Origin of the sequence: Amycolatopsis sacchari (genome assembly GCF_900114035.1) — a bacterium.
GTDB lineage: Bacteria > Actinomycetota > Actinomycetes > Mycobacteriales > Pseudonocardiaceae > Amycolatopsis_E > Amycolatopsis_E sacchari.
Genome location: NZ_FORP01000003.1, coordinates 225,858 through 341,200, shown reverse-complemented (window position 1 = coordinate 341,200; position 115,343 = coordinate 225,858). Strand labels below are relative to the sequence as shown.

Below are 115,343 nucleotides of genomic sequence, written 5' to 3'. Positions count from 1 at the left end.
CGGCAGCGGGAGCGGGGACATGACGTGGAAACCGGGCTCCGGGCGGCGCACGAACTTCGCCACGCTCCGCAGCTTGCGCAGGATCCGGCGGGTCACCTGGGTGCTGCGGCCGGGAGTGGGCATCCGCATGCCGATGCTGTTGACGATCAGCACGCGCCGCTGCCCCGCGACCGAGCGCATCAGCTGGAAGTCGGAGTGCGCCTGGTTGTGGTACCACCAGTCCTGCGCGGAGAAGCAGACGTAGCCGGGGGTGCGGTCGGCGACCGGCCACCGGCGAAGCCACAGCAGCTCACGCACCGCCCGCCGGTGCTTCGCGCCGCCGTCGCGACCACGCAGCAACGCTCGCGGGACTTCGTTGGCCAGTACGGCGAGGCGCATGCCGAGAGCGGCGAGGTGCCCGTCCCGCTCGCGGCGCAGGCGGACGCGGTTGGCCGCGGACAGCGCCCACAGTTCCGGCGAGGTGGACTGTTCGCCGCCGAGGTGGATGGCCACGGCGTCGGGTTCGAAGCGGACCAGGTAACCGGAATCGCCTGCGCGGAGAAGGTATTCCGTCTCCTCCGAGTACAGGAAGAACCGCTCCTCCATCGGCCCGAGGGCCTTGCGGCACTCGGCGGAGACGAGCCAGCACGCGCCTGTCGCCCAGTCCACAGTGGACCGGCGTGAGTAGGCCTTGGCGCCGATGACGAGTTCCCCCAGGGCCGGGATGCGGCCCGCGCGGGTACCGCCGAGCACGGCTTCGCCGAGGGCACGCAGAGTCGTCGGACGGCGGCGCAGGGACGGATGTGGTTCGCCGTCGGGGCCGAGCAGCAGCGGGACGGCGACGCCGGTGCCCGGTACCGCCAACGCCTCGCGCAGGGCCTTCACCGCGCCAGGTTCGAGGCGGACGTCGGGGTTGAGCACGAGGACGTCGCTGTCCCCGGCGACGGCGAATCCGGCGTTCACGCCCGCCGCGAAACCGTCGTTCGTCTTGCGGGCGATGATTTCCGCGTGCGGAGCGGTCTTGCGCACCACGTCGAGCGTGTCGTCCGTGGAAGCGTTGTCCACGACGATGATCCGCGCCGAGGGGATTCCCTCCAGCGCCTCGGTGACGGAGTCGAGGCAGTCGGCGACGATCCCGGCGCTGTGGTAGGTCACGATGACGACGGCGAGCGGCATGGGTGTCACGGCTCCACGGGGAGTGCGGTCGGGCGCGGTTCCACCTTCGCGGCGGCGCGGCGCAGCAGGGCGCCGGTCAGCAGCCGCACCGCGAACGGGGTGTCGTCCTGCAGGTAGCGCCGGGCCAGCCGGCGGGGTTCGAGCGCCAGGCGGTGCAGCCATTCCGCACCCATCCGCTGCACCAGTTCCGGCGCGCGGCGGAACTGCCCGGCCGCCATCGGGATGCCGGCGCCGCAGCCGAGGTACCACGCCGAGGGCAGGTCCGCGCGCACGCCGGCGATCAGCTCCTCCTGCTTGGGAAAACCGAGCCCGACGAGGACCAGGTCCGGCTTCGCTTCGACGAGCTTCGCGGTGACTTCGGCGCGGGCGGCGGCCGAACGTTCGAAGCCGAACGGAGGCGAGTCGGTGCCCGCGATCCGCAGCCCGGGGTAGCGCGACGACAGCACCTCCGCCGCTGCTTCGGGGACGCCGGGTTCACCGCCGAGGAGGTAAACCGAGCGGCCCGACCGCGCGGCGGCCTCGGTGAGGGAGAAGACCAGGGACGCGCCGGTGACGCGGTCGAATGCGCGGCCCGACGACAGTTTCGCCGTCCACACCACCGGCATCCCGTCCGCGACGACGAAATCCGCCTGCGCCACCAGTCCGGCGAGCCGCGGGTCCCTCGTCGTGGCACGCACGATGTCGACGTTGGCCGTGACGATCCAGCCACCGGCGCGGCGCTGCCAGCCGCCGATCACCTCGTCGACGATTTCGGTTTCGCTGAGCGGGGAAATCCTCACCGCCCCCACGGGGACCGTGGAGGTTTCGGCGTCCATCACGGGCACCTCTCGGTTTCTCGTTGCGAATGCGCCCGAAGAGTCGCCGGTGCGGCGAGAACGTTACAGCCGCAACGGAACGGGAGAGGAAGCGTTGGGAATCAACACGACCGGCGGTGCCGAACCGTCGGCGGGCACGGACAGGATGGAAGTTTTCTCACCGTTCTGCGGGGTTCGCGCGTAGGCGAGCGTGTTGTCGTCCAGCCACACCGACTGGTCGTCGATCCCGGTGGTGCCCGGCAGGATCCGCTCGGTGTTCGTGCGCAGGTCCAGCACGGCGACCTGCCACGGGCCGAGCCTGCTCACGCGCTTCTTGTACGCGATCCGGCTGCCGTCCGGGGAAAGCGACGGGCATTCCGCGTCCTGGTGGATGTCGTGCAGGGTTTTGGTGACCAGGTCGCCTTTCACCAACCAGGTGCGGTTCTGGGCGGCCATCGTCGCGTAGAAGGTGCGGTCGTCGGCCGCGACCGTCACGCCCCAGAAATTGCGGTCCGCCGGGGTGAAGACGTTCCCGTTGACCGTCGCGGTGAAGTCCTCCAGCGTCTCGACCAGTTCGCCGGACCGCAGGTCCAGCACGCCCGTGCGGGTCGAGAACCCGCCGGGCACGCTGTAGGAGTCACCGGTGACGAACGTCGTCCAGGCGACGATGTGCCCGGACGCGGAAACCCTGGCGCGGTTGGGGATCCCGGCCAGCCCCACCGTGCGGACGACCTTGCCGCCCGCGTCCAGCACGGCCGCCTCGTAGCTGGGGCCGACCCCGGCCAGCCGCAGGCACACCGTGGTGCCCGCGGCCGAGTAGACCCGCTGGCACTCCAGGGAAGTCGCCGTGCGGGGGCCGCCGGGGTCGCTCGCCCGCACCTGCTCCACCCGGTTGCGCCCGTCGTCCTGTTCGATGAACAGGAGGTTCCCCGCGGTCGGTGCCGCCGTGCCCGCCGCTGTGCCGCTCCGCCCGTCGACCGCCGCGTACACGACGTATCCGGCGCCTGCCAGTACCACCACGACGATGGCGGCGATCCCGGCCGCGATCCGGTGCCGCGCCAGCCATTCCTTCACGCTTCCCGCCTCTTCCCCCGCACCAGCAGGCCCGCGCCGACCAGCGCGGGCACGAACACCGAGAGCGTGATGAGCACCGAGGTCCCGGTGGCCAGGTTCGCCAGCAGAACACCGAACAACGACGACGAGATCAGCCGCGCGACCGCCTGCCCGGTCTGCACCACCGCGAGCCCGCTCGCCCGCAACGGCGCGGGCACGAGCGGCCCGGCGTAGGCCATCAGCACGCCGTCCGTGGCCGCGTAGAACAGCCCGTGCAACGCGAGCCCGGCGACCACGATCGGATAACCGCCGCCGGAGGTCAGCAACAGCGCGTACAGCCCGAGCAGGAGCACGTGCCCGGCGAAGAACACCGGCCAGCGGCCGATCCGGTCGGCCAGCCTGCCGAGCGGGATCGCGCCGAGGAGGAACACCAGCGCCGTGCCCAGCGGCAGCAACGGCAGCACCGACAGTGGAACCGCGGTGGTCTTCTGCAGGACCACGAACACGAAGGCGTCGCTGATCGTGGCCAGGCCCAGCAGCCCCGCTGCGAGCGTCGCGCGCCGCAACCGCCGGTCCCGCACCAGGCCGAGGCACGCGCGGAGCGAGACGGGATCCTGCGCGGGCAACGGTTTTCCGGTACCGGCGCCGTCCCGTACGAAAGCGGCCAACACGATGAGCCCCAGTGCGGCGAAACAGAAACTCACCACGAACACCGGGGAGGAACCGGTACCGAGCTGGCTCAGGATCCAGAACGTGATCAACGGGCCCAGCAACGCGCCGAACGTGTCCATCGCGCGGTGCACCCCGAACGCGCGGCCCAGCCGGTCGGCCGGGGTCGCGAGCGAGATCAACGCGTCCCGCGGCGCGGTGCGCAGCCCCTTGCCCGCCCGGTCCGCCGCGAGGACACCGCCGATACCGAGCCCCGAACCGCCCGCCAGCGGGAAGAGCAGTTTCGTCAGCGCCGAGGTGCCGTACCCGGCCAGCGCCACGAGTTTCGGCCGCCGGAGCCGGTCGGCGACGTAACCGCCGACGAGCCGCAACACCGCGGTGGCGCCGTTGTACAGGCCGTCGAGCAGTCCGAATTGGACGTAGCCGAGCTGCAGCGTGTAGAGCAGGTAAACGGGCAGGAAGGCGGTGACCATCTCCGCGGACACGTCGGTCAGCAGGCTCACCGCGCCCAGCGCGAACACCGTCGCGGGCAGGCGGCCGCCACGCTCCGTGCGCTCTCCGATGCCGGGTGGCGTGGAGCGGGAGGTCAAGTACACAGCTGCGTAGTCGGGAACGCGCGCGCGTCCGTTAACAGCACCGATGCTCCGGCGCCGTAACAATCCGGGGCCGTTCCCGACTGCCCTGCTGAGAACAGTTGCGGGGAGGGCGAATGGACTTCTGGGCCACGATCAGGGTGCTGGTACGGCGCTGGTACGTCGCCGTCCCGGTGTTCCTCGTCGCGCTGGGCCTGGCCGGTGGGGTGTACGCCTCCGTCGACACGCAGTACGAATCCACCGGCACGATCGTGCTGACCTCCCCGGCCGCGGGGGCCAGGGCGGGTGCCGGCCCGTCCCCGGAGAAGATCAACCCGCTGCTGGCGTTCGACGGCAGCCTCACCACCAGCGCCGAGATCCTCATCCAGTCGCTGCAGGACCCGGCGACGGTGAAGCAGTTCGAGCACGTGGACGGCGTCAAGACCACCTACGAGGTGGGCAACGGGCAGCTGTCCGGCCCGTTCGTCGTGGTGGTGGCCGACGCCGCGGCCCCGCAGGCCGCGGAGAAGACGGTCGCGGCGGTGCTCGACCTCGCGCGCAAGCAGCTGGCCGACCGGCAACAGGCGCTGCAGGCCCCGCAGTCCACCTACATCAGCGCGGACCAGGTGATCAACCCGACGCCCGCCGAGGCGAAGATCGGCGGCAAGGTCCGCTACGCCGCCGTCGCGCTCGCGCTCGGGCTCGTCGCGGGCCTCACCGCCGCCTACGGCTTCGAAAGCTTCCAGCAGCACCGGAAGCGCAAGCCGCGCAAGGAAAAGCCCAGGGAAAGGCCGCAGGAACAGGAGCAGGAGCCGTCCTGGCCCGAGGAGGGTGACGAAGACCTCAGCGAGGAGCTGACGAAGCTGATCGCCCCCGTTTCCGGCACCGCCGAGCCGCGCCGGCGGCGTGACCGGCACTGAACCCGTGACCACGACGACCGGGCCGCGCCGCCGGGCCGACGGGGCGACGCTCGCGTGCTGGTACGTGGCGGTGGCGCTGATCGTGCCCGCCCGGCTCGTGATCTCCGGGATCTCGATGTCCATCACCCCGGCCACGGTGTTCGGGCTCGGGCTGGGGCTGCTGTGGTTCTGCGGCCAGCTGACGACGACGCTCGGCACCGCGAAGGGGCGCAACGCGGCCCGCACGGTCCTGTTCGTCTTCATCGTCACCCAGCTGGCCACCTACGGCTACGCCACCCGCAACTACCTGCCGCCGGACGAACTCGACTCGGCCGACCGGACGCTCGTCACGATCCTCGCCGTTGTCGTCGCCGGGCTGGCGATCTGCGACGGGGTGCGCACGCTCGCCAGGATCGAGCTGGTGCTCAAGTGCATCGTCGTGACCACCACGGTGGTCGCGGTGATCGGCATCCTGCAGTTCCTCGCCGACTTCGACCTCACGCGCTACCTCGTGCTGCCCGGGCTGCACCCCGTGACGGCGGACGGGTTCATCCTGGAGCGCGCCGCGTTCCGCCGTCCCGCCGCGACCACCGGGCACCCCATCGAGTTCGGTGTGGTGTGCGCGGTCGCGATGCCGCTCGCCGCGCACTACGCGTTCACGGCGCGCGACCGCGGGGAGCGGGCGGCGCGGCGGTGGTGGCTGTGCCTCGCGATCGTCGCGGTCGGCGCGATGGTGTCGCTGTCCCGCTCGGCGATGCTGGGCCTCGCACTCGCCGCGCTGGTGCTGCTGATCGGCTGGCCCGGCCGCCGCCGCATCCAGGCCGTGCTGGTGGGCGCCGCGTTCATGGTGCTCATGCGGTTCCTCATCCCTGGGCTGCTCGGCACCCTGTACGGCTTGTTCGCCGACATCGGCAACGACACCAGCATCTCGGGCCGCACCCAGGACTACGCGACCACGAGCGTCGTGATCGCCCAGCACCCGTGGCTCGGCCGGGGGCTGGGCACGTACCTGCCCAGCAAGTACGGCCCGCTGGACAACCAGTACCTCGGCACGCTCGTGCAGAACGGGTTCATCGGCCTGTTCGCGCTGATCGCGTTGTTCGTCGTCGGCGCGTACGCCGCCTTGCGCGCCCGCAGCCTGAGCCGCAACGTCCACGTCCGCGACCTCGCGCTGACGCTCGTCGCGTCGTTGTCCGTGCTCGCGCTCGGCGCGGCGACGTTCGACCTGCTGGCGTTCTCCATGGCGACCACGCTCGCGTTCGTGCTCGTCGGCCTGAGCGGGGCGCTGTTGCGCGCCGTGCGGGCCGAGCACGCGGCGAACGGGATCGACCCGCCGACGATCCGCGCCGCGCTGAGCGGCCTGCTGCGAACCCGGAGCGTGAAGTCATGACGAGCCTCACCGCGCGGCCACCCGTGCTCGTCCGCTCGTACGCCTGGCTGGACGCGCACGCCCGGCAGGTCGCGCTCGCCGCCGTCGCGCTGTCGCTGCTGCTCGCCGGCGGCTACGCGCTCGTGCTCGGCGACACCCTGCGCTACCTCGACGAACGGGTGTACGTGCAGCTGGCCGGTTCGCTCGCCTCCGGTGCCGGGTACAGCGCCGACGGCGTGCAGGCCACCGCCTACCGCCCGCCCGGGTACCCGTTCCTGCTGACCCCGGTGCACGGGCTGACCGGCGGCGACGTGCTGGCCATGCGGTTCGTCGGCGTGCTCGCGCTGGCGGGCTGCGTGTGGTTCGGCTACCGGGTGGGGCGCCGCGTGTTCGCCGCGCCCGCCGGTGCGCTGGCCGCGGTCGTGCTCGCGTGTTACCCGCTGCTGACCTACACCGCGACCGCGCTCTACCCGCAGGTGCCGGGGTTGTTCCTGCTCCTGGTGACGATCGACTGCGGGATGAGCGCGGTGGAGACGCGGGGCGGGCGACGGGTGGCCGACGTCGTGATCGCGGGGCTGGCCGGTGGGCTGCTCGTGCTCACGGTGCCGAACTTCGCGCTCTCGGTCGTGCTGGTGCCGGTGTGGATGGCGTGGAAGCGGCGCGGGGCGTGGGGTGCGGCCGCGGCGGTGCTGGCGCTCGCGGTCGCCGTGCCCGGGGCGTGGTGCGTGCGGAACGCCTTGGCGCTACACGCTTTTGTACCGGTGTCCACCAACGACGGGATCAACCTCCTGCTGGGCAACAGCGAGCACACCACCGCGGGCAGTGGGACCGAAGTGGACATTTCGCGCTACGAGCAGCACGCGAAGGACCACCACCTCGACGAGGTCGGCATCAACCGCTACTTCAGCGACAGCGCGGTCGACTGGATCACGGAGCACCCGGGGGACGCCGCGGTGCTGTACGGCGAAAAGCTGGCGAACACGTTCTCGTTCTCCAGCGACATGGCCACCTCGGGGCAGGGCGGCCGGACCGCGGACCTGGTGCTGGCGCTGACCTACTACCCGGTGCTGCTGCTGGCCGTGTTGCGCGTCGGTCTGGCCCGGCGGTGGCCGCTGTCGCGGACGGAGACCCTGCTGGCCGTCCTGGTCGTGCTGAACTTCCTGCTGCAGGCCGTTTTCTTCACGCGCCTGCGGTTCCGGGTCCCGCTCGACGGGCTGACCGTGCTGCTCGCCGCGTCCGTGGTGGTCCGTTTCGCGAGGGGGAGCCGTGGCGCATAGGGCGGTCCAGGAGACCCGCGGTCCCGTCCGGAAGGCGCTGAGCTTCAGCGCGCTCAACACCGTGCTGGCCAAGCTGGGCTCGTTCCTCACCGGGGTCGTGCTCGCGCGGCTGCTGGTGCCGGAGGACTTCGGGGTGTTCGCGGTCGCGCTCGTCGTGCTGACCGCGGTGCTGTCGATGAACGAACTCGGGGTGAGCCTGGCGCTCGTGCGGTGGCCGGGCGACCCGCGGCGGATCGCCCCGACAGTGACCACGATCTCGATCGGTTCGAGCGTGCTGCTGTACGCCGTGTGCTGGTTCGGCGCGCCGGCGTTCGCGGAGGCGCTCGGTGCCCCGGCCGCGACCGGGCTGGTGCGGCTGCTGTGCGTCACGGTGCTGATCGACGGCGTGACGGCGGCACCGGCCCAGCTGGTCAACCGCGAGTTCCGGCAGGGCGTGCGGCTGCTGTCGGACGTGGCGAACCTCGTGGTGACGACCGGGGTGACGGTGTCGCTCGCGGCGACCGGGCACGGCGCGTGGAGCCTCGGCTGGGGGCAGCTCGCCGGGAACGTGCTGTCCGCGCTGGTGTTGTGCCGGCTCGCGTCGATGTGGCCGCGGCCGGGGTTCGACCGGCGGCAGGCCGCCGAGCTGCTGCGGTTCGGGCTGCCGCTGGCCGGGGCGAGCGCGCTGGTGTTCGCGATGCTGAACGTGGACTACGTCGTGACGGGGCGGGTGCTGGGTGCGGTGGCGCTCGGGTTGTACCTGCAGGCGTTCAACCTCGCGAGCTGGCCGGTGAACGTGTTCTCCGCGATCGTGCGGCGGGTGTCGCTGGCGGCGTTCGCCAGGGTGCAGGACGATCCGGTGCGCCGGCAGGAGACGCTGGCCAGGATGACGACGCTGCTCGCGGTGCCGACCCTGTTCGTGTGCCTCGTGCTGGGGCTGCTCGCGTTGCCGCTGATCACCACGGTGTACGGCGGCGCCTGGGCGGCGGCGGCCGCGGCGCTGCAGTTCCTGGCGGTGCTCGGGGCGGTCCGCGTGTTCTGCGAGCTGTGTTACGACTTCCTCGTCGCGCTGGGCCTGTCCCGGCTGACGCTGTGGTTGCAGGGGTTGTGGCTGGTGGCGCTCGTGGTGGCGTTGCCCGTCGGCGCCGTCACCGGGGACATCCGGGGGGTGGCCGTGGCACACGCCGCGGTGGCGGTGTTCGTGGTGTTGCCGGCGTACCTGTTCGCGCTGGTGCGCACCGGGGTTTCGTTGCGGGCGCTGGGTTCGGCGCTCGCGAAGCCCGCGGCGGGCGCGGTCGTGGCGGCGATGGTCGTGGTGGGGCTGCGCCTGGCGTTGCCGCCGTCCCCGCTGTTGCTGGTGCTCGCGGGGGTGTTGGGGGCGCTGGCGTATCTGCCCTTCGTGTGGCCACTGCGGGCGGAGTTCCGCAGGCTGGGGTGAAGGCGGCCTAGCGGGCATCGGCTTGACACGTGGTCAGCGGGCGCCTTCGCGCGAGGGAAGGTGCGTTCGTCCCGCTAGGGAATTTGCCGTTTGGCGCCCGTGCCCGTGCATCACCGGGCTCTGGCCGGTTGTTCCCGGTACCTCGTGGAACATGCAGCGTCACGAGCGAGGCGGTCATGGAGCTCGCTCTGAATCCGATCACCGAGGGGTCAGAACGAGTCCAGCATTCTCGGGGTTGTGTTCGTGACCAGTGCGTCGAGTACGGAGGCGTCGCCTGTGCAGAGGCCGGTGCGGCGCAGGGTTGTGGTGGGGACGGCTCCGGAGTACCACGGGCCGAGGGCTCTGGCGTGCAGGCGTACGTCGGGGCGGGACACAGTGGACAGTACCGCTGCGGGCGGAGTTCCTTCGGCTGGGGTGAGGGGTCAGAACGAGTCGAGCATCCTGGGGGTTGTGCTGGTGATCAGTGCGTCGAGTACGGAGGCGTCGCCGGTGCAGAGGCCGGTGCGGCGCAGGGTTGTGGTGGGGACGGCGCCGGAGTACCACGGGCCGAGGGCTCTGGCGTGCAGGCGTACGTCGGGGCGGTCGTCGGACTGGACACAGTGGACAGTGCCGTCGCGGACGACCAGCCGGTATGTGCCTGCGTGCCAAGGGGCGTGCTCGTCGACGATCTCGACGCACGTGTGGGTGCCTTCGGCCAGGAAGCGGGCGGCGGGCCAGCCTCGGGCGGCCACGGCGGCGGGGAAGTCGACCACCCGCAGGTACCAGGGCTCGACCGTGCGCACTCCGGCATCGGGCAGCAGCATGCTCACGACGTCGGGCTCGGGCAGTCGGAGCCGCACCTTGTCCACGAGCCCGGCCCACGACCCGAGCGCCCGCAGCAGGGTCGCGGCCGCCTCCTGGTCGAGCGCGACGAAGTCATGCACGTCGAGCTCGCCGTCACGGCGGTCGAGAGCCACGTACCCACGCAGCTTGCCTTCGCTGTCGACCACAGCGCTGCCCAGATCCGGATCTCCGCTGGGGGTGTGTCCGGCCAGCATGCCGTCGAGATCGCAAGCCAGCTCGAGGTAACACGCACGCAATTCGTCCAAAGTGGACGAGGTGAGCGGCCGCAGCGTGTACTTACCGCCGGGGACGCCTCGAAACGCCGTCATCCCCAGCTCGACGCGCTCGACCACACCGGACCGTTCCCAGCCCCGGCCGCGGTACAACGCGGGCACGCTCGTGAACAAGGCGGACAACGGCTGCCCGTCGGCACGCATCGCCTCCAACGCCGCCGCGACGAGACCGCCCGCGACGCCCTGGCCCCTGGCGTGGGGATCGACGGCGACGCTGGCCAGCCCGCCCATCGGGACCACCCGGCCGCCGAAGAACTGCCCCATCCGCCGGATCCGCAGGAACCCGCACGGCTCACCGCCGGACTCCGCCACGAAACCGCGGAAGGTGGCCGGGTCGCCCGGCCAGGAGGGACCCGGCGTGGCGGGACCGCCGAACGCGCGGCGCCGGATGCGCCAGACGGCGTCGAAGTCGCCGGGTGCCAGGTCCCGGATGATCACGGCAACCGCCGCAGCCCGCGCTCCGCTGTGGCGAAGGCCGTCCCGCACTCACCGCACTTGAGCGGCTCGTCCAGCCGGTGCCCGCACACGCACACCCAGCCCTTGACCTCGGCGGGGTTCCCGGCGACGAACGCGTGCGCCGGCACATCCCTGGTCACGACGGCTCCGGCGGCCGCGAAGGCGTACTCGCCGATCTCCGTGCCACAGACCACCACGACACCCGCGCCGAGGGATGCACCGCGACGGACGGTTGTCGGCATCAGCTCCTCCGGCCCCTTGCGGAGGTGCGCCCGCGGCCGCAGATCGTTGGTGAACAACACGTTCGGCCCGAGGAAGACCTCGTCCTCACACGTGACACCGGCGAACACCAGCGTCCCGTTCTTCACCGTCACCCGGTCGCCCAGCACCGCGCCGTCCTCGACGAACGCGCAGTCGCAGATGTTGCAGTCCCGGCCGATCCGCGCGCCCGGCAGGACGTGGGCGAAGGCCCACACCCGCGTGCCCGGCCCGACGTGCTCGCTCTCGCACAACCCCTGCGGGTGCACGCGCACCCCGTTGCCCACCACGGTCATCGCAGTGCCTCTGCGAGCGTCCCGACCACGCGTTCCTGCTGCTCCGGGGTGATCTCGGCGTACAACGGCAGTGACAGCAGCTCGCCCCCGACCTTCTCGGCCACAGGGAAGTCGCCCTCCGCGTAGCCGAGCCACGCGAAGGCCTCCGTGCGGTGCACGGGCGTCGGGTAGTGCACGCCGGCGCCGATGCCGTGGTCCCGCAGGTGCGCCAGCACGCGGTCCCGGTCCGGCACCCGCACGACGTAGAGGTGCCACACCGGCTCGTTGCCCGGCAGCACCACGGGTGTCGTGACCTGCGGCAGCCCGGCGAGCAGGTCGTCGTACCGCGCCGCCGCCGCGCGACGGGCCTCGTTCCAGCCCTCCAGCCGCTTGAGCTTCGCCGACAACACCACGGCTTGCAGCGTGTCGAGGCGGCTGTTGAAGCCGACGATCTCGTGCTCGTACTTCCGCGGTGAGCCGTGAGCGCTGAGCAGCCGGACCTGTTCGGCCAGCTCGGCGTCGCCGGTCAGCACGGCTCCGCCGTCGCCGTACGCGCCGAGGTTCTTGCCCGGGTAGAAGCTCGTGCCCGCGAGGTCGCCGAGCGTCCCGGCGCCCGCGCCGTGCCGCCGCGCGCCCTGTGCCTGCGCCGCGTCCTCGACGACCACCGCACCGATGGCCCGCGCCAGCGGCAGGATCCGCTCGACGGGCGCGGGCTGGCCGTAGAGGTGCACCGGGAGGATCGCCGCGGTCCGGTCGGTCAGCACCCCGGAGATCGCGTCGACGTCGAGCAGCCCGGTGTCCTCGTCACAGTCCACGAGCACCGGCCGTGCGCCCGCCCTGACCACGGCCTCCGCCGTGGCGATGAACGTGTTGGCCGGCAGGACGCATTCATCGCCCGCACCCACCCCGGCGGCCCGCAACGCGAGTTCGAGCGCATCGGTGCCGTTGCCGACCCCGATGCAGTGCTTCGCGCCCACGTACGCGGCGAACTCGGCTTCGAAGGCGCTCACCGCGGGCCCGCCGACGAAGGCGGTCGTGGCCAGCACCTCCGCCCAGCCCGCCGCGACCTCGTCGGCCACCTGTCTGTGCTGGACGGCGAGGTCCACCAAGGGAATCGGGGTCATCTGCGCTCCTGGGGGATCAGGACCGGGGTGGCGTTGGCGTCGTCGGTGCTGACCGCGCCCCGGATCCGCTGGTACCTGCGGGCGAACTTGTAGGCGAGCAGGCCCGCGGCGCTGCGGGCGGCGTCCCGGGCGAGCCGGGCACGGGGAACGGGCTCGGCGACGGCCCGTTCGTACTCCTGCACGAGCACCTGCGCGGCGTGGCGCAGGCTGAACCGGGTCTCGACGAGCTGCCGGGCGAACGCACCCAGCTCGGCGCGGCGGACCGGCGCGTCGATGAGCGGCTTGAGTGCGTCCCGCAACGCGGCGGGCCCGCTGCCCCGGGAGCCGGGCCCCTGCCCGTACCAGCCGCCGCGGAGGAAGACCGGCGCGGTCTCCGGCGTCAGCAGCTCGCTGAAGCCGCGTTCGCCGGAGACGATGAGGGGTTTGCCGAACGCCATCCCGCGCAACGCCGAGCCACCCATGCCGATCAGCACGTCGGCGGCGGCGTAGGCGGGCCGCGGATCGGCGATCTCGCCGGTGAGCACGACGACGCGTTCCCCCGCGCGCTCGTTCGCGCGGGCGGCGCGCCGCTCCACGTCGGCCCTGCTGCGCCCGTCGCCGACGATGACCAGCTGGACCTTGTGCCCGGCCATGGCGAGTTCACCGACCGCGTCGCACGCGGCGAGCAGGCCCTCCAGCTTCAGCTCCGGCACGAGCCGGCACACCATCGCGACCAGCGGCACGTCCGGGGCGAGGCCGTGCTCCGCGCGGAACGCGCTGCCGTCCACGCCGGGGTGGTCGGTCTCGGTGTCCACGGGCGGTTCCAGCAGCCCGACGTGTTCGTGGCCCGCTTCGAGCGCCGCGGCGCGGATCGCCTCCGTGCCGACCAGGAGGGGCACGGTGCGGGGGAAGAACGGCACGACGGACATCGACAGCACGGTGCCCACGACCGCGCTGCGGCCACGGGTCGCGGCGAGCGCTTCGAGGACGGGCGGCCACTCGTAGCCGTGCACGACGTCGACGCCCCGCTGACCGACCAAAGTGGACAGCGTGCGGGCTACGGCCGCCGAGGGCCGCCGCCGGTCCGCGGGAATGCCGACGTGCGGCAGGTCGTGGCGCGCGACGAACTCCAGCAGCGGGCCCGGTTCGCTCACCACGGTCACGTCGTGCCCGAGGTCGCGGACGGCCGCGGCCAGCTGCAGTGCGTTGAGCTGGGAACCGCCGATCTCCATCGCGTGCGGGTAGACGAGGACCCTCATACGGCCACCTCCTCCTCGACGGGCAGGACGAACGCGAGGTCGTCCGGGGCCGCGGCCGGTGCGGTGAGCACCTCGCCGACCTTGAGCCCGGCGGTCTGCAGCGCGACGATCGGGTCCACGCCGACCGCGGACGGCAGCAGGCCCATGTGCCCCGGCGGCGGCGCGACCTCCGGCCAGACGGGCAGGCCCACGGCCGCGCAGTCCTCACGCCGCACGTCGCCCCAGAACTGCACGATGGTCGTCTCCGGGTGCTCACGGGCGAGTTCCCGCAGCGCGGCGACGTCGAGCACGGGACCGGATCGGGGCGTGAGCGCCACGAGTACCGCGTCGAGCCTGCCGGACGGTGTGTCGAGCAGTTCCGCCCCGAGCGCGGTGAGGTCACGCTCGATCTCGGCGCGGAACACGTTGTCACACAACAGGAGGATGCGCGTCCCGCGGACGGGGAACCCGGCGTCGAGCAACTGCCGGATGACCATCACCCCGGAGTAGTCGAACACGCCGACCGCGGGGTGGTGCTCGTTCGGCCCGGCCACCGCGACCCCCGCGGCACGGCACGCCAGGAGGTCCACCTCGCCGGGACGCAGTTCCCACGGCTCGTACATCAGGCTGACCGCCGCGCCCGGCCGCAGCGCCGCGACGACGGAGGCGTCGATCGGCCGCAGGTGCCCGCTGTTGGTCACGAGGTCCGCGCCGCGGAACAGCTCGGCATCCTTGTGGCGGAAGAACTTCAGCCGGTCGGCGGCACCGGCCCGGAGGGCGAGTGCGAGCACCGCCGACTCGGCCTCCGCCGCGGTGCCGTACCGGCTGTCCCGGCTCAGCGCCCGCACTTCGGCCGCGCCCGCCATCGCGGCGAGCACGGGCGTCACGGCGTACGCACCGGTCGCGGCCTCGGTGACGACCACGCGGCCACGCAGGTCGAGCCGCATCCGGGCGATCGCGTCCTCGCACAGGGCGAGCAGGCGTGCGCTCACGGGACCGGGGTGGCGGCGACCGCGCGGGCCAGCAGCCCCACGATGCGCTCCTGGTCGGCGGCGGTGAGTTCGTGGTGCAGCGGCAGGATCAGCGAGCGGGTGGACAGCTTCTCGGTGACCGGCAGCGGCGGGTGCGGATGCCCGGCGTAGGCCGGTTCGAGGTGCGCGGCCATGATCCCGCGCCGGGCGGAGATCCCTTCCGCGGCGAGCAGGGTCAGCAGGTCGTTGCGCGCCACGGGGACGTCGTTGTCCAGCAGCACCCAGAACGCCTGGTAGTTCGTGGTGCCGTGCACGGGGTCGCGCACCGCACGCAGGCCGGGCACACCGTCGAGCAGTTCGTGGTAGCGCGCGGCGAGTTCCCGCCGCTGGGCCACGATCCCGTCGAGCCGGGTCAGCTGGACCAGCCCCACGGCCGCCTGGATGTCGGTCATCCGGTAGTTGAAGCCCGTTTCGAGGTACTGCTCGACGACCGCGGTGCCCGCCGCGTGCCGGTCGGCGGCCGACACGCTCATCCCGTGCTCGCGCAACCGGCGCAGGCGGGCCGCGAGGTCCCCGTCGTCGGTCGTGATCATGCCGCCTTCGCCGGTGGTCAGCAGCTTGCGGGGGTGGAACGACCACGCCGCCAGCAGCGCGCCCGCACCCACCGGACGGCCGCCGAGCGTCGATCCGGCCGCGCACGCCGCGTCTTCGAGGACCGGGATCTCGCCGCACGCTTCGCGCAGCGACGCGATGTCCGCGGGCATCCCGCCCTGGTGCACCGCCAGCACCGCCTTGGTGCGCGAGGACAGCACCGGTGCCACCGTCTCTGCGGTGAGGTTCCCGGTCACCTCGTCCACGTCCGCGAAGACCGGCGTCGCGCCGCAGTAGCGCACCGCGTTCGCGGTGGCGATGAAGCTGAACGACGGCACCACGACCTCGTCGCCGGGGCCGGTGCCGAGTGCGTGCAGCGCCAGGTGGAGTGCGGTGGTGCACGAGGACACCGCCACCCCGTGCCCGGCGCCGACGCGCTCGGCGAAGGCCCGCTCGAACGCGGCGACGCGGGGGCCCTGCGCCACCCAGCCGGAGCGCACCGCCTCGGCGGCCGCTTCGGCCTCTTCGTCGCCCAGCACGGGGCGCATGACAGGGATCACCGTTCTCCCTCCGCAGGCATCATCGTCTGCTGAGTCGCGGCGGAGGGCCGTTGTGTTGCAGCGGAACGGAATCCCGGATCCCGAGAATTCCGGCGAGCTCGTCGGCCCGGGCGGCCCACGAGTGCCTCCGCGCCACCTCTCGTCGCGCCCCGCCCTTTTCGCCTGCGGCTTGCCGTGCCAACGCCGCGAACTCCTCAGGACCAGTCGCGAGGCGGACCTCGGTGGTCTCCTCCCGCAGCCGCCTGCTCGCCGGCAGGTCGGTGCTCACCACGGGCAGTCCCGCCGCCAGGTACTCCAACGTCTTGAGGGGGAACGACGCGCGGTTGAACGGGGTGTCGGCGTACGGCGTAAGGCCCACGTCGAAACGGGCCAGCCACGGCCGCAGCTCCTCGAACGGCAGCGCGCCCACGTGGTGCACGTTTTGCTTGCGCAGCAAGGCGTCCACGCGGTCCGGCTGCCAGGCGGGATCCCGGGGACCGACGAGCACCAGGCCCATTCCGGTCGCCGCCACCGCTTCCAGCAGCGCGAGGTCGATGCGGTCCGACAGCTGACCGCTCAGGCCCGCCACGGGCGTGGGAAATCCCGCGGGCAGTTCGGCGGGTGCCCCCAGTTCCGCGTAGGCGTCCGGATCGCAGCCGTTGGGGAACTCGTGCGCCTCCACACCCGACTTCCGCCACCGGTCTGCCAGTTCCGGGCCCACCGCCAGCACGACATCCGCGTGCCGCAACGCCTTCCGCTCGTCGCGGGCCACACGCCGGGCGTCGAGGCGCATCAGCTCCGCCCCGGCGACCCAGTCGTCTGTGCCGTACAACACCTGCCGGACGCCCGCGCCCCAATGCCCGAGCACGTCAGCGACCGAGCACGAGATGACCGCGTGCGGCCGTCTTCCCAGCCGCCGCAACGCCCACCGCATCTGCGCGCGGGCCAGCGGCCACGTGACCTCACGGACGCCGGGACGGGACAGCCCCGGTGGTGCCAACGGGGTCAGGCGGGTGATGCCTTCGGCCGCGTCGGTCAACGTCGGCCGCCAATGCCGTCCCGTCGCCGCCACCCCGCGGTACCGGGGCGCGGTGACGGGGGAAACCGGCGGGTCGACCCACAGCACGTCGGCGTGCCGGACCAGTGCCTGCGCGAGCTGGCGTTCCGAGCCCCGCACGCCGTCCCAGCTGACCCCGGAGGCGACGACGAGCAGCCGCCGCCCCCGGGCACCCCGTCCCGCCGTCACGGGTTCGGCTGGAACACGACGTCGACCCAGTAGTTCCCGCCCCGGTAGGTCGCGGTCGGGAAGCCCGGCCCGGCGTTGAACACGCCGTTGGGGGCGTCCGAACCCGTCGGGGCCGCGGTCAGCGGCACGCTCGTCGCTCCGGTCTGCTCGAAGTAGTACGGGTTGGCCGAGTAGTGCCCGTTGGGTGCCGTGTAGGACGCCACGTACAACGTCCCGGCCTGTATCGGCACCGGTGTGCTGAACACCAGCGTCTGCCAGCCGCTCGCCGTCTCGTTCGCGAACGTGCCGGTGGCCAGCAGCTGCCCGCCGGCCGTCCACAGTGAACCCGTGTGCGTGCCGGTGTTGCCCGCGCCCTTGTAGAACTTCACGCCGGTGATCGAGCCCGCGACCGAGGAGCTGAAGCGCACGCCCAGTTCCAGCGACGTCGCCTCGTCCGCCGACAGCACCAGCGGCACCGTCGCCGAGCTGAACAGCGAGCACGGGCAGGTCTGCACCGTCGACACCGTGAAGTTCCACGTCACCGCCGTCGGCATCGGGTTGCCGTTCACGTCCGCCGCCCGCATGCTCGCGAGGTAGGTCGTGCCCGCCGCGAGCCTCGCCGCCGGGGTCCACGTGACCGTCTTCTGGTCGCTGGACAGCGACAGCGTGCCCGTCAGGTTCGCCCCGCCGGGATCGGTGAGCGAGAACTGCACGCTCGTCGGGTCGATGGGCTCGCTGAACGTCGTGCTCACCGTGCCCGCGAGCGGCGTGTTCGTCGCGTTCGCCGCCGGGGTCGTGGCGGTGATCGTCGGCGGGGTGGTGTCGCCGTTCAGGCCGTTCTGGTAGATGACGTCCACCCAGTAGTTGCTGGACCGGTAGGTCGAGGTCGGGAACCCGGCCCCCACCTTGTAGACGCCGTTGCCACCGTCGAAGCCGTCCGGCAGCGCTTCGATCGCCCCGTACGAGGCCGGGTCGACGAAGTAGCCGTTGTCGCCCGCCGGATGGCCGTTGGGGGCGTAGTAGGAGACCACGTACGTCGTGTTGGCCTGCACCGTGATGGGCGAGCTGAACAGCAGCGTCTGCCACCCGGTCGTCGACTCACCGCTGAAGGTGCCCGTCGCGAGCCGCTGCCCGTCGGCCGACCACAGCGAACCGGTGTGCGTCCCGGTGTTGCCGGGGCCCTTGTAGAACCGCACGCCGAGGACCTGGCCCCGGCCGCTGAACCGCACCTTCGTGCCCAGCTCGACCGCGGTCGGGTCGGAGTCCGTCACGTTGGTGGGGTGGGTGAAGTCGTCCCACAACGTGCACGGGCAGTTGGCCGGGCGTGGTGATCCGGTCTTGAAGGTCCAGGTGACCACGTCCGCCTGGTTGCCCGCCGCGTCCGCCGCTCTGGCCGTGGCCGTGTAGGTGGTGGCTGGGTCCAGCGGCGCGGACGGGGTGAAGGTGACCTTCGTGCCCGAGACCGAGACGGTGCCGGCTTCGGCTCCGCCCGACGACGTCAGGGTGAACTGCACCGAGCCGGGCGCGATGTTCTCGTCGTACGTCACCGTCGGCGCCGCCGTCAGCGCGACGGAGCTTTCGCCGTTGCCCGGCGCGGTGGACTGCAACAGCGGGGCACGCGTGTCGGGCCCGGGATCCGGTCCCCACACCACGTCCACCCAGTAGTTCGTGTCCTGGAAGCTCTGCGCCGGGAAGCCCGCGCCGCCGGAGTGGAACACGCCGTTGGCGTTGCCGGGCTGGCTCGCCGGGGCGACGAGCGGATCCAGCTTCGCCGACTTGCCGGTGAAGTAGTAGTTGTCCGCGGCCTCGTGGCCGACGGGGGCGTAGTACGACGCGATGTACGTCGTGCCCGCGGTGACCGGCACCGACGTCGGCAACGTCAGTGTCTGCCAGCCGCTGGCCGTCTCGTTGACGAACGTGCCGGTCGCGAGCCGCTGCCCGTCCGCCGTCCACAGCGAGCCGGTGTGCGTACCGGTGTTGCCCGCGCCCTTGTAGAACTTGATCCCGCGCACGTAGCCGTCGGAGGAGGCCTGGAACTTCACGCCCAGCTCCACCGGGCCCGGATCGTTCGTCGTGGTGGTCGGCGGCACGGTCGTCGGGGTCCAGATGCTGCACGGGCACGTGCGGGCCGAGACGGTGACGGTCGCGGACACCGGCGCCGAAAGGTTGGCCGAGTCATCCACCGCCCGGACGCGGACCGTCGGCGTGCCCGCGGTGTCGGGCGTGTAGGTGTAGCTCCAGTTCGTGGTGCCCGCCGTCCAGTCGGCTGGGTGCCACGTGGTGCCGTCCACGGACACCTCGACGCCCGCGACCTTGCCCGCGAGGTCGGTGGCGGTGCCCGACACGGTGTAGCTCGTGCCCACGGTGGTCGGCGGAGCGCCGGTGATCGCGACGACCGGGGGCTGCGTGTCGGTGCTCGCCGTCGCCGCGAAGAGCCCGGACTGCAGGGTCGCCGGCTGCGCGCCCATGTCGGCGAGCAGGTTCACGGTCGCCTGCTTGATCCGCACGTCCGAGGTCGGTGTCTCCGTCTGGAAGGCGTGGTTGTCGTCGAGCCCCCACGCCCACTGCACCGTGCCGGCGCCGAACACGAGGGCGCCGCTGGTCTGGTCGCGGTAGTAGGTCAGCGCGTGCGTCTTCGTGCCGGTGCCGTAGACGGAACCGTTGTTCTTCAGCACGTAGTTGCCGTCGGTGATGTTGACCGTCGTGCGCGACAGCTGCGCGACACCCGGCGGCTGGAACCCGTTGTCCTCCACGGTGTCCCACTCGTAACCGAGCGTGCCGGGCTGGAACGTGTAGGTGTTGCCCGTCGGCAGGCTCGCCAGCGGGGTGTTGCGCCACAGCCGCATCTTGCCGTACGCGGCGGGCACGGACATCGCGTCACTGCGGTAGCCGTTGACCGTGAAGATGTGGCCCAGCAGGGAGTTCTCCGGCCGGCCGCCGTCGGATGGCGGGCTGAACCGGGCGTCCCGCCAGGTCCCCGTCCACGTCGTGGTCGGGTCGATGTGTGCGTCCGCGAGGGTCTCCTTGTAGCAGACGACGGTGCGCATCGCGGTGTTCGAGCCGTCGATGCTCGGTTCCCAGCGGGTCTTCCAGAACACCTCGTTGCCGGTGAAGAACGCCATGTTCACCCCGGCGGCCTTCGCGGACTCGACGTTGTCCCGCTGCTCGTTCGACCAGTACTCGTCGTGCCCGACCGTCATGAAGATCTTGTGGTTCTTGATCAGCTGACCGCGCCTGGCGGTGTCCACATTGGTCGTGTAGCTGAGGTCGTAGCCGTTGGCCTCCAGGAACCGCAGCATCGGGTACTCGGCGTTGAAGATGAAGTTCTCGTCGCCCTCCCCGTAGAGCGGGCGGTTGTAGCTCACCTTGTAGGCCGCGCCCTGCGCGCCCGGGCCGGTGCCGGTGTAGAAGCTGTTCCCGGTGTCCCCGTTGGGGCCGCCGTAGGTGTTGTACGCCTGCCAGGTCTCGTCCGAGGTCTGGTACAGGATCTTCGAGGTGCTCGTGTCGTCGCGGATGACGAAGGCGGCCTCGTTCTCACCGCCGGTGTCCAGCCGGTGGAACACGGCGTAGTACAGGCCGGAGACCGCGGTCGGGGGCACGTTCCAGGTGGCCGACACGGCCCAGTTGCCGCAGTCGTAGAGGCCGGTGGAGTCGGTCTTGCAGGCGGGCTGGTTGTGCGGGGTGGCGGGGATCGAGTCGACCTGGCGGGCGCCGACGCCGCCGTAGTAGCCGAGCCGGAAGATGTCGACGCGGAAGTTGCTGGCGTTCGTCTTCACCTTGAACTGCACGGTGCCGCCGGGGGCGGAGCTGATGTCGGCGGTGAAGCCGGCGATCGAGTCGTCCAGCGATTCGACCATCCAGTTGGGCGTGCCCGCGAGGGTGTTCTCGCACGCGACCTTGTTCAGCACGGGCGCGTCGCACGGTGCCGCGTGCGCCACCGGTGCGGTGGTGAGCGGGACCAGCACGACACCACCGAAAAGCGCGAGCAGCGCGGCGAGTGCGCGTGACCGCCGCGTTCTTCGTCCGGAATTTCCTCGCATGCCCGCGCCTTCCGTTTCTGCCCCACGGCTTCGCCACACCAGCTGTCGCTCGCGGAGTCGAGACGTCACCCCAGCTCGTTACACCTTTCGGTGGAACGGTTCGAAACGTCACCTTCGGTGGCGAAAAGCGTTGCCGTCAAACGGTTGTGCGGGCTCGGCGGGTTATTCCGAACCGCTCGCGTTCTCCGTTTTCCGCAGGGCCTGCTCGTCCAGTACCTCCACGCGCAGGGGCAGTGACGCCTTGTCGACGCACTCGCCGGTGCGGGCGTCCCAGATCCAGTGGTGCCGCGGGCATTCGATCCGGCCACCGGAGATCTCGGCGAACGTCAGGTCCTCCCCGGCGTGCGGGCAGAACCGCTGCAGGCGCAGGCCGTCCCGTTCGATCGTCTCGGTGTTCTGCCGCTCACGCAGCATCTGCATGGTCTGCGCGGGGTGGTTGCCGTAGCGCAGCAGGCCCATGAAGGTCAGGTCGAACACGTCGGGCTCGCGGTGCAGGCCGATGCGCATCGACAGCAGCGCCTCCTCCCACCCCGTCCGACCGTCCACAATGGCCCGCAGCACCCGCGGCGAGACCAGGAGCGTGTACTCCGGGTCATAGGGTTCCTCGCCCTCGATCACGAAGTGCTCGGCCAGCCGGCCCAGCCGCACGTCCCAGTCGGCGGTGCCCGCGACGAGCCGGATGTCCTTGCTGAAGTCGCCGAGGAAACGCTTGTTCCACGTCTGCAGCGTGTGGAAGTACTGCTCGATCTCGCGGAGCGAGACCTCGGGCTCGGGTCCCGCGTGGAACTCCGCCCACTCGTCCCGCCTGCGTTCGCGGTAGGCGTCGAGGTCTTCCTCCAGCGGACCCCCGGCGTGCACCGCGATGCCGTTGCCTACGTCGAGGTAATCGCCGGGCCCCAGCCGCACCACGTCGGTCTCCGGGCACGCCTGCGCGAACCCTTCGGCGACCTGCTCCCACACCGGGAAGATCGTCGCGTCGCGGTCGTTGTACTGCGTCAGTTCGGGGTCGAGGAAGCACGCCGGCCCCGCCGAGGGCAGGTACGCCTTCGCCCCGGTCAGCTTCACCTTGCGGTACAAGGTGTCCATCAGGTCCGCGCGCACGCCCGCGACCTTCTCGGCCATCACGGCGGGCGGGTAGTCGTAGCAGTTGGGGTACCACATCGCGCCCGAGAACTGCGCCGCCAGGAGGTCGATGTCGCCGGGCAGCTCCGACATCGGGGTGTTGCAGTCGTTGAGGTCGAGGAAGCGGAAGCCGTCGAGGTCGAGCAGCAGGCCGCTGTCCTCCTTGTGGCTGGTGTCGAGCAGCATGGTCGCGGTGAGCCCGGGCCCCAGCTCCAGCGACTCCCGGTGCGCCAGCGCGGTCACGTTCTCGAAGCCGAGGTCGCGGAAGTGCCGCACCATCACCTTCGACCGGTACTTCGCCACGATCACCTTGGTCGAGCGGTCCAGCTTGCGCAGCAGCTCCTCGTCGTAGTGGTCCTCGTGCGCGTGCGAGACGTAGAGGTAGTCGAACTCGCCCGAGACCACGTCGTCGAGCAGGAAGCGGTTGTCGGGGTAGGGGAACCAGGAGCCGAGGAACGCGGGGAAGAACCAGGGATCCATCAGGATCCGGGTGCCGCGGTGCTCCACGACGAACCCGGCGTGCCCGAGGTACCGGATCGTGCTCATGCGTTGCGCCACCACTCAACAAGCCCCCGCAGGCCGTCCGGCAGCTTGATCTGCGGTCGCCAGCCCAGGTCCTCGGCCGCCGCGGAGATGTCGGCCAGCCGCCGCGTGACGCCGTTGGTCCCGCGTTCCGGACCGTGCTCGGGTTCGAGGTCGGAGCCCATCGCGGTGAGCAGGCCCAGCGCCAGCTCACGCAGGCTCGTCTCGGTACCGCTGGCGATGTTGTAGACCTTGTCCGTCACGGGCGCCTTCGCCGCGAGCAGGTTGGCCCTGGCGATGTCGTGCACGTGGACGAAGTCCATGGTCTGGGCGCCGTCGCCGAAGATCAGCGGGGGCACGCCGCGGCTGATCCGCTCCATCCAGCGGATCAGCACCTCGGTGTACAGCCCGTGCACGTCCATGCGGGGGCCGTAGACGTTGAAGTACCGCAGCGCCACGTAGTCCAGTCCGTACATGGCGTGGAAGCTGCGCAGCATGCCCTCGTTGAACGCCTTCGCCGCGCCGTAGAACGTGTCGTTGTTGTACGGGTGGTGGCGTTCCGTGGTCGGGAAGGTCTCCGCGAGGCCGTACACCGAGGCCGACGAGGACGCGACGACCTTCTTGACCGACGCGGCCTCCGCGGCTTCGAGGATCGTGAACGTGCCGTCGACGAGGGATTCCAGCGCGAGACGCGGCTGCTCGGCGCACTGCGTGATGCGCAGCGCCGCCAGGTGGAACACGACGTCGATGCCGCTCATCAGCTCCGCGACGAGCTCCCGGTCGTTGATGTCGCCGACGACGAGCGTGGCCTTGTCCCCGGCCGCCGCGAGGTTCTCCCGGCGTCCCCTGGCGAGGTTGTCCAGCACGATGATCTCGGCCGCCCCGGCCTCGACGAGCTGGTCCACGACGGCGGAACCGATGGTGCCGGCGCCGCCGGTGACCAGGAACCGCTGTCCGGTGAGTGGTTGCGCGCTCATGCGGCCCTGTTCGACGCGGCGAGCCGCGGCAGTGCTGTCTGCCGGCATGGTGCTCGATGATTCGCTCGCAAGCTCGCTCATGCTGCGATCTCCTGCCGTACCGCCACGAAGGCGCCGTTTTCGGTCAGACTGCGGGACGCCGCTTCGAGCAGCGCGAGGACGCGGAGGCCGGACCGGCCGTCGGTGAGCGGGGCGCGCCGCTGCGTGATGGACTCGGCGAACTCGGCCATCACGGCCCGCAGCGCCTCCTGCTCGCGCAGCGCGGGCGCGACCATGTCGCCGATCCGGTAGGACACGATCGCCTGTTCCCGCTGGTGGTCCACGCCCCGGTCGTAGACGGACAGCCGCTGGCTCGGGTTGAGGTCGTCCCACACCACTGTCTTCGCCGACCCGCCGACGACCATCGTGCGGATCTTGGTGGGGGACAGCCAGTTCACGTGCACGTGGGCGAGGACGCCGCCGGTCAGCTCGATGCTCAGGTGCGCCACGCACGCCCGGCCCGCGCCGATCGGGTCGGACCCGTGCGCGGCCACCGCGACCGGTTCGAGCCCGGCCGGCAGGATCGCGTCGAACACCGACAGGTCGTGCGGCGCGAGGTCCCACAGCACGTCGACGTCACGCTGCACCAGGCCGAGGTTGATGCGCACCGAGTCCAGGTACTGCACGTCGCCCAGCTCGCCACCGCGCACGATCCGGCGCAGTTCGCGCACGGCAGGCGTGTAGCAGTAGGTGTGGTCCAGCATCAGCACGAGCCCGCGCTGCTCGGCCGTTTCGACCAGTTGCCTGCCCTCGGCGAGGTTCGCCGCGAGCGGCTTTTCGACGAGCACGTGCTTGCCCGCCTCGAGCGCGGCCGTCGCGACCTTCAGGTGGGTGGCGGCAGGCGTGGCGATGGCCACGGCCTGCACCGCCGGGTCTTCGAGCACCTCGTCGAGTGACGCGGTCGCCCGGACCGTCGAGTAGTCGCCGAGCACCTGGCGCGCCCTGGCGACATCGAGGTCACACAGGTACTCCAGTCGCAGTTCCGGTGTCGCCTGCGCGTTGCGGACCAGGTTGGGGCCCCAGTACCCCGCCCCGATCACGGCAAGACCGATGCGTCTCAAAGCACTCCCCGTTCCCGCGAGCCGGATTCCAGACATGCGTCCATGCGGTCGCGGGAACGGGAGGTGCCGTTACAGCCCGGTTTTCGGCCGGGAATTAACACACGGTGTGCAGCGGTTTCCCGCTACAGCTTCGCGGCCTCGGGAATGATCTCGTTCGCGAAGATCTCGAACGGTTTCGTGTCGGGGACCGTCGGGCAGGAACCGATCACGGCGTCGACGCCCAGCGCGGACAGGCGCCGCAGCTCGGTGAGGAACTCCTCCGACTTCTCGCCCTTCGAGCCGATGTCCAGCCGGTGGTACACGGTCTTCGTGATCTCGTCGTAGTTCCGGCCCTCGGCCTCGCAGTGCCCGCGCAGCACGTCGAGTTTCCGCTCCAGCTCCGGGCTGTTGAAGATGTTGCACGCGTCGCCGTATTTCGCGACGAACCGCAGCGTTTTCTTCTCCCCGGAACCGCCGATCATGATGGGCGGGCGCGGTTTGGTCAACGGGGCCGGCACGTTCATCATGCGCTCGGCGGAAATGTAGTCGCCTTCAAACGGGCCGTCGTCGTCGGAGAAGAGCTGGTGCAGATAACGCAGCGCTTCTTCGAGCATGTCGAAACGTTCCTTTGTGGACGGGAACGGGAAACCGAGCCCGCGTGACTCCTCCTCGTTCCAGCCCGCGCCGATGCCGAGCATCGCGCGCCCGCCGGAGAGCACGTCGAGCGTGGTCACGGCCTTGCCGAGCACGCCGGGCAGGCGGTAGATCACGCCCGTGATCACCGTGAGCAGCTTCACGCGCTCGGTGTGCGCGGCGAGGTAACCGAGCGTCGTGTACGCCTCCAGCATGTCGTTCTCGACCGGGCCGACGGCGGGGATCTGGAAGAAGTGGTCCATCACCGCCAGGTATTCGAACCCGGCCTCGTCCGCGGCACGCGCCACGCCGGCGAGTTCGGCGCCGAGCTTCGCGGGCCCGTTGGGCCAGGTGAAATCAGGGATCTGCAGTCCGAGCTTCATGGGAAATCGACCTCCGCAACCGACGCTATACCCGGAGTCGCTCCAGGATCAGAATTCGCGGACGAGGAGCAGCTGATCGTGCAGTGGATCGGTGACCAGCACCGTGCCGGTGCGCTGGTCGACGGCGACCCCGCCGGGGTTCACGCCGAGCGGGAGCGTGCCGGTGACCGACCCCGTCGTCCCGTCGATCCGCACGAGGCCGTCCGGGCCGCCGTTGGCGTAGACGGTGTGGCTCGCCTGGTGCACCGCGACCGACGAGGCCTCGCTGGGCAGGAGGATCGTCGTGCGCTCGGCGCGCGTCGCGCCGTCGACCACCGACAGGTGGTGGATCGCGGAGTTGGCCACGTACAGGGTGTTGCTCGCTTCGTGCAGCGCCAAACCCGCCGGCGCCCGCCCGACCGGGATGGTGGACACGAACTCGCCCGAGGTGAGGTCGAGCACCTCCACGGAATCCGTGTGCGCGCTGGCGAAGTACGCCAGCTGACGCGCCTCGTCCACGCGTACGCCGCCGAAGCCCTGCCCCGGCCCGCCGAGCTGTTCGGCCACGACGCACGCGACGGTGTCGACGACGGCGACGCCCGCACCGAGTCCGCTGCCGACGTACGCCCGGTTGCCCGCGCTGTCCACGTCCACCACGGCGGCTCCCGGCCCGCACGGCACGACGCTGCGCAGGGTCCCGTCGGCGTCCAGGACGGTGAGGGTGCCGGCCGTCCGCGCCGCGACGTACACGCGGCCGGACGTCTCGTCCACCGCGAGGTCGGTCGGCTCTCCGCCCACCGCGACGGAACGGGCTCCGGCGAGGCAGACGGTCCCGTCCCCGCTGCCGACGTACACGGATCCCGTGGCGGAATTCACAGCCACCGCACCGGGTTCCCGGCCGACGCGGACAGCGGTGACCCGCGGCGCGGCCCCCGCGGGAGCGACGGTCAGCGCCCCCAGGCCCGCTATCAAGGTGAAAAGTGTGCGTCTACCGAACATCCCCACCTCCCCGGTGAAACATTAACGCCGAGAGGTGTGACATAGGTGCGAGAACACCGTTCCGGTGGAACTTTCCCGGCTCATCCGAGCGTTTTCCTGATGTCCGGGAAGGAGGTGCGGGTGCACAGGCATCACAACGGGTTGAAGACGGCGCTGCTGCTCGGCCTGCTGAGTGCCCTCATCGTCGCGATCAGTTCGATCTTCGGGCGGGGGGCGCTGTTCATCGGGCTGCTGCTCGCGCTCGGCATGAACGCCTACGCCTACTTCAACTCGGACAAGCTCGCCCTGCGGGCCATGCGCGCCCGGCCGGTTTCGGAGGCGGAGCAGCCCGCGATGTACCGGATCGTGCGGGAGTTGGCGACGTCCGCGCGGCAGCCGATGCCGAGCCTGTACGTCAGCCCGACGGTCGCGCCGAACGCGTTCGCCACGGGCCGCAACCCGCGCCACGCGGCGGTGTGCTGCACGACGGGGATCCTGGAACTGCTCACCCAGCGTGAGCTGCGGGCGGTGCTCGGTCACGAACTGTCGCACGTGTACAACCGCGACATCCTCATCTCATGCGTCGCCGGTGCGCTCGCGAGCATGATCAGCGTGCTGGCCAACCTGGCGATGTTCATGGGCGCTTTCGGCGGTGACGACCGCGAGGAGGGCAACCCGCTGGTGTCGCTGCTGCTGGTCCTGGTCGGCCCGATCGCGGCGGCGGTGATCCGGCTCGCGGTGAGCCGCTCGCGGGAGTACCAGGCGGACGCGTCCGGGGCGCGGCTGACCGGTGACCCGCTGGCGCTGGCGTCGGCGCTGCGGAAGCTGGAGTACGGCACGCGGCAGGCGCCGCTCGTGCCGGAACCGCAGCTGGTCTCGCAGTCGCACCTGATGATCGCGAACCCGTTCCGCCCCGGGGAGTCGTTCTCGCGCCTGTTCTCCACGCACCCCCCGATCGAGGACCGCATCGCCCGCCTGGAGGAGATGGCGCGCCGGGGCTTGTGAGGGCTGGCGGCGGTCGTGTCCGCCGCTCGCTCGCGCACGCACCGGCTGTGCCGTGCGGCTGGCGCGCCAGCCAGCCGGTCGCCGCGCCCGCGCGAGTCGGTCGCGCGGCCCGAGCCGGTCGCCGCGCTGCTCCAGCCAGCCGCTCGCCGCGCGCTAGCCAACCGGTCGCGCGGCCTGCACCAGCCGCTCGCCGCGCCCGCCCCAGCCGGTCGCGCGGCCCGAGCCGGTCGCCGGAGCCAGGCCTACCCCTGCGCCCCCGCGGCGCGGGCCACGGCGGTCACGTAGTCCCCGTACCCGGACTTCGACAGCTTCAGCCCCAGCGCCAGGCACTGGTCCGCGTCGATGTAGCCCATGCGCAGCGCCACCTCTTCGAGGCACGCGATCCGCACGCCCGTCCGGTGTTCCAGCACCTGCACGAACTGCCCGGCCTCCAGCAGCGAGTCGTGCGTTCCGGTGTCCAGCCACGCGAAGCCACGGCCGAGGTCGACCAGCTTCGCCTTGCCCTGCCGCAGGTAGGTGAGGTTGACGTCGGTGATCTCCAGCTCGCCGCGCGCCGACGGTTTGAGCTGCCGCGAAATCTCCACCACCTGGTTGTCGTAGAAGTAAAGGCCCGTGATGGCCTGGTTCGACTTCGGCCGCGCGGGCTTCTCCTCGATCGACACCAGCTGCCCGGTCTCGTCGGTCTCGCCGACGCCGTAGCGCTGCGGGTCCTTCACCGGGTAGCCGAACAGCACGCACCCGTCGAGCGCCGCGACCTCCTGCTGCATCCGGCCCGCGAAGCCCTGGCCGTAGAAGATGTTGTCCCCGAGCACGAGCGCCACCGAATCGTCGCCGATGAAGTCCGCGCCGATGACGAACGCCTCGGCGAGACCGTTGGGCGCGGGCTGCTCGGCGTAGCTCAGCTGCAGCCCGAACTGGTCGCCCGAACCGAGCAGGCGCCGGAAGTTCGGCAGGTCGGTGGGGGTCGAGATGATCAGGATCTCCCGGATCCCGGCGAGCATGAGCACCGAGATCGGGTAGTAGATCATCGGCTTGTCGTAGACCGGCAGCAGCTGCTTCGACACGGCCTGGGTGATCGGGTGCAGGCGGGTGCCGCTGCCGCCCGCCAGCACGATGCCCTTCATCCCTGGCTCCCCTCGTCGCTTCCGGAACAGTCGGGGCCCACCCTAGTGGCGTTACCACGGGCCACCGTGCCACGCAGCCGGAATAGGGGTGGAGGGAGCGACGTTCGCCTGATCGTGCGCGTAGACATCTGGTCCGACGTGGTGTGCCCCTGGTGCTACCTCGGCAAACGGCGTTTCGAGAAGGCGCTGGCGTCCTTCGACCGGCGGGACGAGGTCGAGGTCGTGTACCGGTCGTTCGAGCTGGACCCGCGGCTCCCGCGCGGCGAGGCGCAGCCGAAGACACCGCTGCTGGCGGCGAAGTTCGGCAACGGCGAGGACGAGGTGCGCGCGATGGACGCGCGGCTGGAGCAGCTCGCCGCCGCGGACGGCCTCGAGTACCACCTGGTCGACGGCATCGTCGGCAACACCTTCGACGCGCACCGGGTCCTGCACCTGGCGAAGGCGCGCGGGAAGCAGGCCGAGGTCACCGAGCGGTTCTTCCGCGCCTACTTCACCGAGCGCCGCTCGTTGTTCGACCACGACTCGCTGGCGGACGTCGCCGCCGACGCCGGTCTGGACCGCGACGAGGTGCTGAGCGTCCTCAAGGACGGCACGTACGCCGACGACGTGCGGGCCGACGTCGCCGAAGCCCGTGATCTGGGCGCGAACGGCGTGCCGTTCTTCGTGCTCGACGGCCGCTACGGCGTTTCGGGCGCCCAGTCCACCGAGACCTTCACGGCCGCCCTCACGAAGGCTTTCGAGGACTGACCGGCCCCTTCGCGAAGTACGTCGTGCAGACGCCGTTGTCGTAGTCCGCGGCGATTTCCAGTACGTTCCGCCCACCGTCGACCGGCAGCAGCACCGAGCTGTAGTTGGGGCAGAAGTCGTTGAAGGCGTCGGGAACCGCGACCGGCGCGGGCAGCTCGTACCACGCGCCCGCGCCGAGGGCGTCGTTGGCGAGCAGCACCTGGCCGTTGCCGGTGAGGCGGTGGCCGCCGGCGTCGGTGTAGAGCTGGCCCACCATCAGCAGGCGGCCGTCCGGGAAGAGCGTGACGGTGTGGGCGTGCTGGAAGTAGTTGCCCTCGGCGGTCTGGACCGGGGTGCCGGGGTCGGCGGGGTCGCCGAAGTTCGCGCCGTCGGCGGAGATCTTGTAGTACGGGTTGCAGTACAGCTTGCCGTAGTTGCAGATCTCGTAGGCGAAGTAGTAGCGGCCGCCGGGCAGCTCGCGCACGATCGGCATGCCGGGGCGGACGCGGGTCGGCCCGATGGCGAGGGTGGTCTGCTTGGTGCCCCAGGTGAGGCCGTCGGTGGAGCCGACGCGGTTGAGCACCTGGGAGTAGCGGGGCGCCTCGGTCTCGTCGGCGTAGTGCATCCAGAGGGTGCCGCCGGCGTCGACGGTGAACTCCGGTTCCCAGATGCCGTCGTGGTTGTGGGAGCGCGCGGCTTCGGAGAGGAACGACCAGTGCCTGCCGCCGTCGCGGCTGGCCCAGACGCGGAGCGACATGCGGCGCTCGGGGCCGTCGTCCTGCCCGTAGCTCGCCGCCCACAGCAGGGTGCCGGCGCGGAGGCGGCCGACCTGGCGGGGCAGTTCGTAGAGCGTGCCGCAGCACTCGCCGCGGCCGCCGCCGGAGTCGCGGATCTCGCCGATCCGCCGGAAGCTGCGGCCCTCGTCGGTGCTCTCGAACACGGGCGCCACGGGACCGCCGCCGTCCCACCCGCTCACGGCGGCGACGATCCGGCCCTGGTACGGCCCGTGCGAGAGCCGCACGACGCGGGGGTACGACCCGACGGCGAGCCGCTCACGCGTGGCGGCCTGCGCGGGCGGGGCGATGCCCGCCAAGGTCACCGCGACCAGCACCAACACGGCGAGTCTCCCCATGGCGGGAATTACACCACGGAGTAACCGGCCGGTTGCGCTGCGGCGCCGTGCTTCACGCGGTCAGGGCTGTTTCACCGCCTCCGATGATCCGGTCGACGAACCCGTAGGCGAGGGCTTCTTCGGCGTCGAACCAGCGGTCGCGGTCGGCGTCGGCCGTGATCTGCTCGACGGTCTGCCCGGTCTGCCGCGCCGTGATCTCCGCGATGCGGCGCTTCATCTTGCCGAAGACCTCCGCCTGGATGGCGATGTCGGTGGCGGCGCCGCGGATCCCGGCGGACGGCTGGTGCATGACGAGGCGGGTGTTGGGCAGCAGGAACCGTTTGCCGGGGGTGCCCGAGCTGAGCAGGAACTGCCCCATCGAGGCGACGAACCCGAGCCCGACGGTGGAGACGTCCGGTTTGACCAGGCACATCGTGTCGTAGATGGCCATGCCCGCGGTGACCGAGCCGCCGGGGGAGTTGATGTAGAACTTGATGTCCTTTTCCGGGTCGTCGGCGGCCAGGAGGAGGAGCTGGGCCGTGATCCGGTTGGCGATCTCGTCGTTGACCTCGGAGCCGAGGAACACGATGCGGTCGCGCAGGAGCTGTTCGTAGACGGAGTCGGTGAGGGTCAGGTCGCTGCCGGGGGAACGCAGGCTGGGTAGCAAGTGGACGGTCATGCGGTGCCTTTCGTTGTGCGGCCGGGACACCGTGACCGTATTCGGGTTGTGGTCCGTTGCGGGGCGCCGTTCGCTCTGGGCGTGCGGAATCCGCTGAGAGCGATCATTGACCTCAGGTGGACTGGAGGTTCTAGCGTCGCCGCATGAGTGACATCGAGCGCCTGCAGCAGTTGCTGGACGAGAGTGAGGAGAACGCGGGGCCGCACCTGAGGTCCACGTTCGGCATCCCGGCCCAAACCCTCACGGCGAGCCAGGTCGCGGGCTACCTGGCCAAGCCGCGCTCACTGGCCTTCGCGACGGTGTCGGCGCGGAACGAGCCCAGGGTCGCGCCGGTGGACGCTGTCTTCCACGGCGGGGTTTTCCACGTGCCCACGGTCGCCGGTTCCGCACGGGCCAAGCACGTGGCGAGCCGGCCCGCGGTCAGCCTGACCCGCTGGGTGCCGAGCGAGATCGCGATCATCGTGCACGGCAAGGCCAGCGTGCTGGGCCCCGACCACGGTGATTTCGCTGCGTTGAACGAGCTCTACGGGCCGCCGTGGTGGCAGGACGTGCTCGAAGACGGCGGTGGTGTGTACCTGCGGGTGAGCGCGGAGCGCATGTTCGTGTGGGCCCAGGACACGGCGCAGTGGTGAGGGGCGACGGCGTATTGCGCGACCGAACACGGAGCTCGCGGGCTCCGCGTCCGGTCGTCCGCACTACGACGCGTTCCTCGGCGAGGACGAGGCGCGGATCGTGCTCGTGCAGGAGATCCACGAGCGCGTGCCGCGCCGTTTCAAGTCGTTCGGCGAGAGCGAGGACCTGGAGCCCGCGTAGCCGCGTCGCGGGCTCCCGTGTGTCCTGGGCGTCAGCGGTAGTTGGTGAACTGCAGCGCGATGTCGAAGTCCTTGCCCTTGAGCAGGGCGATGACCTCCTGCAGGTGGTCCTTCTTCTTGCCGGACACGCGCAGCTGGTCGCCCTGGATCTGGGCCTGCACGCCCTTCGGCCCCTCGTCGCGGATGAACTTCGCGATCTGCTTGGCCTTGTCGGACGCGATGCCCTGGATGATCTTGCCGTTGACCTTGTAGATCTTGCCGGACACGGCGGGCTCACCGGCCTCGAACGCCTTCAGCGAGATGCCCCGCTTGATGAGCTTCTCCTTGAACACCTCGACGGCGGCGAGCGCGCGCTCCTCGGTCTCGGCCTCGACGGTGATCGCCTCTTCGCCGGCCCACGAGACCTTCGCGTTGACGCCCCGGAAGTCGAACCGGGTGGACAGCTCCTTCGCCGCCTGGTTCAGCGCGTTGTCCACCTCCTGGCGGTCGACCTTGCTCACGACGTCGAACGACGGATCAGCCACTTGTCCCACACCTCGTACTTCGGCTTGTCGGCTACGCCACACCTTAGCGCTGCCACCTCCCCCCGCTTGTCACCGCGGTCGGGACGTTCTGTACGCTGTCTCCCGGCTGGTTCGCCCAGCCACGGCGGGTTGCCCGAGCGGCCAAAGGGATCTGACTGTAAATCAGACGGCACTGCCTTCAGAGGTTCGAATCCTCTACCCGCCACACCAGGGAAACGCCCCGCTGACCTGCGGAAACAGGGCAGCGGGGCGTTTGTCGTATGTGCAGTGGGGGGCCGCTACCCGCACCGGGTCCCGTCGCCTTGAGCCAGGTCGACACCGCTGCGTGCCGAAGGTCGTACGGGCGCCTCGCGAGCGGTCCAGCCCCCACCTCCGTGCAGGACCAGCCGGGCAGCGGTCTGACCTCCATGTGAGGTCAGTCGCGATAGACCTAGTGGCCTGTGCCGCCAGCGTGCTCGTGCACGCGCCACCCGAGCCGCCCGCGGCTCAGCCGCGCAAAGCGCGGCGGCACGCAGCTCCCTGAAACTCCGCAGCTGCCTCACCGGGTTCAAGGGACGGGCTTCGGCGGGAACCTCCCCCGGTCGGAGAGGCCATGACAGGCGGTGTGCCCACACCAGGTCTACCAGGTGTGTTCCGGGCGCGGAACCGGTTCACACCGCATCCCTGATCCGCAGTCAGTCGTGACTGGGGGCAGCTGTGAACGGGGGCGCGGTTCCTTTCTACCGAAGGAGTTGCTTCTTCGAATGGCTCCAAAACTTCGAAGTCGACCGATCGCCCGGGTGGGAGCGTTCGGTGCGGCGGCCGCGATCATCGCGTCGGCGGCGAGTATGACCCTCCTGAACGAAGCGGCCAGTGCTGCTCCCGGAACACCGGGGACGCCGCAGGCACCGACGAATCTGTACGCCGAAGACTTCGAGAACGGCGTCGGTACCGCTCCGGTGCTGCTGACGAACTACACCGGCGCAAACGGTGAGACCTACCGCGCGGACCAGCCGTGGCTGGAAGCCTGTAACGGTGCGGTGCTGAACTTCAACAGTCCTGACTCGGCGCAGACCGGCAGCGTCATCAACAACTGCAACCCGAGCAGCGTCCCGCAGACAACCAGGGACAACTCCTACAGCGCGCTCCGCCAACTCGCGTGGGCCCTCGGGAGCCACGCGAAGGCTCCCGACCCGACCTCCAATCACGTGGTCGCGGCGTACACGGCGGCTGATCCCGGCGCGAACCGCGTGGAGTTCGAGACGGTGAGCCCGGTCTCGCTGCCGTCTGCGTCCGGCCGGTACGTGACCTTCAGCGTCGACGCGGCGGCGGCCAGCTGCACAGTGTCCGGACCGTTGTACAACTTCTCGCTGGTGCAGTCGGACGGAACGGAGGTCCCGGTCGGCAGCACGATCGACGTGTGCAAGACCGGCACGACGATCGCCACACCTGCCAAGGGCACTCTCGGCTCCAACAACATGCACGTGGGGACCTACACCTCGAACGGCTCCGTGAAGGTCACCGGTTCCACCGTGGGCGTCGTCATGCGCAACGCCAACGGATCCGCCAACGGTAACGATGCCGCGTTCGACAACATCAAGATTCTCGACGTGACCCCGCAGCTGGACAAATCGTTCAGCCCGAGCACCGCCGACATCGGCGGCACCTCGACGCTGACGTTCACCATCACCAACACCAGCGAGCTGGCCGCCAAGAACGGCTGGTCGTTCACCGACGCGCTGCCCGCCGGGCTCACGGTGGCGGGCGCCGGCTCGACGACCTGCCCCGCGGGTGTGGTGACCGCGCCTTCGGGTGGCACCACGATCGGCGTGACCGGCAACTTGAACGCGGGCATGGCCTCCTGCACCGTGTCGGTGCCCGTGACGTCCTCGACAGCCGGCACGTACACCAATGGTCCGGACAACGTCACCCCCAACGGCCTCAACGAACCGGGCACCACGAACGTGACCTTCGTGAACCCGAACGCCGACCTGGGTATCTCCAAGGGTGGCCCGGCGGAGGTCAACGTCGGGGAACTGGTGACCTACACGCTGGTCGTCACCAACTACGGCCCAGCCGGCTCCACCGGCTACACCGTCACCGACCAGATCCCCGCAGGGCTCACCGACGTCACCACCAGCACTCCCGGCTGCGCCGTGGCGAACCTGGTGCTGACCTGCACCGGCGGCCCGCTCGCGGCGCAGCAGAGCGCGGTCATCGTCGTCACCGGCAAGGCCGACGGCACCGTGACCACGCTCTACAACACCGCCAAGGTCGACGGAAACGACCCCGACCCCAACCCGGGTAACGACACCTCCACCGAGGTCGTCACCGAGGTCGTCCCGTTGGTGGGCTTCGGCTTCGCCGCCGGCGCCCTCGTGCTCGCCGGTGCCGGTACGGCCTGCGCCGCCGCACGCGGCACACGGCCTGACCGAACCGATGAACAAGGGCGGGCGGCCCACCTCCTCCGGGCCGCCCGCCCTCCACCTGGCTGAAGCCCGCGGATCCGTGCGAGCCGATAGACGGCGACCAGCGTTCGACGCGCCGTCTCCTCGGTCAAGGCTCCTGCTCCTTTGGCCCGTGGAGGTCTGGTCTCGCGTGCTCAGTCTCCTGCGCACGGCTGGGCCGTCAGCGCGTGGTTCGGGAGCGTTCCAACGAGAGGGCTTGGACGAAATCCAGGATGAGACGTTCCACCGCGCGCCGTGCCAGCGGCCGACTCGAACCTCTTCGGCAGGTCTCGCACCTCTCGGTCGCCCAGCGCGGCGAGTTCGGAGTCGGTGCCGAGCACTTCCCGCAGGGGCTTCGAGGCCTCGTCCAGGATGTGGATCGCGGATCGAAGCTGCTCGGTCAGCGCGCGCAGCCGGGCTTGCTCCGACTGCCTGACCTCGGGCGGTTGCTCGTTGTCGCGTGGTGGTCCAGGCAGCTGAACCACATGTCCTCCCGCAGGTCGAGGACGTAGAGTTCCGCCTGCCGCTCGCACCTCACGCACTGAATCGGCCCGTCGGCAGCCGGGACCAGCCCGCTCGGGAATTCGCGCCATGCCTTGGTGGTGAACGTGGTTTCGTCGCTCTGGCCGGTGTTCGCCACCCAGGTGCCGCTGGCGACGGAGGCGGCGATGCCGTTGCCCAGGGTGGGATACCGATGGTCGCCAGCGGCACGTCCGCGGTCTCGGGCGCCGCGTTCGCGGAACCTCGTCCGGACAGGGGAGACCAACCAGCCGCGGACGCGAAGAAAAAAAGAAATCCCTCTCCCCACTTAAACGTATATCGCACCCCGGGGCTTGCGGCAAGACCCCCGTCGTGCCGCACAATTCTCCGGCCCTGGTCAGGGGCCTGAACCAAAAAAGGGGGATTCGCGCAATGCGTGTGTTGTTGACGTCCTGGGGATCGCGCGGGGACGTGGAGCCGGTGGTGGGGTTGGCGGTCGCCTTGCGGGAGCTCGGGGCGGAGGCCGTCGTCGCCGCGCCGCCGGACGAGGACTTCGTGCAGTTGCTCGGGCGGGTGGGTGTGCCGCTCGTGCCGTTGGGGCCCACCGTTCACTCGATCGTCGCCAGGCCCGCCCGGCCGACCGCCGAGGACGCCTTCCGGCTCGCCGCCCAGCTGGTCGGCGCGCGGTTCGAGGCGCTGCTGCCCGCGGCCAAGGACTGTGACGCCGTGGTCGCCGCCGGGCTGATGCCCGCCGGTGTCCGGGACGTGGCCGACAAGCTCGGCATCCGCTACGTGCTCACCGCCTACCACCTCCTCGGGCTGCCGTCGCGGCGCTTCCCGCCGGGGAGGCGGCCCGGCACGCCGTCCCCGGAGGGCGAGACCGACCTCAAGAAGCTGTGGGAGCAGGACGCCCAGCGCGTGAACGACCTCTACCAGGAGCCGCTCAACACCCACCGCGCCGCGATCGGGCTGCCGCCCGTGGACAACGTCCGCGACTACGTCTTCACCGACCGGCCGTGGCTGGCGGCGGACCCGGTGCTGTGCCCGTCCGAGGGCATGACGGAACTCGACGTCGTGCAGACCGGGGCCTGGATCCTGCCCGACGAACGGCCGCTCCCCGACGGGCTGGAGCGGTTCCTCGACGCCGGTGAACCGCCGGTGTACGTGGGTTTCGGCAGCATGGCCTCGTACCTCCCGAAGGACATGGCCACCACGGCGATCGAGGCGGTCCGCGCGTGCGGTCGTCGCGTGGTCCTCGCCCGCGGCTGGGCCGGGCTGGCCTCCATCGACGACGCCGACGACTGCTTCGTCGTCGGCGAGGTCAACCAGCAGGCCCTGTTCCCGAGGATGGCGGCCGTGGTGCACCACGGCGGCGCGGGCACCACGACAACGGCGTCCAGGGCCGGCGCGCCCCAGGTGGTCGTGCCGCAGATCGCCGACCAGCCGTCCTGGGCCGCCCGGGTCGCCGAGCTGGGCGCGGGGGTGGCGCACGACGGCGGGACGCCGACCCTCGAGTCGCTGTCCGCGGCGCTCGAAACGGCGCTCAAGCCCGAGATCGCCGCGGGGGCGCGGGCGCTCGCCGCCGAGGTGCGTCCCGACGGGGCGACGGTCGCCGCGAAACTGCTGCTCGAAGGGAACTGAAAACCCCGGGCCCTGGCGGGGTTTCAGCCCTGCCAGGGCCTGGGGTTCTCCAGCCGGAAGACCGTGCACCGCCTGGCCGCGGCGGCGAACTCCTCGGGCGTGCCCCGCTCCACGGCGCCCATCTTCTGGGAGAACGGCACCCCCGGTGGCCCGCGCTGCTCGACCGGCAGCTCCACCGGGTGGACCTTCGTGTGGCGCCTGCCGTTGCCCAGCACCCGCATGGTGCCGATCACCAAGCCGACGCGCGGCGAGCCGATGAGCACTGTGTTGGCCGGCTTCCACCAGCGCGGCGGATCCGCCATGTCCCCCTCCCCACACTGCCCAAGGTTTGCGGGCATCAAAATCGTGCCATCCTCGGACGGTGCAAGATCGTGAGCGGCACTGGGCTGTCGTGGCCGCCGCCGGGGGCGGGGTCATCGCCGTCTGTTACGGGTTCGCGCGGTACGCCTTCGGGCTGTTCGAACCGCGGTTCTCCGGGGACTTCCACCTCTCGGGCACCGGGGTCGGCATCCTCGGCGGGCTGTCCACCCTCGGCTACGGGATCGGGTTGCTGGTGGCGCCGCGACTGGCGGTCCGCTCCGCCAGGAGGACCACGGTGCTCGCGGGCGCGCTCGCCGCCGCCGGGGTGGCGTTGATGGCGGCCTCGGGATCGGTCGTGTTGTTCGGCGTCGGCACGGTGATCGCGGGCAGCAGCGCGGGACTCGCCTCGCCGGGGGTGGCCCAGCTCGTCGGCGAACGGGTCGGCGAGGGGGAGCGGAGCCGCGCGCAGACGTGGGCGAACACCGGGACCAGTTTCGGGCTCGCCGCCTCCGCCTTCCTGCCCTTGGCGGTGTGGAGCTGGCGGTGGACGTGGGCGGGGTTCGCCGTCGTCGCGGTCGTCGTCACCGTCGTGGCGGGAACGCTGGTCGGCCGGTCCGCCGACCGGCCCCGCGAGACGGCGGCGCAAGGGAGCCGGTGGCCGGACGGCGCCACGCGGCTGGTCGCCAGCTCGGTGATCCTCGGCGCCGCGTCCGCGCCGTACTGGAACTTCTCCCCGGCACGCCTGTCGGACGCGGGGATCAGCACGGTGCTCGCGTCGCTGTGCTGGTGCGCGATCGGGCTCGCCGGGCCCATCGGCGGGATGGCGGGACGCCTCGCCGAACGCCGCGGGCTCCGCTGGACCGTGGTGTGCGTGTGGCTGGTCTGGACCGCCGGGATGGCCCTGCTGGCGTTGCCGCGGCCCGTGTTCCCGGTGGCGCTGCTGTCCGCCGTGCTGTTCGGCATCGCGTACATGGGGTTGACCGGGCTGTGCATCCTGTGGGCGGGACGCCTGTTCGAGGACGTCTCGCGCGGCGTGACGCTGTCGTTCCTCGGGCTCGCCGCGGGACAGACCGCCGCGTCGCCGGTCGCGGGTGCGCTCGGGGACGCCGTCGGCCTCGGCCCGGTGTTCGGCGGGGCCGCGCTGGCCAGCCTGGTCGCGCTCCTGCTGCTGCCGCGCGAGGAGGCCCGCGTCGCGGTGGGATGACCACTTCCCTCCTTACCTACTTTTGAGTAGCCTCTCCCTCCGAGGATCGGAGGGACGCGATGAGGCGTTTCGGAGTTCTGCTGCTCGCGGTCGTGCTCGGGCTGGTGCCCATGACGGCGCAGGCCGCGACCCGGTTACCCGTGCTGTACTCCGGCGTCGCCTCGCTGGCGAACGCCGCGCTGCGCCCCGACACCGATCCCGCGGGCGCGAACGACTGGACCTGCCGCCCCGGTGCCGCCCACCCGCGGCCCGTCGTGCTGGTGCACGGGACCGTCGAGAACAAGACGTACAACTGGTTCACCCTCGCCCCGTTGCTGCGGAACAACGGCTACTGCGTCTTCGCCCTGAACTACGGCGACACCGGCAGCCCGCACGTCGGGCTGCCGGGCTCGACCCGCACCTACGGCGCGGCACCGGTCGCCGAGAGCGCCGGGGAGCTGCGGGAGTTCGTCGACCGCGTGCTCGCGACTACCGGATCGTCCGAAGTGGACATCGTGGGGCACTCGCAGGGCGGCATGATGCCGCGCTACTACCTGCAGTACCTCGGCGGCGCGAGCAAGGTCGGCAAGCTCGTCGCGCTCTCGCCGTCCAACCACGGCACCACCGCGGACGGGCTCGCGCAGCTCCCCGGCGTCGGCTACCTGCTCGCCACCGGGCTGGGCCCGTCCGTCGAGGACCAGCTCGCGGGATCCCCGCTGCTGCGGTCGCTCGACGAGACCGTGCCCGGTGTGGCGTACACGGTGATCCAGACGGCCTACGACGAGGTCGTCACCCCGTACACCTCGGCGTTCCTCGCCGGGGAGGGCGTCACGAACATCCTGCTGCAGGACCAGTGCCCCGCCGACGTCAGTGACCACCTCGGCATCTCGTTCGACGCCATCGCGTTGCGGGACGTCCTCAACGCACTCGACCCCGTACACGCCCAGGCACCGGACTGCACTCTCACCCTGCCGGTGAACGGCGGCGGACTCGCCGCTACAGGTACGGCCGCGTGATCATCTCCAGGCCGTGCCCCGACGGGTCGCGGAAGTAGACGCCGCGGCCGCCGTGCTCAGTGTTCGTCTCGCCCGGCCGTTGCCAGTGCGGGTCGGCCGCGTGGTCGACGCCCTGCTCCCGCAACCGGGCGTAGGCGCGGTCGAACAGGTCGTCGTCCACGAGGAACGCGTAGTGCTGCATCTGGATCTCCACCGGCGGCTCGGCGAACTGCAGCAGCACACCGTCTTCGAGCAGCAAGTTGGTGAACGGACCCCACGACGGCGCTTCCGCCAGCTCGAACAGGTCGCGGTAGAACGCCGCCGAACGCACGCGGTCGGTCGAGGCGATGATGGTGTGGTTGAACTTGGTACCCATGGGTTCCTCCTCCGGGAAGTACTGGTCAGGACGCGGAAAAGGTCCTGAGCCGGAGGAGCCCGCGCGGCGCTCAGCCCGCTACCGGGTCGCCGTTCCGTGAGTGGCCGATGGCCGTCCCGGTGATCACGTCGCCAACCTAGCTGGAAATCCGCGCCGAGCCAAGACCAATACGCGGCCGTCCCGGCTCCGAACCCCCGGCATGGCACAGACCTCCCTCCGCGCGTGGCGGGCCGTGGCATGCGGCGTGCTGGCGCTGCTCGCGGCGCTGGCCGCCGGGCACCTGGTGGCCGCGCTGATCAACGTCGGCGCCTCGCCGTACCTCGCGGTCGGCAACGCGGCCATCGACCTCACGCCGCTCCCGCTCAAGGACTTCGCGGTGCGGACCTTCGGCACGCACGACAAGCAGGTGCTGCTGGGCGGGATGGCCGTCGTGCTGCTCGGCGCCGCCGCGCTGGCCGGGCTCGCGTCGCGCCGGTCGCCCTGGCCCGGCACGGTCGTGATCGCCCTGTTCGGGCTGGTCGGCGTTGCCGCGGTGGCCACGCGGCCGGGCCTGGGCGCTGTCGCGGTGCTCGCGCCGCTGGCGAGCCTGGTCACCGGGGTGCTGGTGTTCCGCGGCCTACGCGGGAAGGAGACTGTGGCATCACGGCGGTCGTTCCTGATCGTGCTGGCTGGGTCCGCCGTTGCGGGCGTGGCGGGGCAGCTGCTCGCGTCCACAAAGGACGCAGGCGCCTCGCGTGCCGCCGTCGGTCCGCTCGTCCCGGCCCGGCGAGCACCCGCGATCCCGGCCGACGCGGACTTCGCGAAGCTCGGCACACCGCCGTTCCTGACGCCCAACCGGGACTTCTACCGCGTGGACACCGCGCTCACCGTGCCACAGGTGCGCACCGAGGACTGGAGCCTGCGGATCTCCGGCATGGTGGACCGGGAACGCGCCTACCGCTACCAGGACATCCGCGGCCGCCCGCTGGTGGAGCGCACGATCACGATGACCTGCGTGTCCAACGAGGTCGGCGGCCCGTACGTGTCCACGGCGAACTTCATCGGCGTCGACCTTGCGGACCTGTTGCGGGAAGCCGGAGTCCGGCCTGGTGCCGAGCAACTGTTCTCGACCAGTGTGGACGGTTGGACCTCGGGCACGCCGGTGGCGGACGCGCTCGATCCCACCCGCGGAGCGATGCTCGCGATCGGCATGAACGGCGAGCCGCTGCCGCTGGAACACGGATTTCCCGCCAGGCTCGTCATCCCCGGCCTGTACGGTTACGTGTCCGCGACGAAGTGGGTGACGCGGCTCGAAGTCACGACGTGGCAAGCGAAACAGGCCTACTGGCTGCAGCGCGGCTGGGGTGAACAGGCGCCGATCAAGACGCAGTCCCGGATCGACACGCCGAAGGGGTTCGAGACGGTACCGGCGGGCACACTGCGTGTCGCCGGGGTCGCGTGGGCGCAGCACACCGGTATCGACCAGGTCGAAGTGCGGCTCGACAACGGGCCGTGGCAGCGGGCGATCCTGTCCCGTGAAATCACTGTGGACACTTGGCGCATGTGGTGGGCGGAGCTGTCCGTAACGCCGGGCGCGCACCAGATTTCCTGTCGTGCCAAGGACAAGAGGGGTTACGTGCAGACGGCTGAACGGGCCGGGACCGTGCCCGACGGCGCGACCGGCTGGCACACGATCTCGTTCGTCGCGAAATGACCCCAATCCGTTCGTGCCGGGGCTCCGAATCCCTGATGACAGCAAGGAATTTCCCAACGCAGAAGGAGTTTCCCATGAAGGCTCTGCGCATCGCCGGTGCCGGTCTCACCGCCGCGGCCGCCGTGGCCCTCACCGCGTGCGGGGGTGGCGGTGACACCGCGTCCGGCGGCACGAGCAGCAGCGCCGCGCCGATGTCCAGCCCGATGAACAGCAATGCGGGCGTGACCACGAACGCCGACGTCTTCGGGCCCGCGTGCGGGAAGCTGCCGCAGGGCAGCGCGCCCGGCAGCCTCGACTCGATGGGGCCGCAGCCGGTCGCGAGTGCGGCGAGCACGAACCCGTTGCTGACCAAGCTGGTCGCGGCGGTGAAGGCCGCGAACCTCGTGGACACGTTGAACAGCCAGCAGGCCATCACCGTGTTCGCCCCGGCGGACACCGCGTTCGACAAGCTCGGCAACGCCAAGGTCACCGAGCTGGCGAACAACCCCAGCCGGCTCACGCCGATCCTGCAGTACCACGTGCTGCCGCAGCGCTACGACGCCAAGGGGCTGGAGGCGGCGGGCACGGTGCAGTCGCTCGACACCGCCGGTGGCCCGATCAGGATCTCCGGCTCCGGCGACAGCATGACCGTCAACGGCGCGAAGGTGCTGTGCGGCAACATCCCGACGAAGAACGCCACGGTGTTCGTGATCGACTCCGTGCTGACGCCCGGTATGTGAGGTTCGGCAGTGGGGCCGGCGACGCGCCGGCCCCGCTTCCTCGTCAGCGGCGTGCGCCGCGCTTGACCCAGCCGAAGATCGCCGTCACGACGAACAACACCGCGCCGATGATGAGCAGCCAGAACAGGCCCTTCACCACGGCACCGACGACCACGAGCACCAGCCAGACCAGCAACAGCAGCCCGATCAACCCGAGCATGGCACCCACCTCGCTTCCTCGCCGCCCATGCGGCTTCACGAGGGACTACCCCAGGTGAGGGCGGAAGTAACGGTCCGCAGGTGGGACGGGGGGCACAGCGGGTCACTAGGCTCCCCGCATGACTGATCTCTTCTCCGTCACCGGCAGGACGGTCCTGGTCACCGGCGGTTCGCGGGGCATCGGCGAGATGATCGCCCGCGGCCTGGTCGAAGCGGGCGCGCGGGTGCTCGTCTGCGCGCGCAAGCCCGGCGCCGCCGAGGCGGTGGCCGAGGAACTGTCCAAGACCGGCGAGTGCCACGCGCTCCAGGCGGACCTGACGTCCACATCGGACATCGCCCGGATCGTCGAGACCGTGGGCGAGCGCTTCGGCGGGCGGCTCGACGTGCTGGTCAACAACGCGGGGGCGACGTGGGGCGCGCCGCTGGAGGAGTTCCCGGTGAAGGGGTGGGAGAAGGTCCTCTCCACGAACGTCTCCGGCCTGTTCGAACTGACCACCGCGTTGCTGCCCGCGTTGCGCGCGAGCGGGGAACGACCCGCTCGCGTGATCAACATCGGCTCGATCGACGGGCTGCGCGTGCCCGTGTTCGAGAACTACTCGTACTCCGCGAGCAAGGCCGCCGTGCACATGCTCACCCGGCACCTGGCGAAGCGGCTGGCGGGTGAGGCGATCACCGTCAACGCGATCGCGCCGGGCCTGTTCCCCAGCCAGATGACGCGGTGGCTGCTCGACGACCCCGAGGGCAGGGCGCAGGTGGAGAGCGGCATCCCGCTCGGTCGCATGGGGCAGCAGGAGGACATCGCGGGCACGGTGATCTTCCTCGCCTCCCGCGCCGGCGCGTACCTCACCGGCGCGGTCATCCCGGTCGACGGCGGGGTCTCCGGCACGGCTTGATCGTCGTGTCCGAATACCGCCAGCGAGCGGCCGTCCCCGTCGTGAGACTGGCGGTCATGAGACACACCCGGATGGAACCCGGCATCCTGTACTTCGGCACCCCGGTGGTGCTGCTGTCCACCTGCAACGAGGACGGCTCGGCGAACCTCGCGCCGATGTCGTCGGCGTTCTGGCTGGGCTGGCGGGGGATGCTGGGGCTGGGCGCGCGGGCGAAGACCGCGGAGAACCTGCTGCGCACCGGCGAGTGCGTGCTGAACCTGCCGTCCGACTCGCTGGCCCCGCAGGTCGACCGGCTCGCGCTGACCACCGGCAGCGACCCGGTCCCGCCGCGCAAGGCCGAGCGCGGTTACGTCCACGAGGGCGACAAGTTCGCCCGCGCGGGGCTGACGCCGTTGGAGTCGGAGGTGGTCGCGCCGCCCCGCGTCGAGGAATGCCCCGTGCACCTGGAGGCGGTCCTCGAAGCGAGCCACCCGGTCGGCGACGGGGGCGTGCTCGCGTTCGAGGTGCGGATCGTGCGGGTGCACGTCGCCGACGAGATCCGGCTGCCCGGCACGACCGACCGCATCGACCCGGACCGCTGGCGCCCGCTGATCATGAGCTTCCAGCAGTTCTACGGCCTCGGCCCGCGCGTGCACCCGTCCACGCTGGCGACGATCCCGGAACGCCTGTACCGCGGCCCGGACATCGAGCGCGCCCGCGAGGCGGAGGTCCTCGCCCGCGGGGCAGCGGGGAACTAAGCCGCAACGACGACGAGTCTGTTGCCGTCGGGGTCGCGGAACGCGAACATCGGCGGAAGGCCCTGCCAGCGCAGGATTTCCGCGTCGACGTCACCCCGGCGGCTCGCAGGCCCTCGTGGTCATCGGTATCAGGCGGTGGGGAGGCGCACGCCGTCCAGAGCCCTGCCTTGACCCGTAGCCCGGCGTCGTCGGGATTTCACCGTCGTTCGTCCTTCGACGGGAAGTCCGCTTCGATGCGCTCCTCCTCGTGGTAGGACCGCTCCTGCGCGTAGGCGTCGTAGGCCCGGTGGTCCGCCTCGGTCTGCGGCGCGTCCGTCAGCGCACGCGGGTGCAGCCGCTCCTTGAGCACGACGTTCAGCTGCGCACCCAGCAGCGTGACGATGCTCTGCAGGTAGAACCACCACAACAGGGTGATGACCGTGGCGAACGTGCCGTAGGTGCTCTGCGCCTTGTGCAGGTAGTTGCTGATGATCAGCGACGACGCCGACTGCAGCACCCAGAACAGCCCGCCGGACAGCACCGCGCCCGGCAGCACGTCCCGCGTGGTGATCTCGCGGTCGGTCAGGATGCGGAACGCCGCGATGAACAGCCCCACGTCGAGCGCGATCGCGACGACGTACCCGAGCAGGTGTCCCGCCCAGCCCAGGTGGACGGCGTTCGCGCCGCTCGACACGAACCCGTTGATCAGGGTGCTCAGCACCAGGCCCAGCCCGATGGTGGCGAGCACGCCGACGCTGCGCCCGATCTGCTCGGTGATCTTCGGGCGCGCGACGTAGGGCAGCTCCCAGACGGAGTTGAACGCGAACTGCACCGTCCGCACGACGGACAGCCCGCTCCACAGCGCGCTCACCAGCCCGATGAGCAGTGCCCACCACGAGCCGGACAGCCCGTGCATCGACGACGGGTCGAGCAGCGGGAACATGGTGCCGACCTGGTCCAGCACGTCGTCCTTGACGCCGCCGGGCAGGAGGAAGCCCAGCAGCGTGATGAACACGAGGAACAGCGGGAAGATCGAGAAGAACGCCCAGAAGGCGATCATGCCGGCGAGGTTCGTGGACTGGTCCTCGCCGAACTTCCGGAACACGGCGACCGGGATGCCCACCGACTCGTGCCGCTGCTGGAACTCGTCCACCCGATCGAGCTGGGCCTTCACCTTGCCGGTCTTCTCGTTCACGGTGCGCTCCCGGTTTCTCCGATCCGTCCCCCGGGTGCTACCCGCTCGTCCACCAGGTCAACCAGGGGTTTTGGCGCGGTGGGCGCGGCATGGTACGTCACACTCCTGGGGTTCGCAGCGCGAGCGGGAGCTACCGTGGGTGCATGGCGAGTTGGGTGGCCCAGTGGGCCGAGTTGTCCGCGCGCAGGACGCTGGACCGGCTGGGCGAGCAGCTCGGCGCCGGCCTGCCGGCGGCGGCCGCGGTCCCGGGGCTGCTGGCCGCGATCGACCAGCACGCCGCCGCGGTGCGGGACATCCTCACGTTCGGGGTCGAGGGCTCGGCGGCCGTGGCGGGGGTCGTGCTGCTCGCCGGGTACGCGAACGGCGTGCTCGACCAGGCCCGCGAACACGGCTGGGCCTTCGCGGCGCCGGTGGACTGGGCCGCGGCCGACTGGTTCACCGCCCGGCTGCTGGCGGTCTGCGCGCTGGCCCGCCGCTTCGACGAGCCGGGCTACGACCCGCGCGCCCTGCTGGAGGCCTGAGGCGTTCGGGGCCCCGCGCCGCCCTGGGCTGCGCGGTGGCTCCGCGACGGTGGCCGCCGCCTGGGCTGAAGCCGCGCCGGGTTGCGGTCGGCCGCCTGGGCTCACCGAAGCCCTGCCCAACACACCCCTGAACGCCGGAACGGCCGGCCCCCGCGGGACCGGCCGTTCCTCCGATGGGTGGACGTCACCCCTGACCCGCGGTCGGGGGCATCGGGCCCGGACCCTCGCCGCTGCGGGTCGACGCGCTCGGCTCCGGGCGCAGCTGCTCGGTCGGCGTCTCGGTCGTGCGGGCGGCGTCCTCGCGGCCGCGCTGGTAGGCCTGCGTGCGGGCCTTGGCCGAGGGCAGCTCGCTCTCCGCGCGGCCCAGCCAGTTCTCCCAGCGCTGCTGCATCGGCTTGATCAGGCCACCGCCCATGCCGACGACCACGACACCGGCGACGGTCGCCAGCACGGTGATCAGCACCGGGGTGGTGACGGTCGTCGCGACGCCGATCTGGTTCAGCGCCGCGATGATGCCGAGCCCCCAGATGAACACCGCCGCGACCGTGCCCAGCACCTTGCCGTAGGACAGCCCGCTCAGCGCGCCGGACACCAGGTCCTTCACCGCCCTGGCGATGGCGCCCGCCACCACCACGATGATGATCGCCACCGCGGCCTTCGGCAGCCACGCCACGATGCCCGTCAGCAGCGCGCTCACCGGGTTCGGGCCCCACACGCCGAACGCGATCTGCAGCGCGATCAGCAGGACGGCGTAGTACACGAGCTTGCTGATGATGTCGGAGGCGTCGTACTTGCTGCGCTGGAGCATCTGCTTGATGCCGCCGCGCTCGACGACGCGGTTGAAACCGACCTTGTCGAGCACCTTGCTCACGATCTTCGCGAGCGCCTTCGCCACGACCCAGCCGATCACCATGATCACCAGGAACGCGACGAACTTCGGTACGAAGGTGGCGACCGAGCTCCAGGCGTTCGACACGCCTTGTCCAAAGTCGACAGCCGCCAAATGGTTTGTGGACACTGCTTGTTCTCCTTCCGACCGGCGTTCCCGGCGGGTTCCCCTACCCCGTACGCGGGAAAACAGCTGCCACCCGGTCGGGTGGCGTTACGATCGGTCGGTGGAGCTTCCCGTGATGCCGCCGGTCCGGCCGATGCTGGCGAAAGCCGTGCACGAGGTGCCGCGTGCCCCCGGCCTGCGGTACGAGCCGAAATGGGACGGCTTCCGCTGCGTGGTGTTCCGCGACGGTGACGAGGTCGAGCTCGGTTCCCGCAACGACCGGCCGCTGACCCGCTACTTCCCCGAACTGGTGGACCTCCTGAAAGAAGCGCTGCCGTCACGCTGCGTGGTCGACGGGGAGATCGTCATCGTCACCGAACACGGGCTGGACTTCGAGAGCCTCCAGCTGCGGCTGCACCCGGCCGCCTCCCGCGTCCGGAAACTGGCGGAGGAGACCCCGGCGAGTTTCGTCGTTTTCGATCTTCTGGCGCTCGACGACCGGGATCTGACCGCGGAACCGTTCGCCGAGCGGAGGCGGCTGCTCGAAACGATCGTGAGCGGCGAGTTCGCGCGTGTGCACCTGACGCCGATGACCGAGGACCCGGACGTGGCGCAGGACTGGTTCCGCCGGTTCGAGGGCGCCGGTTTCGACGGCGTGATGGCCAAACCCGCCGACCAGCCGTACGAGCAGGACAGGCGGGTCATGTGGAAGGTCAAGCACGAGCGCACGGCCGACTGCGTCGTCGCCGGGTTCCGCTGGCACAAGGACGGGAAGGGCGTCGGCTCGCTGCTGCTCGGGCTGTACGACGAAGCCGGGACGCTGCACCACGTCGGCGTGGCGAGCAGCTTCTCCGTCGCCCGCCGCGCGGAACTCGTCGACGAGCTGGCGCCGTTGCGGGAGAACGCGCTGGAGGGGCATCCGTGGCGCCGCTGGGCGGAGGCGCAGGCCGAGGCGGGCGGCCGGATGCCCGGCGGGCAGAGCCGGTGGAGCGCGGGCAAGGACCTGGCGTGGGAGGCGGTCCGGCCGGAGCTGGTCGCCGAGGTGCGCTACGAACACGTGCAGTCCGGCCGTTTCCGGCACGGCACGCGCCTGGTGCGGTTCCGCCCCGACCGCACGCCCGAGTCGTGCACCTACGGTCAGCTGGAGGAGATCCCGCCGGCGGAACTGTCCACTTTGTTCGGTGAGGTGCGGTCGTGAAGGTCCAGATCTCCCATCCGGACAAGGTGTACTTCAACGAGCGCGGCGAGACCAAGGGCGATCTCGCCCGGTACTACGAAGCGGTGGAAGGGCCGTTGCTCGCGCGGCTGGGCGGCCGTCCGTTGCTGCTGGAGCGCTATCCCGAGGGTGCGAGCGGGAAGTCGTGGTTCCAGAAGCGCGTGCCGAAGAACACGCCGTCCTGGGTGCGGACAACGGTCGTGTCGACGCCGAACGGCACGAAGAGCGACGCGCTCGTCGCCGCCGACCTCGACCACGTGCTGTGGGCGGTGAACCTCGGCTGCATCGGGTTCCACGTCTGGCCGTTCCACGCGGACACGCCGGAGGTCGCCGACGAGCTGCGCATCGACCTCGACCCGTCGCCCGGCGTGCGTTTCCCGCAGGTCCGCGAAGCCGCGTTGCGAACGAGGGAACTGCTGGCCGAGCTGGGCATCGAGGTCCGCGTGAAGACGACGGGCTCGCGCGGGCTGCACCTCTACGTCGACCTGGAGCCGCGCTGGGACAGCTACCAGGTGCGCGCGGCGGCGGTCGCGCTGGCGCGCGAGCTGGAGCGGCGGTACCCGGAGTCGATCACCGCGCAGTGGTGGAAGGAGGAACGCGGCGCACGCGTGTTCGTGGACTTCAACCAGAACGCCCCGCACAAGACGGTGTTCGGCGCGTGGTGCGTGCGGCCGCGGGCCGGGGCGCAGGTGTCGACGCCGATCGCCTGGGAGGAGCTGGACGGCGTCGAACCGGCGGAGCTGACGATCGCCACCGTGCCCGCCCGGGTCGCCGCGCAGGGCGATCCCTGGGCGGTCGGTGCACCGCAGTCGCTCGAACCGCTGCTGGAGATGTCCCGGCGGGATCTGGAGAGCGGGCTGATGGACGCGCCGTGGCCGCCGGTCTACCCGAAGATGCCGAACGAGCCACCGCGCGTCGCTCCGAGTCGGGCTAAGAAGCCGTGAGATAGCCACCCATCGTCTGGAAGTACTCCGTCGCCGCGAGCTCGGTGCCGTCCTCGGTGCGGACGCGTTCGACGACGAGCCCGTGGTTCTGCCCGAACCGCGCATCGGCACCGGCGACGATCACCACGCCGTCGCCCTCCTTGATGAAGATCCGGCCCGGCGTGCCGCCGTACCGCCCCTGCGAAACCGAGGCGCGCACGATCCGCAGCCGCTGCCCCCGGTGGTACGTGAACGCGTTGGGATAAGGGTCCACCTGCGCCCGCACGAGCCGGTCGATGTGCTCGGCAGGCCAGTTCCAGTCGATCCGGCTGTCCTCAATGGACCGTTTGTGGAAGAACGTCGCCTTCGAGCGGTCCTGTGGCGTGAAGTCCGTGCGGCCGGACGCGATGAGCCCCAGCGCCTCGGTGACCACGGGCTCGATGAGGTCCACCGTCTTGTGAAACAGGTCCACGCTCGTGTCCCGCGGCCCGACGGGCACCGAGCGCTGCACCACGATGTCGCCCGCGTCCAGTTCCTCGTCCATCAGGTGCCCGGTGACGCCGACCTCCTGCTCACCGTTGATGAGCGCCCAGATCAGCGGCGAGAACCCGGCGTAGGCGGGCAGGAGCGAGTCGTGCACGTTCAGCGTGCCGTGCGGGGGGAGGGTGAAGATCTCCGGCGGCAGCCACGTGCGCCAGTTGTTGGCGACGATGATGTCGGGCTCGGCCTCCTTGAGCGTCGGCACCAGGTCGTCCGGGCGGTTGCGCAGCACGACCGGCACGTCGTGCTCAGCGGCGAGGTCCGCGACCGAGTCCGACCAGATCTTCTCGTACGCGTGGTCACTCTTCGGGTGGGTCACCACCAGGACCACCTCGTGCTCCGAGTCCAGCAACGCCCGCAGCGTGCGGTGGCCCCAGGTCTGGTACCCGAACATCGCGACCCGCATCGGCTCTCCTCCGTCAGGGGATCAACATCACGCCCGAATGTAGTAGTTGAGGCTTCCCTAAGTTAGGTTAGGGTTGCCTCGGTTGTACATCGACAGATGGGACAGGGCATGCCAGTACCACCGGAGTTCGACCTGATCGGGGTGGGTTTCGGGCCCTCCAACCTCGCGCTGGCGATCGCCGTGGCCGAGCACAACGCCGGGGCGGCGGAACCGGTGACGGCGCACTTCCTGGAACGGCAGCCGCGGTTCGGCTGGCACCGGGGGATGCTGCTCGAAGACGCCACGATGCAGGTGTCCTTCCTCAAGGACCTGGTCACCATGCGGAACCCGGCCAGCGGCTTCAGCTTCCTGTCCTACCTGCACAGCCGCGGCAGGCTGGTCGACTTCATCAACCACAAGACGCTGTTCCCGCTGCGCACCGAGTTCCACGACTACTTCGCGTGGGCCGCGGCGCAGGTCGACGACCAGGTGTCCTACGGCGCCGAGGTGGTGTCGGTGCGCGGGGGCGACCCGTACTTCGAGGTCCGGACGGCCGCCGGCGAGGTGTACCGCGCGCGGAACCTGGTGGTGGGCACGGGGCTGCGGCCGAACCTGCCCGAAGGGGCGCGGACCAGCGACCGCATCTGGCACAACTCCGAGCTGCTGCACCGCATCGAGGACGTGCGGGAACCGCGTCGCTGCGTCGTGCTCGGCGCCGGGCAGAGCGCCGCCGAGGTCACCGCCTTCCTGCACGACCGGTTCCCCGGCGCCGAGGTGTGCTCGGTGTTCGCGCGCTACGGGTTCAGCTCGTCCGACGACAGCTCGTTCGCCAACCGGATCTTCGACCCCGAAGGGGTGGACGCGTTCTACTCCGCGCCCGAGGACGTCAAGCGGCGCCTGATGAACTACCACGCCAACACGAACTACTCGGCCGTGGACCTCGACCTCATCGACGACCTGTACCGGCGCGTGTACCGCGAGAAGGTGCAGGGCACGCAGCGGCTGCGGATCTTCAACACCTCGCGCCCCGCCGACATCACCGAGGACGACACCGTGCGCGTCACGGTCGAATCGCTGACCACGGGCGAGAAAACGGTGCTCGACGCCGACCTGCTGGTGTACGCGACCGGCTACCTGCCCGCCGATCCCACGCCGTTGCTGGGCGAGCTGGCGCGGGAGTGCCGCCGCGACGAGCACGGCCGGCTGCGTGTCGAACGGGACTACCGGCTCGTCGCGCCCGGGCTCGGCGGCGCCGTCTACCTGCAGGGCGGCACCGAGCACTCGCACGGGATCACGTCGTCGCTGCTGTCCAACACCGCCGTCCGGGTGGGCGAGATCCTCACCTCGATCGTCGAGCGCCGTCCCGCCCCGGACTGGTCGGCCGAGTACGCCGTGAAGGAGTGGGCGTGAGGGAGCTTGCGACCGAACCGTCAGACACCATGCTTGCCGACGTCGTGACACAGCCGCGGCTTGCCGCGTCCGGAGAGGAGGTCGCATGAACGAGCTGCGGGCGGTCGCGGCACTGGCGCGTGCGGGGTTCGAGGACTACGTCGTCTACGAGCGCGACGGGGCGTGGACGTTCGCGGGCGGCGCGCTCGCGACCATCACCCTCGACGCGACGCACGTCCGGGTCCGCGGGATCGTGGAGTCGGAGACCGAGTGGTCGGGTTCACCGGGCGCGGCGTTGCGGCGGGCGCTGGAATCGTTGCCCGTGCCGGGGTGGCGAGCGTACGGGTTCGTCCACTTTGGATTCTCGAAGCTGCTGTCCGGGTTGCGGTTGCGGGGTGCCGCGGCGCCGGCGGGAGATCTGGTGCGGTTGATCGTGCCGCGGACGGAGGTGCGCCTCGGCGCCGACGGCGTGTCCGTGTCCGGGGAGGAGCAGGCCCGGGTGCGGGAGATCCTGCGTGAGCCGTTCACCGGCACCGAGCCGCGGCCGCGGCCGATCGACGTGCGCGCGGACGGGGCGGGCTACCGCGATCGGGTCGCGTTGGCGGTGAAGGAGATCCGGCAGGGGCAGTACCAGAAGGTGATCCTGTCGCGGACCGTGCGGATCCCGTACGAGGCCGACCTGGTCGCGACGTACGAGCTGGGCCGTGCGGCCAACACCCCGGCGCGATCGTTCCTGCTGCGGCTGGGCGGTGCGGAGGCCGCGGGGTTCAGCCCGGAGGTGGTCGTGACCGTGACGCCCGAGGGCGAGGTGACGACGCAGCCGCTCGCGGGCACGCGCGCCTTCGGGCGCGGGAGCGAGCAGGACGCGGCGGCCCGCGCGGAGCTGGAGTCGAACCCGAAGGAGATCTTCGAGCACGCGGTCTCGGTGCGCACGGCGCAGGAGGAGCTGCGGCGGGTGTGCACGCCGGAGTCGGTGCGGGTCGGCGACTTCATGGGGATCAAGGAACGCGGCAGCGTGCAGCACCTCGCTTCGCTGGTCAACGGCAGGCTCGCCGAGGGGCGGACCGCGTGGGACGCGCTGGAAGCGCTGTTCCCCGCGGTGACGGCGTCGGGCATCCCGAAACTGGAGTCGCTCGACGCGATCGCCCGGCTCGACGAAGCACGCGGACTGTACTCGGGTGCGGTGCTCACGGCCTCCGACGACGGTTCGCTGGACGCGGCGCTCGTGCTGCGGGCGGTGTACCAGGAGGACGGCGCGGCGTGGCTGCGCGCGGGCGCCGGCATCGTCGCGGACTCCACCCCGGAACGCGAGTTCGAGGAGACGTGCGAGAAGTTGACCAGCGTGGCGCCCTACGTCGTGCCGGCGTAGCGCTACCGGGGTGATCCCGTGAGGTCGGTGCCGAGCCCGGGCCCGGTCGGTGTCCAGCCGAGCAGGTCCCGGGTGATGCGGTTGGAGGTGTGGTTGTCGAGGCCGATGAAGGCGCTGAGGAAGCCGAAGTGCCGCTCGGCGTTCTCCGGGGCGACCGGACCGGCCGGAACGCCGAGACGGCGGCCGATCATCGCCGCGAGGTCGCGGAGGGCGATGCCTTCTTCGGCGACGGCGTGCAGCCTGGACCCGGCCGGCGCGGACTCGAGCGCCACGCGGTAGAGGCGGCCGACGTCCTGGGTGCCGGCCGAGGGCCAGCGGTTCGCTCCGTCGCCCAGGTAACCGGCGACGCCGGTGGCGCGGGCGATCGCGATCAGGGCCGAGGCGAAGCCGTACTGGCCCGGGCTGTGCACCGTCGGCGGCAGGCGGACGACCGAGGAGCGGACGCCGTGGCCGGCGAGCGCGATCACCCTGTTCTCGGCGTCGATCCGCGGACCGCCGGGCAGCGCGTCGTCCTCGGTGAGCCGCCCGGTGAATCCGGCCAGGATCAGCCCGAGCGTGGCGGCCGTCCCCACGAAGGGTTTGCCCGAGCCCTCCAGCGCGGCCGCCATCGCCTCGATGGCGCGCAGGTCCGCCGTGACCGCGCCGGCCAGGTCGCCTTCTCGCATCTCCTGGTTCTGGAACGCGAGGTGGATGACGCCGTCGGCTTCGCGGGCCGCCGTGGTCAAGGCATCGAGGTCGGTCAGATCCCCTCGGACCACGTCGGCTCCGCGTGCTCGGACGGCCGTGGCGGCCTGATCCGAGCGGGCCAGCCCGGTGACGGTGTGGCCGGCGGCCAGCAGCTCGGGGATGACCGCGGCGGCGATGCGCCCGGAGGCGCCGGTGACGAACACGTGCACAGGGGATCTCCTCAACAAGTGATTGCACTTGATGTAATCACCCTAGCGCCGTGACTGCACTTGGTGCAATCGATAGGCTGAGCGGGATGCCTCGATGGGAACCGGACGCGGTGGGCCGCCTGCAGGCGGCCGCGATCGACCTCTTCGCCGAACAGGGGTTCGAGCGGACCACGGTCGCCGAGATCGCCGAGCGCGCGGGGCTCACCAAACGGACGTTCTTCAATCACTTCGCCGACAAGCGGGAGGCGCTCTTCGGGCCCGTGTCCGAGCGTCAGCGCGAGCTGGTCGTCGCCGAAATCGCCGCGTGCGCCGGTTCGGTGTCACCCGTCGACGCCGTGCTGCGTGGTCTGCAAGCCGCCGCCGACGTGATGTTCGAGGAACGCCGCGCCGCCGTGGCCCGGCGCCGGGAGATCATCGACGCCAACCCCGAGCTACGGGAACGCGAATGGGGCAAGCGGGCCGCCCTCGCGGACGCCATCGTCGAGGCGCTGCGTGCCCGGGGCGTCGACTCCGGCACAGCGCTCCTCGCCGCCGGTGTCGGGGTCCTCGTCCAGCAGATGGCGATGCGGACCTGGGCGGAGGCCGCCGACGGCCGGCCCCTCCGTGAGCACCTGTCCGATGCGCTGCTCTCGCTGCACGCGGTCATCGGGCAACGGTCCGTGTGAAGGGATCTTCAGGCCACCTTGCCGCCGGTTCCGATGTAGCCGCCCGGCGTCGCGGTGAGGGTGACGACGACCCGGTCCCGGACGTCCTCGCCCAGCGCGCCGACCACGCGGTCGGTGATGGCCGTGATCAGCCGGGCCTGGGCGTCCGGCACGCGGTAGGCGCCTTCCCGCAGGTTGAGCGTGACCAGGACTTCGTCGTTCCCCGCGACGCCGCCCGTGCCCCGGCGCCGCCGCGGGATGCCGATGAGGTCGACGCCCGCGAGGCGGCTGAACTGTTCCCCGTACACGTCCCCGATGGCGTCGGTCAGTGCTTGGATCAGTTCGACCTCGAGCGTGCACATCAGCGAGGAAGCACTCGACGAGACCGTCATGCCCGCGGCTGCTGACCAGGAGGTGGACGACGCCGTCCGCGCGCTGCTGTTGCTCATGCCCCGGCTCGTGGGCAGGGCGGAAGAAGATCCCGGTGCCGGAGTCGCTGCGCTCGTTCGCGCTGGCCCCCGGCACCTCTCGTTGCTGTCGTACCTGCTCGTCGGCGACCTGAACCGGAAGGGGATCCTCGAACGCACCGAGGACGAGGCCGACCGGCGGCGGCGGATCATCCGCATCGCGCCGGACCAGGAGCCCGCGATCAGGGCCTGGCTGGCCCGGGGCGCGGCGGCCTGGCGCAAGGTCCTGACGCCGCTGACGCCCGAGCAGCGCCGCCTGTTCGTGGACACCCTGCTCGCCTACGAAGCGGCCGCCGGGTCACCGGCGGGAACGGCGGAGTAGCCAGCCCAGGCACACCCCGCCGAGCGCGGCCGTCGCCACGCCGACCGGCAGCGTGCCGCTCCCGGCGACGCGCTGCGCGACGAAATCCGCCGCCAGCACGAGGAAACCGCCCAGCCACGCCGCCGGGAGCACGCCCGCCCCGGGCGCGCGCGTGAGGCGCTTCGCGAGCTGGGGCGCGGTCAGCGACACGAACGCGATCGGCCCGGCGACCGCCGTCGCGACTGCACACGCCGCCGTGCCGACGACGATCAGGTACAGCCTGCTGCGCTCGACCCGCACCCCCAGCGCCGCCGCCGAATCGTCGCCCATTTCGAGGATGTTCAGCCGCCGCGTGCCCGCCAGCAGCAGCGGCACCACGAACGCCAGCGCGAGCACCACCGGCCACACGTGCTCCCATCCGAGGTTGTTGAGACTGCCCATCAGCCACACCGTCGCGCGGGAGACGTCGGCCAGTTTCGCGTTGACGATCAGGTAGAAGTTGACCGCCTGCAGGATCGCGCTGATCCCGATGCCCACCAGCACCAGCCGGCTGCCGCGCACCCCGCGCTGCCACGCCAGCAGGTACACCGCGAGCGCCGTGACCAGCCCGCCCGCGACCGCGCCCAGCGAAATCCCGAGCAGGCCGCTGCCGAACGTGAGGATCGCCAGCAGCCCGCCGGTCGTCGCCCCGTAGTTGAAGCCGATGATGTCCGGGCTGCCCAGCGGGTTGCGGGACAGGCTCTGGAACACCGCCCCGCTCATGCCCAGCGCCGCCCCGACGCACACCGCGATCAGCACGCGCGGCAGCCGCAGGTCGAGCACCGCGAAGTTCGTCAGCCTGCTGCCGTTGCCCAGCAGCGTGCGCACGACGTCCAGCGGCGCCACGGAAATCGCGCCCACACCCAGCGCGAGCACGGCGAGCACCGCGGTCGCGACGACGAGGACCGTGGACACCACCACGGAACGAGACGTGATCATGCCCTGGCCGCCTTGTTCCGCCGCACCAGCCAGATGAACACCGGCGCGCCCAGCAACGCCGTCACCACGCCCACGTCGATCTCCTCGCGCGCGATCACCCGGCCCACCACGTCCGCGGCCAGCAGCAACGCGGGCGCGAGGACCGCGCAGTACGGCAGCACCCACCGCTGGTCCGGCCCGGTCAGCGCCCGCACCATGTGCGGCACCGCGAGCCCGACGAACACCAGTGGACCCACCGCCGCCGTCGCCGCGCCCGCCAGCAACGTCACCGCCAGCAGCGACAGCAGGCGCGTACGCCCGAGGTGCGCGCCCAGCGACTTCCCGGCGTCGTCCCCGAGCGCCAGCGCGTTCAGCGGGCGCGCGAGCAGCAGCGCCAGCACCAGACCGACCGCGAGGAACGGCAGCACGCGCACGAGCGTCCCGGCGTCGGCCCGCGACAGCGAACCCACGGTCCAGAACCGCATCTGGTCGAGCGTCTGCTGGTCGAGGAGGGTGAGCCCCTGCGTGAGCCCGGTCAGCGCCGCCGACACCGCGGTACCCGCGAGCGCGAGCCGTACTGGGGAGGCGCCGCCGCGCCCGGCGATCAGGTACAGCGCGGTGCCCGCGATCGCCGCGCCCGCGAACGCGAACCACACGAACGCCCGCAGGTCGGTCAGCCCCAGCACGGTGACCGACAACGCCGCCGCGGCCGACGCCCCGGCGTTCACGCCCAGCAAACCGGGGTCGGCGAGCGGGTTGCGGGTCAGCGCCTGCATCACCGCGCCCGCGACCCCGAGCGAGGCGCCCACCGCGATGCCGATGAGCGTGCGGGGGATCCGCAGGTCCCACACCACGTACGACGCGTCGGAACCGTCGCGTTCGAACAGCAGGTGGACCACAGTGGACAGTGGGACCGAGCGCGCGCCCACGGCGACGCTCAGCAGCGCGAGGAGGACCAGGAGCGCGAAGGCGGCGAGCAGTCCGAGTGCGCGGCCCCTCACCCCGCTTCACCGGCGAGGCGCCGGGCCAGCTCGGTCTTGCTGACCTTGCCCACCTTGGTGAGCGGGAAGGCGTCGAGCACCTCCACCCGGTCCGGCAGCTTGTACTCGGCGACCCCGCGCTCCCGCAGGAACTTCGTGATCTCCCGCAGCTTCGGCGCCTCGCCGCGCACCACGAGGAACGCGCACGTCCGCTCGCCCAGCACGGGATCGGCCATCCCGACGACCGCCGCGTCGTGCACCGCGGGATGGGCGAGCAGGTGGTTCTCCAGCTCCTCGGCGGGGATCTTCTCGCCGCCGCGGTTGATCTGGTCCTTGACCCGGCCCTCGACGATCAGGTGTCCGGACGGCAGCTGCCGCACGACGTCCCCGCTGCGGTAGAAGTCGTCCTCGGTGAAGGACCGCGCGTTGTGCTCCTCCGCGCGGTAGTAGCCGCGCAGCGTGTACGGGCCGCGCGTGAGCAGCTCGCCGTTCTCCAGCACACGCACCTCGTCGGCGGGGCACAGTGGACGGCCCTGCGTGGTGACGACCAGCTCCTCGGGGTCGTCGAGGCGCGTGAAGTTCAGCAGCCCCTCGGCCATGCCGAACACCTGCTGCAGCGCGCACCCCAGCGATTCGCGCACGCGGCTCGCGGGTTCGGCGCTCAGCTTCGCCCCGCCGACCTGCAACAACCGGAGGCTGGAGAGGTCCTCGTCGGCGAACTCCGCCGCGTCCATCCACAGCAGTGCGACCGGTGGCACGACCGCGGTGACGGTGACCTTCTCCCGTTCGATCAAGGCGAAAGCCGTGTCCGGACTGGGATCGGGAGCGAGCACTACCGTCCCGCCCGCGGCGAAGGCGCCGAGCAAGCCGGGGGAGGCCAGTGCGAAGTTGTGGGCGGCGGGCAACGCCACCAGGTACACAGTGGACTCGTCGAAGCCGGAGACCTCGGCGCTCGCGCGCGCGTTGTAGAGGTAGTCGTTGTGCGTGCGCGGGATCAGCTTCGGCGTGCCCGTGGTGCCGCCGGAAAGCAGGAAGAGCGCGACGTCCGCGGGGTCCGGTTCGGGCAGCGGCACGGGATCGGCCGTGGGCAGGTCCTCGGCCGCGATGACGTGCTTGAGCCCCGGCACGGCTTTCGTCACGACGCGGGAGAGCTCCCGGTACTCCTCGGTGATGAAGTACGCGACCGCTTCGCTCAGCTCGCACAGCGGGACGATCTCGGCTTCGCGGTGTGCGGGCAGGGCCAGCACGGGAAGTGCGCCGATCCGCAGCAGCGCGAAGAACAACGCGACGAACTCGGGGATGTTGGGCAGCTGCACCACGACCCGCTCGCGGGGCGCGATGAGCGGTGCGAGTCCGGCCGCCAGGCGGGCGATCCACGCGTCCAGCTCCGCGTACGTCCACTTCGAGCCGTCGGGGCCGACCAGCGCGACGCGGTCCGGATGGCGCTCGACCCCGGCCAGCACCAGGCGGTCCAGCGGTTCTCCGGTCCAGTACCCCTCTGCCCGGTAGCGCTCGGCCAGTTCCTCCGGCCAGGGCACACACCCGTCCAGCATCCGCAGCTCCTTGGGTCAGGCGACGAGCTTAGGTTAGGCTAGCCGATGTTCTCGGAGGGAGAGTGCTCGTGCGGCTCGGCGAACTCGTCATCGACGTCACACCGCTCCGCACCAGTTCCGGGTACCGGCGGGTGTTCACCGCGCAGACCCTCACCGTGCTCACGACGGCGCTGACGAACGTCGCGATCAACCTGCACGTCTACCAGCTCACCGGGTCCTCGGTCCAGGTCGGGCTGGTGAGCCTGGTGTTCGGGCTGGCGCTCCTCGCGGGGTTGCTCGCGGGCGGGGTGCTGGCCGACCGGCTGGACCGGCGGCGCCTGATCCTCGGCACGCGCACGCTCGTGGCCGTCGTCCTCGCCGGGCTCGCGGTCAACGCCGCGCTGCCGCACCCGCTGCTCGGGTTCGTCTACGTCGCCGCCGTGCTGGCCGGGGCCATCAACGGGCTCGGCGGCTCGGCGCTGATGGCGGCCGTGCCCGCGCTCGTCGCCCCGGCGCAGCTCGCCGCGGCGGGCGCGTTGTTCACGGTGACGAGCCAGTTCGGTGCGATGGTCGGGCCGACGGTGGCGGGGTTCCTCGCTGCGGGGCCGGGCGTCGCGGCGTGCTTCGCGATCGACGCCATCGGCTACCTCGCGGGGGTCGCGTTGATGTGGCGCATTCCGCCGCTGCCGTCCGAGCGCGAACCGCAGCACCCGTTGCGTGCGCTCGCGGAGGGGTTCCGGTTCGTGCGCAAGGACCGCACGGTTGCCGGATTGCTGCTGATCGACGCGTGGGCGATGGTGTTCGCGATGCCGTACTCGCTGTTCCCGCAACTGGGCGAAGAGGTCTTCGGCGGTGGGCCGTCGACCGTCGGGCTGCTCTACACCGCGCCCGCGGTGGGCGCGTTCGCCGGTGCGCTCGCGAGCGGCTGGACCGGCCGCTTCCGGCACAGCGGCCGCGCGCTGATCGCGTCCGTCCTGTGCTGGGGGTTGGCGATCACGGCGCTCGGGTTGTCCGGGCACCTGTGGCTCGCGTTGGTGTGCCTCGGGATCGCCGGTGCCGCCGACACGACCTCCGAAATCCTGCGGCGCGCGCTGCTGCAGCACTACACCCCCGACCACCTGCAGGGCCGCGTGTCGAGCCTGTGGCTGGCGCAGGCCACGAGCGGTTCCGCGGTCGGCAACGCCGAGGCCGGGCTCGCCGCCCGGCTGCTCGGCGCGCCGGGCGCGGTGATCGGCGGCGGGCTCGTGTGCGTGGTCGGCGTGTGCCTGGTCGCCCTCACCCTGCCCGCGTTGCGCCGGGCCAGCCTGCGAGGGGAACGATGCCCGTCGCTGCCGTCAACGGCGTAGAGATCCCTTACCAGGACACCGGTTCCGGCGAACCGGTCGTGCTCGTGATGGGGACCGCCGCCACGGGCCGGGTCTGGCACCTGCACCAGGTGCCCGCGCTCGTCAACGCCGGCTACCGGGTGATCACCTTCGACAACCGGGGTGTCGCGGGCGACGAAACCGGGTTCACGATCGACGACCTGGTGGCCGACACGGCCGCGCTCGTCGAGCACCTCGGGCTGGGGCCGTGCCGCTTCGCCGGCACGTCGATGGGTGCGCAGGTGGTCACGGAACTGGCGCTCGCGCGGCCGGACCTGGTCACGCAGGCGGTGCTGATGGCCACGCGCGGGCGGTCCGACGTGATGCGGCGGGCGATGCACGACGCCGAGCTGGAGCTGCGGGAGAGCGACGTGCGGCTGCCCGCGCGGTACGAGGCGGTCGTGCGGGCGATGGAGAACCTGTCGCCCCGCACGCTCAATGACGACAAGGCCGTGCAGGACTGGCTGGACCTGTTCACGATGTCGCCGACGATCTGGACCCCGGGCCTGCGGGCGCAGCTGCACCTGGACATCGCCGGAAACCGCTTACCGGCGTACCGGGCGATCGAAGTTCCGTGCCTGGTCATCGGTTTCGCCGACGACGTGCGGCTGCCGGCGTACCTGGCGCGCGAGGTCGCCGACGCGATCCCGTCCGCCCGGTACCTGGAGATCGCGGACTGCGGGCACTACGGCTACCTGGAGCGGCCGGACGAGGTCAACGCCGCGCTCGTCACCTTTTTCGCGGCTGGACACCCTTAGTCTCACCTTACTAAGGTAAGCCTCAGCTTATTCGCCGATCAGGGAGGCTTACGTGACGAACCCCTTCGACGACGACAGCGGCCGTTTCTACGCGCTGGTCAACGACGAGGGCCAGTACTCGCTGTGGCCCACGTTCGCCGAGGTGCCCTCCGGCTGGCGGATCGTGTTCGGCGAGGACACGCGGCAGGCGTGCCTCGACCACATCGAGGCGAACTGGACCGACATGCGGCCGCGCAGCCTGGTCCGCGCGATGGAATCCGAGTCCTGAGCGTGGCTTCGAGCGTCGAGGAGGTCCTCCCGCTCACGCCGCTGCAGCATGGCATGGTGTTCCACGCCCTGCTCGGCGACCGGGTGGACGTCTACACGGTGCAGACGGTCCTCCGCCTGACCGAGGACGCCGATCCCGATCGGCTCCGGCAGGCGGCCGAGGCGCTCGTGCGGCGGCACGCGAACCTCCGCGTCGCGTTCCGCACGCAGTCCTCGGGCCAGTTCGTGCAGGTGGTCCGGCGTTCGGTGGCCGTGCCGTTCCGCGTGGTCGACGAACTCGACCTCGACGCCGAGCGTGCGGAACCGTTCGACCTGGCGCGCCCGCCGCTGCTGCGGTTCACGCTCGTGCGCGGGCGCACGCTCGTGCTGACGGCGCACCACCTGCTGTGGGACGGCTGGTCCGCGCCCGTGCTGGTCCGTGAGCTGCTCGCGCTGTACCGGGGCGAGCAGCTGCCCGCCGTGCGGCCGTTCCGCGACCACCTCGTCTGGCTGTCCAAACAGGACAAAGCCGCGGCGGAGCGCGCCTGGGCGGAGGCGCTGGCGGACCTCGACGGGCCGACGCTCGTCGGCTCACCGGCGGGCGGCTTCCCGCGGCGCACGGAGTTCCGCGTGCCCGGCGGACCGCTGGAGCAGGCCGCGCGGCGGCACGGTGTGACGGTCAACGCCGTCGTGCAGGGCGCCTGGGCGCTGACCCTGGCGACGATGACGGGGCGCGACGACCTGGTGTTCGGCGCGACGGTTTCCGGCCGCAGTGCGGAAGTGCCCGGCGTCGAGTCGATGGTCGGCCTGTTCATCAACACCGTGCCCGTGCGGGTTCGCCTGCGCGGCGGGGAATCGCTGGCCGGGTTGTTCGCGCGGGTGCAGGCGGAGCAGGCGCGGCTGCTGGAGCACCAGCACCTCGGCCTCGCCGACATCCAGCGCGCCAGCGGGCAGGCGAACCTGTTCGACACGCTCGTCGTGTTCGAGAGCTACCCGGTGGACGCCGAGATCCCCCTGCTGGCGGACGTTTCCGTGCGCGACGCCACGCACTACCCGCTCGCGCTGCTCGTCGTGCCGGGGGACGAGTTCGTGGTGCGCTTCGACGCGGATCCTGCGCAGTTCCCGGACGTTTCGGCGATCGCCGACCGGTTCCTGGCCGTGCTCGACCGGTTCATCGCCGCGCCAGAGACGCCTGTCGCGCAGGTGGATCTGGTGCGGGAGGAGCTGCCGTACTTCCCGGCACCGGTGCCCTCGACGACTTTGCCGGAGTTGTTCGCGGAGCAGGTCGCCCGCACTCCGGATGCCACGGCGGTGGTGTTCGAGGGTTCGAGCCTGACGTACGCGGAGTTGGATGCCCGGGCTTCGGCGTTGGCGCGGCAGCTGGCTGCGGCGGGGGTGGGGCCGGATCGGATCGTGGGTATCCGGCAGGACCGGTCGCTGGAGTTGGTCGTTTCGCTGCTGGCGGTGCTCAAGGCGGGCGGGGCTTATCTGCCGTTGGATCCTGACTACCCGGCTGAGCGGCTGGACTTCATGATCGCCGACGCCCAGCCTGTGGTGGTCCTTCCAGCCTCGTTGGAGGGTTTCGCTGAGCCTCGCCCGGCTGGCCCGGACAATGCGGCCTACGTCATCTACACCTCGGGTTCGACCGGCCGCCCGAAGGGGGTGGTGGTCACCCACCGCGCGATCGTGAACCGTCTGTTGTGGATGCAGCACGAGTACGGTCTCACCGCCGAGGACGCGGTGTTGCAGAAGACCCCGTCGAGCTTCGACGTGTCGGTGTGGGAGTTCTTCTGGCCGTTGATCACCGGCGCCAAGTTGGTGCTCGCGAAGCCTGGCGGCCACAAGGACCCCGACTACCTGGCCGAACTCATGCCGCAGGTGACGACCGTCCACTTTGTCCCGTCGATGTTGCGGGCGTACGGTGACCGGCCGCTGCCGAAGCGGGTGATCACGAGCGGGGAAGCGCTTTCCGTCGACATCGCCAAGCCGGGCATGCACAACCTCTACGGCCCCACCGAAGCTGCCGTGGACGTCACGCACTGGACCGTGACGGATGAGGTGGCGATCGGGCGGCCGGTGTGGAACACGAGCGTCCACGTTCTGGACCGGCTGCTGCGGCCTGCCGACGTGGGCGAGCTGTACCTCGGGGGTGTACAGCTCGCCCGCGGTTACCTCAACCGCCCGGGCCTCACCGCATCGCGGTTCGTGGCGGGGCCGAACGGCGAGAGGCTGTACCGCACGGGGGACCTCGTGCGGCAGGTCGACGGCGTGCTGCACTACCTCGGCCGCACCGACGACCAGGTCAAGATCCGTGGCTTCCGCGTGGAACTCGGCGAGGTCGAAGCCGCGCTGACCGCCCTGCCGGGGGTCAAGGCCGCCGCCGTCGCCGTGCGAAGTGAGCAGCAGCAGCTCATCGGGTACGTCGTGCCGGAGGACGGCGCGAGCGTCGACACCTCCGCGCTGCGGCTGCCCGAGCACCTGACGCCGTCGGTGATCGTGACCCTCGACGCCCTGCCGCTCACCCCGAGCGGCAAACTCGACCGCAAGGCCCTGCCCGAACCGGCCCTCCAGACCAACAGCGCACCCGCGACCGATCCGCGCGAGCAGATCCTGTGCGAGCTGTTCGCCGACGTCCTCGGCCTCGGCGCGGTCGGGCCACACGACGACTTCTTCGCCCTCGGCGGGCATTCCCTGCTCGCCACGCGCCTGGTCAGCCGCGTGCGCCGGACGTTCGGCGTCGACCTGCCGCTGCGTGCCGTCTTCGACGCCCCGACCGCCGCGCGCCTGGCCCGGCTCCTCGCCGGCGGCGAACGTCGTCCCGCGCTCACCAAGCGCGAGCGCCCCGCGGAGATACCGCTTTCTCCGGCGCAGCGCAGCCTGTGGTTCCTCTACCGCTTGGAGGGCCCGAACCCGACGTACAACATCCCGTTCACGGCGCGCCTCACCGGCCCGCTCGACACCGAGGCGCTCGACGCGGCCCTGCTGGACGTCGTGACCAGGCACGAATCCCTGCGCACGATCTTCCCCGGCACGGAACCACGGCAGGAGGTCCTCGCCCCCGCCCCGGTTCAGCGTGGCACAGCGGAACACTGCTTCCGCCTCGACGCGGAACCGCCGATCCGCTACGACCTGCGGCGCACCGGGGAGGACGAGTACGAGTTCACCCTGGTCGTGCACCACATCGCTGCGGACGAGTGGTCGGCACGCCCACTGCTGCGCGACCTGAGCACCGCCTACGCCGCCCGCGCCGAGGGCCGTGAACCGGAGTGGCCACCGCTGCCTGTCCAGTACGCCGACTACACCTTGTGGCAGCAGGAAAACGCGCGCGATGACAGCGCTTACTGGCGCCAGCGGCTCGAGGGCCTGCCCGAGGAGCTGCCGCTGCCGACCGACCGTCCGCGCCCGCAGCAGCCGAGCCGCCGCGGCGGCAGCGTCCGGGTGCCGTTGCCCGACCTGCGGCAGCTCGCACGGAAGCTGGGCGTGACGGACCTGATGGTCGGCCAGGCCGCGGTCGCCGTGCTGCTGCACCGCCTCGGCGCGGGCGAGGACATCCCGCTCGGCACGCCGACCGCCGGCCGCGGTGACGAAAGCCTCGACGACGTGGTCGGCTTCTTCGTCAACAACCTCGTGCTGCGGACCGACCTGTCCGGCAACCCGACGTTCCGCGAGCTGCTGGCGCGGGTGCGGGAGACGAACCTGGAGGCGTACTCACACCAGGACCTGCCGTTCGAACGCGTCGTCGAAGCGGTGAACCCGCCGCGCTCACCAGGGCGGCACCCGCTGTTCCAGACGATGGTGTCGTACCAGGACCTCGACGCCTCATTGGCGCTGCCCGGCGTCACGGTGACCCCGCTCGACCCCGGCGTGACGGGCGCGAAGTTCGACCTCGCGTTCCACTTCGGGCCAGGCGAATGCGCCGTCACCTACAGTGCCGACCTGTTCGACGAGTCCACAGTGGAGGGATTCGCGCAGCGGCTGGCAAGGCTGCTCAATGCATTCGTCGCCGAGCCGAGCCGTCCGGTCGGGCTGGTCGACGTGCTGTCCGAGGACGAGCACGCGCAGCTCCGCGCCTTCAACGACACCGCCGAGACACGACCGGAGACCACGCTCACGGCGATGGTCGAGGAGCAGGTCGCCCGCACTCCGGACGCCATCGCCGTCGAGTTCCACGACGCCAAGCTCACCTACGCCGAACTCGACGCCCGCGCGAACCACGTGGCACACCGCCTGCGTGAGCTGGGTGTCGGGCCGGAACAGACCGTCGGCATGCACTGGGAGCGGTCGATCGAACTGGTCGTCGGGCTGCTCGGTGCGGAGAAGGCCGGGGCCGCGTTCGTGCCGCTGGAGCCGTCGTGGCCCCAGCGCCGCATTGCGGAGGTCTGCGAAAACGCCAGACTCGCCGCGATCCTGAGTGGTGAGAAACACGACGAGCCCGTGCGTGACCTGGGCGTGCCGATCGTGCACATCGGCGAGGAGTCCACTTTGGAGCGAGTCGAGGCGACCATCCTGCCGGAGAACCTGGCCTACGTCATCTACACCTCGGGCTCCACCGGCACCCCGAAGGGCGCGATGATCCGCCACCGCGCGATCACGCACCGGCTCCTGTGGCAACGCGAGCTCCTGGGCTTCGGACCGGGGGACGCGTCGCTGTTCAAGGCACCGCTCGGGTTCGACATCTCGATCAACGAGATCTTCCTGCCGTTGGTCACCGGCGGGAAGCTGGTGATCGCCGAACCCGGCGGTGAGCGCGACATCGACTACCTGCTCGGCCTGATCACACGGCACGAGGTCACGTTCACCTACCTGCCGTCGTCGATCCTCGACCTGCTGCTGCAGATCGACGGCTTCGCCGGGAAGGCGCGCTCGCTCAAGCACGTGTGGTGCGGTGGCGAGGTGCTCACGCCGGAGCTGTTCCAGCGGTTCCGTGAAGCCAGCGACGCCGTGATGTACCACGGCTACGGGCCGGCCGAGGCGACCATCGGGGTCAGCCACGTCGTGTACCGGGACGCCGTGCGGACAGCGGTGTCGATCGGCAAGCCCAACGGCAACACGCGCCTGTACGTGCTGGACCGCAATCTCATGCCGGTACCCATCGGAGTGCCGGGCGAGCTGTACGCGGGCGGTGTCTACCTCGGCCGCGGCTACCTCAACGACCCGAAGCGCACCGCCGACCATTTCGTCGCCGATCCCTTCGGCCCGCCTGGATCCCGTCTGTACCGCACCGGCGACCTGGCCCGGTGGCAGCCCGACGGGAGCCTGGAGTTCCTGGGGCGCGCGGACAACCAGATCAAGATCCGCGGCATGCGCGTCGAGCTGGAGGAGATCGAGGCCGTGCTGGAGCAGCACGAGCAGGTCCGCCGCGCGGTCGTGTTGTTGCGCGAGGACCGGCCGGGGCTCGTCGGCTACTGCCTCGGGCCGCGGGTCGACGGGCTCGGCGAGTGGCTGCGGCAGCGGCTGCCCGAGCACATGGTGCCGCCGCGGTTCGTGTTCCTCGACGAGTTCCCGCTGCTGCCGTCGGGCAAGGTGAACCGCAAGGCGCTGCCGGCCCCGCTCGAGGAGGCGGCCACCGGCAGGTTGCCGGTCACCGAGACCGAGAAGCTCCTTTGTGGACTGATGGCCGAGTTGCTGCGGGTGCCCGAGGTTCGCGCCGACGACAACTTCTTCGCGCTCGGCGGCGACAGCATCCTGTCGATCCGGTTCGTGAGCAAGGCCCGTGCCGCCGGGCTGCAGCTCTCGCCGAAGCAGGTGTTCGAGCACCAGACCGCCGCCGCACTGGCCCGCACCGTGGATGCCGCCGTGGTCACGGCACACGACGACGGCACCGGTGACGTGCCGCTGACGCCGATCATGCGCTGGTGGACGGGCACCGGTGATCTGCACATGCACCAGGCAGCGTTGCTGCGGGTGCCCGAACCGTTCGCGCCGGACGCGTTCGAGCAGGTCCTGCAGGACGTCCTCGACCACCACGACTTGTTGCGTGCCCGGCTGGGCGACGGGGTGCTCCACGTGCCCCCGCGAGCGCGTGCGGTGGTGGAGCACGTGAACGGCCCGTACCAGCCGGAGAAGTACGCCGAAGCCGTCGCCGCGCTCGATCCGGCCGAGGGGATGGTCCGGGCGGTGGCCTTCGACGGGCGGCTGTTGCTCGTCCTGCACCACCTCGTCGTGGACGGCGTGTCGTGGCGGATCCTCGCCGAGGACCTGGCCGAGGCGTGGACGGCCCGCGCGGCCGGGCGTGCCCCGGCGCTGGCGCCGGTGCCGACTTCGTTCCGCAGCTGGGCACTCGCCACCGCCCGGCCCACGCCGGTGCACCCGCGCAAGGCCGAGGCCACGAAGGGCCGGTTGACCGTCGAACTCGGCATGGCGGAGACGAGGAAGCTGCTCGAAGGCAAGCACGCCCGTGTCCAGGAAGTGCTGATCACCGCTCTGGGCCGCGCGCTCGGCCCGGCGACGATCGCGCTGGAGGGGCACGGCCGCGAGGAGCAGCTGGTGCCGGGCGCGGACCTGTCCCGCACGGTCGGCTGGTTCACCACGGTCTACCCGTTCGAGCTGCGTGGAGAACCGTTGGCGCAGGTCAAGGAACGCCTGCGGGCGATCCCGGACTCCGGCTTCGGCCAGGAGATCCCCGACGCCGAAATCGGCTTCAACTACCTCGGCCGGTTCGACCTGACCGAAGGCGACTGGACGCCGGGCCCAGAGCAGCTGCCACCGCCCGAGTTGCAGCACCGGGCGCTGGAGATCAATGCCCTGACGGAAGACGGCCCCGGTGGTCCGGTCCTCAAGGCGACGTGGTCGTGGACGGCGAAGCACAGCGAGGTCGAGGTGCGCAAGCAGGCCGAGGCGTGGCGCGAGGCGCTGACCGGCGACCTCGACGCGGGGCTCACGCCGTCGGACGTGCCGCTGGTGTCGCTCAACCAGGGGCAGCTCGACCGCCTCGCCGCGAAGTGGGGAAAGAAGTGATCGAGGACATCCTGCCGCTTTCCCCGCTCCAGCAGGGAATGCTGTTCCACGCGTTGTACGACACGGGATCCGACGACGTCTACACCGTGCAGTTCGTGCTGGGCCTGCAAGGAGAACTGGACAGCAAGCGCTTACACGCGGCGGCGCAACGGCTGCTCGCCCGGCACGCGAACCTGCGGGCGGCGTTCGTGCACGAGGACGTCGACGAGCCGGTGCAGGTGGTCCTCGACGAGGTGGAGCTGCCCTGGACCGAGGTCGACGGCGACCTCGAAGGCGTGCTCGCCCGCGACCGCGCCGCGCGGTTCACCCTCGACGAACCGCCGCTGCTGCGGATGACCCTGGTGCGGATGAGCGACACCGACCACCGGCTCGTGCTGACGAACCACCACCTCCTGCTCGACGGCTGGTCGCTTCCGCTGCTGGTCAGCGAGCTGCTGGCGCTCTACGGCGGAACCGAGCCGCCCCGGCCGCGGCCCTACCGCGACTACCTGTCATGGCTGTCCACAAGGGACGTTCAGGCGTCCACCGAAGCGTGGCTGCGCGTGCTCGACGACGTCGAACCCACGCTGCTCGCGCCCGACGCTTCCCGCGTGCCGACCCGGCCGGGCAAGATTCGCGTCGACCTTCCGGCCGAACGGCTCTACGCCCGCGCCCGCGAAGAGGGGCTGACAGTCAACACCGTCGTGCAGTCGTTGTGGGGGCAGGTGCTCGCGCGGCTGACCGGCCGCGACGACGTGGTGTTCGGCGCGACGGTCTCCGGTCGTCCACCCGAACTGTCCGGAGTGGACTCGATGATCGGGCTGTTCATCAACACCGTGCCCGTCCGGGTGCGGGCGGACGCCTCGCCCGCCGAGCTGCAGGCCCAGCAGTCGAGCCTGATGGAGCACCAGTACCTCGGGCTCACCGAGATCCAGCGCGCCGCCGGCGGCGGGGACTTGTTCGACACGCTCGTCGTGTTCGAGAACTACCCGATCGACTCAGGCGCGGTTGGTGAAAGCGAGCGGCAGGCCGGGATCCGGATCAGCCAGGTCGAAGTCGACGACGCCACGCACTACCCGCTGACGCTCGCGGTCGCGGCGGAGGAAGCGCTTTCCGTCACCTTCGAGTACCGGTCGGAGGTGTTCGACCGTGAGCGGATCGAGGCCATCACGCGGTACTTCACGCGTGCCGCCGAGTCCTTCGCCGAGGGACGGCCGGTCGAGCTCCTGTTCCCCGAGGAGTACCGGCAGCTCGCGGAGTTCGGCACCGGCAAGCGCCTCGACGTGCCCGCGAAGACGATGTCCGAGCTGTTCGAGGAGCAGGCCCGCCGGACGCCGGACGCGCTCGCCGTCGTGGACGGGCAGCGGCGGCTGACCTTCGCCGAGCTGAACCGCCGCGCCAACCACGTGGCACGCCTGCTCGTCGGGCAGGGTGCCGGGCCGGAGCGGATCGTCGCGCTCAAGCTGTCCGCGAGCGCGGACATGATCATCGCGTTGCTGGCGGTGTTCAAGGCGGGCGCGGCCTACCTGCCGCTGGACCCGGAGTGGCCTGCCGAGCGGATCGACCTCATGCTCGCCGACGCCCAGCCGGTGGCCGTGCTGACCGAAGTGCCCGAGGGCGAGGCGGACGACCTGCCGCAGAAAGCGCTTCCCGAGCATCCGGCGTACGTCATCTACACCTCCGGCTCGACGGGCACGCCGAAGGCCGTCGTTGTGCCCCACGCCTCGATCGTCAACCTGCTCTGCAGCCACCGGGACCAGCTGTTCGACCCGGCGCGTGAGCGTGTGGGGCGGCCGTTGCGGGTGGCGCACGCGTGGCCGATGGCGTTCGACGCGTCGTGGCAGCCGATGCTGTGGTTGTTCGCCGGGCACGAGCTGCACCTCGTCCCGCCGGACGTCCGGCGGGACGCCGACCGGCTGAGGGAGTTCCTCGCCGAACACGCGATCGAGTTCGTCGAACTGTCGCCTTCACTGTTCGCGCAGGTCGCGACCGAGCCGTGGCGCGGCTCGCTGAAGGTCCTCGGCCTCGGTGGGGAAGCCGTGCCGGGGGAGCTGTGGCGGATGCTGCGCGCGGAGGACGATCTGGCGGTTTACAACCTCTACGGACCCACCGAGTGCACTGTGGACTCCGCTGCAGCGGACTTCGCCGACAGCGAGTCACCTTCGATCGGCTCCCCGGTCGGCAACGCGCGGGCGTACATCCTCGACCGGCGGCTGCGGCCGTGCCCGGTCGGCGTGGAGGGTGAGCTGTACCTGGCCGGTGCCGGGCTGGCGCGCGGCTACCTCGGCCGCCCCGGTACGACGGCCGAGCGGTTCGTAGCGAACCCGTTTGAGCCCGGCCGGATGTACCGCACTGGGGACGTCGCGCGCTGGACTGCGGACGGCCGCATCGAGGCGCTCGGGCGCGTCGACGACCAGGTGAAGATCCGGGGCTACCGCATCGAGCCAGGTGAGATCGAAGCCGTGCTCGCGCGGGAGGAACGCGTCGAGCGGGTGGTCGTGGTGCCCCGCGAGGACACGCCGGGCGTGCGGCGGCTGGTGGCATACGTCGTGCTGCGTGAAGGCGGTGTCGAAGGGCTGCGGGAGCGCGTCGCGGCGAGCCTGCCCGACTACATGGTGCCCGCGGCGGTCGTGGCCGTGGACAGCTTCCCGTTGACCCGCAACGACAAGCTCGACGTGAAAGCGCTTCCCGCGCCGGACTACGAGGGCACCACACGCGCCCCGCGCACCGAGACCGAAGCCAAGCTCGCCGAGCTGTTCGCCGAGGTCCTCGGTGTCCGGCACGTCGGCGCGGACGACAGTTTCTTCGCGCTCGGCGGCGACAGCATCGTCTCGATGCGGCTGGTCAGCAAGGCCCGCGCGGCCGGGTTCGGCTTCAGCCCTCGCGACGTCTTCGAGCGCCGGACGGTCGCCGAACTCGCACTCGTCGCAGGCAAGGCGAAGGCCACGGCGGATCCGGACGCCGGCATCGGCGAGGTCCCGTTGACCCCCATGCTGCACTGGCTCACCCGCAACGCGCCGTACGACCGGCTCAGCCAGGCCCGGCTCCTGTGTACCCCGGCTGGGCTGGATCTCGACCGGCTCACCCGCATGCTGCGGACCCTGCTCGACCGGCACGACGTGCTCCGGTCCACTTTCGACAGTGGGTTCGTCGTACACCCCCGTGGCGCCGAACCGGCGCTGCGGCGCGTCGAGCTGACCGACGTGGCCGCGCAGCTGCCCGAGGTGCTGGAGGAGGAGCTGCGCGAGCTGTCCCCGGCTCAGGGCCGGATGGCGCGGTTCGTGTGGTTCGACCGGCCCGGCGGCGACGGGCGGCTCCTGATCCTGCTGCACCACCTGGTCGTCGACGGGGCGTCGTGGGGTGTGCTGGTGCCCGAGCTGGCCGACCTGTGGGCGGGTCGCGAGCTGCCGCCGGTCGGCACGTCGTTCCGCGAGTGGGCGAAAGCGCTTCCCGAGGTTGCGCGGGCGAAGGCACCGGAGCTGGACCTGTGGCGGGACATCCTGTCCGGTCCTGACCCCGTGCTCGGCACGCGATGCCTGGACCCCGCTCGAGACACCCGCGCCACGATGCGCGCGACCCGCACGTTCCTCGACGCGGATCTGACGAACGCGCTGCTCACGACCGTGCCGGAACGCCTCGGCGTGACGGTCAACGACGTGCTCCTCACCGCGTTCGCCCGCGCCATCGCGCGCTGGCGCGGGGAGGACGGTTCCGTGCTCATCGCGCTGGAAGGGCACGGCCGCGAGGAACAGGTCGTGCCCGGCGCGGACCTGTCCGGCACCGTCGGCTGGTTCACCGACGTGCACCCGGTCCGCATCGACCCCACCGACGTGCGCAAGGTCGCCCAGCAGCTCGCGCTGCCCGACGGCGGCCTCGGCTACGGCCTGCTGCGGTACCTCAACCCCGACACCGCCCCCGAGCTGGCGCGGCTGCCGGAACCGCAGGTGGAGTTCAACTACCTCGGCAGGCTCACGGTCGGCGAGACCGAAGGGCAGCCGTGGTCCGGCGCGCTCGAGGTCGGTGCGATGGGCGGTGGCGTGGATGACGCCATGCCCGCGCCGTACTGCCTGGTGCTCAACGCCCTCGTCCGCGGGTCGGTGCTGGAGGCCGACTGGCAGTGGGCGAGCGGCATCTTCCCCGAAGACCGCATCCACGACCTGTCGCGTGAGTGGTTCGCCGCGCTGAAGGAGATCGCCGATGAGTGACCTGGCCGCCCGCAAGCGCGAGCTGCTGCGCCGCCGGCTCGCGCAGGCCGGGCTCGCCCGCACGGACCAGATCCCGAGGCGGGACCGCGAGGACGACCTGCCGCTGTCGTACGCGCAGTCACGCATGTGGTTCCTGCAGCAGCTCGAACCGGACAGCCCGGCCTACAACGTGTGCCTCGCGATCAGCCTGCGCGGGGAACTGGACACGGCCGCGTTGCACCGGTCGTTCCAGCGGCTCGTGGACCGGCACGAGGTGCTGCGCACCCGGTACGTGCCGGGCGCAGACGGCGAGCCGCGGCAGGTGGTGGACCGGTTCGCCGTGGTGGCGATGCCCGAGACCGACCTGCGCGGCCTGCCCGCCGACGAGCGCGAACGCGCGGTGGAAGCGCTTTCCCGCGAGGAGTCCGCGCACGCCTTCGACCTCGAACGCGAGCACTCGCTGCGGTTGAAGCTGCTCCGCAGGGCCGACGACGAGTACGTGCTCGTGCTGACCGTGCACCACATCGCGTGGGACGGCTTCACGTTCAACGCCCTCTCCCACGAGATCTCCGCGCTGTACCGGGAGGACACCACCGGTCGCCCGGCCGGGCTCGAACCGCTTCCCGTGCAATACGCCGACTTCGCGCTGTGGCAACGGAAAACGCTTACTGACGAACGGCTGGCGGGCGACCTGGACCACTGGCGCCGCGCCCTCGACCCGATGCCGGAGCCGCTGCCCCTGCCAACGGACTTCCCCCGTGGCGCGACCCGGTCCAGCCGGGGCGACCGTCGGTTTCGGACGTTCGACGCCGCGCTCACTGAACGCGCCACCGCGTTCGCCCAATCCCGCGGCGTCACGCCGTTCATGGTCGTGTTCGCCGCGTACGCGGCCCTGTTGGGCCGCTACACCGGCGCGACCGACGTGCCGATCGGTTCGGCGTCGATGAACCGCGACGCGGGCGAGGTCGAGCGGCTCATCGGCAACTTCGGCAACACGCTGGTGCTGCGGGCCGACCTCACCGGAGACCCGTCGTTCGCGGAGCTGGTCGCGCGGGTCCAGCGGGTGTGCACCGAGGGCTACGCGCACCAGGACCTGCCGTTCGACCTGCTCGTCGAGCGGCTGCGCCCGCCGCGTGTGGCCGGGCGGTCGGTGTTGTTCGACGTGATGCTGCTGTTCCTGACGCAGGGGTTGCAGGGCTTCGACCTGCCCGGCGTGACCGCGGACTGGCGGACGGTGCACAACGACACGACGCAGTTCGACCTCGCGCTGGAAGCGTTCCTCACCGACGGCCGGATGCGCGTCGAGGCCACCTACTCCACGGACCTGTTCACCGCCGCGACCGTCGACCGGTTCCTGGCGCACCTGGAGTCGCTGCTGGAAAGCGCTCTCAACGAACCGGACCGCGGCATCGGGCGTCTGGACTACCACTCCTCGGCCTTGCCTGCCGGCGCCGAGGTGGAGTTGCCCGCAACGACGTTGGCCGAGCTGTTCTCCGCGCAGGTCGCCCGCACCCCGGACGCGACCGCCGTGGTCTTCGAGGGCTCAAGCCTGACCTACGCCGAGCTGGATGCCCGGGCCGCGGCGCTGGCTCGCCAGCTGGCTGCGGCGGGTGTGGGGCCGGACCGGATCGTGGGGATCCGGCAGGACCGCTCGCTGGACTTGATCGTCTCGCTGCTGGCGGTGCACAAGGCGGGCGGCGCCTACCTGCCGCTCGACCCCTCCTACCCGCCAGAACGCCTTGATTTCATGATCGCCGACGCCCAGCCCGCGGTGGTGCTGCCTGCCTCGTTGAAGGGCGAAGCCGAGCCTCACCCAGCAGGCCCGGACAACGCGGCCTACGTCATCTACACCTCGGGCTCAACCGGCCGTCCGAAGGGCGTCGTGGTCACGCACCGGGCGATCGTCAACCGCCTCCTGTGGATGCAGCACGAATACGGGCTCACGGCCGAGGACACGGTCCTTCAGAAGACCCCGTCGAGCTTCGATGTGTCGGTGTGGGAGTTCTTCTGGCCCCTCATCACCGGCGCGAAGTTGGTGCTTGCGAAGCCGGGCGGGCACAAGGACCCCGACTACCTGGCCGAGATCATGCGGCAGGTCACGACCGTCCACTTTGTCCCCTCGATGCTGAGGGTGTACGGCGACCGGCCCCTGCCGAAGCGGGTGATCACCAGTGGCGAGGCGCTGCCGTCCGAGCTGGCCCGTCCACAGGTGCACAACCTGTACGGCCCCACCGAGGCCGCGGTCGACGTCACCTACTGGCCCGCGGCCGAGGGCGTCGGGAACGGCACGGTCCCGATCGGACGGCCGGTGTGGAACACGAGTGTGCACGTGCTGGACCGGTTTCTGCGTCCGGTGCCGCCGGGCGTGCCGGGGGAGCTGTACCTCGGCGGCGTCCAGCTGGCCCGGGGTTACCTCGACCGTCCCGGGCTGACGGCCTCACGGTTCGTTGCGTCAGACAACGGCGAGAGGCTTTACCGCACCGGCGACCTCGTCAAACAGGTCGACGGCGTGCTGGAATTCCTCGGCCGCGCGGACGACCAGGTCAAGATCCGCGGGTTCCGGGTCGAGCTCGGCGAGATCGAGGCGGCCATGACCGCACTGCCCGGGGTGCGGGCGGCGGCCGTCGTGGCGCGGCCGGAACAGCAGCAGCTCGTCGGATACGTCGTCGGCGAGGCGGCGGACGTCAAGCGGCAGCTGGCGAAGACCCTGCCCGAGCACATGGTGCCCTCGGTGGTCGTGCCGCTGGACGCCTTGCCGCTCACGCCCAGCGGCAAGCTCGACCGCAAGGCGCTGCCCGAACCCGAGGTCAGCGTCACCGATACCGAGCCCGCCAACGACCGCGAGCGTGCGCTGGCCGCGTTGTTCGCCGACCTGCTGGGGCTCGACCGGGTGGGCGTGCACGACGACTTCTTCGCACTGGGCGGGCATTCCCTGCTCGCGACCAGGCTCGTCGGCCGCGTCCGCGCGGAACTCGGGGTTGAACTGACCATCGGCACGGTCTTCGACGCCCCCACGGTGTCACGCCTCGCCGCCGCGCTCGACGACAGCGCCCGCAAGCGGCCCGCGCTCACGCCGATGCCGAGGCCGCGGCGGGTGCCATTGTCGTTCGCGCAGCAGCGCTTGTGGTTCCTCTACCGGATCGAAGGCCCGAGCCCCACGTACAACGTCCCGCTCGCGGTCCGCCTCGACGGGCCCCTCGACCTCGACGCGCTGCGGGCCGCACTGTCCGATGTGGTCGGTCGGCACGAGGTGCTGCGGACGATTTACCCGGAGTTCGAGGGGCGGCCGTACCAGCAGGTGCTGGACTGGACCCCCACGCTGCACGTCGGGGGCAGCGTGGCGGAGGCGGCACGGCGGGCGTTCGAGCTAGACCGGGAACCGCCGTTCGAGGCGCGGCTGTGCGACGGGCAGGTGCTTTCCCTGCTGACGCACCACATCGCGAGCGACGGCTGGTCCGGAGAGCGCTTGCTCGCCGACCTCACCGCCGCCTACACCGCGCGCCTGCACGGCCGCCGTCCGGATTGGACGCCCCTACCCGTGCAGTACGCCGACTACGCGCTCTGGCAGCGGGACCTCCTCGGCGATCTTGGCGAAACGCAGCTGGCGTACTGGCGGGAAAAGCTCGCCGAGCTGCCGGAGGAGCTGTCGCTGCCCACGGACCGCCCGCGTCCCACGACGCCGAGCTTCGAGGGCGACGCCGTCCGGTTCCGGCTGGACGCGAAGATCCGGGAAGCGCTTGCTGCACTCGCCCGCGAGACCGGTTCGACGGTCTTCATGACCGTGCAGGCCGCGCTCGCCGCGCTGCTCGACCACCTGGGCGCGGGCACGGACATCCCGCTCGGCACGCCCGTCGCCGGCCGGAGCGACGCCGCGCTCGACGGGCTCGTCGGGTTCTTCGTCAACACGCTCGTGCTGCGCACCGACGTGTCCGGCAACCCGACGTTCCGCGAGCTGGTCGAGCGAGTGCGGCAGACCGACCTCGACGCGTTCGCCCACCAGGACCTGCCGTTCGAGCGGCTCGTCGACGCGGTGAACCCGACTCGCTCGCTGGGGCGGCACCCGCTGTTCCAGGTGATGCTGGCGTACCAGCAGGCGCCGCGTGCCGCCGTGCCGTTCGGGGCGGCTTCCCTGCGGGAGGAGCACGTCCCGTTCTACGCCGCGCGGATGGACCTGTCGTGGCACCTGTTCGAGGACGAGACCGGGATCAACGGCTGGCTCGTGTACAGCAAGGACCTGTTCGATCGGTCCACTGTGGAGGATTGGGTCACCCGGTTCACGCGGCTCGTCGAGGACCTGGCGGCGCATCCGGACCGCCCCCTCGCGGCGAGCCGCCTGGCCCCGGCACAGGCGGATTTCCCGGTCGTGTCCGTACCGTCGGTGACGCTGCCGGAGCTGTTCTCCGCGCAGGTCGCCCGCACTCCGGACGCCACCGCGGTGGTGTTCGAGAGCGAAAGCCTGACGTACGCGGAGCTGGATGCCCGCGCCACGGAGCTGGCTCGCCGCCTGGCGGCGGCTGGTGTGGGGCCGGATCGGATCGTGGGTATCCGGCAGGACCGGTCGCTGGAGCTGATCGTTTCGCTGCTGGCGGTGCTCAAGGCGGGCGGGGCCTACCTGCCGTTGGATCCTGACTACCCGGCTGAACGCCTGGACTTCATGATCGCCGACGCGCAACCCACCGCCGTTCTCCCCGGCGAGTTGCACGGCGAAGCCGAACCTCGCCCGGCGGGCCCGGACAATGCGGCCTACGTCATCTACACCTCGGGCTCGACGGGCCGCCCGAAGGGTGTGGTGATCACCCATCGCGCGATCGTGAACCGTCTGTTGTGGATGCAGCGCGAGTACGGTCTCACGGTCGAGGATGCGGTGTTGCAGAAGACCCCGTCGAGTTTCGATGTGTCGGTGTGGGAGTTCTTCTGGCCGCTCATCACGGGCGCCAAGCTGGTCGTCGCGAAGCCGGGTGGGCACAAGGATCCTGACTACCTGGCCGAACTGATGCCGCAGGTGACGACCGTCCACTTTGTTCCGTCGATGTTGCGGGCGTACGGTGACCGCCCGCTGCCGAAGCGGGTGATCACGAGCGGGGAAGCGCTTCCCGCAGACATCGCCAAGCCGGGGATGCACAACCTGTACGGCCCCACCGAAGCCGCCGTGGATGTCACGCATTGGACTGTGACGGATGAGGTGGCGATCGGCCGCCCGGTGTGGAACACGCAGGTCCACGTCCTCGACCGCCTGCTCCGTCCGGTGGCGCCCGGCGTGCCGGGGGAGCTGTACCTCGGTGGCGTGCAGCTCGCCCGCGGTTACCTCAACCGCCCGGGCCTCACCGCCCAACGGTTTGTGGCGGCCCCCAACGGCGAGCGGTTGTACCGCACCGGCGACCTCGTAAAGCAGGTCGACGGTGTCCTGCACTACCTCGGCCGCACCGACGACCAGGTCAAGATCCGTGGCTTCCGCGTCGAACTCGGCGAGATCGAAGCCGCCGTCGAGCGGGTGCCCGGCGTGCGGCAGGCGGTCGTCGTCGCGCGGGAACAGCGGCTCGTCGCCTACGTCGTGGGTTCGCCGGACGGGGTGCGCGAAGCCGTTGCCGCCGAGCTGCCCGAGCACATGGTGCCCGCGGCCGTCGTGCCACTCGACGAGCTTCCCCTGACGCCGAGCGGCAAGCTGGACCGGAAAGCGCTTCCTGACCCGGACTTCGGTGCACTGGCCGGGGACGCCAAACCCCGCGACGACCGCGAGCGCATCCTGTGCGAGCTCTTCGCGGACATCCTCAAGCTGCCCGAAGTCGGGGTGCACGACAGCTTCTTCGAGCTGGGCGGCGACAGCATCATCTCCGTGCAGCTGGTCAGCCGCGCCCGCAAGGCAGGCATCCGGCTCACCCCGCGGCAGATCTTCGAGCACCGCACCCCGGCCGGCCTCGCCGCCGCCGGAGAGTTCACTGTGGACCCCGACGACGTGCCGTACGGCCCGGTCGAGCCGACGCCGATCATGCGGTACCGCGGCCTGTTCCAGGCGATGCTGCTGGTCGCGCCGCCGGACCTGACCGAACCGGCGCTCGTGCGCACGCTGCAGGCCGTGCTGGACCGGCACGACGTGCTCCGCGCCCGTTGGGACGGCCGCACTCTCGTCGTGCCGGAGGAGTCGTTCTCCGCGCGGGAAATCCTCACCCGCGCCACGGGTTCCCTCGACGACGAGCTGCTCGCCGCTCGCGACCGGCTCACCGACGAGCGGCTGCTGCAGGTCGTGTGGTTCCCGGACCGCGTGCTGCTCGTCGCCGACCACCTTGCCGTGGACGGCGTCTCGTGGCGGATCCTGCTCGACGACCTCGCCGAGGCGTGGCAGGGGCACGAGCTGTTCCGCAGCGGCACGTCGTTCCGGCGGTGGAGCCAAATCCTGCGGCAACAGGACCGCAGCGCCGAAGCAGACCTCTGGCGCGGCATCCTCGACGGGGCCGACCCGGTGCTGCCGTTGACCGACCGCGAGCCGGACGTCACCGAGTTCGCCGTCCCGCTGCCCGGCGGCGACGTGCAACAAGCGCTGGTCAGCGCGCTCGGTCAGGTGCTCGGAGACGCGGTGATCGCCGTCGAGGGGCACGGCCGCGAGGAGCGGATCGCCCCGGGCGTGGACCTGTCCGCGACCGTCGGCTGGTTCACGACGATCTTCCCGATGCGCACGACCGGCCGCGTGCGGGACCTGCCCGACGCCGGCCTGGGCTACGGGCTGCTGCCGCCCCTGGGCCTGTCCGAGCCGACCGTGGTCCTCAACTACCTCGGCCGCGTCGAGACCGGCGACGGCTCGCCGTGGTCGGTGGCGCCCGAAGCGCCGATGCTGCGCGTTCCGCCGCGGCACGGCCGGAAACCGGACTGGGCGCTGGAGGTGAACGCCGCCGCGGTCGGCGACGAGCTGCGCGTCGGCGTCGCCGCCCAGGACAGCGGCCTGGCCGACCGGCTGCGGCAGGCGCTGGCGGCGGCCGGCCCGGTGCCGGACCTGGTGGACGTCAGTCAGGACGAGATCGACGAGTTCGAAGAGGAGCTGGGCACGTGGTGAGTCAGCAACCGACGGCGGGGGAGCTGCTGCGGGAGGTCACCGACCTGCTGGGCCCCGAGGCGGCGGAACTGTCCGAAAACGACAGTCTCATCGAGTGGGGACTGGACTCGATCCAGCTCATGCAGGTCGCGAACAAGTGGCGGCGGCGCGGCATCAAGGTCGGCTTCGCGCAGCTGGCGAAGCAACCCACGCTCGCGGGCTGGCGCCAGGTGCTGGCCGAGGCCGCCGGGGTCGCGCCCGAGCCCGCGGTGAGCGTCGAGGTCGACGAGTCCGAGCCGTTCCCGCTCGCGCTCATGCAGCACGCGTACTGGATCGGCCGCGACGAGGAGACCACGCTCGGTTCGGTCGCCGCGCACCTGTACGTCGAGTTCGACGGCGAGGGCGTGGAGCCGGAGCGGCTGGAGCGGGCCGTGCGGGCGCTCGTGCGGCGGCACGGCATGCTGCGCGCGAAGTTCACGGACGACGGCCGCCAGCAGATCCTGCCCGAGCGTGCGCAGCCCGCGCTCGTCGTGCACGACATCGAGGACGAGCAGGAGCTGGAGCGCATCCGCGACCGGTCCTCGCACGCCCGGCTCGACGTCGCCGACGGCGAGGTGTTCTCCATCCAGCTCAGCCGCCTGCCCGGCGGCCGCACCCGGCTGCACGTGGACGTGGACATGCTCGCCGCCGACGCGCTGAGCTACCGCATCCTGCTCGCCGACCTCGCCCGCTTCTACGAAAACCCCGAGTTCGAGCCGATCGGTTACAGCTACCCGCGTTACCTGGCCGAACACGAGCTGAGCCGCAAGGCCTACCGCGAGCGTGCCCGCGAGTGGTGGCAGCAACGGATTCCCGAGCTGCCCAGTGCGCCGGACCTGCCGCTGGTGCCGGAAGGCGAGCGCGGCGACGCCACCCGCGTCACCCGGCGGCACCACTGGCTCGCGCCCGAGGACCGCAAACGCCTCGGCGCCCGCGCCCACGAGCACGGACTGACCCCGGCGATGGTCGTCGCGACCGCGTTCGCCGAAGCGCTCGCGGCGTGGAGCGCGCAGCCGCGGTTCCTGCTCAACCTGCCGATGTTCGACCGCGAGAGCCTGCACCCCGAGGTGGACCGGCTGGTCGGCGACTTCACCAGTTCCGTGCTGCTGGAGGTCGACTTCACCGAAGAAGCGTCCTTTGTGGACCATGCGCGGCGGCTGCAGGAACGGATGCACGCCGACGCCGCGCACGCCGCGTACTCGGGCGTCGAGGTGCTGCGGGACCTGTCGCGACACCAGGGTGAGCAGGTGCTCGCGCCCGTGGTGTTCACCAGCGCGCTCAACCTCGGAGAGCTGTTCGACGCCGAGGTCCGGCGCTGCTTCGGCGAGGCCGTGTGGATCATCTCGCAGGGCCCGCAGGTGCTGCTCGACGCGCAGGTCACCGAGGTCAACGAGGGTCTGCTGATCAACTGGGACGTGCGGGAAAACGCTTTCCCGGCGGGCATGATCGACGAGATGTTCGCGGCCTTCCACCGCCTGATCACCCGCCTCGGGCAGGACGACGACGTGTGGGACCAGCCGGTCGGCGGCCTGCTGCCGGCGAGCCAGGCGAAGATCCGCGCGAAGGTCAACGACACGGCGGGTCCGCGCAGCGGCAAGCTCCTGCACGACGGCTTCTTCGAGCGGGCGCGGCGGCAGCCGGACGCGCCCGCGCTGCTGTGGTCCACCGGCGAACTGACGTACGGGGAGCTGGCGGACCGCGCCCTGCGCATCGCGGCGACACTGGAACCGCACGACGTCGTCGGCGTGAGCCTGCCGAAGGGGCCCGACCAGATCGCGGCCGTGCTCGGGGTGCTCGCCGCGGGCGGCACCTACGTGCCCATCGGCGTCGACCAGCCGGCGGCGCGGGCCGAGCGCATCCGCCGCATCGCGGGCATCACACACACGATCACCAGCGCTGAAGTGGACGCCGAGCCACTGGCCGAGCCCGTGCGCGTGGACGAGGAGTCGATCGCCTACGTGCTGTTCACCTCCGGCTCGACCGGCGAGCCGAAGGGCGTCGAGGTGCCGCACCGCGCGGCGATGAACACGATCGACGACCTCAACGAGCGTTTCGGCATCGGCCCGTCGGACCGCTGCCTCGCGGTGTCCGCTTTGGACTTCGACCTGTCGGTGTACGACATCTTCGGCCTGCTGGGCGCGGGTGGTGCGGTGGTGCTCGTCGAGGAGGGCGACCGGCGGGACGCGCGGGCGTGGGCGGAACTGGTCGCGGCGAAGGGGGTCACGCTCGTCAACTGCGTGCCCGCGTTGCTGGACATGCTGCTCGTCTCGGCGCGTCCAGGGGAGCTGACCGGCCTGCGTACAGTGCTGCTCGGCGGGGACTGGGTGGGCACGGACCTGCCCGGTCGCGTCGCCGCGCACGCGCCGCGTTGCCGCTTCGCCGGACTGGGCGGCACGACCGAGACGGCGATCCACTCGACGGTCTGCGAGGTGCACGGCGTCCCGGGGCACTGGCGTTCGGTGCCGTACGGCACGCCGCTGCGTAACGTGGCCTGCCGCGTGGTGGACGCCCGCGGCCGCGACTGCCCGGACTGGGTGGGCGGCGAACTGTGGATCGGCGGTGATGGCGTGGCCCGCGGCTACCGCGCCGATCCGGAGCGCACCGCCGACCGGTTCGTCGAGTACGAGGGTCGCCGCTGGTACCGCACGGGTGACCTGGCGCGGTACTGGCCGGACGGCACGCTGGAATTCCTGGGGCGCCGTGACCACCAGGTCAAGGTGCGGGGGGTGCGGATCGAACTCGGCGAGGTCGAGGCCGCGCTGGCCGAACACCCGGAGGTGCGGCGCGGGGTGGCCGGGGTGGCGGGCAACCAGCTCGTCGCCGCCGTCGCCGGGAAGGTCACGCCCGAGGAGGTGCGTGAGTTCGTGCGGGACCTGCTGCCGCCGCACATGCTCCCGGCGCGCGTGGTGGTTCTCGACGAGATGCCGTTGACCGCGAACGGGAAGGTGGACCGCCGCGCGGTCGCGACGCACTGGGCCACGGGCGCGGACTCCTACGTGGCGCCGAAGACGCCGCTGGAGCAGGTGATCGCGAAGGTGTGGGCGGAGGTGCTGGAGGTCGAGCGCGTCGGCCTGGAGGACCCGTTCTTCGCACTCGGCGGGGATTCGGTGCTGGCAACGATGATCGTTGGCCGCCTGCGGGAAGCGCTCGACACCACGGAGGTAACGGTCCGCACGCTGTTCGCAACCCTCACCGTCGGCGCGATGGCAGCCCGCCTCCTCGCCGACGAGACCACGCCGGGCAGGCTGGAGCAGGTAGCGGAGATCTACCTGGAGGTAGACGCACTCTCCGAAGAGGACCTGGAGGGCGAACTGTCCTGAAGGCGAGTAGGGCCCCCTTCCGGGGCGGAAGGGGGCCGCAACTTCCTCGAGAAGTTTCCTCGTGAGGGCCGCGAAGGGTGGCTGGCTCTCCGCCGCCGAAAGCCACGATCCGATGCCGGTCGTGGAGCACCCGCTGGTGCGGGAGCAGCTCGGGATCGCTTAGTGGAGGGGTGCCTGGCATGGAGCCGCGCGGCACAGCGGTCCAGGCGCGAGAGCGAAGAACGTGTGTCGGTGGCGGCGATGACAGGTGCTCCCGTCGCTCCCGAGGTGTAATGCACCGCCTCGTGCAAGGCGCGGACTGGGAAGCCGTTCAGCATTGGCCCGGGGTCGTCCGCCGGAGCGGTTCGTCTGGCACAGCATCGTGCGCTGACCCGCCACAGCCCAAATTCAGCACCCTGTCGGCGAAGCGCCCAGCCGGACTGAGGTTTTCCGCATCTGTTAAGACCGGTGCGTGGCCCCAAACGCGCACTGACCGATCTGGACCTGGAGAGCGAACTGTCCTGAGGCGAGAACGGCCCCCTTCCGCGTGGGAAGGGGGCCGTTCAGCGGTCAGAGCTTCGCGAGGCCGGGCTTGAGCTTGTCCAGCACCCACGGGATGTCGTAGACCGTCGGGTAGCGCAGGGCCGAGATGGTCGCCATGTCGACCACCAGGTAGTTGCCCGACTTCACGTTCGCCACGAGCTGGTTGCTCTCGAATGCCTGCTGCAGGTCGGGCGAGGTGAACGCGATGACCACGAGGTCGGCCGCGAGCTTGTCGTACTGCTCGGGCGACAGCGAACCGGTCGGGCTGCCGGAGTCGTTCTGGCCCAGGTTCGCCACGTTCGGCGACAGCTTCAGGCCCAGCGACTGGATCAGCTGCACCGCGAAGTCCTTTTGCGACACCAGCGTGAAGATCTTGCCCGCGGTGTTGCCGACGGAGGCGGTGAACGTCTTGCCCGCCGCCTTCGGGTAGTCCGCCTTCACCTTGTCGATGGCGGCCTGCGTGGTGTCGATGACCTGCTGTGCCTGGCTGGACTTGCCCAGCGCCTTCGCCGTCACCTGCACGTGTTCCTGCCACGACTGCGCGCCCCACTCGGTCGCGTAGCCGACGGTCGGCGCGATCTTCGACAGGTTCGGGTACTCCTGGTCGAGGCCGTAGTCGGCGGTGGCCAGGATCAGGTCCGGCGTGAGCGCCCCGACCTCCTCGGCGTTGACGCCGTTGGTCGCGTCGACGATCTTCGTCTTCGCCGGATCGAGCTTGCCCTCCAGGTAGGCGGGCACGCCGGACGTGCCGGACTTGTTGAAGAACGCGACCGGCGTCACGCCCAGCGCCAGCGCCGCGTCCAGGTCGTCACTCGACGTCCCGACCACGACCACCCGCGAAGGCGCTTTCTCGATCGTCGTCGAGCCGAACTTGTGCGTGATCGTCACGGGGAACGCGGCGGCATCCGTCGCGGCCGAGGACGACGGCGCCGAGGACGACGAGTCCTGCACGTCGCCGCACGCGACCAGGCCGAAGGAGACGGCGCCCGCGAGCAGCAGGGCGCCGAGGATTCTCTTACGGGACATGAACTGCCTTTCCTGAACCGGCGGGGCAGCGGCTACCGGTCGTAACCGCAGTGCTGTTGCCGCTTAGGTTTGCCTAGCCAAACTGCCCCGTCAAGGCGCGCTGCATCACCCTGTGACCAGTCCGTTAGGAATCGAGGTAGCGCACCACGGCCAGTACCCGCCTGCTGAAGCCCGCCGTGTGGGCGAGGCCCAGCTTGTCGAAGATGGAGTTCACGTGCTTCTCGACCGTGCTCTGCGACACGTGCAGCTCCGCCCCGATACCGGCGTTCGAGTGCCCCTCTGCCATCTTCGCCAGCACCTCGACTTCACGCTCGGTGAGCGTCGCGAGCGGATCGGTGTGGGACGAGCGGGCCAGCAGCCGCCGCACCACCTCGGGATCGAACGCAGCGCCACCCCGCGCCACGCGGTCCAGCGCCTTCAGGAACTCGCCCACCTGCATGACGCGGTCCTTGAGCAGGTAGCCCACGCGTCCGCGTTCGCCGGTGATGAGGTTCGTGGCGTACCGCTTCTCCACGTACTGCGACAGCACGAGCACCCCCACGCCCGGCCAGCGGCGCCGGATCTCTAGCGCCGCTCTCATGCCCTCGTCGGTGTGCGAAGGCGGCATCCGGACGTCGGTGACCACCACATCGGGCTGGTGCGCCTCGGTCTCGGCGAGCAACGCCTCCGCGTCGCCGACCGCGGCGACCACCTCGTGCTCCTCCTCGGACAGCAGCCGGACGAGCCCTTCGCGCAACAGCGTCGAGTCCTCGGCCAGGATCACGCGCACGGCAACACCGCCCCGATCCGCGTCGGCCCGCCCTCGGGACTGTCCACAGTGAACTCGCCCTCCACCCCGGCGACCCGCCGCGCCAGCCCGGACAACCCACCGCCGCCGAGGTGTGCCCCGCCGAACCCGTCGTCGACGACCTCGACGTGCACGCTGCCCGACTCCTCCAGCACGGACACCGCGATCCGGCTCGCGTCCGCGTGCTTGACCGCGTTCGTCACGGCCTCCGAAACCACGAAGTACGCGGCCGTCTCGACGGCTGCCGGTAGTGAACCGACTTCACACCGCAGGTCTACCGGCAAGCCTGCCCGCTCGGCGAGCGATTCGAGCGCCGCGGGCAGGCCTTCGGAGGCCAGCGCGACCGGGTACACCCGCCACGCCACCTCACGCAGGTCCTCCAGCGCCCACGTCGCCTCCTCGTGTGCCTGGCGTAGCAACTCGTCCGACCTCGTGCTGTCCTTCGCGCGCCGCGCACGGCCCAGCAGTATGCCGAGCGCGACGAGCCGTTGCTGCACCCCGTCGTGGATGTCGCGCTCGATCCGGCGGCGCTCCTCGTCCACGGCCGCCAGCACCTCGGCCCGGCTCTCCGCGAGCGCGGTCACCCTGCGCTGCAACAGTTCCCGCTGGCTCGGGCCGAAGAAGTACCGCGCCAGCCGCCGCTCGAACGACACCACGCCGGCCAGCCCCTGCAGCGCGACGAACAACAACACGGTGCCGAGCAGCAGGACCGCGAGCCCGTCGTACCAGTCGTGGTCCCGGCCGATGGGATCTCCGCCACCCAGCGGCCGCCCGGTGGCGACCTGCCACAGCATGATCCCGATGGAGGTCCCGCCCAGCGCGATCAACACGAAGATCCCCGCCCCGATGCCGCCGAGCACGCACCGCACCGACAGGTACCGCAGCGCGCGCTCGCCGCGGTAGTCGTCGGCGTTCTCGCTGCCGTACCAGCGCGCCAGCCTCCGACGGTCCACTTCGGCCAGTGCGCGGGCAGCCGCGAACACCCGCGGCCGCACGGCCCGGACCGCCAGCGACGGCACGGCGAGCACCACGAAGACCGCCTCCGCGAACGCGGCGAGACCGCCGAGCGCGAGCCCGACGGTGATCCGGGCGGCCCGGCCTACGTGGTTCATGACGTCGAGACTAGCGAGCGGCGGGGCCGTGCGGACTGCGGTTTTCCACAGTAAAAGTCGGCGGTCGACCGCATGGTCCGAGGCGGCCGCGGTTCGTAGCGTCGGATGGCATGAGCGAATCACTGACAGGCCTGGCGGGCTGGGCCGTACACCTGATGGACACCCTCGGCGGGCCCGGTGCCGCGCTGATCGTCGGCCTGGACAACCTGTTCCCGCCCATCCCCAGCGAGCTCGTGCTGCCACTCGCGGGCTTTTCCGCGAGCCAGGGCACGTTCACGCTCCTCGGCGCACTGGCCTGGACGACGCTGGGTTCGGTGGCGGGGGCGATGATCGTCTACTGGCTCGGCGTGCTGCTGGGCCGCGAGCGCACGCGCGCGTTGATCCTGCGGATCCCGTTGCTGAAGGCCGAGGACTTCGACCGCACCGAGGCGTGGTTCGCGCGGCACGGGCAGAAGGCGGTGTTCTTCGGGCGGATGGTGCCGATCTTCCGGAGCCTCATCTCGCTGCCGGCCGGGATCGAGCGAATGCCCTTCGCCCGGTTTCTCGCGCTCACCACACTCGGGAGTCTGTTGTGGAACACCGCGTTCGTGATCGCGGGCTACCTGCTCGGCGCCAACTGGCACGTCGTGAACGACTACGCCGGCGTGGCCCAGTACCTGGTCCTCGCCGGCGTAGCCGTCGCGATCATCGGGTTCGTCGTGGTGCGGCTCAGGCGGCCTGGGCGACCGGCGCCGACGCGGCAGTGAGCGCCAGCTCCAGCACCTCGCGGACGTTCGACACGGGGTGCACGTCAAGCTCGGCGAGGACGTCCGCGGGGACGTCGTCGAGGTCCGGCTCGTTGCGCTGCGGGATGATCACCGTCTTCATCCCGGCCCGGTGCGCCGCCAGCAGCTTCTGCTTGACGCCGCCGATCGGCAGCACCCGCCCGGTCAGCGAGACCTCACCGGTCATCGCCACGTCGGCCCGCACCACGCGGCCCGACAGCAGCGACGCCAGCGCGGTGGTCATCGTGACCCCGGCCGACGGGCCGTCCTTCGGCACCGCGCCCGCGGGGACGTGCACGTGAATACCGCGCTCCTTCAGGTCACCGACCGGCAGCTCGAGCTCCGCGCCATGAGACCGCAGGTACGACAGGGCGATCTGCGCCGACTCCTTCATCACGTCACCCAGCTGGCCGGTCAGGGTCAGCCCGGTGCCGCCGGACTCCGGGTCCGCCAGCGAGGCCTCGACGTAGAGGACGTCACCACCGGCACCGGTGACCGCGAGACCCGTCGCGACGCCGGGGGTGGCGGTCCTCTGGGTCGACGCGGGCAGCGAGGACTCGGGCAGGTGCCGCGGCCGGCCGAGGTAGCCGGGCAGGTCCTCGGCGTCGACCGTCACGGGCAGGGTCGCCTCGCCCAGCGCGGTCTTCGTCGCGATCTTGCGCAGCACCTTCGCGATCGTCCGGTTCGCGTTCCGGACGCCGGCCTCCCACGTGTACTCGGTGGCGATCCGGCTCAGCGCCGCGTCGGTGAACACCACGTCGCCCGGCTGCATCCCGGCCCGCTCCAGCTCACGCGGCAGCAGGTGGTCCCGGCCGATCACGACCTTCTCCTGCTCGGTGTAGCCGTCCAGCGTCACCAGCTCCATGCGGTCCAGCAGCGGGCCGGGGATGGTCTCCAGCGCGTTGGCGGTCGCCAGGAACACCACGTCGGACAGGTCGAGCTCGACCTCCAGGTAGTGGTCGCGGAACGTGTGGTTCTGCTCCGGGTCCAGCACCTCGAGCAGCGCCGCGGTCGGGTCGCCGCGGTAGTCGGCGCCGACCTTGTCCACCTCGTCGAGCAGGACCACCGGGTTCATCGACCCGGCCTCCTTGATGGCGCGGACGATGCGGCCCGGCAGCGCGCCGACGTAGGTGCGCCGGTGCCCGCGGATCTCCGCCTCGTCCCGGATGCCACCGAGCGCGACGCGGACGAACTCGCGGCCCATCGCCTTCGCGACGGACTCGCCGAGCGAGGTCTTGCCGACCCCGGGAGGCCCGACGAGCGCCAGCACGGCGCCGGAGTGCCGCCCGCCGACCTGACCCTTGCCGGCCTCGGCGCGGCGGGCACGCACGGCCAGGTACTCGATGATGCGTTCCTTCACGTCGTCCAGACCCGCGTGGTCGGCGTCCAGCACGGCGCGGGCGGCGGCGATGTCGTGCACGTCCTCGGTCCGCTTGTGCCACGGCATCTCCAGGACGGTGTCCAGCCACGTCCGGATCCAGCCGCCCTCCGGCGACTGGTCGGAGGTCCGCTCCAGCTTGTCCACCTCGGCCAGCGCGGCCTTGCGGACGTGCTCGGGCAGGTCGGCCTTCTCGACGCGGGCGCGGTAGTCGTCCTCACCGTCGCCGCTGCCGTCCAGCTCGCCCAGCTCCTTGCGGATCGCCTCCAGCTGGCGGCGCAGCAGGAACTCCTTCTGCTGCTTCTCCATGCCCTCGGCGACGTCCTTGCGGATCGTGTCGGTGACCTCCAGCTCGGCCAGGTGCTCGCGGCTCCACTCGAGCGCGCGCTCCAGCCGGGCCGCGACGTCGAGCGTGCGCAGCAGCTCCAGCTTCTGGTCGAGGTCGAGGTACGGGGCGTTGCCCGCGAGGTCCGCGATCGCGGACGGGTCCTCGAGCTCCTGGACGGCGTCGATCATCTGCCAGCCGCCACGCTGCTGGAGGATCGAGATCACCACGGTCTTGTACTCGGCGGCAAGCGTTTGCGCGCGCTCACCGCTCAGCTCCGCCGCTTCCTCCACACGCATCCAGCGGGCCGCGCCGGGGCCTTCGCCGGTCTCGCCGACGAGCGCTCGACGGGTGCCCCGCAGCAACACGGCGGCCTTGCCGCCGGGGATGCGGCCGATGCGCTCGATCGTCGCGACGGTGCCCAGCTCGGCGTACTCGCCGTGGACGCGCGGAACGATCAGGACCTCGGCCTTGGCGGCGGGCAGGGACCGGATGCCGGGGAACGACGGTGCGCTCGGTGCTTTCGCCTGCGCGGATTCCACCGCGGCACGGACTTCGGGCTCGTCGAGCTCCAGCGGGACGATCATGCCGGGTAGCACGACGTCCTCGTCGAGGGGAAGCAGGGGCAGGAGCCTGGATTCAGTCATCGGGACGCTCCTTCTAGTTGAGTCTGCACAGCTCAACTTCGCCGCGTCCCGTTTTGTTTCCGCAGGTCGTTCGCTATGAGCGAGCGGCGTTCCGGGAATAAACAGCGGGCCTGCGGTACCAGTAGGTCCACAGCGGGCGGTAGCCGTGCCCGTACCAGAACGGCGTCGAACGGGGGCTCGCGAGCGTGTGGTGCAGCAGCACCGCGTCGATCCCCGCCTCGTCGTAGAGCTGGTGGGCGTGGGCCGCCAGCGCGGTACCGACGCCGGACGAGCGGGCGGCCTCCGACACTTGCAGAGAAGAGAGGTAGCCGACGCGCTCCGCGGCGACGAACGGCGCGACCCAGTCCGTCTCCGGCGGGTACTGCAGCCGCAGGAACCCCAGCGGGCGTCCGTACAGCTCGGCGAGCCACACCGTCGGCTCCGTCCGGTCCAGCTGCGCCGCGAGGTCGGCCCGCAGTAGCTCGCCCGCGTTCTCCCGCAACGTCACGAGCCCGAACTGGGCGTCGTAGCGCTGGAGCTCGGTGTACAGCTCGACGGCCGTGTCGAGGTCCGCAGGCTCCGCCGCACGCAGGCGCACGCCGGGTTCGGCGGGTGGGCCGGCCGCGGCGAGGCGGTCGGCCGGGCGTACGGCCAGCACGCGCACGGGTGCGAAGCCGTGCCGCAGCAGTTCCGCCGAACCGGCTGGCTCCCGGCTCGGGCGGGCCACGACGGCCGCCGTGTCCCAGTCCCCGGCGCTCGCCACACCGGTGAGATGTTCATCCCATCGTATGAGGATTTCGGACAGTGCGGCTTCCGGTTCTTCGCCGGTCAGCCGGACGTCGAGCCGGTGCTCCACGAGTGGCCGCCACAGAGAGTCACTTGATCGTTCAGATACTTCGCTGCGCCACGCGTGCCCCTCGGCGGCCGAACCCGCGGACCCGGCGCGGAAAACGGTTACCGACTCCGGTGGCGGGGCAAGCGGGTTTGACAAGGGCAGCAACGGGTCGGCGGCCCTGGGGCCGGTGGCCTGCGGTGTCGCGATCGCCTCCGTGTCCATGCCGGTATTGAAGCGCTCTTGCTCGATCCAGCGCAGCACTTGTTCGGTTACCGCTCGTCATCGGAAAAAGAACGCCACTCGGGTTCCCGTTTCACCCGGTAGTCGCCATGGCCGCGGACCGTTGGCGCATTGTTAACTAAGGGCTGATCTGATGACGATCAGAGACGGGCTGAAGTACGCCCTCCGGGGTACAGTGACACCCTCATTCGTGCGGAGATCGAGTTTTCCGTGCAGGTGCGCCGGGGGCCAGGGGTGGGAAGGAGGTCGCATGCCGGGCACAGGCGGCACACCGGACACAGCCGCTCCCGCGGCCGCCGGTGGCGAAGCCCGCCCGTCCTCCGGGGAGGCGGCAGGCGACGAGCGGCGGTTCCGCATCTACACGGCCGTCGTCCTCACCTTCGGCATCCTGTCCGCGGCACTGGTCTCCGTGCTGTGGCTGCCGTTCCACGGGCACGCCTCGCTGTGGTGGATCGGCCCGGTGCTCGCGCTGTCGTTCCTGCTCGCCGAGCAGCTGGGCATCAACGTCGACGTGCGCAGCGGTATCTCGTGGACCATCTCCTTCACCGAGATCCCGCTGGTCATCGGCTTCTTCGTGGCCCCGTTCGAGGTCGTGCTCGCCGCGCACCTGGTGGCGGGCATCAGCACACTCGTCGTGCGGCGCGTGTCCGGCCGCGTCCTCTACAACGCGGGCGCGTTCCTGCTGGAGATCACGAGTGCGTTCGCCGTCGCGGGCCTCGTTCAGCACGCCACCGGCACCACCGAGATGACGTGGCCCGCCGCGCTCGCCGGCACCCTGACCGCGCCGCTGGCCAGCACGCTGCTCGCGCTCGCGGCCGTGCGCGTGCTGCGGCGGCGGATGCGGATCGGCACCGCGCTGCGGCTGACCGGGCGGATCCTGGTCGTCGGGTTCGTCAACGCCTCGGTGGGCCTGAGCGGTTACCTCGTCATCGCGGGCACCAGCAACGCGTGGCCGCTCGTGGTCGCCGTGTTCCTCGGCCTTTCCGCCCTGTACTGGGCCTATTCGGACCTGCTGCGCGAGCAGCGGGACATGGAAGCGCTTTCCGACGTCAGCCTGATGGTCGCCAGGTCGGGGCAGCAGGCCGCCGCCCGCCCGGCGAGCCGCGTCGACGACCTCAGCGGCGGCGTGAACGCCAGCGACTGGGCCACGATCGCCGAGCGGATCAAGGACCAGCTCTCCGCGGCCCGTGTCGTCCTGCGCCTGCGGCTGGAGCCGACCGCGGCGATGACCACCGTCGTCGCGGGCGAGCCGCTGCCCGGTGACGGGCGGCTCGGGGAGGACGCGCTGGTCCGGCTGCCGGGCTCGCACGTCCGGCATTTCCGCATCACGGAGGCGAACGCCGACGTCACGGCCGCACTGCTGGACCGCAACGCGCAGGAGGCGCTGGTCGTCCCGCTGCGCAGCGCGAACCAGCTGCTGGGGGTCGTCGAGGCGCACGACCGGCTGTCGCGCTGGCGCGGGTTCGGCAAGTACGACGTGCAGCTGCTCGGCACGATGGCCAGCCACCTCGCGACGGCGCTGGACAACCGGCGCCTGCTGGCGACGCTGCGCCACGACGCCTACCACGATCCGCTGACCGGTCTGCTCAACCGGCCGGGCTTCCGGCAGGTGGCGCGTGAGCCGTTGCGGGACCAGGACGCGGCGGTGCTGCGGGTGGATCTCGATGTGTTCTCGACGGTCAGCGACGCGCTCGGCTACACCTGGGCGGACCGGATGGTGATCGCCGCGGGCCGGCGGATCCGGGACGCACTGGGCCCGGACGTCCCCCTCGCCCGGCTCGAGGGCGCGTCGTTCGCGGCGCTGCTCGTCGGCTACCCGAGTTCCGAGATCCACGCCGTCGCGGAGCGGCTGCGCGGACAGCTGTCGGCGCCCTACCCGGTGGACCGCCTCACGGTCGAGGCGAACGCCATGGTGGGGTACGCGACGCCGCTGGCCGAGGACAGCGAGAGCACGGACATCGACGCGCTGCTGCAGCGGGCCGACGTCGCCGTGCGGGCCACGCGCGGTGGGGAAGAGGTCCGCGCCTATGTGCCGAGCATGGGGCAGATCTTCCTGCGCCGGTTCCAGATGGTCACGCAGTTCCGGCAGGCGCTGGAAGAGGGCCAGCTGAGCGTGCACTACCAGCCGAAGATCTCGCTGCCGAGCAAGCAGGTGCTGGGTGTCGAGGCGCTGGTCCGGTGGGTGCACCCGGAGTTCGGGAAACTGGACCCGGACGAGTTCGTGCCGGCGGTCGAGGCGGCGGGGCTCATCGGCGTGCTGACCGGTTTCGTGCTGGACGAGTCGCTCAAGCGCGTGCGCAAGTGGATGGACGAGGGGCTGCGGATCTCGGTGGCCGTGAACCTGTCCGTGCGCAACCTGGCGGACGTGGACTTCCCGGCGAAGGTGGTCGACTCCCTGCGGCGGTTCGGGGTGCCACCGGGGCTGCTGACGTTCGAGCTGACGGAGTCCGGCGTGATGGCCGATCCGCAGAAGGCGCTGCCCATCCTGCAGGAGCTGCACGAGCTGGGCATCGTCCTGGCGGTCGACGATTTCGGGACGGGATATTCGTCACTGGCCTACCTGCGGCGCCTGCCGGTGGACGAGGTCAAGATCGACAAGAGCTTCGTCCTGGGCATGGGCACGGACCTGGGTGATCTCGCGGTGGTGCGCTCGATCGTCGAGCTGGGTCACTCGCTGGGCCTGACGGTCGTCGCGGAGGGCGTCGAGGAGGACATCGCGAGGGACCAGCTGGAGGCCATGGGCTGTGACGTGGCGCAGGGCTACCTGATCTCGCGTCCCCTGGCCGAGGACCGGCTGGAGGCCTGGCTCCAGGCCCGAACGGCCAGGTCAGCGGGCCGTCAGCGGGAGACGATCCTGACGTTGTTGACGTAAGGGACCCCCGGTGCGCGAGGGGTGTCGCCGGTTGTGTAATCTCTTCGAGGCTTCAACGTTGAGGCGTTGATCCCGCCCCTTTAGCTCAGTCGGCAGAGCGTCTCCATGGTAAGGAGAAGGTCTACGGTTCGATTCCGTAAAGGGGCTCTCGGACGGGTGGTAACCTGTCCAAGGGAGCTGGCGCTCCCGGTGCCCTTGGACCCCCGGGCGGTGGGCACATCAGGGCGGTGTAGCTCAGTTGGCAGAGCAAGCGGCTCATAATCGCTGTGTCGCCGGTTCAAGTCCGGCCACCGCTACCGGGATTCGAGTTTTGTAGAGAAAGGCGTAGCCGTGGCTGCCACCGACGTGCGACCGAAGATCACCCTGGCGTGCGAGGAGTGCAAGCACCGCAACTACATCACCAAGAAGAACCGGCGTAACGACCCGGACCGCTTGGAGATGAAGAAGTTCTGCCCGAACTGCGGTACGCACCGGGTGCACAAGGAAACCCGCTAAGCACACAGACCAGAAAGCCGCCGCCCCCACGTTGGGGGCGGCGGTTTTCTTTTTGCGCAGGGCCCCGGGGGCCGAATGTGGTAGGCGCCACCGGGGGCCGGGGTCTTGTTTGCGCGGCAACCCGAAGCGAGCAGGCCGACCCGGGGACGGTGGCTTTCCTTGCGCGGGGAAGCGGCGGCGGAACGGCGAGAGGCCTCGGCTCGCAGCCGCCCAGCAACCCGAGGCGAGCAGGGCTCCCATCCGCCGCACGTGGCGAAGGGAACGAGGGCCCGGCACCCACCGCCACCCGATGACGGAACGGCGGCAAGCCCGCCGCACCCGGCGGCGGAACGGCGGGAGGCCCACCGGCGCACCGGAACCGACGGCGGAACGGCGGGAGGCCCACCGCCGCACCGCACCGGGCGATGCGAAGCGAGCGGCCCCACCGCCCACACCCACCCCCGCCCCGATCCCCAGCCGCACTTACGGCCGGTCTGGCGCGTCAAGAGTGGGCGAAGCCCATCCCGAAGGGACGCCGAAGGCGCTCTTTACGCGCCTCGATCGGCCGTGAACACTCAAGGATCGGGGCGGGGGTGGGGCCGCTCAAGCAGGGCGCGCAGCGCCCGGTGGACCCCGGTGCCCGGGCACTCAAGCGAGCAGGGAAAAAGAATGCCTCGCCAGCGGGCAGGCTCCAGGATGATGGCCCCCAACGGGACCTCGCCTCGGGCAGGTGGTCGAGCTGAGCGATCATCCCGTCGCCTGCGGTTTGTGCATATCACTTTGACCCAGGGCCGCAAGCCTGGCGAGGCAACCGCAAGCGAGCAAAAAGGCTGCGGCCGCCCCTCAAAGTGATCCACCGGTATCAGCCGACGCAACTCTGGGGCCCTCATAGCGCCTGCCCCCGCCGCTCGAACACCACATCCCGCGCCGTCCTCAGCGCCGTCGCGATCGCTCCGGTCAACGCTGCCTCTTCCCCCAGTTCCCCTGGCACGATCGTCGGCCGGAGAGGTGTTGCGTGGGCCAGGGCGCGCTCCAGCGGCGCCGACAGCAGGTCCGTGTTCTTCCCGATCCCACCGCCGAGCACGACCAGCGCCGGGTCGATCACCGCCGCCACCGAGGCCACCATGAACGCCAGGCGCGTGGCCTCTTCCTCGACCGCCTCCAGCGCCCGCGCATCGCCCTCCCGGGCCAGGGTGAAGACGTCCTTCGCGGTGCGCACCGACAGACCCCGGGCCGACGCCATCTCCACCACCGAATGCGCCGCCGCGGCCGACTCCAGCAAGCCTTCGCGCGGGGGTGAGCTGGGCGGCGGCCAGCCGTAGGGCAGGTACCCGACCTCGCCCGCAGCACCGTGCGCGCCCCGGAACAGGACCCCGTCGACCACGATGCCCATGCCGATCCCGGTGCCGACGGTCACGCACACGAACACGTCGGCATCCCGCGCCGCGCCGGCTTCGTACTCGCCGATGGCGGTCAGGTTCGCGTCGTTCTCCACCACGAGATCCGTGCCCAGCAAGGACGACAGCTCGTTGAGCAGGCCCTTGCGCTCCCAGCCCGGCAGGTTCGGCGCGCGCCGCAGCGTCGCCGAGCGGTGGTCCGGGACGCCGGGGGTGCCGACGACCGTCGACACGATGTCCGCCATCCGCAGACCCGCCTCCGCGACCGCGTCCTCCGCCGCCGAGCGCACCGACTGCAGCAGCGCGCCCGCCGAACGGGCCTTGTTCCGGGTGTCCAGCCGCGCCACCACCGAGCCCGCCAGATCCGCCACCGCGACGCGGATCAAACCGCGCCCGATGTCGATGCCCAATACGTGCCCGGCCGCGGGGTTCACCTCGTACACCACCGCCGACCGGCCGGGACCCGAGATCGTCCGGCCCGCCGTGCGCACCAGACCGTGCTGTTCGAGGTCGAGCAGGGCCTGGCCGACCGTGGGCTTGGACAGGCCCGTGTCGGCCGCGATCCGGGGGCGCGTCGCGGGGCCGTGGTCACGCAACCGCTGCAGCACCGCGCGCTGGTTCAGCTCACGCATGCTCGCCGGAGTGCCGACCGCCAACGCCCCATCCCCTGCCTCGTAGAACCCGGTAACGACCAGTTTACGGACGAACCCCTTCCACCAGCGTCAGGTCTATGTTAAGAAACCTTCTTAACAAACGAACGGAGGCGCGCCGTGAGTTCACCCACGCGATCCGAAGCGGCCGGCCTGCAGCGGCAGATCGGCCCTGTGCAGGCGACCGCGATCAACATGACGCAGATGTGCGGTATCGGCCCGTTCGTGACGATCCCCGCGATGGTCGCCACGATGCAGGGCCCGCAGGCGATGTTCGGCTGGGTCGTCGGCGCGATCATCGCGCTCGCCGACGGGCTCATCTGGGCCGAGCTGGGCGCGGCGATGCCCGGCGCCGGCGGCACGTACATCTACCTTCGCGAAGCGTTCCAGTACCGCACCGGCAGGCTGATGCCGTTCCTGTTCGCGTGGAGCGCGGTGCTGTTCATCCCGCTGATCATGTCCACCGGCGTCATCGGACTGGTCAGCTACCTCGGCTACCTCGTGCCCGGCGTGGTGGACGCCGACGGCCACACGACGGTGCTCGGGCACGTCATCGGGATCGCCGTCGTGGTCGTCGTCGTGTTCGCGCTGTGGCGGCGGATCGGCGAGATCGGCAAGCTCACCACGGTCCTGTTCGGCGTGATGCTGTTTTCCGTGCTCGCCGTGGTCCTCGCCGCCTTCACGCACTTCGACGGCGGCCGCGCCTTCGGCTTCACGCCCGGCGCTTTCGGCTCGCACGGCGCGTTCTGGACCGGCCTCGGCGCCGGGCTCGTGATCGCGATCTACGACTACCTCGGCTACAACACGACCGCGTACCTCGGCGCCGAGCTGCGTGACCCGGGCCGGACGCTGCCGCGGTCCATCGTGTACTCGGTGCTCGGCATCATGGGCCTGTACTTCCTGCTCCAGGTCGGCGTGCTGGGCGCGGTGCCGTGGGAGGAGGTGACGAACTCCTCGTCGATCGCGTCGCTGGTGCTGGAACGCACGTGGGGCAGCACGGCCGCCAAGATCATCACCGTCGCCATCGTGATCACCGCCTTCGGCTCGGTGTTCGCGGGGCTGCTCGGCGGCTCGCGGGTGCCGTTCGAGGCGGCGCGCGACAAGCTGTTCCTGCCGTGGTTCGCGCGCCTGCACCCGCGGCTGAACTTCCCGACGTTCGGCCTGCTCGCGATGGGCGTGATCACCGCCGTGGGCTCGCTGTTCACCCTCACCGACGTCATCAACATGGCGCTCGCCGTGCTGGTGGTCGTGCAGTCGGTCGCCCAGGTCGCGGCGATCTTCGTGCTGCGGCGGCGCCAGCCGAACCTCAAGCGCCCGTACCGCCAGTGGCTCTTCCCCGTGCCGACGCTCATCGCGCTGGTCGGCTGGGGCTACATCTTCTACTCCGCGAGCACGCTGTCGAAGTGGCTCACGCTGGCGTGGATCGTCGTCGGCGTCCTCGCGTACCTGGTCTGGGCCAAGCTCGAGCGGACCTGGCCCTTCGGTGAGAAGGAGATCCGGGAGGCGTACGCCGCATGAAGATCGCACTGGGAGCCGCGGTCCTCGCCGCGACCGCACTGCTCACCCCGCCCGCGGCCGCACAGCCGCACGACACCGGGCTCATCACCGTCGGCACGCAAGGGTGGCAGGTGCAGAGCAGCGCCGTCGCCACCGATTCCCCCGAGCAGATCTCCAACCCTGCCTACCGCACCACGAACTGGCTGCGCGTCAGGCCCGACGACGCGGGCGCACCCGGCACGGAGCTCAACGCGCTGGTGCAGAACGGCCAGTGCCCGGACGTCTTCTACTCCGACAACATGCGCAAGTGCTTCGGGTACATGGACAAGCTCGGCCCGGTGACCGTGCCGCGCTTCGCCGTGCCGTGGTGGTTCCGCACCGACTTCACGCTGAACACCGCGCCCGGCCAGAACGTGAAGATGACCATCCCCGGCGTGGTCGGCGAGGCCGACGTGTGGGTGGACGGCAAGCAGGTCGCCACGCGCGAGGTCGTCAGCGGCGCGTACGCGGGCCACACGTTCGACATCACGGGGTTCGTGCGGCCCGGCAAGAACTCACTCGCGGTCAAGATGTACCCGAACGACCCGACGAAGATGTTCACGCTGGACCAGGTGGACTGGAACCAGTTCCCGCCGGACAACAACACCGGCATCCAGTTCCCCATCCAGCTCCAGCTCTCCGACGCGCTGACCGGCTCGGACGCGCACGTCGTGCAGCAGAACGCGGCCGACCTGTCGAGCTCGAAGCTGACCGCGAAGCTCGACGTCACCAACAACGCCGACCGGGCGCAGACCGGTGACGTCAGCGCGACGATCACGCCACCGGACGGCGGGAAGCCGATCGTGGTGCGGCAACGCGTCACAGTGCCCGCGCACAGCACGAAGACGGTCACGTTCGCCCCGGTGACGATCAACCACCCGCGGCTGTGGTGGCCCTACTCGATGGGCGACCAGCCGCTGTACACGCTCAGCACCGCGGTCGCCCAGGGCGGCAAGGTGTCCACCACCTCCAGCCAGACGTTCGGTATCCGCACGGTCACCACGCGGCTCGTCGGCAAGTCGCCGCAACTGCCGGACGGCGCGCGCATCTTCGCCGTCAACGGCAAGGAGTTCGTCTTCCGCGGCGGCGGGTACGCGCCCGACCTGTTCCTGCGCTACTCGAAGTCCGACGTGGCGCACCAGGTCCAGCTGATCAAGAACATGGGCCTCAACGGCATCCGGCTCGAAGGCCACGACATGCCGCAGGACTTCTACGAGCAGATGGACCGCGCGGGGCTGCTGGTGCTCGGCGGTTTCCTGTGCTGCGACGCCTGGCAGCCGGAGACCGAGGCGAACCTGACCAACCGGGACTTCCGCATCATGCACGACTCCGCGCGCACGATCGGCGAGATGGAGCGGAGTCACCCGAGCGTCATCACCTACGGCTGGAGCGACAACGAACCGTTGCCACGCCAGGAAAGGGAGTCGCTCGCCGGGTTCGCCGAGGCCGACTTCGACGTGCCGATCATCGCCTCCGCCGAGTACAAGAGCACCCCGACGCTCGGCCCGGCGGGGGAGAAGGAAGGCCCGTACGACTGGGTCCCGCCGTCGTACTGGTACGACACGACGCACTACGACCCCGACGACCCGACCCGCACCAACGCCGGCGGCTCGTGGGGTTTCGCGAGCGAGCAGAGCGCCGGGCACACCGTGCCCACGCTCGACTCGATCAAGCGGTTCCTCTCGCCGGAGGAGCAGGCGAAGCTGTGGCAGGACCCGGAGTACAACCAGTACCACGCGAACTTCGAGCCAGGGCACGGCGGTTACGCCTTCGGCACGCTGTACACGTTCGACACGGCGCTCAAGGCCCGCTACGGCGGCTGGTCCGATTTGGACTCCTACGTCCAGCTGGCGCAGCTGCAGAACTACGAGAACACCCGCTCGCAGTTCGAGGCGTTCCTCGACCACTCGACGGACAAGGCGAACCCCGCCACGGGCATCGTGTACTGGCAGCTCAACAAGGGCTGGCCGACGCTGTTGTGGTCCCTCTACAACTACGACGGCGACCAGCCCGGCGCCTACTACGGCGCGCAGAAGGCCAACAAGCCGCTGCACGCCCTGCTGGGCTACGACGACAACCAGGTCACGATCGACAACCTCGGCGGCGCAACGCAGGATGGCCTGAGCGTCGAGGCGAAGGTCTACGACCTGAACGGCACGCTGCTCGACGACCAGAAGGCCGGCGGGCTGGCGTTGCGCGGCCAGGAGGTCCGCAACGACGTGCTGCGGCCGAAGCTGCCCACCACGGGCTCGGTCCACTTCGTGGAGCTGCTGCTGTCGCAGCACGGCAAGGTGGTCGACCGCAACGTGTACTGGCGCTCCACCAAGGCGGACGTGGTCGACTGGCCGTCCACTTTGGGCAATCCGCAGGCGACGATGACGCAGTACGCGGACTTCTCGGCGTTGCAGTCGCTGCCGCCGTCGTCGGTGCGGGCGGTCGCGAAGACGCCCCGGCCGGGGCTGACGCAGGTCACGCTCACCAACACCTCGGACAAGGTCGCGTTCTTCCTGCGTGCCGACGTCCGGACCGGCGGGGCGCAGGTGGCGTCCGCGACCTGGGACGACAACGACATCACGTTGTGGCCCGGTGAATCGCAGACCCTCACCGCGACGTACGACCCCGTCGCGGCGCCGCAGGTCAGCGTGGACGGGTTCAACACTCCGGCGATCACGGTGGGCGCGTGAGCGAAGAGGTTCTCGGGATCGACTTCGGCGGCACGAAGGTCGCCGTCGGAGTCGCCGACCGGGCGGGGAACTTGGTGCGCCAGGCGCGGCTGGACACCGAGGCCGAACTGGGGGCCGGGCAGGTCGTGTCGCGTGCGCTCGCCGCCGCGCGCGACCTGCTCGACGGCACCGAACCCGCCGCCGTCGGCGTGGTGAGCCCCGGCATCGTCCTGCCCGACCGCATCCTGCTCGCGCCCAACGTGCCCGGCTGGGAGGACCTGCGGCTGCCCGAGCTGGTGGCCGCGGAGTTCGCCGCGCCGGTCACGGTGGGCACGGACGTCAAGGCGGCCGGGCTCGCCGAGGTGCGCTGGGGCGCGCTCGCGGGCGCGGATCCGGCGGTGTTCCTGTCGCTGGGCACTGGCATCGCGGCCGCGATCGTCGTCGGCGGGCAGGTGCTGGCGGGCGCGAACGGCGCGGCGGGGGAGATCGGGTACCACCTCGTCGACGGCGCGGACGAGGGCTTCGCCTCGGGCGCGGCCCCGCTGGAGGAGGCCGTGGGCGGGCGCGGGCTGGGCCTGCGGGCGAGCGCCGCGCTGGGCCGCCCGGTGACCGCGGCGGAGCTGTTCACGCTGGCCCGCCGTGACCCCGCGGCGAAGGAACTGGTGTCACGCGCGCTCGACGAGTTGTCCCGGCACGTCGCGAACCTGGCGATCACGCTGGACCCGCGGCGGATCGCCGTCGGCGGTGGCCTCGCGGGGTCGAACGACGTCATCCTGCCCGCGCTGCGGGAGCGGCTGGCGCAGGCCGTGCCGTTCCCGCCGGAGGTCGTGGCGGCCCGGTTCCCGCACGACGGCGCCCTGCGCGGGGCGATCGCACTCGCTGGGTAATGTGCCCCTCGTGCCACTCGACCAGTCGTTCATCGGGCGTAGCTATCCGCCGACCAGCACCTACGAGGTCGGCAGGGAGAAGATCAGGGAGTTCGCCGACGCCATCGGCGACGACAACCCGGTCTACCGCGACCCGGAGGCGGCGCGTGCCGCGGGTCACCCCGACGTGATCGCGCCGCCGACGTTCCTCACGGTGATCAACCTGGCCGCGATCAACACCATCGTCGCCGACCCCGAGCTGGGGCTGGACTACTCGCGGATGGTGCACGGCGACCAGAGCTTCCGGTACACGCGCCCGGTGTGCGCGGGCGACCGGCTGCGGCTGACGACGTTCGTCGAGGACATCATGACCCGCGCGGGCAACGACTTCCTGACCGTGCGCGCGGAGATCACCGACGACGCGGGCGAGCCGGTCTGCACCACGCGCGCGCAGCTCGTGGTCCGAGGGGAGGCTTGATGGGCTACACGGTCGGAGACGAGCTGCCGCCGCTGGACGTGCGGGTCACGCGGGACAGGCTGGTCCGGTACGCGGGCGCGTCGCTGGACTTCAACCCGATCCACTGGAACGAGCGGTTCGCCAAGGAGGTCGGGCTGCCGGACGTGATCGCGCACGGCATGCTCACGATGGCGCTGGCCGGGCGCCTGGTCACGGACTGGCTGGGCGACCCCGGCAGGCTCGTCGAGTACAGCTGCCGGTTCACCCGCCCCGTCGTGGTGCCGGACGACGACGAGGGCGCGCTCGTCCAGTTCACCGGCAAGGTCGGCGAGGTGCGCGAGGACGGCACCGCGCGCGTGGACATCACCGCGAAGTTCGACGGTAAGACGGTGCTGGGCAAGGCGGTCGCCTTCGTCCGGTGAGCCTGCATCCCAAAGTGGTACCATGGTGGGATGAGTAAGCAGATCGCGGTGCGCCTGCCGGACGAGTTGGTCTCCTTCATCGACGATGTGGTCGGCGAGGGCAAGGCGGCCAGCAGGGCTGAACTCGTGTCGCGGGCGTTGGAGCGCGAACGCAGGCGCATCATCACCGAACGCGACATCGAGATCCTGCAACAGGCCGGCGGTGCCGGTGATGATCTCGACGGGCTGGCAGAGCACGCCGCTCGCACTCCGCTGGTCGATCTCGACTGATGCGTCCTATTCACGCCGCGCGTCTCGACAAGGTGCGTCCGGTGGTCGTGTTGACCCGGGAGCTGATCCGTCCGCACCTCTCGAACGTGACGGTCGCGCCGATCACGTCCACAGTCCGCGGCATCGCGACGGAGGTGGCGGTGGGACCCGCGAACGGGCTCGACCACGACAGCGTGATCAGCTGCGACAACATCCAGACGATCTCGAAGGCTGATCTCGGGCGGCAACTGGGCTTCCTGCTGTCGTGGCAGGAACGGCAACTCGGCGAAGCCATCAAGCTGGCTTTCGACCTCGACTGACGCCGGTCAGTGCAGCACGTCCAGCACCGCGTCCGCCATCGCGCGCTCGCCGTTCGCGTTCGGGTGCAGCGCCGCTGCCGGTGAGGACGGCACCAGGTCCTCGACCCACTTCGTCGCCGCCTTCTGGCACAGGTCGTGCCCCTTGCTCGGCGTCGCCGTGTCCACGTACCCCGCCTGGTGCGCCTTCGCCTGCTCTTCGAGCATCGCGTTGAGCCGGTCCGCCATCTCCCGCACGTAGGCCACGTCCGCGGGCACGAGCGGCAGGAACGGGAAGCAGCCGTCGCCGTCGGGCAGCACCGTCGGGTAGCCCACCAGGAGGATCCGCGCGTTCGGCGCCTTCGCGTGGATCGCCGTCAGCGCGGCGGCGATCTTGGGCGCGGCCGCGTCGATCCGCTCGGCCAGCTGGTCCCGGCCACCCGCGGTGAGCCGGTTCCGGCACGGTGCCGCGTTCGGGTCGTCGGTGCCGCACTGCTGGATGAGGCCGATGAAGCCGATGTCGTTGCCGCCGATGCCCAGCGTCACGAGCGTGGTGTCCGGCGTGACCGCGTCGAGTTGCGGCGGGTTCGTGCCGTCGTTCGTGCGTTGCGGCGTGTAGAGGTGCTGGGTCGTCGCCCCGCCGCAGCTGACGTCGGCGAACTGCGCCGGGCGCAGCTCGGCCGCGACCAGGTGCGGGTAGTTGTTGTCCGAACGCTGGCAGCCCGGCGGCGTGCCCGCCGCCTTCCCCGTCCCCGGCGCGGACGTGTACGAGTCACCCAGCGCCACGTAGCGGCCGGACTGGACGGGCACGGAACTCACCGGCGCCGGGGGCGACGCCGACGAGCCCTGCCGCGACTGGTGGTAGGCGAACGCGCCCGCGGCGGCCAGCACCACGAGCGCGATCAGCCCGACGAGGAGTTTCCTGCCCACCCGTTACAGGGTGCGCTACTTGGCCTCGGCCAGCAGGTCGGCGACCCGCCGCACGCCCTCGACCAGGTCGGCCTCGGCCAGCGCGTAGGAGAACCGGAAGTAGCCCGGCGTCCCGAACGCCTCACCCGGCACGGCCGCGACCTCGGCCTCGCGCAGCATCAGGTCGGCCAGCTCCAGCGTGTCCTTCGGCCGCTCGCCGCGGATCTCCTTGCCCAGCACGCCCTTGAACGACGGGTACGCGTAGAACGCGCCCTTCGGCGTCGGGCATTCGACACCGGGGATCTCCGACAGCAGCGACACGATCTTCTTGCGGCGCACGTCGAACGCGGCCCGCATCTCGTGCACGACGTCCAGCGGCCCCGACACGGCGGCCAGCGCGGCCCGCTGCGCGACGTTCGCGACGTTGCCGCACAGGTGCGTCTGGTAGCTCGTCGCGGCCTTGACCACGTCCTGCGGGCCGATGATCCAGCCGACGCGCCAGCCGGTCATCGAGTACGTCTTGGCGACCCCGTTGAGCACCAGCGTCCGGTCGGCCATCTCCGGCACCACGACGGGCAGCGAGTAGTTCTTCGCGTCGTCGTAGACCAGGTGCTCGTAGATCTCGTCGGTGATCACCCAGATGTCGTGCTCGTAGGCCCAGCGGCCGATCGCCTCGATCTGCTCACGCGGGTAGACCGAGCCCGTCGGGTTGGACGGCGAGTTGAACAGCAGCACCTTCGTGCGTTCGGTGCGCGCGGCCTCCAGCTGCTCGACCGAGACCAGGTAGTCGGTCGACTCGTCCGCGGTGACCTGCACCGGCACGCCGCCGGCCAGCTTGATCGACTCGGGGTACGTCGTCCAGTACGGGGCCAGCAGCAGCACCTCGTCGCCCGGGTCGAGCAGCGTGGCGAACGCGGAGTACACGGCCTGCTTGCCGCCGTTGGTGACGAGGACCTGGGACGGCTGCACCTCGAAGCCGGAGTCGCGCAGCGTCTTGGCGGCCAGCGCCTCGCGCAGCTCGGGCAGGCCGGCGGCGGCGGTGTAGCCGTGGTTCGCGCGGTCGCGCACGGCGGCCGCGGCGGCCTCCACGACGTAGTCCGGCGTCGGGAAGTCGGGCTGCCCCGCGCCGAAGCCGATCACCGGGCGGCCCTCGGCCTTGAGCGCCTTGACCTTCGCATCCACCGCGAGGGTCGCCGACGGCGTGATGCCGGCGATGCGGGCCGAGATGCGCGGGCGGGTGACGGTTGCGGGAGAGGTCATGGCCCCATGGTGGCACGCGCGCCGTGTGATCAAACACGCAGGGGAGGGCGTCGGGAGGGCTCGGTTGCGGGCCGGTCGGGGCCTTGCCGTAGACTGCCGAACTTGGAACGTCCGGCGCGTGACCCCGCACGGAATGCGGGGTTGGTGAAGGGCGTCCGGCGAGCGGTGGTTCAGCTCGAAGGGGTGTAGCTCAGTTGGTAGAGCAGCGGTCTCCAAAACCGCAGGTCGCAGGTTCGAGTCCTGTCGCCCCTGCTTCGGCATAGGTGGTCCAAGCGGAGGAGAAGTCGTGAGCGACAGCGACGCCGGCGGCGAGAAGGAGCAGGAGGCCAAGCGGGCCTCTCGTCCGGTCACCGCCGCGGCTCGGCGCGAGCGGCGGGCCTCCGCGCGCCCGGCGGGCAAGGCCACGGCGAAGGACGCCGACAAGGCGCGCCCCGCCGGCAAGACCTCGTCCAGCGCGGACGGCGCGACGAAGGCCGACGGCAAGGGGCGGGCGACCCCGAAGCGGGACCGCAAGGAGAAGAAGCCCTCGCTGGTGGCGAGGTTCACGCGGTTCGTCCGCGAGGTGTGGGCCGAGCTGCGCAAGGTCATCTGGCCGACGCGCAACCAGATGGTCACCTACACCACCGTGGTGCTGGTCTTCGTGGCTTTCATGGTCGCGTTGGTCTACTTGCTGGACTTCGTGTTCCGCAAGGGCGTGTTCTGGCTGTTCGGCTGACGCGCCGGCACCAGGACGACAAGCGATCAAGTGAGAGGACGGAACGTGACCTCCGAGAACGGCGTGGCAGCCGGCGACGAGTTTGACGAGCCGGTGGCGCCCGCGAACGAGGCAGGCGACGACACCGCCGAGGAGCAGGCCGACCTCGAGCCGACCGCAGCGGAGACCGTCACCGAGGCCGGCGAGACCGCCGAGCCCGAGGCCGACGACGAGGACCCGGTGGCCAAGCTCCGCAAGGAGCTGCAGTCGCTGCCGGGCGAGTGGTACGTCGTGCACTCGTACGCCGGGTACGAGAACAAGGTCAAGAACAACCTCGAGACCCGGACCCAGACCCTGGACGTCGAGGACTTCATCTTCCAGATCGAGGTGCCCACCGAGGAGGTCACCGAGATCAAGAACGGCCAGCGCAAGCAGGTGCAGCGCAAGGTGCTGCCCGGCTACATCCTGGTCCGGATGGAGCTTAACGACGCCTCGTGGAGCGCGGTGCGCAACACCCCGGGCGTGACCGGGTTCGTGGGCGCCACGTCGAAGCCCTCGCCGCTGACCGTCGACGAGGTGCTGAAGTTCCTGGCGCCGAAGGTCGAGAAGGCGGCGCCGGCGAAGGCCAAGGGCGAGGCCGCGACGGCCGAGGCGAGCCTGGGCGGCGCGCCGGTCGAGGTGGACTTCGAGGTCGGCGAGTCGGTCACCGTCATGGACGGCCCGTTCGCGACGCTGCCCGCCACGATCAGCGAGGTCAACGCGGACGCGCAGAAGCTGAAGGTGCTGGTGTCGATCTTCGGCCGCGAGACGCCGGTCGAGCTGTCGTTCAACCAGGTCTCCAAGATCTGACGGCCCGGTACACTGGGACGTTGGCCCTCGGGCGCAGGCAGGCGCCCGGGGTACGCAGTAGTGAATAGGAACTAGGAATGCCACCCAAGAAGAAGAAGCTTGCAGCGATCATCAAGCTGCAGATTCAGGCGGGTGCCGCGAACCCGGCTCCGCCGGTCGGCCCCGCGCTGGGTCAGCACGGCGTCAACATCATGGAGTTCTGCAAGGCCTACAACGCCGCGACCGAGTCGCAGCGCGGCAACGTGGTGCCGGTCGAGATCTCCGTGTACGAAGACCGGTCGTTCGACTTCAAGCTCAAGACCCCGCCGGCCGCGAAGCTGCTGCTGAAGGCCGCCGGGATCGAGAAGGGCTCCGGCGAGCCGCACAAGACCAAGGTCGCGAAGGTGACCTGGGACCAGGTGCGCGAGATCGCCGAGACCAAGAAGAGCGACCTCAACGCCCTGGACATCGACCAGGCGGCCAAGATCATCGCCGGCACCGCCCGGTCGATGGGCATCACCGTCGAGTAAGTCCCGGCGGGACACCGTGGGAGGGCCAGGCGCTGGCCCGGACCACAGCTGATCCACTTTTTTCGTAGTTAAGGACAGAGCATGGCAAAGCGCAGCAAGGCCTACCGTCAGGCCGCCGAGCTGGTCGACCGCGAGCGGCTGTACGCACCGCTCGAGGCGGCGAAGCTCGCGAAGGAGACTTCCAAGGTCAAGATGGACGCCACGGTCGAGGTGGCCGTGCGTCTCGGGGTCGACCCCCGCAAGGCCGACCAGATGGTCCGCGGCACCGTGAACCTGCCGCACGGTACCGGTAAGACCGTTCGCGTCATCGTGTTCGCCGTGGGTGACAAGGCCGCCCAGGCCGAGGCCGCCGGCGCCGACGCGGTCGGCAGCGACGACCTGATCGAGCGAATCCAGGGTGGCTGGCTCGACTTCGACGCCGCTGTCGCGACGCCGGACCAGATGGCGAAGGTCGGGCGCATCGCCCGCATCCTCGGCCCCCGTGGCCTGATGCCGAACCCGAAGACCGGCACCGTGACGCCCGACGTCGCCAAGGCCGTCGCCGACATCAAGGGCGGCAAGGTCAGCTTCCGGGTCGACAAGCAGGCGAACCTGCACCTGGTGATCGGCAAGGCGTCGTTCGACGCGGAGAAGCTGGTGGAGAACTACGCGGCCGCGCTGGACGAGATCCTGCGGGTCAAGCCCTCCGCCGCGAAGGGCCGTTACCTGAAGAAGGTCGTCTTCTCGACCACCATGGGCCCGGGCATCCCGGTCGACCCGGCCCGCACCCGCAACCTCCTCTCGGAGGACGCGAACGCCTGACGCGTTCCCACTGCGAAAAGCCGGCCGGTCTCCCGCTTTTGGGAGGCCGGCCGGCTTTCGTGCGTCAGGAGGTCGGGGTGGGGGCCGTGCTCGGCGGCGGGCAGGTCCGCGGGCCGGGCGCGTGCCCGGTGATGAGCCACTGGCCCCGGTCGACCTGCTGCACGGTGAAGATCCCCAGTGCTGGCCCGCCGCTCACGCCGAACGAGCACGAGTCGATCGTGATCGTGGTGCCCTGCTGGCCGGAGACGTAGCTCGGCAGGGACTCCGCGTAGTCGTTGACGTTCGTGACCTGCTTCTTCAGGTCCAGCACCGCCTCGCGGCAGTCGGGGTAGCCGAGGTCGGTGGCGAAGGTCTGCTGGACGGGGATGTCGAAGTAGCCGCACGCCAGGTCAGGCCGCCCCTGGGCGATCTGCTGGTACACCTTCCGCACGGCCTCGTACGGCTGCGTGGAGAGGATCTTGTTGGCGTGGTAGGTCCCGCCGCCGGTTTCCGACGCCGGGCGGTCGTCGTCCTGGGGCGGGAAGAAGTGGTCGTACAGGAGCTTGCCCGCGACGCCCAGCACGGCGAGGAAGATCAGCGCCGACAGCACCGACGCGAGGATCCGCTTGACGAACCGGGGCATCCGGATCTTCGGCCCCGGGCTCGGTGGCGTGGGGGCGGGTTGCAGCTGTCCACCCGGCGGAGGCGCGGGCGGGCCGGAGCCGCCGGGCACGACCTGGCCGCGTTGCTGCGCCTCGGTGAACCGCAGGTAGTCCTGGAACTGTTGGAACTGCTGGAACTGGCGCAGCTGCTCGGGATCCAGCTGCGGCGCGCCCGGCGCCTGGGGCGCGGACTGCACGTGCGGCACCTGCGCGGGGCGGGGCTGCGGCAGCGCGGCGCTCGGCTCCTGCTCGGGCTGCGACTCCGGCGCACGACCCTGCCCCTGCGTGGGGCGGGGCTGCGGCAGCGCGTGGTGCGATTCCTGCTCGGGCTGCATCGGCTGCGGTCCGAGCGCGTGGCCTGGCCCCTGCTGCGGTGGCTGGGAAGGGTGCGGCTGCTGTGGTCCCTGGGCGTGGCCCGGCGGCTGCTGCGTCGGCTGCGGTCCGAGCGCGTGGCCCGGCCCCTGCTGCGTCGGCTGCGGTCCCTGCACCTGCCCCGGCTCCTGCGGTGGCTGCCGCGACCCCGCCTCCGTGGGCTGTCCGGGTTCCGGGTCGCCCCGGTGCTGGGGCTCGTCGCCAGGTCGCTGCTCGGGCACCCGCTCATGATGCCCGGCCCCTCCCGCCGCTGACCACCGGGAGCCGCCGTGTATCCTGGACGACGGTTCTACCGAAGACCGCTGGTTTTCCGTGCGCCACACGGCGTCCGGAACGAAGGTCCCGCATCGTCGGGCGGCCCGCGCAGGAGGAACGAGGCTTCGCCACGGGTGCGCCCACGCGCATCCTGCCACGCCCCGCGTCTGCTGCGCTGGGGCGTTTCGTCGTTTCAGGGGCTCCTTCACGGCCGGCGGTCACCAGCCAAGAGAGGAGGCGAGGAATGGCGAAGCCCGACAAGGTGGCGGCCGTCGCCGAGATCGCGGACAACTTCCGCACCAGCTCGGCCACCGTGGTCACCCAGTACAACGGCCTCTCCGTGTCCCAGCTGAGTCAGCTGCGCCGCGCTCTCGGCACCAGTGCCAAGTACCGGGTCGCGAAGAACACCCTCGTCAAGCGTGCCGCTGAGGACGCCGGGATCGAGGGTCTCGAGGAGCTGTTCGTCGGTCCGACCGCCATCGCCTTCGTCGAGGGTGAGCCGGTCGACGCCGCCAAGGCGCTTCGTGACTTCGCGAAGGACAACAACGCGCTCGTGATCAAGGGCGGCTACATGGATGGCCGTCCGCTCACGGTGGACGAGATCAACCGGATCGCCGATCTCGACAGCCGTGAGGTCCTGCTCGCCAAGGCGGCGGGCGCGTTCAAGGCGAAGCTGTCCCAGGCCGCCGCGCTGTTCCAGGCGCCGGCGTCCCAGGTGGCCCGCCTTGCCGCCGCGCTGCAGGAGAAGCAGCAGGGCGGCGACAGCGAGGCACCGGCCGAGAGCTGACCGTTTCACCCACCCCACGAACCCCCTGATCAGAAAGGACCGCCATCATGGCGAAGCTGAGCACTGACGAACTGCTCGACGCTTTCAAGGAGCTCACCCTGCTCGAGCTCTCGGACTTCGTGAAGAAGTTCGAGGAGACCTTCGACGTCACCGCCGCCGCCCCGGTCGCCGTCGCGGCCGCCGCCCCCGGCGCTGCCGGTGCCGCCGCCCCGGCCGAGGAGGAGAAGGACGAGTTCGACGTCATCCTCGAGGGTGCCGGCGACAAGAAGATCCAGGTCATCAAGGTCGTCCGCGAGGTCGTCTCGGGCCTGGGCCTGAAGGAGGCCAAGGAGCTCGTCGAGGGCGCCCCGAAGCCGATCCTCGAGAAGGTCGACAAGGAAGCGGCCGACGCGGCCAAGGAGAAGCTCGAGGCCGCCGGCGCGAAGGTGTCGGTCAAGTAGGTTCCTCCGCACCGCGGAATTCAGGGCGGGCATCCCGGCAGGGGTGCCCGCCCTTTTTGCTGTTGGGCCGACCCGGAGATTCCGCCATCCGGAAGAACGCGGGTACCTCCGTCAGGATTGCCCGGTTTTGTGCTTCACCTGGTTTGTGGATTGCCAAACTCGTGAGTAACCTCCACCGAGCCCTGCTCGTTGGCTCACATGACGCGGACGCGCTCACCGTGCGCAACCTGTCTAGGGTGTGTGAGCCGTCACCGTAGGAAGCTCCGGGAGGTGCGATGGGTGCCGAGGTGGTCATCGAGGGTCTGACGAAGTCGTTCGGCAGACAGACCATCTGGCGGGACGTCACGCTGACCCTCCCGCCCGGCGAGGTCTCCGTCATGCTCGGCCCGTCCGGCACCGGCAAATCCGTCTTCCTCAAGTCGATGATCGGCCTGCTCAAGCCCGACCGCGGCAAGTGCATGATCAACGGCGTCGACATCGTCCGCTGCAGCGAACACAAACTCTACGAAACGCGAAAATTGTTCGGGGTCCTGTTCCAGGACGGCGCGTTGTTCGGGTCGATGAACCTGTACGACAACGTCGCCTTCCCGCTGCGTGAGCACACCAAGAAGTCCGAAACCGAGATCCGGCGCATCGTGTTGGAAAAGCTCGAGATGACGGGTCTCGCGGGCGCCGAGAAGAAGCTGCCCGGCGAGATCTCGGGCGGGATGCGCAAGCGTGCCGGGCTCGCCCGCGCGCTCGTGCTGGACCCGGAGATCATCCTGGTCGACGAGCCGGACTCGGGCCTCGACCCGGTCCGCACCACCTACATCTCCCAGCTGTTCCTCGACGTCAACGCGCAGATCGACGCGACGTTCCTGATCGTCACGCACAACATCAACCTGGCCCGCACGGTGCCGGACAACCTCGGCATGCTCTTCCGCAAGGAACTGGTCATGTTCGGGCCGCGCGAGGTGCTGCTGACCAGCGAGGAGCCGGTCGTCAAGCAGTTCCTCAACGGCCGCATGGACGGGCCCATCGGCATGTCCGAGGAGAAGGACCAGGCGCAGATGGCCGCCGAGCGCGCCATGTTCGAGGCCGGTCACCACGCGGGCGGCGTCGAGGAGGTCACCGGCATCCCGCCGCAGATGCAGCCCGCGCCGGGCCTGCCGACGCGGCAGGGCGCGATCCGCCGCAAGGACCGCGTCATGCAGATCCTGCACACGCTCCCGCCCGCCGCGCAGGAGGGGATCATCGAATCCCTGTCCCCGGAGGAGCAGGCGCGCTACGGCGTGCACCCGCGCCGCGGCGCCTACGAGGACCCGCCCACGATCAACACCACGCCCGTGCCGCCCCGCCACAGCGGGGAGCTGCCGAGCGAGGAGGTGGCCCGGATCCCCGGCGCCCACCGCCGGACCCAGGGGCCAGGTGGCGCATGACGTCGTCGGCCTCTCCAGCCAAGATCCCCGGGATCGGGATGCTGCGGGAGACCGGGAAGCTGTTCGCGCTCGGGCTGGACATCATCCGCGGGATCTTCCAGCGGCCCTTCCAGCTCCGTGAGTTCATCCAGCAGTCCTGGTTCATCGCGAGCGTCACGATCCTGCCGACCGCGCTGGTCGCGATCCCGTTCGGCGCGGTCATCTCGCTGCAGTTCGGCTCGCTCGCCCGCCAGCTCGGCGCGCAGTCCTACACCGGTGCGGGCAGCGTGCTCGCCACCGTGCAGCAGGCCAGCCCGCTGGTGACGGCGCTGCTCGTCGCGGGCGCGGGCGGCAGCGCGATCTGCGCCGACATCGGCGCGCGCACCATCCGCGAGGAGATCGACGCGATGGAGGTGCTCGGCGTCTCCGCGGTGCAGCGGCTGATCGTGCCGCGCGTGCTCGCGTCGATGCTCGTCGCGTTGCTGCTCAACGGCATGGTCAGCGTCATCGGGGTGCTCGGCGGCTACTTCTTCAACGTGGTGCTGCAGGGCGGGACCCCCGGCGCGTACCTGGCGAGCTTCTCGGCGCTGGCGCAGCTGCCCGACCTGTGGGTGGGCGAGATCAAGGCGCTGATCTTCGGGTTCATCGCCGCCGTCGTCGCCGCGTACCGGGGGCTGCACCCCTCCGGCGGGCCGAAGGGCGTGGGGGACGCGGTGAACCAGTCCGTGGTCATCACGTTCCTGCTGCTGTTCGTCGTGAACTTCGTGATCACCCTGGTCTACCTGCAGATCGTGCCCGGAAAGTTGAGCTAGAGATGGCGACGTTCGGCCAGCACGCGAAACGCATCGCGAACCGGCCCCTCGAGGTGCTGGACAACTTCGGCGACCAGATGTCGTTCTACGCCAGGGCGCTGGCGTGGACCCCGCGGACGATCCGCCGCTACACCAAGGAAGTCCTGCGGCTGCTCGCCGAGGTGAGCTTCGGCTCCGGCTCGCTCGCGGTCATCGGCGGCACCGTCGGCGTGATGATCGGGCTGACGTTGTTCACCGGTGTGCTCGTCGGCCTCCAGGGCTACTCGGCGCTGAACTCGATCGGCACCTCGGCGTTCACCGGGTTCCTGACGGCGTTCTTCAACACCCGCGAGATCGCGCCGCTGGTCGCGGGCCTCGCGCTGTCGGCGACGGTCGGCGCCGGCTTCACCGCGCAGCTGGGCGCGATGCGGATCTCCGAGGAGATCGACGCGCTCGAGGTCATGGCCGTGCCGAGCCTGCCGTACCTCGTGACCACGCGGATCATCGCCGGGTTCGTCGCGGTGATCCCGCTGTACATCATCGGCCTGCTGTCGTCCTACCTCGCGTCGAGAGTCGTGGTCATCTACATCTACGGCCAGTCGGCGGGGACCTACGACCACTACTTCACCCTGTTCCTGCCACCGCAGGACGTGTTCTACTCGTTCATCAAGGTGCTGATCTTCAGCGTCGTGATCATCCTGACGCACTGCTACTTCGGCTACCGCGCCTCGGGTGGCCCCGCGGGCGTCGGTGTCGCGGTGGGCCGCGCGGTCCGGCTGAGCATCGTCACCGTGGCGATCATCAACTTCTTCATCGGCTTCGCCATCTGGGGCACTTCGACGACGGTGAGGATCGCGGGATGAGGACGCTGCGCCGCAGGCTGCTCGGCCTGCTCCTGATCGCGGTGCTCGTCGGCGGCATCACGCTGAGCATCGCGATGTACAACAGGGCGTTCACGTCCACTGTGGACGTCAAGCTGGAGGCGAGCGACATCGGCAACCAGCTGCTGGAGCAGTCCGACGTGAAGGTGCGGGGGCTGATCGTCGGCTCGGTGAAGTCGATCGCCGCGAAACCGGACGGCGCCGAGCTGACGCTCGCGCTGGACCCGGAGTCGGCGAAGATGATCCCCGCCAACGTCTCCGCGCGGTTCCTGCCGAAGACCTTGTTCGGCGAGCGGTACGTGTCGCTGGAGATCCCGAAGCAGCCCGCGACCGCCACGTTGACCAACGGCGCCGTGATCCCCGAGGACCGCACGCAGGACGCGGTGCAGCTGTCCAAGGCGCTCGACGACCTGCTGCCGGTGCTGCAGGCGGTGCAGCCGCAGAAGCTGTCGGCCACGCTCACCGCGATCTCGACGGCGTTGCAGGGCCGCGGGGACGAGCTCGGCCAGACCCTCTCGGAGCTCGGCAAGTACCTGGACGGGCTGAACCCGCACCTGCCGGAGCTGCAGCACAACCTGCAGGCGCTGGCGAAGTTCTCCGACAACCTCAGCGGCACCGCACCGGACCTGGTGCAGACGCTGGACAACCTGTCGACCACCAGCAAGACCATTGTGGACGAACAGCAGAACCTGCAGGCGTTGTACGGCAACGTGACCGCCGCGTCGCAGACGCTGGAGTCCTTCGTGGCCGCCAACGCGAACAACCTCATCCGGCTGTCGGAGACCTCCCGGCCGACCGCGGAACTGCTCGCGCGCTACTCCCCGGAGTACCCGTGCCTGCTCGGCGGGATGGCCGAGCTGGTGCCGCTGCTGGACCAGGCGTTCGGCAAGGGCACGAACCAGCCGGGCCTGCACGCGACGCTGGAGATCGTGTCGAGCCGCGGCCCGTACAAGGCCGGCCGGGACGAGCCCAAGTTCGAGGACAAGCGCGGCCCGCGCTGTTACGACATGAAGCAGTTCCCGCAGCCGTTCCCGCAGTACCCGCCGGACGGCCCGATCAAGGACGGCAGCCAGCCCGGCCCCGGTTCGCGCACCGCCAGTGACGGGCTGGTCCCGGCGAACACGAACGCGAACGCGGGCGGTTACAACGGCGGCGGCAGCACCGCGGGCAACCCCGTCAACACCCCGGCGGAGCAGGACTTCCTGAACGCGATCGTCGGCCCGCAGGTCGGCATCGCCCCGTCGGACATGCCGGGCTGGAGCGGGCTGCTCGTGGGGCCGCTGTACCGGGGAGCGGAGGTGACGATCCAGTGAGGGGGCTCGCCGCACCGCTGATCAAGCTGACGATCTTCATCGTCATCACGGTGCTGTTCACCGCGATTCTCGGGATCAGCATCGCCAACATCAACACCAGCGACACCAAGGGGTACAGCGCGCGGTTCAGCGACGCGACGCTCGTGCTGCCCGGTGACGACGTCCGCATCGCCGGGGTGCGCGTCGGCCAGGTCACCGGCGTGAAGATCGTCGACCGGCGCCAGGCGCAGGTGGACTTCGAGGTCGACTCCGGCCGCACGCTGCCCGCGAACGTCACGGCGACGATCAAGTACCGCAACCTCGTCGGCCAGCGCTACATCGCGCTCGGGCAGGGCACCGGCGGCGACACCGGCCCGCTCAAGCCGGGTGCGACCATCCCGATCGACCACACCACGCCCGCGCTCGACCTGGACGAGCTGTTCAACGGCTTCAAACCGCTGTTCGCCGCGCTCAACCCGGACGACGTGAACAAGCTGTCCTACGAGATCATCCAGGTGATGCAGGGCGAGGGCGGCACGATCGACAGCCTGCTCGCCCACACCGCGACGCTGACCACCACGATCGCGCAGAAGGACCAGGTCATCGGCCAGGTCATCGACAACCTGAACAGCGTGCTCGACACGGTCAACGCGCACACCCCGCAGCTGAACACGCTGATCGTCAACCTGCAGCAGCTCGTGACCGGGCTGGCGCAGGACCGCAAGCCCATCGGCGACGCGATCGACGCGCTGGGCGGGCTGGCGAACACCACCGCGGGGCTGCTGGACAAGGCCCGCGCCCCGCTCAAGGGCGACATCCAGGCGCTCGGGGTGCTCAGCGACAACCTCAACGACAACCAGGCGCTGGTCGAGCACTTCCTCCAGTACCTGCCGCAGAAGGTGACCACGTTGACGAGCACCGCGGACTACGGCTCCTGGTTCAACTTCTACCTCTGCTCGGCGGGCGGCACGGTCGCGCTCCCGCCGCTCGTTCCGCAGATCAGCGTGCCGCTGATGCCCGTGACGCAGGACCGGTGCAAGGGATGAAAAGCTTCTCCAGCCGCAACCCCGTGCCGATCGCCGTCGTCGGCCTCGTGCTGATGGCGCTCGGTCTCGTCGTCGCGCTCAACGCCGACGACCTGCCGCTCATCGGCGCCGGCACCACCTACAGCGCCGACTTCACCGAGGCCGCCGGGCTCAAGCCGGACGACGAGGTGCGCGTCGCCGGCGTCAAGGTCGGCAAGGTGACCGACGTCGAGCTCGACGGCGCCCAGGTCAAGGTGTCGTTCAAGGTCAAGGACACGTGGCTGGGCGACAAGACCGCGGCCGCGATCAAGATCAAGACGTTGCTCGGGCAGAAGTACCTCGCGCTGGACCCGGTGGGGGACCGGGCGCTGGACCCCGGCACGACCATCCCGAAGGAACGCACGCTCGCGCCCTACGACGTGATCGACGCCTTCCGCGACCTGTCGTCCACAGTGGACCAGATCGACACCGGG

Annotated in this window: 94 protein-coding genes and 4 tRNA genes (2 of these 98 cut by a window edge); 56 read left to right on the top strand and 42 right to left on the bottom strand. The window is 70.8% G+C overall.

Features of this window, described 5'->3' with window-relative positions:
- The 4 genes from BMZ92_RS08300 to BMZ92_RS08285 all read right to left on the bottom strand — a co-directional run.
- A protein-coding gene (locus tag BMZ92_RS08300) for a glycosyltransferase (protein WP_091505133.1) crosses the window boundary here: on the bottom strand, positions 1-1,155 show its 5' portion. 891 nt of this gene lie to the left of the window's left edge; 1,155 of the gene's 2,046 nt are visible here — the first part of the coding sequence; the start codon lies at positions 1,153-1,155; the stop codon falls past the left edge of the window.
- 5 nt (positions 1,156-1,160) lie between these two features.
- The gene (locus tag BMZ92_RS08295; protein ID WP_091505221.1) at positions 1,161-1,970 is read right to left on the bottom strand and encodes a WecB/TagA/CpsF family glycosyltransferase; all 810 of its coding nucleotides are present in this window, start codon (positions 1,968-1,970) and stop codon (positions 1,161-1,163) included.
- Between the two features lie 63 nt (positions 1,971-2,033).
- A complete protein-coding gene (locus BMZ92_RS08290) occupies positions 2,034-3,023 on the bottom strand; it encodes a TolB-like translocation protein (protein ID WP_091505132.1) in 990 nt (329 codons plus the stop codon).
- Positions 3,020-4,267 (bottom strand): MFS transporter, encoded by a 1,248-nt coding sequence (locus BMZ92_RS08285; RefSeq protein WP_425425799.1) that lies wholly within the window; start codon positions 4,265-4,267, stop codon positions 3,020-3,022. The genes BMZ92_RS08290 and BMZ92_RS08285 overlap by 4 nt, the downstream gene beginning before the upstream one ends.
- A 113-nt stretch (positions 4,268-4,380) precedes the next feature.
- Here BMZ92_RS08285 and BMZ92_RS08280 point away from each other — a divergent pair, with 113 nt between their 5' ends.
- From BMZ92_RS08280 to BMZ92_RS08265, 4 genes are read left to right on the top strand one after another with little or no spacing between them, the layout of a single operon-like run.
- The gene (locus BMZ92_RS08280) at positions 4,381-5,163 is read left to right on the top strand and encodes a hypothetical protein (RefSeq protein ID WP_091505131.1); all 783 of its coding nucleotides are present in this window, start codon (positions 4,381-4,383) and stop codon (positions 5,161-5,163) included.
- A 4-nt stretch (positions 5,164-5,167) separates the two neighbouring features.
- The gene (locus tag BMZ92_RS08275) at positions 5,168-6,532 is read left to right on the top strand and encodes an O-antigen ligase family protein (protein WP_245782960.1); all 1,365 of its coding nucleotides are present in this window, start codon (positions 5,168-5,170) and stop codon (positions 6,530-6,532) included.
- On the top strand, positions 6,529-7,788 hold the full coding sequence (locus tag BMZ92_RS08270; RefSeq protein WP_091505129.1) for a glycosyltransferase family 39 protein: 1,260 nt from the start codon (positions 6,529-6,531) through the stop codon (positions 7,786-7,788). The genes BMZ92_RS08275 and BMZ92_RS08270 overlap by 4 nt, the downstream gene beginning before the upstream one ends.
- Positions 7,778-9,205, top strand: coding sequence for an oligosaccharide flippase family protein (locus tag BMZ92_RS08265; RefSeq protein ID WP_091505128.1), 1,428 nt, complete (start codon positions 7,778-7,780; stop codon positions 9,203-9,205). Before BMZ92_RS08270 ends, BMZ92_RS08265 begins: the two co-directional genes overlap by 11 nt.
- 209 nt (positions 9,206-9,414) lie before the next feature.
- On the opposite strand, the gene BMZ92_RS38940 is transcribed toward BMZ92_RS08265, so the two are convergent.
- From BMZ92_RS38940 to BMZ92_RS08200, 14 genes are all read right to left on the bottom strand, one after another.
- Positions 9,415-9,579, bottom strand: coding sequence for a sterol carrier protein domain-containing protein (locus tag BMZ92_RS38940; protein ID WP_342743475.1), 165 nt, complete (start codon positions 9,577-9,579; stop codon positions 9,415-9,417).
- 48 nt (positions 9,580-9,627) lie between these two features.
- Positions 9,628-10,758 (bottom strand): GNAT family N-acetyltransferase, encoded by a 1,131-nt coding sequence (locus tag BMZ92_RS08260; RefSeq protein WP_177228586.1) that lies wholly within the window; start codon positions 10,756-10,758, stop codon positions 9,628-9,630.
- Positions 10,755-11,330 carry an acyltransferase gene (locus BMZ92_RS08255; protein WP_091505126.1) on the bottom strand — a complete coding sequence of 192 codons (576 nt, stop codon included), beginning with the start codon at positions 11,328-11,330 and terminating at the stop codon, positions 10,755-10,757. Before BMZ92_RS08255 ends, BMZ92_RS08260 begins: the two co-directional genes overlap by 4 nt.
- Entirely contained in the window at positions 11,327-12,433 is a 1,107-nt protein-coding gene (locus BMZ92_RS08250; protein ID WP_091505125.1) for a DegT/DnrJ/EryC1/StrS family aminotransferase, read from the bottom strand. The genes BMZ92_RS08255 and BMZ92_RS08250 overlap by 4 nt, the downstream gene beginning before the upstream one ends.
- Positions 12,430-13,671: a glycosyltransferase family 4 protein gene (locus tag BMZ92_RS08245; RefSeq protein WP_091505124.1), complete on the bottom strand. Its 1,242-nt coding sequence runs from the start codon at positions 13,669-13,671 to the stop codon at positions 12,430-12,432. Before BMZ92_RS08245 ends, BMZ92_RS08250 begins: the two co-directional genes overlap by 4 nt.
- Positions 13,668-14,642 (bottom strand): hypothetical protein, encoded by a 975-nt coding sequence (locus BMZ92_RS08240; protein ID WP_177228585.1) that lies wholly within the window; start codon positions 14,640-14,642, stop codon positions 13,668-13,670. The genes BMZ92_RS08245 and BMZ92_RS08240 overlap by 4 nt, the downstream gene beginning before the upstream one ends.
- A complete protein-coding gene (locus tag BMZ92_RS08235; protein ID WP_245782959.1) occupies positions 14,639-15,772 on the bottom strand; it encodes a DegT/DnrJ/EryC1/StrS family aminotransferase in 1,134 nt (377 codons plus the stop codon). Before BMZ92_RS08235 ends, BMZ92_RS08240 begins: the two co-directional genes overlap by 4 nt.
- A 19-nt stretch (positions 15,773-15,791) precedes the next feature.
- Positions 15,792-16,997, bottom strand: a complete 1,206-nt coding sequence (locus BMZ92_RS08230) for a glycosyltransferase (protein ID WP_091505122.1) — start codon at positions 16,995-16,997, stop codon at positions 15,792-15,794.
- Positions 16,994-21,016 (bottom strand): DUF4082 domain-containing protein, encoded by a 4,023-nt coding sequence (locus tag BMZ92_RS08225; protein ID WP_091505121.1) that lies wholly within the window; start codon positions 21,014-21,016, stop codon positions 16,994-16,996. Before BMZ92_RS08225 ends, BMZ92_RS08230 begins: the two co-directional genes overlap by 4 nt.
- A 162-nt stretch (positions 21,017-21,178) precedes the next feature.
- Positions 21,179-22,684, bottom strand: coding sequence for an MBL fold metallo-hydrolase (locus BMZ92_RS08220; protein WP_091505120.1), 1,506 nt, complete (start codon positions 22,682-22,684; stop codon positions 21,179-21,181).
- Positions 22,681-23,637, bottom strand: a complete 957-nt coding sequence (locus BMZ92_RS08215; protein ID WP_091505119.1) for an SDR family NAD(P)-dependent oxidoreductase — start codon at positions 23,635-23,637, stop codon at positions 22,681-22,683. Before BMZ92_RS08215 ends, BMZ92_RS08220 begins: the two co-directional genes overlap by 4 nt.
- A gap of 77 nt (positions 23,638-23,714) precedes the next feature.
- Entirely contained in the window at positions 23,715-24,737 is a 1,023-nt protein-coding gene (locus BMZ92_RS08210; protein WP_245782958.1) for a Gfo/Idh/MocA family protein, read from the bottom strand.
- Positions 24,738-24,859: 122 nt separating this feature from the next.
- The gene (locus tag BMZ92_RS08205; protein WP_091505117.1) at positions 24,860-25,732 is read right to left on the bottom strand and encodes an LLM class F420-dependent oxidoreductase; all 873 of its coding nucleotides are present in this window, start codon (positions 25,730-25,732) and stop codon (positions 24,860-24,862) included.
- A gap of 48 nt (positions 25,733-25,780) precedes the next feature.
- A complete protein-coding gene (locus tag BMZ92_RS08200; RefSeq protein ID WP_245782957.1) occupies positions 25,781-26,683 on the bottom strand; it encodes a YncE family protein in 903 nt (300 codons plus the stop codon).
- Between the two features lie 147 nt (positions 26,684-26,830).
- Here BMZ92_RS08200 and htpX point away from each other — a divergent pair, with 147 nt between their 5' ends.
- On the top strand, positions 26,831-27,694 hold the full coding sequence (gene htpX / locus BMZ92_RS08195; RefSeq protein ID WP_091505219.1) for a zinc metalloprotease HtpX: 864 nt from the start codon (positions 26,831-26,833) through the stop codon (positions 27,692-27,694).
- A 242-nt stretch (positions 27,695-27,936) separates the two neighbouring features.
- Here the strand turns inward: htpX and rfbA are convergent, their stop codons facing one another.
- Positions 27,937-28,818: a glucose-1-phosphate thymidylyltransferase RfbA gene (gene rfbA, locus BMZ92_RS08190; protein ID WP_091505115.1), complete on the bottom strand. Its 882-nt coding sequence runs from the start codon at positions 28,816-28,818 to the stop codon at positions 27,937-27,939.
- A 114-nt stretch (positions 28,819-28,932) separates the two neighbouring features.
- Between rfbA and BMZ92_RS08185 the strand changes: the two genes are divergently transcribed.
- Complete coding sequence (locus tag BMZ92_RS08185; protein ID WP_091505114.1) at positions 28,933-29,565, top strand: DsbA family oxidoreductase; 633 nt, start codon at positions 28,933-28,935, stop codon at positions 29,563-29,565.
- Here the strand turns inward: BMZ92_RS08185 and BMZ92_RS08180 are convergent.
- Positions 29,543-30,676, bottom strand: coding sequence for a sialidase family protein (locus BMZ92_RS08180; protein WP_091505113.1), 1,134 nt, complete (start codon positions 30,674-30,676; stop codon positions 29,543-29,545). The two genes, BMZ92_RS08185 and BMZ92_RS08180, sit on opposite strands and share 23 nt — an antisense overlap.
- Before the next feature lie 52 nt (positions 30,677-30,728).
- Entirely contained in the window at positions 30,729-31,334 is a 606-nt protein-coding gene (locus BMZ92_RS08175; RefSeq protein ID WP_091505112.1) for a ClpP family protease, read from the bottom strand.
- 143 nt (positions 31,335-31,477) lie between these two features.
- Between BMZ92_RS08175 and BMZ92_RS08170 the strand changes: the two genes are divergently transcribed.
- Positions 31,478-31,966: a pyridoxamine 5'-phosphate oxidase family protein gene (locus tag BMZ92_RS08170; RefSeq protein WP_091505111.1), complete on the top strand. Its 489-nt coding sequence runs from the start codon at positions 31,478-31,480 to the stop codon at positions 31,964-31,966.
- Positions 31,967-32,178: 212 nt separating this feature from the next.
- Here BMZ92_RS08170 and BMZ92_RS08165 read toward each other — a convergent pair whose 3' ends face one another.
- Entirely contained in the window at positions 32,179-32,670 is a 492-nt protein-coding gene (locus BMZ92_RS08165) for a YajQ family cyclic di-GMP-binding protein (RefSeq protein WP_091505110.1), read from the bottom strand.
- 123 nt (positions 32,671-32,793) lie between these two features.
- On the opposite strand from BMZ92_RS08165, the gene BMZ92_RS08160 reads away from it, so the two are divergent.
- From BMZ92_RS08160 to BMZ92_RS08145, 3 genes are all read left to right on the top strand, one after another.
- Positions 32,794-32,875, top strand: a tRNA-Tyr gene (locus BMZ92_RS08160).
- A gap of 421 nt (positions 32,876-33,296) precedes the next feature.
- Positions 33,297-35,144 carry a DUF11 domain-containing protein gene (locus BMZ92_RS38070; RefSeq protein WP_245782956.1) on the top strand — a complete coding sequence of 616 codons (1,848 nt, stop codon included), beginning with the start codon at positions 33,297-33,299 and terminating at the stop codon, positions 35,142-35,144.
- An 864-nt stretch (positions 35,145-36,008) separates the two neighbouring features.
- Complete coding sequence (locus BMZ92_RS08145) at positions 36,009-37,217, top strand: glycosyltransferase (RefSeq protein WP_091505108.1); 1,209 nt, start codon at positions 36,009-36,011, stop codon at positions 37,215-37,217.
- Between the two features lie 23 nt (positions 37,218-37,240).
- On the opposite strand, the gene BMZ92_RS08140 is transcribed toward BMZ92_RS08145, so the two are convergent.
- Positions 37,241-37,519, bottom strand: a complete 279-nt coding sequence (locus BMZ92_RS08140; RefSeq protein WP_091505107.1) for a hypothetical protein — start codon at positions 37,517-37,519, stop codon at positions 37,241-37,243.
- Positions 37,520-37,578: 59 nt separating this feature from the next.
- Here BMZ92_RS08140 and BMZ92_RS08135 point away from each other — a divergent pair, with 59 nt between their 5' ends.
- Together BMZ92_RS08135 and BMZ92_RS08130 are read left to right on the top strand one after the other, a co-directional pair.
- Complete coding sequence (locus BMZ92_RS08135) at positions 37,579-38,721, top strand: MFS transporter (protein ID WP_091505106.1); 1,143 nt, start codon at positions 37,579-37,581, stop codon at positions 38,719-38,721.
- A 59-nt stretch (positions 38,722-38,780) separates the two neighbouring features.
- Entirely contained in the window at positions 38,781-39,716 is a 936-nt protein-coding gene (locus BMZ92_RS08130) for an esterase/lipase family protein (RefSeq protein WP_091505105.1), read from the top strand.
- Here BMZ92_RS08130 and BMZ92_RS08125 read toward each other — a convergent pair.
- Entirely contained in the window at positions 39,697-40,071 is a 375-nt protein-coding gene (locus BMZ92_RS08125; RefSeq protein ID WP_091505104.1) for a VOC family protein, read from the bottom strand. The genes BMZ92_RS08130 and BMZ92_RS08125 overlap by 20 nt on opposite strands.
- 199 nt (positions 40,072-40,270) lie before the next feature.
- Here BMZ92_RS08125 and BMZ92_RS08120 point away from each other — a divergent pair, with 199 nt between their 5' ends.
- The gene (locus BMZ92_RS08120) at positions 40,271-41,764 is read left to right on the top strand and encodes a molybdopterin-dependent oxidoreductase (protein ID WP_177228584.1); all 1,494 of its coding nucleotides are present in this window, start codon (positions 40,271-40,273) and stop codon (positions 41,762-41,764) included.
- A gap of 74 nt (positions 41,765-41,838) precedes the next feature.
- On the top strand, positions 41,839-42,483 hold the full coding sequence (locus tag BMZ92_RS08115; RefSeq protein WP_091505103.1) for a fasciclin domain-containing protein: 645 nt from the start codon (positions 41,839-41,841) through the stop codon (positions 42,481-42,483).
- A gap of 43 nt (positions 42,484-42,526) precedes the next feature.
- Here the strand turns inward: BMZ92_RS08115 and BMZ92_RS37280 are convergent, their stop codons facing one another.
- Positions 42,527-42,682 (bottom strand): hypothetical protein, encoded by a 156-nt coding sequence (locus tag BMZ92_RS37280; protein ID WP_177228583.1) that lies wholly within the window; start codon positions 42,680-42,682, stop codon positions 42,527-42,529.
- Between the two features lie 118 nt (positions 42,683-42,800).
- On the opposite strand from BMZ92_RS37280, the gene BMZ92_RS08110 reads away from it, so the two are divergent.
- Positions 42,801-43,574, top strand: coding sequence for a glucose 1-dehydrogenase (locus BMZ92_RS08110; protein WP_091505102.1), 774 nt, complete (start codon positions 42,801-42,803; stop codon positions 43,572-43,574).
- A 56-nt stretch (positions 43,575-43,630) separates the two neighbouring features.
- Positions 43,631-44,311 carry a flavin reductase family protein gene (locus BMZ92_RS08105; RefSeq protein ID WP_091505101.1) on the top strand — a complete coding sequence of 227 codons (681 nt, stop codon included), beginning with the start codon at positions 43,631-43,633 and terminating at the stop codon, positions 44,309-44,311.
- A 196-nt stretch (positions 44,312-44,507) separates the two neighbouring features.
- On the opposite strand, the gene BMZ92_RS08100 is transcribed toward BMZ92_RS08105, so the two are convergent.
- Positions 44,508-45,485, bottom strand: coding sequence for a YihY/virulence factor BrkB family protein (locus BMZ92_RS08100; protein ID WP_091505100.1), 978 nt, complete (start codon positions 45,483-45,485; stop codon positions 44,508-44,510).
- 143 nt (positions 45,486-45,628) lie between these two features.
- On the opposite strand from BMZ92_RS08100, the gene BMZ92_RS08095 reads away from it, so the two are divergent.
- Positions 45,629-46,006, top strand: a complete 378-nt coding sequence (locus tag BMZ92_RS08095; protein WP_091505099.1) for a DUF6401 family natural product biosynthesis protein — start codon at positions 45,629-45,631, stop codon at positions 46,004-46,006.
- A gap of 184 nt (positions 46,007-46,190) precedes the next feature.
- On the opposite strand, the gene BMZ92_RS08090 is transcribed toward BMZ92_RS08095, so the two are convergent.
- A complete protein-coding gene (locus tag BMZ92_RS08090) occupies positions 46,191-47,024 on the bottom strand; it encodes a mechanosensitive ion channel family protein (protein ID WP_091505098.1) in 834 nt (277 codons plus the stop codon).
- A 97-nt stretch (positions 47,025-47,121) separates the two neighbouring features.
- On the opposite strand from BMZ92_RS08090, the gene BMZ92_RS08085 reads away from it, so the two are divergent.
- Both BMZ92_RS08085 and ligD read left to right on the top strand, forming a co-directional pair.
- Positions 47,122-48,198: an ATP-dependent DNA ligase gene (locus BMZ92_RS08085; protein ID WP_177228582.1), complete on the top strand. Its 1,077-nt coding sequence runs from the start codon at positions 47,122-47,124 to the stop codon at positions 48,196-48,198.
- Positions 48,195-49,160 carry a non-homologous end-joining DNA ligase gene (gene ligD / locus BMZ92_RS08080; RefSeq protein WP_091505096.1) on the top strand — a complete coding sequence of 322 codons (966 nt, stop codon included), beginning with the start codon at positions 48,195-48,197 and terminating at the stop codon, positions 49,158-49,160. Before BMZ92_RS08085 ends, ligD begins: the two co-directional genes overlap by 4 nt.
- On the opposite strand, the gene BMZ92_RS08075 is transcribed toward ligD, so the two are convergent.
- Positions 49,147-50,085, bottom strand: coding sequence for a methionyl-tRNA formyltransferase (locus BMZ92_RS08075; protein WP_091505095.1), 939 nt, complete (start codon positions 50,083-50,085; stop codon positions 49,147-49,149). The genes ligD and BMZ92_RS08075 overlap by 14 nt on opposite strands.
- 108 nt (positions 50,086-50,193) lie before the next feature.
- On the opposite strand from BMZ92_RS08075, the gene BMZ92_RS08070 reads away from it, so the two are divergent.
- Together BMZ92_RS08070 and BMZ92_RS08065 are read left to right on the top strand one after the other, a co-directional pair.
- On the top strand, positions 50,194-51,474 hold the full coding sequence (locus tag BMZ92_RS08070) for a lysine N(6)-hydroxylase/L-ornithine N(5)-oxygenase family protein (protein WP_177228581.1): 1,281 nt from the start codon (positions 50,194-50,196) through the stop codon (positions 51,472-51,474).
- 85 nt (positions 51,475-51,559) lie between these two features.
- On the top strand, positions 51,560-52,822 hold the full coding sequence (locus BMZ92_RS08065) for a salicylate synthase (RefSeq protein WP_091505093.1): 1,263 nt from the start codon (positions 51,560-51,562) through the stop codon (positions 52,820-52,822).
- 2 nt (positions 52,823-52,824) lie between these two features.
- Here the strand turns inward: BMZ92_RS08065 and BMZ92_RS08060 are convergent, their stop codons facing one another.
- Entirely contained in the window at positions 52,825-53,718 is an 894-nt protein-coding gene (locus tag BMZ92_RS08060) for an SDR family oxidoreductase (protein WP_091505092.1), read from the bottom strand.
- An 86-nt stretch (positions 53,719-53,804) separates the two neighbouring features.
- Between BMZ92_RS08060 and BMZ92_RS08055 the strand changes: the two genes are divergently transcribed.
- Complete coding sequence (locus tag BMZ92_RS08055; RefSeq protein ID WP_091505091.1) at positions 53,805-54,383, top strand: TetR/AcrR family transcriptional regulator; 579 nt, start codon at positions 53,805-53,807, stop codon at positions 54,381-54,383.
- 8 nt (positions 54,384-54,391) lie between these two features.
- Here the strand turns inward: BMZ92_RS08055 and BMZ92_RS08050 are convergent, their stop codons facing one another.
- Positions 54,392-54,754, bottom strand: a complete 363-nt coding sequence (locus tag BMZ92_RS08050) for a tautomerase family protein (protein ID WP_091505090.1) — start codon at positions 54,752-54,754, stop codon at positions 54,392-54,394.
- Here BMZ92_RS08050 and BMZ92_RS08045 point away from each other — a divergent pair.
- Entirely contained in the window at positions 54,753-55,151 is a 399-nt protein-coding gene (locus BMZ92_RS08045) for a hypothetical protein (protein ID WP_091505089.1), read from the top strand. The two genes, BMZ92_RS08050 and BMZ92_RS08045, sit on opposite strands and share 2 nt — an antisense overlap.
- On the opposite strand, the gene BMZ92_RS08040 is transcribed toward BMZ92_RS08045, so the two are convergent.
- The 3 genes from BMZ92_RS08040 to BMZ92_RS08030 are packed head-to-tail and all read right to left on the bottom strand — an operon-like array spanning position 55,128 to position 58,620.
- Positions 55,128-56,108, bottom strand: coding sequence for a FecCD family ABC transporter permease (locus BMZ92_RS08040; RefSeq protein WP_091505088.1), 981 nt, complete (start codon positions 56,106-56,108; stop codon positions 55,128-55,130). The two genes, BMZ92_RS08045 and BMZ92_RS08040, sit on opposite strands and share 24 nt — an antisense overlap.
- Positions 56,105-57,088 (bottom strand): FecCD family ABC transporter permease, encoded by a 984-nt coding sequence (locus BMZ92_RS08035; RefSeq protein ID WP_091505087.1) that lies wholly within the window; start codon positions 57,086-57,088, stop codon positions 56,105-56,107. Before BMZ92_RS08035 ends, BMZ92_RS08040 begins: the two co-directional genes overlap by 4 nt.
- Entirely contained in the window at positions 57,085-58,620 is a 1,536-nt protein-coding gene (locus BMZ92_RS08030; protein ID WP_091505086.1) for a (2,3-dihydroxybenzoyl)adenylate synthase, read from the bottom strand. The genes BMZ92_RS08035 and BMZ92_RS08030 overlap by 4 nt, the downstream gene beginning before the upstream one ends.
- A gap of 68 nt (positions 58,621-58,688) precedes the next feature.
- On the opposite strand from BMZ92_RS08030, the gene entS reads away from it, so the two are divergent.
- The 7 genes from entS to BMZ92_RS07995 are packed head-to-tail and all read left to right on the top strand — an operon-like array spanning position 58,689 to position 82,470.
- A complete protein-coding gene (gene entS / locus BMZ92_RS08025; RefSeq protein WP_245782955.1) occupies positions 58,689-59,945 on the top strand; it encodes an enterobactin transporter EntS in 1,257 nt (418 codons plus the stop codon).
- Complete coding sequence (locus BMZ92_RS08020; RefSeq protein ID WP_091505084.1) at positions 59,918-60,721, top strand: alpha/beta fold hydrolase; 804 nt, start codon at positions 59,918-59,920, stop codon at positions 60,719-60,721. The genes entS and BMZ92_RS08020 overlap by 28 nt, the downstream gene beginning before the upstream one ends.
- A gap of 52 nt (positions 60,722-60,773) precedes the next feature.
- Complete coding sequence (locus tag BMZ92_RS08015) at positions 60,774-60,989, top strand: MbtH family protein (RefSeq protein ID WP_091505083.1); 216 nt, start codon at positions 60,774-60,776, stop codon at positions 60,987-60,989.
- A gap of 2 nt (positions 60,990-60,991) precedes the next feature.
- Entirely contained in the window at positions 60,992-67,924 is a 6,933-nt protein-coding gene (locus BMZ92_RS08010; RefSeq protein WP_091505082.1) for a non-ribosomal peptide synthetase, read from the top strand.
- Positions 67,921-72,108, top strand: a complete 4,188-nt coding sequence (locus BMZ92_RS08005; protein WP_218153416.1) for a non-ribosomal peptide synthetase — start codon at positions 67,921-67,923, stop codon at positions 72,106-72,108. The genes BMZ92_RS08010 and BMZ92_RS08005 overlap by 4 nt, the downstream gene beginning before the upstream one ends.
- Entirely contained in the window at positions 72,101-79,132 is a 7,032-nt protein-coding gene (locus tag BMZ92_RS08000; RefSeq protein ID WP_091505080.1) for a non-ribosomal peptide synthetase, read from the top strand. Before BMZ92_RS08005 ends, BMZ92_RS08000 begins: the two co-directional genes overlap by 8 nt.
- Complete coding sequence (locus BMZ92_RS07995) at positions 79,126-82,470, top strand: non-ribosomal peptide synthetase (protein ID WP_091505079.1); 3,345 nt, start codon at positions 79,126-79,128, stop codon at positions 82,468-82,470. Before BMZ92_RS08000 ends, BMZ92_RS07995 begins: the two co-directional genes overlap by 7 nt.
- A 549-nt stretch (positions 82,471-83,019) precedes the next feature.
- On the opposite strand, the gene BMZ92_RS07990 is transcribed toward BMZ92_RS07995, so the two are convergent.
- From BMZ92_RS07990 to BMZ92_RS07980, 3 genes are all read right to left on the bottom strand, one after another.
- Positions 83,020-84,018, bottom strand: a complete 999-nt coding sequence (locus BMZ92_RS07990) for an ABC transporter substrate-binding protein (protein ID WP_091505078.1) — start codon at positions 84,016-84,018, stop codon at positions 83,020-83,022.
- 124 nt (positions 84,019-84,142) lie between these two features.
- Complete coding sequence (locus BMZ92_RS07985) at positions 84,143-84,787, bottom strand: response regulator transcription factor (RefSeq protein WP_091505077.1); 645 nt, start codon at positions 84,785-84,787, stop codon at positions 84,143-84,145.
- Positions 84,778-85,917 carry a sensor histidine kinase gene (locus tag BMZ92_RS07980; protein WP_091505076.1) on the bottom strand — a complete coding sequence of 380 codons (1,140 nt, stop codon included), beginning with the start codon at positions 85,915-85,917 and terminating at the stop codon, positions 84,778-84,780. Before BMZ92_RS07980 ends, BMZ92_RS07985 begins: the two co-directional genes overlap by 10 nt.
- Before the next feature lie 110 nt (positions 85,918-86,027).
- Between BMZ92_RS07980 and BMZ92_RS07975 the strand changes: the two genes are divergently transcribed.
- Entirely contained in the window at positions 86,028-86,663 is a 636-nt protein-coding gene (locus BMZ92_RS07975; RefSeq protein ID WP_091505075.1) for a DedA family protein, read from the top strand.
- Here BMZ92_RS07975 and lon read toward each other — a convergent pair.
- Together lon and BMZ92_RS07965 are read right to left on the bottom strand one after the other, a co-directional pair.
- Positions 86,626-89,031, bottom strand: coding sequence for an endopeptidase La (lon, locus tag BMZ92_RS07970; protein WP_091505074.1), 2,406 nt, complete (start codon positions 89,029-89,031; stop codon positions 86,626-86,628). The genes BMZ92_RS07975 and lon overlap by 38 nt on opposite strands.
- A 73-nt stretch (positions 89,032-89,104) precedes the next feature.
- A complete protein-coding gene (locus tag BMZ92_RS07965; protein ID WP_342743473.1) occupies positions 89,105-89,866 on the bottom strand; it encodes a GNAT family N-acetyltransferase in 762 nt (253 codons plus the stop codon).
- A 469-nt stretch (positions 89,867-90,335) separates the two neighbouring features.
- Here BMZ92_RS07965 and BMZ92_RS07960 point away from each other — a divergent pair, with 469 nt between their 5' ends.
- The 4 genes from BMZ92_RS07960 to rpmG all read left to right on the top strand — a co-directional run bounded on the left by BMZ92_RS07960 (position 90,336) and on the right by rpmG (position 93,452).
- Positions 90,336-92,957, top strand: a complete 2,622-nt coding sequence (locus BMZ92_RS07960; protein WP_091505073.1) for a putative bifunctional diguanylate cyclase/phosphodiesterase — start codon at positions 90,336-90,338, stop codon at positions 92,955-92,957.
- A gap of 74 nt (positions 92,958-93,031) precedes the next feature.
- Positions 93,032-93,104, top strand: a tRNA-Thr gene (locus BMZ92_RS07955).
- A gap of 76 nt (positions 93,105-93,180) precedes the next feature.
- Positions 93,181-93,253, top strand: a tRNA-Met gene (locus BMZ92_RS07950).
- Positions 93,254-93,287: 34 nt separating this feature from the next.
- Positions 93,288-93,452: a 50S ribosomal protein L33 gene (rpmG, locus tag BMZ92_RS07945; protein ID WP_091505072.1), complete on the top strand. Its 165-nt coding sequence runs from the start codon at positions 93,288-93,290 to the stop codon at positions 93,450-93,452.
- 865 nt (positions 93,453-94,317) lie between these two features.
- On the opposite strand, the gene BMZ92_RS07940 is transcribed toward rpmG, so the two are convergent.
- On the bottom strand, positions 94,318-95,460 hold the full coding sequence (locus BMZ92_RS07940) for an ROK family transcriptional regulator (protein WP_091505215.1): 1,143 nt from the start codon (positions 95,458-95,460) through the stop codon (positions 94,318-94,320).
- Positions 95,461-95,598: 138 nt separating this feature from the next.
- On the opposite strand from BMZ92_RS07940, the gene BMZ92_RS07935 reads away from it, so the two are divergent.
- From BMZ92_RS07935 to BMZ92_RS07905, 7 genes are read left to right on the top strand one after another with little or no spacing between them, the layout of a single operon-like run.
- Entirely contained in the window at positions 95,599-96,996 is a 1,398-nt protein-coding gene (locus BMZ92_RS07935; RefSeq protein WP_091505071.1) for an APC family permease, read from the top strand.
- The gene (locus BMZ92_RS07930; protein ID WP_091505070.1) at positions 96,993-99,698 is read left to right on the top strand and encodes a glycoside hydrolase family 2 protein; all 2,706 of its coding nucleotides are present in this window, start codon (positions 96,993-96,995) and stop codon (positions 99,696-99,698) included. The genes BMZ92_RS07935 and BMZ92_RS07930 overlap by 4 nt, the downstream gene beginning before the upstream one ends.
- Positions 99,695-100,564 carry an ROK family protein gene (locus BMZ92_RS07925; RefSeq protein ID WP_091505069.1) on the top strand — a complete coding sequence of 290 codons (870 nt, stop codon included), beginning with the start codon at positions 99,695-99,697 and terminating at the stop codon, positions 100,562-100,564. The genes BMZ92_RS07930 and BMZ92_RS07925 overlap by 4 nt, the downstream gene beginning before the upstream one ends.
- Positions 100,565-100,574: 10 nt before the next feature.
- Positions 100,575-101,021 (top strand): MaoC family dehydratase N-terminal domain-containing protein, encoded by a 447-nt coding sequence (locus BMZ92_RS07920; protein ID WP_091505214.1) that lies wholly within the window; start codon positions 100,575-100,577, stop codon positions 101,019-101,021.
- Complete coding sequence (locus BMZ92_RS07915) at positions 101,021-101,422, top strand: MaoC family dehydratase (protein ID WP_091505068.1); 402 nt, start codon at positions 101,021-101,023, stop codon at positions 101,420-101,422. The genes BMZ92_RS07920 and BMZ92_RS07915 overlap by 1 nt, the downstream gene beginning before the upstream one ends.
- A gap of 30 nt (positions 101,423-101,452) precedes the next feature.
- Complete coding sequence (locus tag BMZ92_RS07910; protein ID WP_091505067.1) at positions 101,453-101,692, top strand: ribbon-helix-helix domain-containing protein; 240 nt, start codon at positions 101,453-101,455, stop codon at positions 101,690-101,692.
- Positions 101,692-101,991 carry a type II toxin-antitoxin system PemK/MazF family toxin gene (locus tag BMZ92_RS07905; RefSeq protein WP_091505066.1) on the top strand — a complete coding sequence of 100 codons (300 nt, stop codon included), beginning with the start codon at positions 101,692-101,694 and terminating at the stop codon, positions 101,989-101,991. The genes BMZ92_RS07910 and BMZ92_RS07905 overlap by 1 nt, the downstream gene beginning before the upstream one ends.
- A 6-nt stretch (positions 101,992-101,997) precedes the next feature.
- On the opposite strand, the gene BMZ92_RS07900 is transcribed toward BMZ92_RS07905, so the two are convergent.
- Together BMZ92_RS07900 and BMZ92_RS07895 are read right to left on the bottom strand one after the other, a co-directional pair.
- Positions 101,998-102,897: an SGNH/GDSL hydrolase family protein gene (locus tag BMZ92_RS07900; protein ID WP_091505065.1), complete on the bottom strand. Its 900-nt coding sequence runs from the start codon at positions 102,895-102,897 to the stop codon at positions 101,998-102,000.
- A 15-nt stretch (positions 102,898-102,912) separates the two neighbouring features.
- The gene (locus tag BMZ92_RS07895; protein WP_091505064.1) at positions 102,913-104,136 is read right to left on the bottom strand and encodes a pyridoxal phosphate-dependent aminotransferase; all 1,224 of its coding nucleotides are present in this window, start codon (positions 104,134-104,136) and stop codon (positions 102,913-102,915) included.
- Positions 104,137-104,315: 179 nt separating this feature from the next.
- Between BMZ92_RS07895 and BMZ92_RS07890 the strand changes: the two genes are divergently transcribed.
- The 5 genes from BMZ92_RS07890 (at position 104,316) to rplA (ending at position 106,989) form a co-directional block, all read left to right on the top strand.
- A tRNA-Trp gene (locus tag BMZ92_RS07890) sits at positions 104,316-104,388 on the top strand.
- A 34-nt stretch (positions 104,389-104,422) separates the two neighbouring features.
- Complete coding sequence (gene secE, locus BMZ92_RS07885) at positions 104,423-104,851, top strand: preprotein translocase subunit SecE (RefSeq protein WP_143249818.1); 429 nt, start codon at positions 104,423-104,425, stop codon at positions 104,849-104,851.
- Positions 104,852-104,896: 45 nt separating this feature from the next.
- Positions 104,897-105,679 carry a transcription termination/antitermination protein NusG gene (nusG, locus tag BMZ92_RS07880; RefSeq protein WP_091505062.1) on the top strand — a complete coding sequence of 261 codons (783 nt, stop codon included), beginning with the start codon at positions 104,897-104,899 and terminating at the stop codon, positions 105,677-105,679.
- Positions 105,680-105,756: 77 nt separating this feature from the next.
- Positions 105,757-106,188, top strand: a complete 432-nt coding sequence (rplK, locus tag BMZ92_RS07875) for a 50S ribosomal protein L11 (protein WP_091505061.1) — start codon at positions 105,757-105,759, stop codon at positions 106,186-106,188.
- A gap of 81 nt (positions 106,189-106,269) precedes the next feature.
- Entirely contained in the window at positions 106,270-106,989 is a 720-nt protein-coding gene (rplA, locus tag BMZ92_RS07870) for a 50S ribosomal protein L1 (RefSeq protein WP_091505060.1), read from the top strand.
- Positions 106,990-107,053: 64 nt separating this feature from the next.
- Here the strand turns inward: rplA and BMZ92_RS07865 are convergent, their stop codons facing one another.
- The gene (locus BMZ92_RS07865; protein ID WP_091505059.1) at positions 107,054-107,827 is read right to left on the bottom strand and encodes a hypothetical protein; all 774 of its coding nucleotides are present in this window, start codon (positions 107,825-107,827) and stop codon (positions 107,054-107,056) included.
- Between BMZ92_RS07865 and BMZ92_RS07860 the strand changes: the two genes are divergently transcribed.
- The 9 genes from BMZ92_RS07860 to BMZ92_RS07820 form a co-directional block, all read left to right on the top strand.
- Positions 107,828-108,256, top strand: coding sequence for a hypothetical protein (locus tag BMZ92_RS07860; RefSeq protein WP_143249817.1), 429 nt, complete (start codon positions 107,828-107,830; stop codon positions 108,254-108,256).
- Between the two features lie 245 nt (positions 108,257-108,501).
- Complete coding sequence (gene rplJ / locus BMZ92_RS07855) at positions 108,502-109,044, top strand: 50S ribosomal protein L10 (protein ID WP_091505057.1); 543 nt, start codon at positions 108,502-108,504, stop codon at positions 109,042-109,044.
- A gap of 47 nt (positions 109,045-109,091) precedes the next feature.
- Positions 109,092-109,484 carry a 50S ribosomal protein L7/L12 gene (gene rplL / locus BMZ92_RS07850; protein ID WP_091505056.1) on the top strand — a complete coding sequence of 131 codons (393 nt, stop codon included), beginning with the start codon at positions 109,092-109,094 and terminating at the stop codon, positions 109,482-109,484.
- Between the two features lie 275 nt (positions 109,485-109,759).
- Positions 109,760-110,902, top strand: a complete 1,143-nt coding sequence (locus BMZ92_RS07845; RefSeq protein ID WP_091505055.1) for an ABC transporter ATP-binding protein — start codon at positions 109,760-109,762, stop codon at positions 110,900-110,902.
- The gene (locus BMZ92_RS07840; protein ID WP_177228580.1) at positions 110,899-111,693 is read left to right on the top strand and encodes an MlaE family ABC transporter permease; all 795 of its coding nucleotides are present in this window, start codon (positions 110,899-110,901) and stop codon (positions 111,691-111,693) included. The genes BMZ92_RS07845 and BMZ92_RS07840 overlap by 4 nt, the downstream gene beginning before the upstream one ends.
- A gap of 2 nt (positions 111,694-111,695) precedes the next feature.
- A complete protein-coding gene (locus tag BMZ92_RS07835) occupies positions 111,696-112,535 on the top strand; it encodes an MlaE family ABC transporter permease (protein ID WP_091505054.1) in 840 nt (279 codons plus the stop codon).
- Positions 112,532-113,866 carry an MCE family protein gene (locus BMZ92_RS07830; RefSeq protein ID WP_091505053.1) on the top strand — a complete coding sequence of 445 codons (1,335 nt, stop codon included), beginning with the start codon at positions 112,532-112,534 and terminating at the stop codon, positions 113,864-113,866. Before BMZ92_RS07835 ends, BMZ92_RS07830 begins: the two co-directional genes overlap by 4 nt.
- Positions 113,863-114,891 (top strand): MCE family protein, encoded by a 1,029-nt coding sequence (locus BMZ92_RS07825; protein ID WP_091505052.1) that lies wholly within the window; start codon positions 113,863-113,865, stop codon positions 114,889-114,891. The genes BMZ92_RS07830 and BMZ92_RS07825 overlap by 4 nt, the downstream gene beginning before the upstream one ends.
- On the top strand, positions 114,888-115,343 hold the 5' end (the start) of the coding sequence (locus BMZ92_RS07820; RefSeq protein WP_091505051.1) for an MCE family protein. 531 nt of this gene lie beyond the right edge of the window; 456 of the gene's 987 nt are visible here — the first part of the coding sequence; the start codon lies at positions 114,888-114,890; its stop codon lies off the right edge, out of view. Before BMZ92_RS07825 ends, BMZ92_RS07820 begins: the two co-directional genes overlap by 4 nt.

What these genes read in the sequence shown, in the direction of transcription:
- BMZ92_RS07910 (WP_091505067.1), top strand. Translation starts at nt 101,453, where the DNA reads ATGAGTAAGCAGATCGCGGTGCGCCTGCCGGACGAGTTGGTCTCCTTC.
- BMZ92_RS08055 (WP_091505091.1), top strand. Translation starts at nt 53,805, where the DNA reads ATGCCTCGATGGGAACCGGACGCGGTGGGCCGCCTGCAGGCGGCCGCG.
- BMZ92_RS08145 (WP_091505108.1), top strand. Translation starts at nt 36,009, where the DNA reads ATGCGTGTGTTGTTGACGTCCTGGGGATCGCGCGGGGACGTGGAGCCG.
- BMZ92_RS07840 (WP_177228580.1), top strand. Translation starts at nt 110,899, where the DNA reads ATGACGTCGTCGGCCTCTCCAGCCAAGATCCCCGGGATCGGGATGCTG.
- BMZ92_RS08180 (WP_091505113.1), bottom strand. Translation starts at nt 30,676, where the DNA reads ATGGGGAGACTCGCCGTGTTGGTGCTGGTCGCGGTGACCTTGGCGGGC.
- BMZ92_RS08295 (WP_091505221.1), bottom strand. Translation starts at nt 1,970, where the DNA reads ATGGACGCCGAAACCTCCACGGTCCCCGTGGGGGCGGTGAGGATTTCC.
- BMZ92_RS08030 (WP_091505086.1), bottom strand. Translation starts at nt 58,620, where the DNA reads ATGCTGGACGGGTGTGTGCCCTGGCCGGAGGAACTGGCCGAGCGCTAC.
- BMZ92_RS08120 (WP_177228584.1), top strand. Translation starts at nt 40,271, where the DNA reads ATGGCACAGACCTCCCTCCGCGCGTGGCGGGCCGTGGCATGCGGCGTG.
- BMZ92_RS07845 (WP_091505055.1), top strand. Translation starts at nt 109,760, where the DNA reads ATGGGTGCCGAGGTGGTCATCGAGGGTCTGACGAAGTCGTTCGGCAGA.
- BMZ92_RS08175 (WP_091505112.1), bottom strand. Translation starts at nt 31,334, where the DNA reads ATGACCGTCCACTTGCTACCCAGCCTGCGTTCCCCCGGCAGCGACCTG.
- BMZ92_RS07915 (WP_091505068.1), top strand. Translation starts at nt 101,021, where the DNA reads ATGGGCTACACGGTCGGAGACGAGCTGCCGCCGCTGGACGTGCGGGTC.
- BMZ92_RS08250 (WP_091505125.1), bottom strand. Translation starts at nt 12,433, where the DNA reads ATGACCCCGATTCCCTTGGTGGACCTCGCCGTCCAGCACAGACAGGTG.
- BMZ92_RS08075 (WP_091505095.1), bottom strand. Translation starts at nt 50,085, where the DNA reads ATGCGGGTCGCGATGTTCGGGTACCAGACCTGGGGCCACCGCACGCTG.
- BMZ92_RS08170 (WP_091505111.1), top strand. Translation starts at nt 31,478, where the DNA reads ATGAGTGACATCGAGCGCCTGCAGCAGTTGCTGGACGAGAGTGAGGAG.
- BMZ92_RS08245 (WP_091505124.1), bottom strand. Translation starts at nt 13,671, where the DNA reads ATGAGGGTCCTCGTCTACCCGCACGCGATGGAGATCGGCGGTTCCCAG.
- BMZ92_RS08125 (WP_091505104.1), bottom strand. Translation starts at nt 40,071, where the DNA reads ATGGGTACCAAGTTCAACCACACCATCATCGCCTCGACCGACCGCGTG.
- rplK (WP_091505061.1), top strand. Translation starts at nt 105,757, where the DNA reads ATGCCACCCAAGAAGAAGAAGCTTGCAGCGATCATCAAGCTGCAGATT.
- BMZ92_RS08220 (WP_091505120.1), bottom strand. Translation starts at nt 22,684, where the DNA reads ATGAGCACGATCCGGTACCTCGGGCACGCCGGGTTCGTCGTGGAGCAC.
- BMZ92_RS08270 (WP_091505129.1), top strand. Translation starts at nt 6,529, where the DNA reads ATGACGAGCCTCACCGCGCGGCCACCCGTGCTCGTCCGCTCGTACGCC.
- BMZ92_RS07830 (WP_091505053.1), top strand. Translation starts at nt 112,532, where the DNA reads ATGAGGACGCTGCGCCGCAGGCTGCTCGGCCTGCTCCTGATCGCGGTG.
- BMZ92_RS07905 (WP_091505066.1), top strand. Translation starts at nt 101,692, where the DNA reads ATGCGTCCTATTCACGCCGCGCGTCTCGACAAGGTGCGTCCGGTGGTC.
- BMZ92_RS37280 (WP_177228583.1), bottom strand. Translation starts at nt 42,682, where the DNA reads ATGCTCGGGTTGATCGGGCTGCTGTTGCTGGTCTGGCTGGTGCTCGTG.
- BMZ92_RS08130 (WP_091505105.1), top strand. Translation starts at nt 38,781, where the DNA reads ATGAGGCGTTTCGGAGTTCTGCTGCTCGCGGTCGTGCTCGGGCTGGTG.
- BMZ92_RS08115 (WP_091505103.1), top strand. Translation starts at nt 41,839, where the DNA reads ATGAAGGCTCTGCGCATCGCCGGTGCCGGTCTCACCGCCGCGGCCGCC.
- rplJ (WP_091505057.1), top strand. Translation starts at nt 108,502, where the DNA reads ATGGCGAAGCCCGACAAGGTGGCGGCCGTCGCCGAGATCGCGGACAAC.
- BMZ92_RS08215 (WP_091505119.1), bottom strand. Translation starts at nt 23,637, where the DNA reads ATGAGCGCGCAACCACTCACCGGACAGCGGTTCCTGGTCACCGGCGGC.
- BMZ92_RS08050 (WP_091505090.1), bottom strand. Translation starts at nt 54,754, where the DNA reads ATGACGGTCTCGTCGAGTGCTTCCTCGCTGATGTGCACGCTCGAGGTC.
- BMZ92_RS08225 (WP_091505121.1), bottom strand. Translation starts at nt 21,016, where the DNA reads ATGCGAGGAAATTCCGGACGAAGAACGCGGCGGTCACGCGCACTCGCC.
- BMZ92_RS07895 (WP_091505064.1), bottom strand. Translation starts at nt 104,136, where the DNA reads ATGACCTCTCCCGCAACCGTCACCCGCCCGCGCATCTCGGCCCGCATC.
- BMZ92_RS08205 (WP_091505117.1), bottom strand. Translation starts at nt 25,732, where the DNA reads ATGAAGCTCGGACTGCAGATCCCTGATTTCACCTGGCCCAACGGGCCC.
- BMZ92_RS08045 (WP_091505089.1), top strand. Translation starts at nt 54,753, where the DNA reads ATGCCCGCGGCTGCTGACCAGGAGGTGGACGACGCCGTCCGCGCGCTG.
- BMZ92_RS08040 (WP_091505088.1), bottom strand. Translation starts at nt 56,108, where the DNA reads ATGATCACGTCTCGTTCCGTGGTGGTGTCCACGGTCCTCGTCGTCGCG.
- BMZ92_RS08105 (WP_091505101.1), top strand. Translation starts at nt 43,631, where the DNA reads ATGAGACACACCCGGATGGAACCCGGCATCCTGTACTTCGGCACCCCG.
- lon (WP_091505074.1), bottom strand. Translation starts at nt 89,031, where the DNA reads ATGACTGAATCCAGGCTCCTGCCCCTGCTTCCCCTCGACGAGGACGTC.
- BMZ92_RS08000 (WP_091505080.1), top strand. Translation starts at nt 72,101, where the DNA reads ATGAGTGACCTGGCCGCCCGCAAGCGCGAGCTGCTGCGCCGCCGGCTC.
- rfbA (WP_091505115.1), bottom strand. Translation starts at nt 28,818, where the DNA reads ATGAAGGGCATCGTGCTGGCGGGCGGCAGCGGCACCCGCCTGCACCCG.
- BMZ92_RS07990 (WP_091505078.1), bottom strand. Translation starts at nt 84,018, where the DNA reads ATGTCCCGTAAGAGAATCCTCGGCGCCCTGCTGCTCGCGGGCGCCGTC.
- BMZ92_RS07835 (WP_091505054.1), top strand. Translation starts at nt 111,696, where the DNA reads ATGGCGACGTTCGGCCAGCACGCGAAACGCATCGCGAACCGGCCCCTC.
- BMZ92_RS07975 (WP_091505075.1), top strand. Translation starts at nt 86,028, where the DNA reads ATGAGCGAATCACTGACAGGCCTGGCGGGCTGGGCCGTACACCTGATG.
- BMZ92_RS08070 (WP_177228581.1), top strand. Translation starts at nt 50,194, where the DNA reads ATGCCAGTACCACCGGAGTTCGACCTGATCGGGGTGGGTTTCGGGCCC.
- BMZ92_RS07980 (WP_091505076.1), bottom strand. Translation starts at nt 85,917, where the DNA reads ATGAACCACGTAGGCCGGGCCGCCCGGATCACCGTCGGGCTCGCGCTC.
- rplL (WP_091505056.1), top strand. Translation starts at nt 109,092, where the DNA reads ATGGCGAAGCTGAGCACTGACGAACTGCTCGACGCTTTCAAGGAGCTC.
- BMZ92_RS08280 (WP_091505131.1), top strand. Translation starts at nt 4,381, where the DNA reads ATGGACTTCTGGGCCACGATCAGGGTGCTGGTACGGCGCTGGTACGTC.
- BMZ92_RS08140 (WP_091505107.1), bottom strand. Translation starts at nt 37,519, where the DNA reads ATGGCGGATCCGCCGCGCTGGTGGAAGCCGGCCAACACAGTGCTCATC.
- BMZ92_RS08255 (WP_091505126.1), bottom strand. Translation starts at nt 11,330, where the DNA reads ATGACCGTGGTGGGCAACGGGGTGCGCGTGCACCCGCAGGGGTTGTGC.
- BMZ92_RS08095 (WP_091505099.1), top strand. Translation starts at nt 45,629, where the DNA reads ATGGCGAGTTGGGTGGCCCAGTGGGCCGAGTTGTCCGCGCGCAGGACG.
- BMZ92_RS08110 (WP_091505102.1), top strand. Translation starts at nt 42,801, where the DNA reads ATGACTGATCTCTTCTCCGTCACCGGCAGGACGGTCCTGGTCACCGGC.
- rplA (WP_091505060.1), top strand. Translation starts at nt 106,270, where the DNA reads ATGGCAAAGCGCAGCAAGGCCTACCGTCAGGCCGCCGAGCTGGTCGAC.
- BMZ92_RS07940 (WP_091505215.1), bottom strand. Translation starts at nt 95,460, where the DNA reads ATGCGTGAGCTGAACCAGCGCGCGGTGCTGCAGCGGTTGCGTGACCAC.
- BMZ92_RS08065 (WP_091505093.1), top strand. Translation starts at nt 51,560, where the DNA reads ATGAACGAGCTGCGGGCGGTCGCGGCACTGGCGCGTGCGGGGTTCGAG.
- BMZ92_RS07960 (WP_091505073.1), top strand. Translation starts at nt 90,336, where the DNA reads ATGCCGGGCACAGGCGGCACACCGGACACAGCCGCTCCCGCGGCCGCC.
- BMZ92_RS07930 (WP_091505070.1), top strand. Translation starts at nt 96,993, where the DNA reads ATGAAGATCGCACTGGGAGCCGCGGTCCTCGCCGCGACCGCACTGCTC.
- BMZ92_RS08020 (WP_091505084.1), top strand. Translation starts at nt 59,918, where the DNA reads ATGCCCGTCGCTGCCGTCAACGGCGTAGAGATCCCTTACCAGGACACC.